We start from the raw sequence: 115343 nt of genomic DNA on the forward strand, positions 1-115343 counted from the left end.
TCCCTGGACGACGTAGGGATTGAAGCTGTCGAATGTACCTGGCACCACCGAATTCAGCGTGCCGCCCTTGGGCGCGTTCGGGTTGACGTAGTCGTAGTGCTGGAAATTGGCGCCGTATTTGGACTCGCCGATCAGCGATGAGGTGGTGCGCCATTCGTCGGCGCGGGCAGCCTGCAATCCCGCCGCCAGAAGGGCAGCCGACAGCAACGACTTGAGAAGCGTTCGGCCAACCGTCATGCACTATCCTCTTTGCAATGCCCGTTCATGGCAATCTAGATGATTTGGCGCTCGTGAAAACCGCCATGCGCGGCTTTGTCGCCGCCTATGCGGTTTTCCCAACAAAAAAGCCGGGCTGAACCCGGCTTTTTCAAGGTCGTCGAGATGATATCTGGCTATTCGGCAGGCGCCGGTGCCGGTGCGGCCGGAGCCGGGGCGGCGGGAGCGGCCGGCGCGGCACCCTCAGCCGGCTTTGCCGGAGCGGCTGCATCGGCGGGCGCGCCTGCATCTGCGGCAGCCCCCGGCGCCGGCAGCGGCTTGGGATTGTCGGACAGCGTGCGCAGATAGGCGATGACGTTGGCGCGATCCTCGTCCTTGGGCAGGCCGGCGAAGCCCATCGCGGTGCCCTTCACAAGTTTCTTCGGCGAGGTGATGAAGTGGTTGAGGTTGTCGTACGTCCACTTCTCGGCGCCGCCCTTGGAGAATTCCTTCATGCCGGCCGAATAGGCAAAACCTTCATGCTCGGCGACAGGGCGGTCGATGAGGTCCCACAGGTCCGGGCCGACCTTGTTGGGGCCGCCCTTTTCGCCGGAATGGCAGGCTTGGCACTTCTTGAAGACGGCAGCACCTTGCTCGACATTGGCGGTCGCCAACAGTTCGGCGATCGGCTTGGCTGCGGCGGCAGGCGCGGCCGGACCGCCTTCGGCGGGCTCGGCGGCCTCGATGGCGAAACCGGGCTTTTCCGGCGCCGGCGAGGCAAACAGCGCATCGGACACAATGCCGACCGAGAAGACGACGAAAACGGTTCCGAGCAATCCGGCGAGCAGTTTGTTGACTTCGTTGGAATCCATACGCCCCTTGCTCCCTTTTCCGGCGGACAGAACCGTCCACTCCGTCCGTCGGTATCGTGACCCGTCCTGCCAGGGCGGTCAAATCGGGCGGAAACTAGGTCTTTTGCTGCGGCGTTGCAACACCTATAAGGGCGCTTCCAGTGAGACCTTTTGCCACTTTCCCTGTCCTCTTTCGAGACGCCTTGCACCCGAAATGTCCACGCTGATCCTGATCCCGGCCCGCATGGCTTCGACCCGCCTGCCGGGCAAGCCGCTGGCCGACATCGCAGGCGCCCCGATGATCGTCCATGTCGCGCGCCGTGCCGCCGAAGCCGGCCTTGGCCGAGTGGTGGTGGCGACCGATACGCAAAGCGTGGCGCAAGCGGTGCGCGCGCACGGTTTCGAGGCCGTGATGACGCGCATGGATCACGAATCCGGCTCCGACCGCATCCACGAGGCGCTGATCGCGCTCGACTCCGGGCGCAAGGTCGAAACCATCGTCAATGTACAAGGCGACCTGCCGACGATCGATCCCCAGATCATCGCCGCGTCGCTCAGACCTTTCGAGGACAGTGCGGTGGATATCGCCACGCTCGGCGTCGAGATGGTCCGCGACGAGGAAAAGACCAATCCCAATGTCGTCAAGATCGTCGGCTCGCCGCTTTCCGGCAGCAGGCTGAGGGCGCTCTATTTCACCCGCGCAACGGCGCCTTGGGGCGAGGGGCCGCTCTACCATCACGTCGGCCTCTACGCCTATCGCCGCGAAGCACTTGAGCGTTTCGTCGCGCTGAAGCCGTCGCCGCTCGAACGGCGCGAGCGGCTGGAGCAGTTGCGGGCGCTGGAAGCCGGCATGCGCATCGACGCCGAGATCGTCCAGTCGCTGCCGCTCGGCGTCGACACGCCGGAAGACCTCGAACGCGCCAGACAGATCCTTTCAACCTGAGATATCGGCATGCCTGAAAAGACCAACAGAATATCCTTCCAAGGCGAGCCGGGCGCCAATTCCGACACCGCCAGCCGCAACATGTTCCCTTCGATGGAGCCGTTGCCATGCCCGACTTTCGAGGATGCCTTCAACGCGGTCGAGACCAACAAGGCCGACCTCGCCATGATCCCGATCGAGAACACCATTGCCGGGCGCGTCGCCGATATCCATCATCTCTTGCCGGAATCGAAGCTGCACATCATCGGCGAATATTTCCTGCCGATCCATTTCCAGCTGATGGTGCTGCCGGGCGTCAGGCGCGACGAGATCAAGATGGTGCACAGCCATATCCACGCGCTTGGCCAGTGCCGCAAATACATCCGCAAGAACGGCTGGAAGGCGATCGTCGCCGGCGACACGGCCGGCGCCGCCAAGATGGTCTCCGAGGTCAAGGACCGCACCATGGCGGCGCTGTCGCCCGCGCTGGCAGCGACGCTCTACGGGCTCGATATCATCGAGCAAAACGTCGAGGACACCGACTCTAACGTCACCCGCTTTGTCGTCCTGACCAAGAACAAGCTATGGGCCGAGCGCCCGTCGCCTGACGTCAAGATGATGACGACCTTCATCTTCCGCGTCCGCAACGTGCCGGCCGCGCTCTACAAGGCGATGGGCGGCTTCGCCACCAACGGCATCAACATGACCAAGCTGGAGAGCTACCAGTTGGGCGCTTTCACGGCGACGCTGTTCTACGCCGACATCGAGGGCCATCCCGACGACCCGCTGGTCAAGCTGGCGCTGGACGAGCTTCGTTTCTTCTCGCGCGAAGTGCGGATTCTGGGCGTCTATCCGGCCAGCGAGTCGCGTGAGCAGTGGAAGGTTGCGGACTGATCGCTACTGGGCATGGTCTTTTCCAAAAACCGGTTTCCACTTTTCGGGACCATGCCCTAAATCACCGCGCCCAGCGGCACATAGTCGATCTCCATGAAGGTCTCGACCTCGGGCACCCAGCGGTCGCGCACGAAGGCGACATGGTCGGGATGGTCGTTGTACCTGTTGTAGGCAGCCTGGTCGGCGAACTCCATCGAGAAGCCGAAACGATAGTCGTTCTTGGGGCTGATCTGCCGCAATTGCTCGAAATGCGTGACGCCCCTGATCGCGGTGAGGATTTTCTTGGCGTCGACCAGGAACCGCTTTTCCTCCAGCGAATGCGGCGGATGCTTCAGCGTGAAAACGACGGTGTGACGGATCATGTCCTGCTCCTGCAATGTCTTTGAATAATCGCGGCCATCATTCCGAGTCGACCCAGGCGCGGATCAGGTGATGCGCGATGGCGCCTTTCGGCGGCGTGACCAGATTGTCCTTGTGCGTCCTTTCCAGCATCAGGCGCACCTCGTCGCGAAAAAACCAGCGGCAGTCCTCAAGCTCGTTGAGATCGGCCTGGATGTCGTCGTTGAGCGGCTCGCCGAAGCAGCCGATCATCAGCGAATAGGGAAACGGCCAGGGCTGGCTGGCGTGGTAGACGACGCGGCCAAGCCGGATGCCGGCCTCTTCCAGCGTCTCGCGGCGCACCGCCGCCTCGATCGTCTCGCCCGGCTCGATGAAGCCGGCAAGGGCCGAGTACATGCCCGGCGCGAAATGCCGGCCGCGCCCGAGCAGGCACTTCTCCCGCGTCGCCGTCAGCATGATCGCCACCGGGTCGGTGCGCGGAAAATGCTCGGTGCCGCAATTCGGGCAATGCCGCTTGTAGCCGCCCGCCCGCATCTGCGATTCTGTACCGCATTTGCTGCAGAAACGATGGCTGGCATGCCAGGCAAGCAGGGCCGCCCCTTGCGCCATCGCGCCAGCCGCCGCCTCGTCGATCAGCCCTTGCATGTAGACCGAGCGGTAGTCGATGGCCTTGACTGTTTCCGGAAGCTGTTCGGGTTCGAGGCCGGCGGGCACGGCCAGCACCGGTCCTCGTTCGGAAAAGCCGAGCAGGATGCCTTGCGCCAGGGAAACCTTGAAGGGCTCGCTCTCGGTGGCGCCGAACCAGGGATCGAGAGCGCCGCCATCGCCGAGCTTCAGATAGAGCCGGCCGCCATGCATCAGAAGCAGCCGCGTCGCCGGATCGGCCAGCGCCTTGTCGACCGAATCGTCGGCCCGGTTCTCGGACTGCCGGTCGATCGTGTTGCCGGCGAAGCCGACGAACTGGCTCGGCTCGCGCAAAGGCGCGTCAAACAGGCGGAAGCTCATGGGGACTCTGGAACATGTTGAGGGATGGACACTGGGAACGCTTATAGCGCCGCCTTGATCGTTTCGGCAAACCGTCGCAAGTCGGAACGTTGATAGGGCTCTCGCAGGCCATGTCCCCACACAGGGCCTGGCCAGCCGGGATCACCTTCCGAACGCGCGATGACATGGATGTGCAGCTGGCGCACGATGTTGCCGAGCGCGCCGGTGTTGATCTTGGTGCAGCCGGTCGCCTTCTTCAGCGCCTGCGCCACCATATTGGTCTCGAAGGTCAGCATCGCCTGGTCGAGCGGCGTCATATCATGGATTTCCTCCGCGCCGGGCCGCTGCGGCACCAGCAGCAGCCATGGCCAGCGGCGGTCGTTCATCACCCGCAATTCGCACAGCCCAAGCCACATCAACTGTTCGCTGTCCGCCTCCAGCCGTGCGTCCAGCGTAAATCCGGCCTCCAGGCCCGGCAGCATCGGCGTTTCCCTTGCTTTTCTTGGTTTGCTCAACACATGAAGGCTAGAGCGGCGGCAAGGGGGCTGCAAGTGAATCATTGCGCCCTCACGGTCTGGTGCGCCGATTCGACATTTAACGATTTCTTCGGCGGACTTGCATTTCGTCGCGCAATTGCCGATATGGAAAGCGGGAGGTTGGTGGTGGACGATCCACTCGCCAACCGGGTCAGGTCCGGAAGGAAGCAGCCCTAACGAGCCCGGAACGGGTCATTGTTCCAGCCTCCCACCTCATCGGCCCCTCTCGCGACATTGACGACGCATTGCAGCGCGGGCGAGACTATGCGCAGGAATCGGCCGCCTTCGGGCGCGGCCATTTGGAGCTTTACGGGCGTATGAGCGAAGCCGGAAATTCGGGACCAAAAAGCCTGGAGATAGGCAAGGCCGCCGCCTATCGCGTGCTGGCGCGCAAGTACCGTCCTTCGAATTTTTCCGAGCTGGTCGGCCAGGAGCCGATGGTGCGCACCCTCACCAATGCCTTTGCCACCGGCCGCATCGCCCAGGCCTGGATGCTGACCGGCGTGCGCGGCGTCGGCAAGACCACGACGGCGCGCATCCTCGCGCGGGCCCTGAATTATAAAACCGCTGACATCGACCAGCCTTCGGTCGACCTCGCCGTCCTCGGCGAACATTGCCAGGCGATCATGGAAGGCCGCCATGTCGACGTCATCGAGATGGACGCCGCCTCGCATACCGGCATCGACGACATCAGGGATATCATCGAGCGCGTGCGCTATGCGCCGGTCTCGGCCCGCTACAAGGTCTACATCATCGATGAAGTGCACATGCTGTCGACGCAAGCCTTCAACGGCCTGCTGAAGACGCTGGAAGAGCCGCCGCCGCACGTCAAATTCATCTTCGCCACCACCGAAATCCGCAAGGTTCCGATCACCGTTCTGTCGCGCTGCCAACGCTTCGACCTGAGGCGCATCGACGCCGGCGCTCTGGTCGCGCATCTGTCCTCGATCTCGGCCCAGGAAGGCATTTCTGTCGACGACGACGCGCTGGCGATGATCGCGCGCGCCGCCGAGGGCTCGGCCCGTGATTCGCTCTCCATCCTCGACCAGGCGATTGCCCATGGCGCCGGCTCTGTCGGCGCCGATGCGGTTCGGGCGATGCTCGGGCTCGCCGACCGCGCCCGCATCGTCGACCTGTTCGAACATGTGATGAAGGGCGATGTGGCGGCAGCCCTTGGCGAATTCCGTGCGCAGTATGACACCGGCGCCGATCCAGCCGCCGTGCTGACCGATCTTGCCGAATTCAACCATCTCGTCACCCGGCTGCGTTTCGTGCCGACGGCCATCGAGGATGCCTCGCTGTCGGAGGACGAGCGGCAGCGCGGCGCCGATTTCGCCAGAACGCTGTCGGTCAGGGTGCTGTCACGGACATGGCAGATGCTGCTCAAGGGCATCCCCGAGGTGCAGTCTTCCAACCGGCCGGTGAGTGCCGCCGAAATGGTGCTGATCCGGCTGGCGCATGCCGCCGATCTGCCGACGCTGGACGAGGCGCTGAGATCGCTCGATAGCGCTGCGCCTATGCAGAATGGCGCGCCGCGCCCGAATGGGACGTCGGCAAGTTCCGGCAATGGCGGTGGTGCCAGCGCGGTGGCGCAGACGCGCATGCCATCCGGATCGGGCGGGGCACAGAGCATGCGGCTGGTCGAAGCCTCGCCTGCTGCCGTTGCCTACGTCGCTCCGCCGGAGCCGGCCATGGAATCGGCGCCGCTGAAGTCGCTGGCCGACATCATTGCGCTCGCCGACGCGCAGCGCGACATCGCCTTCAAGGTGCTGGTCAAGAGCTGCATCCGGTTCGTGCGTATCGAGCCCGGCCGCATCGACGTCGGCCTGACCAGCGATGCGCCCAAGATGCTGCTCAACGACCTGACGACGAAGCTTCGCGCCTGGACCGGCCGCAGCTGGCTGGTCTCGCTGTCAAAGGAAGAGGGCGGCCAGACGCTCGCCGAAATGGAATCGGCCAAACGCGAGACGGCATTTCTCGATGCCAAGAGCGATCCCACCGTGGCCGCCATCCTGGCGCGCTTTCCCGGTGCCAAGATCATCGACGTGCGCATTCCAGACGCGCCGGAAGCCGAAACGACAGAGGCTGAAGTGCCGGTAGAGCCGCCGGCTGACGACGATGAAACCTGATCCAGCCACGAATCCGCAAAGGACCCGACCATGAAAGATCTTCTCGGCCTGATGGGCAAGGCGAAGGAAATGCAGGCCAAGTTCCAGGCCATGCAGGACGAGATCGCCACGCTGGAAGCGTCCGGCCAGGCCGGCGGCGGCCTGGTCAATGTGACGCTGACCGGAAAATTCGAGATGAAGTCGCTGAAGATCGATCCGTCTCTGTTCAAGGAAGACGATGTCGAGATCCTGGAAGACCTGGTGCTGGCCGCTCACAACGACGCCAAGACCAAGGTCGAGCAGATCATGCAGGAAAAGACCAAGGCGCTGACCGCAGGTCTGCCGATCCCGCCGGGAATGAAACTGCCCTTCTAGCATTCGGCGCGCGCGCCCATGATCGCCATGACCGAAGAGCCCTCCGAAAGACTGATCGAGCAGCGTATCCGCAACAGGATCTACGAGATCCTGGAAATCCTGGCCGATTGTGACGACGGCGTCGATCTCGTCGGCATCAAGGGTTATTTCTACCTGTTCGAGGATTTCGTCCATCGCCCGTCGATCGAAGCCGGCACATCGGCGCTTTCAAAGGACGAGCGCGCGATCGTGCTGGAGATCGCCGAGTTCCTGGAGGCAGCGAGCGAGACAAATCCGGACTTCACCAAGGCTGAGTTCATAGACAGCGACTGGCCGGGAAAGATCGCGCCGACGGCCAGGGAGGCGCGGACGCTGTTCCTCCGGCGCGGCCTGTTTTCGGAGAAGGTCGAGGAGCTTGAGCCCGGCCAGCCGGCGGCCATTACAGTGGGGCACTAATTCACTTTTAGGTCATGCAACTGTACCAATTTGGCAACAGAGCCTCATCAATAACGTTTTGGCCATCATTTTGCCCGAAAGTGTCTCATTCTTGCCGCAGCCTGGGGGCGGGCATGGAAGTGAGAGGGTTACCTGTTGATTGCCACGCGATGGAAGACGCCGCTGTTGCTCGGCGCCGTCATTTCACCCCTGTTTTTGGCTGCCTGCAGCCAGACCACGTCACACGGCATGTCCGTCGCCAGCCTGACCGACGCCATCACGCCGGGTTTCCTGAGCTCACGGGCCTACAGCCATACGCCGAAGGACAAGGAATGCCTGGAACGGGCGATGTTCTTCGAGTCCAACCGCTCGAGCCGCGACGGCATGATCGCGGTCGGCACGGTGGTGATGAACCGGCTGCGCTCCGGCAAGCACGGCAGCACCATCTGCCAGGTGGTGGGCGAGCGTGGGCAGTTCGCCCCCGGCGTCATGACAAGGCCGATGAATTCACGCGCAATGCCCGATGTCGAAGAGGCTGCCGAGGCGGTGCTCAAGGGTGAGCGCAAGGCCAAGCTCAAGAACACCATGTTCTTCCACACCGCCGGCTTACGCTTCCCCTACAAGAACATGCACTACACCATGGTTGCCGGCGGCAATGCCTTCTATGAGAAGCGCGGCCGCAACTGGCAGCCGCTGCCGGACGAGCCGCAGGTCGCCATTGCCTCGGCGGCGCCGCAGAAGCCAGCGGAGCCGGTGACGATGGTCGCGTCCGCCGAGCCGGTGCGTCCGGCCAAGCCGGCGACCGTCCGGTCCGTCCCTGCCCAGCAGACCTATATGACCGCGGCCGCCGCGCCGACCGCGAAATCCGCGCGTGTCTCGGCGGAGCCGACGGTGGTGGCGATGCAGGAGCCGATGGAGGAACCGGATGCCGCCCGTTTTGGCGGAACCTTGAACACAAGGACAAGGGTCATCTCCTCGGTCGAGGACGCGCCGCAAGAGGCGTCTATGGGATTCCAGTCGACGCCTGAGAACACCGACGCTGTCGGCGCGATGATCGTCAGCCAGGGCCGGCCGCTCGAAGCCAACTGATCTGCGCTCTATGGTCTGTCCAATGGTCCGCCCGGCTAATATGGTGGTTCATGCGGATGCGGGATGTTCCAAAGCGCTCTGAAAAATCCTGGAGCGGTTCACCGTTTCGCGGAAACGGTGAACCGCTCCAGCTTTTCGTTTTGACGCAATTCCCAAGGGAAAGCGCTTCGCGCTTTTCCCGGGAAAACCGCTTCGCACTTTTCCTGGAATTGCTCTAGATCAGAGCGATGTCGAAGCGAATCGCCGGTCCCGAGATCGAACGTCTGATCCAGCTCCTGGCCAAGGTGCCGGGGCTGGGTCCCCGGTCGGCCAGGCGTGCGGCCCTTCATCTGATCAAGAAGAAGGAGCAGCTTTTGTCGCCGCTGGCCGCCGCCATGGCCGAAGCGGCCGACAAGGTGCGCATCTGCTCGACCTGCGGCAATGTCGACACATCGGACCCTTGCATGATCTGCACCGACCCGCGCCGCGATGCCGGCACCATCATCGTCGTCGAGGACGTCTCCGACCTGTGGGCGCTGGAGCGCGCGGCGGCGATGAATGTGCGCTACCACGTTCTCGGCGGCACATTGTCGCCGCTCGACGGCATCGGCCCCGACCAGCTCAACATGCGGTCGCTGGTCGACCGCGTCGCCGGTGGCGAGGTCAAGGAGATCATCCTCGCCGTCAATGCGACGGTGGAGGGCCAGACGACCGCGCATTACCTCACCGATCAGCTCTCCGGCTTCGACATCAAGGTGACACGGCTCGCGCATGGCGTGCCGGTCGGCGGCGAACTCGACTATCTCGACGAGGGCACGCTGGCCGCGGCGCTGCGCTCGCGGACGGCGTTTTGACAAAGTTGCGGCAGAGGATGCGGGTCATGATTTTTGCGCGTCCACCAAGGCTGGTGCCAAACACCCCCCTCTGTCCTGCCGGACATCTCCCCCTCAAGGGGGGAGATTGGCTGGCGGCTCAGCTTTCGATAATCACCCACGTTGCGGGCAGAGCGCCGCCCGTGAAGCTGCCGATCTCCCCCCTTGAGGGGGAGATGGCCGGCAGGCCAGAGGGGGGCGCGCCAGAACGCGGCCTTCGCCAGTTTTGTCTTGCATTCTTACTGGCTGCCCTTGCCTTCCTCTTCCTTTCCACCCCCGCCTCCGCCGCAAAGATCGACGACCAGTTCCGCGCCTGGCTGCAGAACGACCTCTGGCCGCAGGCCAAGTCACAAGGCATTTCCAAAACCACCTTCGATGCCGCCTTCGACGGCATCAAGCCCAATCTGAAACTGCCCGACCTGGTCAAGCCGGGCGAGAAGGCGACCACGCCGCGGAAACAGCACCAGGCCGAATTCGGTTCGCCCGGCGCCTATTTCGCCGAGAAAACGGTTCGTGCGGTGACGGCGGGCGGGCGGGCGCGCGAAGCCACCAATGCCAGGACACTTGCATCAATCGAAAAGCGCTATGGTGTGCCGGGCGAAGTGCTGCTGGCGATCTGGGGCCGCGAGACCGGATTCGGCGCGGCGAAGGTGCCTTACGACGCCTTCGAAGTGCTGGGCACCAAAGCGTTCATGTCGACCAGGAAGGACTTCTTCCGCACCGAGTTGCTTGCTGCACTCGAGATCGTCGAGCGCGGTCTTGCTCCGGTCGGCGCGATGAAATCGTCGTGGGCCGGAGCGCTCGGCCAGCCGCAATTCATGCCGACCTCGTTCCTGAAACATGCCGTCGATTTCGACGGCGACGGCCGCGCCGACATCTGGAAGTCGACGCCGGACGTGCTGGCCTCGATCGCCAATTATCTCGTCCACTATGGCTGGATAAAGGGCCGTGGCTGGGGTTTCGAGGTGACGGTGCCGGAAAGCGTTTCCTGTTCGCTGGAAGGCCCGGACCAGGGCAAGAAAATCTCGCAATGGGCTGATATGGGCATCAAGCGCGTTGGCGGCAAACCGTTTCCGGCGAGTGAACTGAAGGCCGAAGGCTTCCTGCTGATGCCGGCAGGGCGCAGCGGCCCGGCCTTTGTCGCCACGCCCAATTTCTACGTGCTGAAGCAATACAACACCAGCGACCTCTACGCGCTGTTCATCGGCCACGGCGCCGATCGCATCGCCCATGGCGACGCGAATTTTGCCGGCAGCTGGGGCGCGGTTGGCGGGCTCCACCGTTCGGACATCGCGGCCCTGCAGCGGTCGCTGGAAGCCAAGGGCTATGATGTCGGCAGCGCCGATGGCCTGCCCGGCTTCAAGACCCGCCGTTCGATCGGCACGTGGCAAGCCAAGAACGGCCGCGCCGCCACCTGCTTCCCTGACGCCGGCCTGGTCGCGGCGCTGAAGTAGCCGCGACATTCGCCAGATTTTCCCCGATCGGCAGCCTCTATTGGCTGGCTTATGCGTCGACATCCACCAGCCTTTCTGGCCCATTGAGCCGTCGTATAAATGCTCGTTGCCCGCCACGAGGCCGCCGGATATGGTGTTGACCAACTGGACAAAAACCGCAACGGTAAGAGGTCAGTGGGGCCGTCTCAAGGCCCGAAAAGAATTCCACAACCCTGAGCCGGGAACTCAGGTCAACAAACAACAAAACAGGGAACAATCACGATGATGATGGAAAAGTTTGCTCTACGCTCTCGCTTCCTGCTCGCGGGTGCAGCCATGTCCGCGCTGCTTCTGGCCGGCGCACCCGCCGGTGCGGTCACGCCCGCCGACACGCTGGTCGAAGGTTTTGCGATCGACGACATCATCTCCATGGATCCGGGCGAGGCGTTCGAGCTGTCGACCGCCGAGGTCACCGGCAACACCTATGATCTGCTTGTCCGTCTCGACCTCAGCGACACCTCCAAGGTCAAGGGCGACCTCGCCGAAAGCTGGACCGTCTCCGATGACGGCCTGACCTACACCTTCAAACTCAAGCCCGGCCTGAAATTCGCTTCCGGCAACCCGATCACCGCGGCCGACGTCGCCTGGTCGTTCGAACGCGCCGTCAAGCTCGACAAGAGCCCGGCCTTCATCATCGGCCAATTCGGCATCAGCGGCGACAACGTCGCCGAGAAGGCCAAGGCGGTCGACGAGACCACTTTCCAGTTCACCGTCGACAAGGCTTATGCCCCGAGCTTCGTCCTGAACTGCCTGTCGGCAACGGTCGCTTCGGTGGTCGACGCCAAGCTGGTCAAGGAACATGTCGCGGCGGTCACGCCGAGCGCCGACTACAAATGGGACAATGATTTCGGCAATGCCTGGCTGAAGACCGGCTATGCCGGCTCCGGCGTCTTCAAGCTGCGCGAATGGCGCGCCAATGAGGCAGTCGTTCTCGAGCGCAACGACAATTACCATGGCGAAAAGGCCAAGCTTGCCCGCGTCATCTATCGCAACATGAAGGAAAGCTCGGGCCAGCGCCTGGCGCTCGAAGCCGGCGACATCGACGTTGCCCGCAATCTCGAGCCGAACGATCTCGACGCCATCGCCAAGAACGCCGATCTCACGACCACCAGCGCGCCGAAGGGCACCGTCTACTACATCAGCCTCAACCAGAAGAACCCGAACCTCGCAAAGCCGGAGGTCCGCCAGGCCTTCAAATATCTGGTCGACTATGATGCCTTGAGTTCCACCATCCTCAAGGGCATCGGCGAAATCCACCAGACCTTCCTGCCCAAGGGCGTGCTCGGCGAATTGGATGAGAATCCGTTCAAGCTCGATGTCGCCAAGGCCAAGGAATTGCTGGCCAAGGCCGGCTTGCCCGACGGCTTCAGCGTAACCATGGACGTACGCACCGGCCAGCCGACGACCGGCATGGCGGAATCGATCCAGCAGACGCTTGGCCAGGCCGGCATCAAGCTCGAGATCATCCCGGGCGACGGCAAGCAGACGCTGACCAAATATCGCGCCCGCAACCACGACATCTATATCGGCCAGTGGGGCCAGGATTATTTCGACCCGAATTCCAACGCCCAGACCTTTGCCTCGAACCCGGACAATTCGGATGCGGGCAAGTCCAAGACGCTCGCCTGGCGCAACGCCTGGGACATTCCGGACCTGACCAAGGAAACGGAAGCAGCACTGCTCGAGAAGGACGCCGGAAAACGCGCCGACATGTACAAGGATCTCGAGAAGAAAATCCTCGACACCAGCCCCTTCGTCGTCATCCACCAGCAGCTGGAAGTCGCCGGCCTGCGCAAGAACCTCAAGGGCTTTGCGCTCGGCCCGAGCTTCGACACCAATTTCGTCGGGCCGGTGTCCAAGGAATAGTGCCCGCGGACACGCGGCATGAGCACGGTTGAAAAGGAAGTGGCGGCGGGGCGCGGCAGCGCCCGCGCCGTCGCTATTGCGTCATCGCTTGGCCGTTTCCTGGTCATTGCGATCACGACCTATCTTGGCCTGCTCGCGGTCACCTTCTTCATCGGCCGCGTCATTCCGATCGACCCGGTGCTGGCGGTGCTCGGCGACCGGGCGCCGGCCAATGTCGTCGAGCGCACGCGCCGCGAGATGGGCCTCGACCTGCCGTTGATCGAGCAGTTCTACATCTATGTGAAAAATGCCCTGAACGGTAATTTCGGCATCTCAGTGCTGACCACCAATCCGGTCATGACCGACATTCGCCGGGCGCTGCCGGCCACCACCGAACTGGCGACGCTGGGAACGCTTATCGGGGCGCTGTTCGGCGTGCCGCTCGGCGTGCTGGCGGCGGTCAAGCGCGGCAGTCTCATCGACCAGATCGTGCGCATCATCGGCCTGATCGGCTATTCCGTGCCGATCTTCTGGCTCGGCCTGCTGGCGCTGGTGCTGTTCTATGCCAAGCTGCAATGGGTTGCCTTCCCGGCGCGGCTCGACGTCGTCTACGAATACACTTTTACGCCGATCACCGGCTTCTATCTCCTCGACTCCGCGATGCAGGGGCAGTGGGACGTGTTTTACGACGCCTTCCGCCACATCATCCTGCCGGCATCGCTGCTCGGCTACTTCTCGCTCGCCTATATCAGCCGCATGACGCGCTCGTTCATGCTCAACGAACTGTCGCAGGAATACATCGTCGCGGCGCGCGCCAAGGGCCTGTCGGAAACCCGCATCATCTGGGGCCACGCGCTGCGCAATGCGGCGGTGCCGATGGTGACGGTGATCGCGCTCTCCTATGCCGGGCTGCTCGAAGGCTCGGTGCTCACCGAAACCGTGTTCTCGTGGCCGGGCATCGGCCTTTACATCACCAATTCGCTGCAGAACGCCGACATGAATGCGGTGCTCGGCGGCACCATCGTCATCGGCTCGGTGTTCATCGCCATCAATCTCCTCTCCGACCTGCTGTATCGGGTGCTCGATCCGAGGACGAAGTCCGCATGAGCGTCGAGACCATCCAGAGCCGTCGCGATTGGCTGCTCAGCGAGCGGCCGGCCTCGCGCATGCAGGCAAGGCTCGGCCGCGCCTATGTGGCGTGGCGGCGCTTTTCCGCCAACCGTCTGGCCTTTCTCGGCCTGCTCATCATCGTTGCCCTGCTGGTCGTTGCCGCCCTTGCCGGCGTGCTGGCACCTTATTCTCCGACGTTCGGCGACCTGAAGAACGCGCGCCTGCTGGCGCCGAGCGCCGAGCACTGGTTCGGCACCGATGATCTCGGCCGCGATATCCTGTCGCGCATCCTCTACGGCTCGCGCTGGACCCTTTATGTGGTCATCCTGGTCGCCATCATCGCGGCACCGATCGGCCTTCTGGTCGGCACGGTGGCCGGCTATGCCGGCGGCTGGACCGATGCCATCCTGATGCGCATCACGGACATCTTCCTCGCCTTTCCCAAGCTGATCCTGGCGCTGGCCTTTGTCGCAGCACTTGGCCCCGGCATCGAGAATGCGGTGCTGGCCATCGCCATCACCTCATGGCCGCCCTACGCCCGCATCGCGCGGGCAGAGACGCTGACGGTGCGCAATTCCGATTACATCAAGGCGGTGCAGCTGATGGGCGCCTCGCCCTTCCGCATCGTGCTGCGCCATATCATGCCGCTTTGCATTTCGTCCCTGATCGTCAGGGTGACGCTCGACATGGCCGGCATCATCCTGACCGCCGCCGGGCTCGGTTTCCTCGGCCTCGGCGCGCAACCGCCGCTGCCCGAATGGGGCACGATGATCGCGTCGGGCCGCCGCTTCGTGCTCGACCAGTGGTGGGTGGCCGGTGCGCCGGGTTTCGCCATCCTCATCGTCAGCCTCGGCTTCAACCTGCTCGGCGACGGCCTGCGCGACGCGCTCGATCCTCGCAGTGGTGACCAATGAGCAGGGAAACGAAGACGCTTCTCGACGTCGACGACCTGCGCGTCACCTTCCCGACCCGCACCGGTCTAATCGAGGCGGTGCGCGGCGTTTCCTTTTCGCTCGGCCGCGAACGGCTCGGCATCGTCGGCGAGTCGGGCTCGGGAAAATCGCAAACCGGCCGCGCCATCATGGGGCTGACGCCGCCGCAGGCCCGGATATCGGCCAACAAGCTCGCCTTCGACGGCATCGACCTGCTCAGCGTCTCGCCGCGCGAACGCCGGAAGCTGCGCGGCAAACGCATCGCCATGATCCTGCAGGACCCGAAATATTCGCTCGACCCTGTCATGAGCATCGGCCGCCAGATCGTCGAGACGCTGCGCACCCATGAAAAGGTCGGCAAGGCCGAGGCACGCGACCGCGCATTGGCCATGCTGGAGGCGGTGCAGATCCGTGATCCCTCTCGCGTCTTCAACCTGCATCCGCATGAAGTTTCGGGCGGCATGGGCCAGCGCGCAATGATCGCCATGATGCTGATCGCCGGTCCGGAAATGATGATCGCCGACGAGCCGACCTCGGCGCTCGACGTCACCGTGCAGCTTGATGTGCTAGGCATTCTCGACCGGCTGGTCAGTGAGCGCGGCATGGGGCTGATCTTCATCTCGCACGATCTGCGCCTGGTCTCGTCCTTCTGCGACCGCGTCATCGTCATGTATGCCGGCAAGGTGGTCGAGCAGCTCAAGGCGTCCGAACTCGGCCATGCCCAGCATCCCTACACGCGCGGCCTGCTCAATTGCATGCCCAAGATCGGCGCCGACCGCCACCCGCTGCCGGTGCTCGACCGCAAGCCGGAGTGGGCGGCATGACTTCCGCGATTGCCGTCGACAGGCTGGAAGTGATCTTCGACCGTTTTCGCGCGCTGAAGGGCGTCAGCCTCTACGTGCAGCCGGGCGAATCCTTTGGCCTGGTCGGCGAATCCGGCTCCGGCAAATCGACGCTGCTTCGGGCCATCGCCGGCCTTGCACCGGTCGCATCGGGCGGCATCGCCGTCAACGGCAAGACGCTCGGGCCACGCCGCGACAAGGCCTTCTACCGCGAAGTGCAGATGGTCTTCCAGGATCCGTACGGCTCGCTGCACCCGCGCCAGACCGTCGACCGCCTGCTGCAGGAGCCGCTTGCCATCCATGGCTTTGCCGACGGCGAAAAGCGTATCCAGCGGGCGCTCGACGAGGTCGGCCTCGGCAACGGCTTCCGCTTCCGCTATTCGCACCAATTGTCAGGCGGCCAGCGCCAGCGCGTGGCGATCGCCCGTGCGCTGATCCTCGAACCCTCGATCCTGCTGCTCGACGAGCCGACCTCGGCGCTCGACGCCTCGGTGCAGGCGGAAGTGCTCAACCTGTTGGAAGAGGTACGCAAGCGGCGCAAGCTGACCTTCCTGATGGTCAGCCACGACCTCGCCATCATCACCCATATGTGCGAGCGGCTGATGGTGATGCAAAGCGGCGAGGCGGTGGAGAATCTTGCGGCTAACGACCTTGTCGAGCGCCGTGTCTCGAAGGACTATACGCGCAACCTGCTGAGAGCGAGCGACGGGTTTGTGAGAACCGGCTGAATTCGTTCTTCCTGTGCACAGAACAACCGTCTTGGGGGACTACGATGGAGGAGTGGAAGTTTGCGGATCCGCCCAATGTCGCAGTGTTTGTGGATAGGGGCATAGTTACGCGTGGCGACTGGATTGCCTACGTCTCGCATGACAATGACGACGGCAGTTGGCAATTCCACAACAGCGAAACGGGACCTGTGGACGAAGGCGATATCATGATTGTCAGCTTGCAGAACGTTGCGCAGCGGGACGAAAGCGTCCAGGCGTTGGCTGACTTGCCAGAAGGCTGGCATGCGTGGCGCATCTCAAGATCGTCGCCGTGGCAACGCGCCAGGTCGCACCCTGTACCTTCCAACGACAACGAATGACCAGGCAAAGCGTTAAGTCGAACCTTGCGCCAGTTCGCCGTTTTCCAGAACGGGGGACTCTTCTCGGTCCTTCGGCTCCTTGATCCTGAACCACGTCACATAAAGCGCCGGCAGGAACAGCAACGTAATCGCCGTGCCGGCAATGATGCCGCCCATCATGGCATAGGCCATCGGGCCCCAGAACACTTCACGTGCGATCGGGATCAGCGCCAGGCTGGCGGCGGCCGCCGTCAGCGCGATCGGGCGCATCCTGTGTTCCGTCGCTTCGATGACAGCGGCCCAGCGGTCCTTGCCTTCCCGGACGAGATCCTCGATCTGCACGATCAGGATGACCGAATTGCGGATCAGGATGCCGATCAGCGCCAGCACGCCGAGGATGGCGACGAAGCCGAGCGGTGCTCCGCTCGGCACAAGGGCCGCCACCACGCCGATCAGGCCGAGCGGCGCCACGGCCACCACCAGGAACAGACGCTGAAAACTCTGCAACTGCACCATCAGGATCGTCGCCATGACGAACAGCATCAACGGCACGACGGCGGCGATCGGTCCCTGGCTTTTGCCGCTCTCCTCGACCGAGCCGGCGGTTGCGACCGAATAGCCCGGCGGCAGCTTGGCGGTGAAGGCATCGACCGACGGCTTCAACTCGTTGACGACGGTGGCCGGCAGCACGTCGCCGACCAGTCCGGCGCGCACGGTGATGGTCGGGATGCGGTCGCGTCGCCACACCGTTGGCTGCTCCAGATCGTAGCGGAAGTTGGCGACGGCCGCGAGCGGGATAGCCTCGCCGGTACTGGTCGGCAGCTGCATGTTCTGCAAGGTTTCGATCGAGCCGCGTTCGGACCCACGCGAGCGCGCCACGACATTGATCAGATAGGTGGCGTCGCGCACCTGCGTGATGGTGGCGCCGCCGACCGTGCTGTTCAGCGCGCTGGCGATGTCGGAGGAGGTGATGCCGAGCTGGCGTGCCTTGTCCTGCAGCACGTCGACCCTCAGCACACGCTGCGGCTCGTTCCAGTCGAAGGTCGGCGCGGCCAGCTTTGGATTGGCGGAGATGACACCGGCGAATTGCTGCGCCAGTTCGCGCACCGTCTGGATGTCGGGACCGCCGACGCGATACTGCACCGGGCGGCCGACTGGCGGTCCGAGTTCGAGCGGCTTGACGAAGGCGTCGGTGCCGACGAACTCCTCGCGCAGCAGTTTTTCAAGCGCCGGCTTGACCCGGTTACGGGCCTCGATGCTCTTGGTGACGATGACGGTCTGGCCGAAATAGGGATTGGCCGGCTGCACGTCATAGGCGAGCACGAAACGCACCGCGCCCTGGCCGATATAGGACGAAAAATGGTCGATGTCGGGATTGCCGACCAGCGCCCGCTGCTCGAACCGCTCCATCTGGTCGCGCGTATCGGCGATCGAGGCATTCTGCGGCAGGTTCCAGTCGACGATCAGCTCCGGCCGGTCCGATGGCGGAAAGAACTGCTGCTGCACCAGCCCGAAGCCGGCGATCGAGCCGGCAAACAAAAGCACGGTGACGATGATGGTCAGCCAGTGATGGCGCACCGAGCCGACAAGCACGCGCCGGAAAAGCGAGGTGAAGCGGCCAGGCTGGTCGTGATGCTTGGTTTTCATCGTCGCCGGCAGGATGGTGACGCCGAGCAGTGGCGCAAACAGCACCGCAACGATCCATGACACCAGCAGCGACACCGCGATGACGACGAACAGGGTGAAGGTGTATTCGCCGGCGGCGCTGTTGTTGAGGCCGATCGGGATGAAGCCGGCAACCGTCACCAGCGTTCCGGTCAACATAGGGAAGGCGGTCGAGGTGTAGACATAGGTCGCCGCCTTGCGCAGATTGTCGCCGACCTCCAGCCGCGCCACCATCATCTCGACCGCGATCATCGCGTCGTCGACCAGAAGCCCGAGCGAGATGATCAGCGCCCCCAGCGAAATACGCTGCAAAGAAATGCCGAGATAGGCCATGACCGTGAAGGTGATGGCCAGGACCAGCGGGATCGACAGCGCCACGACGAAGCCGGCGCGCATGCCGAGGCTGATGAACGACACGGCGAGCACGATCGCCACCGCCTCGAACAGCGCGCGGGTAAAGCCCGAGACGGCCTCCTCGACAATGACCGGCTGGTCGGCCACCAGATGCACGCCGACACCGACCGGCAGGTCGGCCAGCACCTTGTCCATCTCCTTGTGCAGCGCCTCGCCGAATTCGAGCAGGTTGGCGTTGGGCTTCATGCCGATGGCGAGCCCGATCGCGTCCTGGCCGTTGAAGCGGAACAGTGCCGCCGGCGGATCGACATAGCCGCGTGTGATCGTCGCCACATCGCTCAGCCGGAAGAAGCGGTCATTGACGCGCAGATTGATGGCGCGAAGGCTGTCCTCGGAGGTGAACTGGCCGCCGACACGCACGCTGATGCGCTCCGGCCCCGACTGGATGACACCGGACGGCGTGATCGCGTTCTGCGCTTGCAGGCTCGCCACGATCGCCTGCTGGTTGAGGCCAAGGGCCGCGATCTGGCGGGTCGAGAATTCGAGATAGATCGCCTCGTCCTGGGCGCCGACCAGGTCGACCTTGCCGGCGTTGGGCACGGTCAGGATTTTTGTTCTGGCGTCCTCGACATAATCGCGCAACTGGCGCGGCGTCAGCCCGTCCGACGTAAAGGCATAGATGTTGCCATAGACGTCGCCGAAGCGGTCGTTGAAGAAGGGTCCTTGCACGCCTTGCGGAAACTGCGCCTGGATATCGTTGACCATGTTGCGCACCTGAATCCAGTTCGGCACGACGTCGCGCGCCTTGGTGGTGTCCTTCAGGTTGACGAAGATGACCGTCTGGCCGGCGGTGGTCACGGATTTGGTGTAGTCGAGGCTGTCTAGCTCCTCGAGCTTCTTCTCGATGCGGTCGGTTACCTGCTGCACGGTTTCCCTGACCGAGGCGCCCGGCCAGTTGGCCTGGATGATCATCGTCTTGATGGTGAAATTGGGGTCTTCTTCACGGCCGAGATTGAGGTAGGAGAACACGCCAGCCACGACGAAGACAAGCATGAAATACCAGACCATGGAGCGGTGGTTGAGCGCCCAGTCGGAGAGATTGAAGCCTTTCATGAGGCCCCTCCCTCGGGCACTGTCACCTTCTGGCCTTCGCTCAGGCTGTGGACGCCCGCCGTGACAACACGCATGCCGGCCTCCAGCCCCTCGGCCACCGTGAAGGTGCCGCCATTCTTCGACGCGACCTTTATGTCGTGTGCGTTCACGCTGGATGTCTGCGGATCGACGATCCATACTTTCGCGGAACCGTTCTTTTCGAACAGCGCCGACATGGGCAATTCGATCGTCGGTGCCACCTTGGTCACGCGGGTCGCCGTCACCGTCGAGCCGAGCCGGAAGGCCTGTGGCGGATCCGTGAGCGTCAGCTTGACGCGCCGCGTGCGGGTCGAGCCCTCGGATTGCGGTGCGATCTCGCGCAGCTTGGCCCCGGTCTGGATCGTAGGCAGCGACTGCAGGATCACCTGGAAGGGCGTGCCGGCCTCAAGATCACCGGTCAATTGATCGGGAATGTCGACCACCGCCTCGCGCAGGTCCGAACGCGCCACGGTGACGACGGTCTGGCCGGGCGAGACCGTCTGGCCAACTTCGGCGCCGACCGCGGTGACGACACCGTCGAAATCAGAGAACAGCCTGGCATAGCCGAGCTGTTCCTGCGATTTGGCAAGCGAAGCCTTGGCCCGCTCGACACCTGCCTCCGCGGCTTTGCGCGCCTGCTGCGCGGCATCGAAGACAGCTTGCGTGGCGTTGGCCGAGGCGAGCAACTGGCGCTGCCGTTCCTCGCTGGCGGCGGCGTTGGCGAGCTGCGCCTCGGCATTGGACAGTTCCGCCTTGGCCGCCTGGAGGCCCAACTCCAGTGCGGTCGGATCCAGTGCCGCTATCGTCGTGCCCTTGCTGACGATGTCACCGACCTGGACGTCGCGCGAGACGACCCGGCCAAGCAGGCGGAAGGCCAGGTCGGCGCTGACCTGCGGTTCGACGGATCCGGCAAAACCGAAGATTTGCGTGGTGCGCGGCTCGATCACCATCGACAGCACCGGTCGGACGATCTCGGGCGGCTTTTCCTCCGACTTGGAGCAGGATGCCAGCGCGCCGAGCATGAGCACGCCGAGCAGGATGCGTGGCGTCCGGCTCATTGGCCCGCTCCCGATATCTCGATCGTCTGTCCAGGGCTGAGCAGCTGTCCTCCAGCGGTGACGACGCTCTGGCCCGCGTCCAGCCCCTTGGCGATCACGACCGTGCCCGAATTGAACGCCAGCACTTCGACTGGCGCCATCGTCACTGCCTTGGTCGAGGGATCGACGATCCAGACCGCCGGCTTGCCGCCGCTGGACGTCAGCGCCTGCCAAGGCAGCAGGATCGCCTTCGCCGGCTTGGCGCTTACCGTGCCGATGACGGCTGCCCCAAGCGGCATGCCGGCGGGCGTGTCGGCAATGGCGATTTTGACCCGGATCGAGCCCGAAGCCGGGTCGACCGCAGGCGAGATTTCGCGGACCTTGCCCGTCGCCCTGACCTGCGGATCGGACAACAGCGTGATCGTCACCGCAGGCGATGCCGGTGTCTTGGCGATCAGCGTCTCCTGCACGTTGAACACGGCGTCGCGGTCACCGTCCTCGGCGACGGTGAAGACGGTTTGCGCGGCTTGCACCACTTGGCCGGTTTCGACTTGGCGGGCGGTGATCACGCCGGCGGCACCGGCCTTGAGCTCGGTGAAGGACAGGTTTTGCTGGGCGTTGGAGAAAGCGCTCTGCGCGGCATCGACGCTGCCTTGTGCCACCTTCAGGGCCTGGTCCGCGGCGTCATAATCGCGCCTGGTGGTAAAACCCTGGGCGAGCAGCGTCTTCTGCCGTTCGAAGGCGGCGGCGGACTGGGTCAATTGTGCCTGTGCCGCGTCGAGATCGGCCTGCGCCGAGCGCAAATCGGATTCCTGCTCCTGCGGATCGATCCGGGCGAGCACCGTGCCTTGATCGACATGCTGGCCGACATCGACAAACCGTTCGGCGACGCGACCGCCGACCCGGAACGACAGATTGTTCAGCGTACGCGCCGCGATCACCCCGGTCAGCGAGGTCCTTGGCGCATAGTCGGCCATCGCCACCGTTTCGGTGCGCACCATGATCTGCAGTTTCTTGTCCACCGCTTCCTGCTTCTGGCAGCCGACCAAAAGCAGCGCAGCCGTGCAGGCGAAAAGCGCCGGGGCGGCTGGAAAAGACAAAAGACCGGGAGCTGGGACCGATGGCTGCGAGACGGGCGAAGTCACGTTCCTGCTCATGGGCTCCCCCGGCCGCGGGCCGCCCGCTGATCGCGATGCCTCGTGGACATCCAGAGGATAGTCGATCCCCGGGAAAAGGAAACCGGTCTCGTACGTGTATCGCCTGACTGGTTAAGCGCCGGATCTGCCCACCGCAGGCCCAATCGCCTGCCGGTGGTGCCGACTTGAGGAAAACGTGAAATAAGGTCAGAAGACGTCTCAACGGCATCAAACAGGACGGGCGCCGGCCCGGTGAGGGATACGATGAAGAATTCAGCCATTTCCGAACGCAAGAACCAATCGATTTCCCGCGGTGTCGGCATGACCACGCAGATCTATGCCGACCGGGCTGAAAATTCGGAAATCTGGGACGTCGAGGGGCGTCGTTATATCGATTTCTCGTCGGGCATCGCCGTCGTCAACACCGGGCATCGCCATCCCAGGGTTATCGAGGCGGTCAAGGCACAGCTCGACCGCTTCACCCACACCTGCCACCAGGTGGTGCCCTATGAGAGCTATGTGCGCCTGGCCGAACGGCTGAATGGCATGCTGCCCGGCAAGTTCGAGAAGAAGACGATCTTCGTCACCACCGGGGCCGAGGCGGTAGAGAACGCCATCAAGATCGCCCGCAATGCCACCGGCCGTCAGGCGGTCATCGCCTTCGCCGGCGGCTTCCATGGCCGCACCTTCATGGGCATGGCGCTGACCGGCAAGGTCGTGCCCTACAAGGTCGGCTTCGGCGCCATGCCGGGCGACGTCTATCATGCGCCGTTCCCGGTGCCGCTGCACGGTGTCTCGGTCGCCGACTCGCTGGCCGCGCTCGACCGGCTGTTCAAGGCCGATGTCGATCCGGCCCGCGTCGCAGCCATCATCATCGAGCCGGTTCAGGGCGAAGGCGGTTTCTACGACGCGCCGCGTGACTTCCTGGTTGCGCTGCGCAAGCTTTGCGACCAGCACGGCATGCTGCTGATCGCCGACGAAGTGCAGACCGGCTTTGCCCGCACCGGCAAGATGTTTGCGATGGATCACCATGAGGTGGCCGCAGACATCACCACCATGGCCAAGAGCCTGGCCGGCGGTTTCCCGCTGGCCGCGGTCACTGGCCGCGCCGAAATCATGGATGCGCCCGGCCCCGGCGGGCTCGGCGGCACCTATGGCGGCAGCCCGATCGGTGTTGCCGCCGCGCACGCCGTGCTCGACGTGATCGAGGACGAAAACCTGTGCGACCGCGCCAACACGCTGGGCGCAAGGCTGAAGCAGCGGCTGCAGTCGATCCGCGACGACGTGCCCGAAATCGTTGACATCAGAGGCCTCGGCTTCATGAATGCGGTCGAGTTCAACGACGTCAAGAAGGGCCTGCCGTCGGCCGAGATCGCCAATGCGATCCGGTTGAAGGCGCTCGACAAGGGCCTGATCCTGCTGACCTGCGGTGTCTACGGCAACGTCATCCGCTTCCTGGCGCCGATCACCATCCAGGACGAAGTCATGAACGAAGCACTCGACATCCTGGAAAGCTCGATCCGCGAAGTCTGCGCCGCCTGAACTTCTACCTCCCCCTTGTGGGGAGGTCGGGCCGAAGGTCCGGGTGGGGGCTTGGCGCCCACCCCCACCCCGCTGCTTCGCAGCGACCCTCCCCACAAGGGGGAGGGTAAGCGGGGGGCTAGCCCGCAGCCCTTGCAGGCTCATCCTGCTGAAATGCGGCCAGCGCCGCCTTCAGACCGTCAGGTCCCTCAGCAACCAGCTGCGGCGTCGGCGAGAAGCCGGCGCCGAGCATCTTGCGGCCAAGCATGTGGTCGCCGGGGCGGTTGACCGATTCGATGCCGAGCAGCCGGTCGCCGGCATAGTGGTAGATCGAGAACTTGTTTTCGGGCAGGTCGCCCAGCACGACATGGCTGTCGCCGCCGGCGGTCAGGCCGACCATCTGCAATTTCATGTCGCCGATGTCCGACCAGAACCATGGCACCGCCGAATAGGGGTCGGTGTGGCCCGATATCGTGCGCGCGGCAAGCCGCGCCTGGTCGGTGGCGTTCTGCACCGATTCCAGCCGCACGTCGCCGCCGGTGAACCAGTGACGGTAGGAGGCAGCATCGCCAATGGCGAGAATCTCCGGCATCGACGTGCGCATCTGATGATCGACGCGAATGCCGTTGGCGATGCTGAGGCCGGCCGCCTGCGCCAGTTCTAAATTGGGCACGGCACCAACGCCGACGATGAGCATGCGCGCCGGCAGCCTTTCGCCTGATGAGGTGATGGCGGCCGTGACATGACCGTTTTCGCCATCGAGCCTGGCGATCGAGGTGCCGGTGAGGATGCGCACGCCTGTCGCCTCCAGCCGTTGCCGGACGTGGCTCGCCACGACCGGCGCCACGGCGCGGCCGAGCAGCCGGTCCACCGCCTCGACCACTGTCACCGTGCGACCGGCGGCCCTCAACGTGGCTGCGATCTCCAACCCGATGAAACCGCCGCCGAGGATGACGACTTCGTCGCTTTGCGCGCTGAGGTCGCGGATCAGCCGCGCATCGGCCAGCGAGCGCAGCGACAGCACACCGGACAGGTCGGCACCGGGCAGCGGCAGCGTGCGCGGGCGCGAGCCTGTCGCCAGGATCAGGTGGTCAAAGGCCAGCGCACCACCGCCGGCAATATCCAAACTGCGGCGTCCGGCATCGATCCGATCGATCCTGACGCCAGGCCGGTAATCGATGGCGCTGCCGGTGTAAAAGGCCTCGCCGCGCAAGGGTTGCGGCTTGGCCTCGGCATCCTTGATGAAAGTCTTCGACAGCGGCGGCTTGTGATAGGGAAGTTCGTCCTCATCCCCAACGAGGATCACCGGCCCGTCATAGCCGTCTTCGCGCAGACTGGCGGCCGCTTGCACGCCCGCATGACCCGCGCCGACAATGACCACACCGTTCTTCATCGCATCCAATCCTGATTCTACCCTAGGATGTTTCGCCAGATGGCAATTGTCTGGCACCGCTGCAAGCGAGCTTTTGCGGGTCGCATCCGGGATGGCGGCTGTCAATCGCACAGTTCAGCGGCAAGACCGGTGCAGGAAAATGCATAAAGTTGAGAGTCGTAGTTTAGAATAATTCTAAACTGTTGTTTCAATTGACTTTTCCTACGGATTGTCATTGACATCCGACGATGTCGCAGCTTTATGGAGGCTCGCGCGTCAGCGCATCCCTTTAATGTCTGGGCCTTGAACCCTTTCGATTGGAGGCATTTTGGTGTCTTTCTTCCGCGAACCGCGCGATGGCGCGGCATCTCTTGCGCCCAATGGCCCACAGATGGCCTGGCGCCGGTTGCTGCGCGCGCCGTTTACAGAATTTCCGAGAAACTGGAGAGTGATTATGACAGCACGATATGGCAGCAGGCTTGCGGCGATCGGCGCCACTGCCCTGCTGACGGCGGCGGTATTCGTGTTGCCGGCAAAGGCGGAAACCGATGCAAAGGCGGTCATCAAGACCTATTCCGACATCGCACTCGCCAAATACGAGGATTCGTTGACCACCGCGCAGGCGCTCGACAAGGCGGTCGACGCGCTGCTCGCCGCGCCATCGGTGGAAACCCTCAACGCTGCCCGTGACGCCTGGAAGGCATCGCGCGTTCCCTACCAGCAGACCGAGGTCTACCGCTTCGGCAACAAGATCGTCGACGACTGGGAAGGCAAGGTGAACTCCTGGCCGCTGGATGAAGGCTTGATCGACTACGTTGCCAAGAGCTACGGCACCGAATCGGACGCGAACGCGCTCTACACGGCCAATGTGATCGCCAACAAGGAGATCGAGATCAACGGCAAGAAGGTCGATGCATCGAAGCTTTCGCCGGAGTTCCTCTCCGGCACGCTGCAGGGAGCCGGCGGCATCGAGGCCAATGTCGCCACCGGCTACCACGCCATCGAATTCCTGCTCTGGGGCCAGGACCTGCATGGCACCGGCCCGGGTGCCGGCGAGCGCCCCTATACCGACTACGACCTCAAGAACTGCACCGGCGGCAATTGCGATCGCCGCGCCGAGTATCTGAAATCGGCCAGCGACCTTCTGGTTTCGGATATTCAGGAGATGGTCGGCAACTGGAAGGAAGACGGCGCCGCCCGCAAGGCTCTCGTCGATGGCGAGCCGAACACGGCGATCTCGACCATCTTCACCGGCATGGGCTCGCTGTCCTACGGCGAACTGGCCGGCGAGCGCATGAAGCTCGGCCTGCTGCTGCATGATCCGGAAGAGGAGCACGATTGCTTCTCCGACAACACCTACAATTCGCATCTCTACGACGCCATCGGCATTCGCGCGGCCTATCATGCGAGCTACACGCGTCTCGACGGCACCGTCGTTTCGGGTCCCTCGGTGGCCGATATGGTGAAGGCGGCCGATCCGGCGATCGACAAGGAACTGTCTGACAAGCTCGATGTCACCGTCGCCAAGATGGAGGCGATCAAGACGCGTGCACTGGCCGGCGAGGCCTATGACCAGCAGATCGCCGAGGGCAACGTTGAGGGCAACGCCACCGTGCAGGCGGCGATCGATGCGCTGATCGATCAGACCAAGTCGATTGAGCGCGCCGTCGGCTCCCTGAAGCTCAGCACCATCGCCTTCGAAGGGTCCGACAGCCTCGACGCACCCGACAAGGTGTTCAAGTAAGGGCCGAAAGACAGGAGACTGATCCGGAGCCGGACAACCGGCTCTGGAACGGCCTCCGCTAGAAAATCAAGCCACACGGCGCGGGAGACGCCGTCAGCCAGCCGAGCAAGCCAATGCTGATTTGTCATTGCAATATCATCACCGAGAAGGAGATCGAGCAGACGATCGTCGGGCTGCTGGACCAGGATCCCTGGCAGCTGATCGTGCCGGCGAAGATCTATCATGCCATGCAAAAGCGCGGTCGCTGTTGCGGCTGCTTCCCAAATGTGGTGGAAACGATCATTCGGGTCACCGAAAATTACCACGCCCGCTCGGAGGCGAGCGGCGTGGATGTCGTTTCACACCTGGATCGCGTCAGAGGCCTGCGCGTCCAATACGGGAGCAGAATTCATGAAAGGCGATCCGCAGATCATCGAGCGGCTTAACGAGGCTCTTTTTCTGGAGCTTGGGGCCGTCAATCAGTACTGGGTGCATTTCCGTCTGCTTGAGGACTGGGGATACGCCAAGCTGGCAAAGAAGGAGCGGGCGGAATCGATCGAGGAGATGCACCATGCCGACAAGCTCGTCGCCCGTATCATCTTCCTCGAAGGCCATCCGAACCTGCAGTCCGTGGCGCCACTGCGCATCGGGCAGAACGTCAAGGAAGTGCTCGAATCCGATCTTGCCGGCGAATATGACGCACGTACCGCCTACAAGCGGTCGCGCGAAATCTGCAACGACGCCGGCGACTACGTGACGATGAAGCTGTTCGAGGAATTGCTCGCCGACGAGGAGGGTCACATCGACTTTCTCGAGACGCAGCTCGACCTGCTTGCCTCGATCGGCGAGGAAAAATACGGCCAGCTCAACGCCGCATCGGCGGACGAGGCGGAGTAAGGGCATGCGGGAATGCGGCGCCTGCTAGAATTCGTGCGCCGCTCGCGGCGGGCCAATGGCTCGCCGCTCCTTCGCAAGACGCCGGCCGGATTGGCGCGTCGGCGCTATGTCGTGCTCGTGTTGGCGCTTGCCTCTTCGGCGATGGCCGGTGATCTTCAGCCTGCCGGGCTCGCCACCACTCGCACCGACCTCAATGCGAAGGACCAGGCGCGCGTCATCGCCGTCACGAGGCCGACCGCGAATTTTTCCAGGCCAGAGCAGTTCGAACTGATGCAAGGTGGCGCCGGCACGTCCCGGAAGGACGTCAGCCGCGATTCCTTCTCGCAATCCTCGGCCAACATCACCTTCGAGGAAGAGGGCGACTTCAAGCTCGGCAATGCCCTTTTCCGCAAGAACTGGGTCTCGTCGCCATCCTCGACGCAGGCGTCGGACGGGCTCGGCCCGCTGTTCAACGAACGTGCCTGCCAGAACTGCCATCTGAAGGATGGCCGCGGCCGCCCGCCGCAAGGCGACGTCGGCACCACGTCGATGTTCCTGCGGCTGGCCCGTGACGCCAGCAGCGCGGAAGAGAAGGCGGCGCTTGCCGACCACGAGGTGCTCAACTTCCCCGACCCGGTCTACGGCAGGCAATTGCAGGAGCTCGCCGTACCCGGCCTGCCCGGTGAAGGCAGGATGCATGTCGACTACCAAGAACGTAAGGTAGAGCTGACGGACCGCACTGTGATCTCCTTGCGCAAGCCGAGCTATTCGGTTGACGGCCTTGGCTACGGGCCGCTTGACCCACGCACCACGCTGTCGCCGCGCCTGACCCCGCCGATGATCGGCTTGGGCCTGATCGAACAGATCGCGCCGGCTGATATTCTCGCCCACGCCGATTCGGACGACAGGGACCGCGACGGCATTTCCGGCAGGCCGAACATCGTGCGCGATAGCCTGAACGGAAAACTGACGCTTGGCCGTTTCGGCTGGAAGGCACAGACCGCGTCGATCCGCCAGCAGGCGGCGGACGCCTTTGCCGGCGACATCGGCATCTCGACGCCCGAAGAGCCGAAGCATTGGGGCGATTGCACTGCTGCGGAGGCAAAATGCCTCGACATGCCGAACGGCGTGCAGCAGCGTCTTGGCCCGGTCGAGGCGCCGCCGCCGGTGATGGATCTCGTCACCTTCTATTCGCAGAACCTGGCCGTGCCGTCGCGCCGCGACCTCGACCGGCCCGACGTGCTCGCGGGCAAAAAAACATTCTACGAGATCGGCTGCATTGCCTGCCACACGCCGAAATTCGTCACGCGCCGCGATACGCCCAACAAGGCGCAGGCCTTCCAGCTGATCTGGCCCTATTCCGACTTCCTGCTGCACGACATGGGGCCTGATCTGGCCGATGGCCAAGCCGTGGGAGATGCGACGGGCAATGAATGGCGCACGCCGCCGCTGTGGGGCATCGGCCTGACCGGGACGGTCAACGGCAATTCCTTCTTCCTGCATGACGGGCGCGCGCGCAGCCTGACCGAGGCGATCCTGTGGCATGGCGGCGAGGCGCAGAAAGCGCGCGACCGCTTTGCCGCCGCCAGTGCGACTGAGCGTGACGCGCTGCTCAAATTCCTGGAGTCACTGTGATGTTCAAGCGTTCTGCATTGTTTCTCGTTCTTCCGCTGGCCCTGCTGGGCGTTGTCCCTGCGTCTGCGGCGGTCAAAGCCTCCGATATCATCCAGCGCGCGATCGCTGGCTTCGTCCGCCCGGCCTATGCCGGCCTGCACGAGCATGCGGAAGCCTTGACCGGATCCATGCGCGAGCTGTGCGTCACGCCCTCGCAAGGAGAACTCGATGCCGCACGCGCCGAATTCTCCGCCACCGTCTATGCCTGGTCGTCAGCCGAAATCATCGGCTTCGGACCGATCAAGGAGAACAACCGGCTGGAGCGCATGCTGTTCTGGCCGGATCGCAAGAGCATCGGCCTGAAACAGGTACAGGCGGCGCTGTCCGACAAGGATCCGACCGCGACCGATCCGGCACAACTGGCCGGCAAGAGCGTTGCCATGCAGGGGCTGGGCGCCCTCGAATTCGTTCTTTACGGCGACGGCGCCGATGCACTTGCCGGCAAGGATGATCCCTACCGCTGCGCTTATGGCACTGCCGTTGCCGGCAACATCGAAACCATGGCCGGCGAGGTCAGCGCCGCCTGGAACAAGCCGGACGGCTTTGCAGCGCTTTGGGCCAATCCGGGGCCGCAGAACCCACTTTACCGCGACGGCAACGAAGCGGTGACGGAACTGGTCGGCGTCTTCATCAATGAGCTCGAAATGGTGCGCGACGTGCGCCTGAAAGGGTTTTTCGGCGGCAAGCCGGATGCGGACAAGCCGAAACAGGCAATCTACTGGCGCTCGCAAAACACCACCGCGTCACTGGCCGGCAATCTCTCCGGCATCGATACGCTGTTCCAGGCCTCGAAGCTGGGCGATGCCCTGCAGACCGATGCGCGCTGGATGGCCGAATCGATCCACATCCAGCTGGTCAACGGTGTCGCCACCGCCAAGGCGGTCAGCGGTCCAATCGACAAGGCACTTGCCGATCCGGCGCTGCGTGACAAGCTCGATCATTTCGCGCTGATCACCTCCAGCCTGTCGACCTTGATTGGCACCAGGTTGACCGCCGAATTCGGACTGACCGCAGGCTTCTCTTCGCTGGATGGGGACTGAATTGAAAACCCCTCTGATAGATCGCCGCGATTTCCTGAGAGCTGCAGGCGTTGGCTTCATGGCGACGATGACGCCCTCGGCCTGGGCAACCACGCTTGTGGCCGACGCCGTCTTCGCCACGGCTTTCGTCAAACGCGACGGCAGCTTTGGCGCTGCCGTCCTGTCCGAGGCCGGCAAGGTCCTGCATGCGATCGACCTGCCCGATCGCGGCCACGATGTCACCTTCGATCCCATATCGAAACGCTCGGTGGTCTTCGCGCGTCAGCCCGGCACCTTCGCCGTGGTTTTCGATCACTCGGGCCGTGACGCGCCGCTGACCATCGCCAGCATCGCCGGCCGGCATTTCTTCGGCCATGGCGTGTTCTCGGCCGACGGTGCGCTGCTCTATGCCACCGAAAACGACTTCGACAACGCCGCCGGCGTCGTCGGCGTCTACGATGCGCGGGCCAAATTCAGCCGTGTCGGCGAATTCCCGACCTATGGCATGGGTCCGCACGAGCTTCTGCTCCTGGGCGATGGCAGGACGATCGCGGTTGCCAATGGCGGCATCGAGACCCATCCGGATTACGGCCGCGCCGAGCTCAACATTGCAACCATGAAGCCGTCCTATGTGCTGATAGACCGCGTCACCGGCGATCTTATCGAGAAGCACGAATTGCCGGCCGCACTGCATCAGCTGTCGATCCGCCACATGGACACCGATCGGTCCGGAAGCGTCTGGTTCGGCTGCCAGTACAGGGGGCCGGGCACCGATCGACCGTTGCTGGTCGGTCGCGCCGCGCGCGGCAAGGAGCTGCAGTTGCTGGACATGCCGCAGGACGTTTTGTCCGGCTTCCGCAACTACATAGGCTCGGTAGCCGCCAATTGGGCTGCCGGAACCGTCGCCGTTTCCTCGCCGGAAGGCAACTCGCTCGTCGTGATCGATGCGGCCAGCGGCCGGGTCGTTGCGAACAGCGCATTGGTCGAGGTCTGCGGCGTGGCGCCCGATGGAACCGGCTTCATGGCCACCACCGGCGCCGGCGAGATCGTCGAGGGCAGCGGTGCGACACGCTCCGAACCGGACTATGTCTGGGACAACCACATGCTGCGTATCGAACAGGCCGCATAGGCTACAAGCGAAGCCGCTTAACGAATTATGCACTATCCCCTTGCGGTGGCGGGCCGTGGCGGGCACAGGGAATTGTTTTTCGAACCGGTTGCCTCATGAAATTGCTTGCCATCGACTGTGCCGCCAATCTCTGTGCCGCTTGCGTCTATGACGCGACGGCGAAGCAGGAGCTTGGCCATCAGGTGCTCGATCTCGGCAAGGGCCATGCCGAGCAACTGATGGCGGTCATCGCCGAAGCGCTGGAGGCAAGCGCAACCGACTATGCAGGTCTTGGCGCCATCGCCGTCTCTGTCGGCCCCGGTTCTTTCACCGGTCTGCGCGTCGGCGTCTCGACCGCGCGTGGCCTGGCGCTGGCGCTGAAGATACCGGCAATAGGGGTGACGACACTGGAGGCGCTGGCCGTCGAAGCAGCAGCGGCATTTCCCGGTCGCGCCGTGCTGGCGGCGCTCGATGCCGGCCGCGAAGAGATCCACGCGGCCTTTTACGACGAAAGGTTAGTCTTGACTTACGGTCCGGCCGCGGCCACGCTGGCTGACGTGGTGGCTATGGCGAAGGAAACGTCTCCGGTGCTTGCCGGCACCGCGGCAGCGCTCATCAGCGCATCGGCCGGGCGCGAATTTGATGTCGGCCCTCGGACAGCCACCGCCGACATTGTCACCTACGCCCGCCTGGCTGCCGCCAAGGGCGCGGGCGAACGGCCGAAACCACTCTATATGCGCGGCGCCGACGCCAAGCCGCAGGCTGGCTTTATTCTATCAAGGCAAGAAAGATAAATGCGCATACCTTTTCTCCAACCACGCCGCCGGGACTACGCGCTCGAGCCGCTGAGGATCGCCGACAGTCCGGCGGTCTCGCTGCTGCATCGCGAGGACTTTGTCCGCCCCTGGACCGATGGCGAATTCGCCGCCCTGCTCGAACAGGACACCGTGTTCGGCTATGCCGCGCGCGAAACCGGACAGGGCTCCAAGCCGCCCGTCGGCTTCGTGCTGGCGAGGCTTGCGGCAGGCGAGGGCGAGATCCTGACCGTCGCGGTGGCGCGATCGCATCGTCGCCAGGGGCTGGGCTGGCAATTGATGGACGCGGTGTTGCGCGAACTGCACGCGCAGCGCGCCGAAGCGCTGTTCCTCGAGGTCGACGAGACCAATGTCGCGGCGATCGCGCTTTATCGTCGGCTGGGCTTCCGCGAGGTCGGCAAGCGGCCGAATTACTACAGATCGGCCGAACACGGACCGACCGGCGCGCTTGTCATGTGCCGCGATCTTCGCTAGCGAGACGGCCGGGATGGGGCGATGATCAAGAAAATCAGGATTTTCCTGGCGCTGGGCCTCGTTGTCGCCGGTTCGTTGGTCCTCGTGCCGCTACAGATCCTGTCGATGAAGACTGGCTGGTGGCCGGAAACCTTCATCCTCAAGGTCTGGCACAGGCTGATCGTCAGGGCGCTCGGCATGCGCATCCATGTCAAGGGAGCGCTGTCCGACAAGCGCCCGCTGCTGGTTGCGTCCAATCACATCTCCTGGACCGACATCATGGTGCTCGGCTCTTTTGCCGACGTAAAGTTCATCGCCAGGGCGGATATGGAAGGCTGGCCGCTGATCGGCATGCTGTCGAAGCTGCAGCGCACCGTCTTCATCGAGCGCGAGCGCAAGCGTTCGTCGGGCGACCAGGCAAGCGAGATTGCCAGCCGCATGGCCAAGGGCGATGCGATGGTGCTGTTTGCCGAGGGCTCGACCGGCGACGGCAATATGGTCCTGCCGTTCAAGAGCACGCTGTTCGGCGCCGCCTCGATGGCGATTTCCGAAGGCGCGGCGGAACAGGTGTTCATCCAGCCGGTGGCGATCGCCTATACGCGTCTGCACGGCGTGCCGCTCGGCCGCCGGCATCGCCCGCTTGCCGCCTGGATCGGCGATGAGGATTTGATGCCGCATCTCAAGGTTCTGCTCGCTGAGGGCGCGCTCGACGTCGAGGTGCATTTCGGCGAGGCAATCGCCTTTTCCAAGGGTTCGAACCGCAAGGAGACGTCGAAACTGATGGAAAGCCGGGTGCGTGAGATGATGCAGGCGGCGCTTGCCGACCCGCGGCCGAGCCGGTAGCTCCGGCACGCTCTTGCTGGCGCGGGCCGAGAATCGTCTGTTTTTTGTCACGGAAAGGCGTTAGAAGCCGCCTTATGGACTTGAACACGATAGAAAGCGACGACATCGGCACTACGGCTGGACAGCCGGCGGTGCTTCCCGCGGCAGCGAGAAAAGTCTTCATCAAGACCTATGGCTGCCAGATGAATGTCTATGATTCACAGCGTATGGCCGATGCGCTGGCTGCCGACGGCTATTCCGCGACCGATGCCATTGGCGAGGCCGACCTGGTGCTGCTGAACACCTGTCATATCAGGGAGAAGGCGGCCGAAAAGGTCTATTCCGAGCTCGGCCGTATCCGCGATATGAAAGCCGAGCGTGCCCTGGCCGGCCGTGAGATGCTGGTCGGCGTCGCCGGCTGCGTGGCGCAGGCCGAAGGCGCCGAGATCATCCGCCGTTCGCCGGCCGTCGACCTGGTCATCGGTCCGCAGACCTATCACCGGCTCCCGGACGTGCTGGCGCGGGTGCGCGGCGGCGAAAAGATCGTCGAGACCGACTACGCCCTCGAGGACAAATTCGAGCACCTGCCGCAGCCCAAGCGCGCCGAGGTCATCAAGCGCGGCGTCACCGCCTTCCTCACCGTGCAGGAAGGCTGCGACAAGTTCTGCACCTTCTGCGTTGTGCCCTATACAAGGGGCTCCGAGGTCTCCCGGCCGGTGGCGCAGATTGTCGCGGAGGCTGAGCGCCTGGCCGAAGCCGGCGTGCGCGAAGTGACGCTGCTCGGCCAGAACGTCAATGCCTGGCATGGCCAGGGCGGGAACGGTCAGGAGTGGGGGCTTGGCCGCCTGCTGTTCAGGCTGGCCGAAATTCCCGGGCTGGCGCGGTTGCGCTACACCACCAGCCATCCGCGCGACATGGACGACGAGCTCATCGCCGCCCACCGCGACCTGCCGGCATTGATGCCCTATCTGCACCTGCCGGTGCAATCCGGCTCCGACCGCATCCTCAAGGCGATGAACCGCCGGCACACGGCGAGGGATTATCTGGCGCTGCTCGACCGCATCCGTGCAGCGCGGCCTGACATCGCGCTTTCCGGCGACTTCATCGTCGGCTTTCCCAGCGAGACCGAGGCGGATTTCGAGGCGACCATGGAGCTGGTGCGTCAGGTGAATTACGCCTCGGCCTTCTCGTTCAAATATTCGCCGCGCCCCGGCACGCCGGGCGCCGAAATGTCCGATCACGTGCCGGAAACGGTCAAGGACGAGCGCTTGCAGAGACTGCAGGCTCTGCTTGTGAAGCAGCAGCAGGATTTCGGTTTGAGCCTCGTCGGAAGCACCATCGACACGCTGATCGAGAAGCCCGGCCGTCAGGCCGGCCAGAAGGTTGGCCGCTCGCCTTGGCTGCAGCCGGTTATTGTTGATGAAAAGGCCGGCGAAATCGGTGACATTATCCAGGTGCGAATCACGAAGACGGGCTACAACAGCCTGTTCGCCGAATTGGCCTGAGGGTCTCGGCAGATGAGGAGAGACGGTTGAGCGCAGCAGAGCTGAAGAACCTGCCCCCGGTACCGGCATCTGGGGCTTCTGACATGGCGCACATCGTTCTGACTTTCGACAACAACAAGCTTGCCAGCGCCCTTTATGGTCAGTTCGACGAAAACCTCGCCAGGCTGGAGCAGAAGCTTGGCGTCGACATCCGCTCACGCGGCAACCAGCTGACCATCAAGGGTTCGGCGTCGGCCGCCGAGCAGGCGCGCCGCGCCCTGGACAACCTCTACGGCATTCTCCAGAAAGGCGTCGATATAGGCCAGTCCGACGTCGACGGCGCCGTGCGCATGGCGATCGCCGCCGACGATCAGCTGACCCTGCCGACGCTGGAGCGCAAGGGCAAGGTTTCCGCCGCCCAGATCGCCACCCGCAAGAAGACGATCTATGCCCGTTCACTCAACCAGGACGCCTATATGCGGGCGCTGGAACGGTCGGAACTGGTGTTCGGCATCGGCCCGGCCGGCACCGGCAAGACCTATCTGGCGGTGGCCCATGCGGCGATGCTGCTCGAGCGCGGCATGGTCGAGCGCATCATTCTCTCGCGGCCTGCGGTCGAGGCCGGCGAACGGCTGGGCTTCCTGCCCGGCGACATGAAGGAGAAGGTCGATCCCTATCTGCGGCCGCTCTATGACGCGCTCTACGACATGATGCCCGCCGACAAGGTCGAGCGCGCCATTGCCGCCGAAGTGATCGAGATCGCGCCGCTCGCCTTCATGCGCGGCCGCACGCTGGCGCATGCCGCCGTCATCCTCGACGAGGCGCAGAACACCACGCCGATGCAGATGAAGATGTTCCTGACGCGTCTGGGCGAAAATTCGCGCATGATCGTCACCGGCGATCCGACCCAGATCGATCTTCCCTCGAACACCAAATCGGGACTGGTCGAAGCCTTGCGGGTGCTGGACGGCGTGGCGGGCGCGGTCACCGTGCGCTTCAACGACGGCGATGTGGTCCGCCATCCGCTGGTGGCGGAAATCGTCAGGGCCTACGACCGGGACGCCAAGCTGGCGCGCGGCCTCGGCGCCGAGAATTGATGTTGACGATGCGGCTTCATGCCTGAGGACATAACATCCGGCGACGGGAATGTTCCCGTCGACATCGACATATCGGTTGAGGCGGGCAACTGGCCCGACGAGGCAAGCCTGACGCGGCTGGTCGATCGCGCCGTCAAGGCGGCTTTTGCCGAAACCGGCGTGGCGGGCCGTTCCGAACTCAGCCTCGTTTTTACCGACGACGCCCATGTCCGGGTTCTCAACGCCGGCTGGCGCGGCAAGGACAAGCCGACCAATGTCTTGTCTTTCCCGGCTTTTCCGTTTGTGCAAGGCGGACCGTTGCCGCCGATGCTGGGCGACATCGTGCTCGCCGCCGAGACGGTTGCGCGTGAAGCGGCACTGGAAGACAAGCCTGTCGAGAACCATATCACCCATCTCGTCATCCACGGCCTGCTGCATTTGCTGGGTTACGATCACGAGACCGACACTGAAGCCGAGGCGATGGAAGCCGTCGAACGCGCGGCGCTTGCAAGGCTTGCCATTCCCGACCCCTACGCGTAACTACATCTGATCAATTGACCGGACGACGATGAACGACAAACCAGAAACTGCCGCCCGCCCCGACGCCGGCAGTGCGACCAAGGCTTCCGATACGTCGGAAGAGGGATCAAGTCCGAGTACCGTTACCTCTGGTGCTAACAGTACCTCTGGTGCTAACAGTACCTCTGGCGCTAGCAGTACCTCTGCTGCTGCCGGTGCTGGCAGCGCTGCCAGCGAGACGTTGCCTGCCGGTCCCTCCCTGTTCGACCGCGTTCTGGGCTTGTTTCGGCAACGCAACGGAACCAGCCTGCGTGAGGAAATTGCCGGCGCGCTTGCCGAGACGACGAGCGATGCCGGCGCCTTCTCGCCCGGCGAACGCGCCATGCTCAACAACATCCTGCGGCTGCGCGAAGTGCGCGTCGAGGACGTCATGGTACCGCGCGCCGACATTCAGGGGGTCGAAATCACGACGACGCTCGGCGATCTCCTGGGCACTTTCGAACAATCCGGCCATTCCCGCATGCCGGTCTATTCCGAGACGCTCGATGATCCGCGCGGCATGGTCCATATCCGTGACGTGCTGGCCCACATCACCAAGATCGCGCGCGTCAAGAAGGGCCGCACGACCAGGAAAACCCCCGCTGCCACGGTTCTCGATCTTGCCCAGGTCGACCTCGCACGCACCATTGGCGACCTCAATCTGATCCGCCCGGTGCTGTTCGTGCCGCCGTCGATGCTTGCCTCCGACCTGATGGGCCGCATGCAGACGACGCGCACCCAGATGGCGCTGGTCATCGACGAATATGGCGGCACCGACGGCCTCGCCTCGCTGGAAGACATCGTCGAGATGGTGGTCGGCGACATCGAGGACGAGCATGACGACGACGAGCCGATGATCACCCAGAGCGGCGACGGCGTGTTCATCGTCGACGGCAAGGCCGAGATCGACGACGTCGCCAAGATGATCGGCGGGGATTTCGCCGCCGGTGAACATGGCGAATATGTCGACACGATCGGCGGCATGATCTTCAACACGCTTGGCCGTGTTCCGGCCCGCGGCGAGGTGGTGCAGGCCATACCCGGCTTCGAATTCCATGTCCTCGATGCCGATCCGCGCCGCGTCAAGCGCGTGCGCATCGTGCAGAGCCAGAAGGGTGAGCGCCGCCGGCGCGCCACCGCGCGCACCGAACAGGCGTGAGCGTCACGCTCGCCCGATGACTGTCGACGACCCGTTCAAGCATCCAAGTCTGGGGTCCGGTGTCTTCTACAAGGACCCTCGTGCCGCGCTGGACTGGCTTGAAGCAGCATTTGGCTTCGAGCGCAGCATGGTGGTCAGCGATGCCGAGGGAAAACTCGTCCATGCAGAGATGCGATTCGGCGACAGCTACATCATCGTCGATTCCGAATGGAGCGATTATGTCGCCAGCCCGGCTTCGGTCTCGGGCAGGAACACGCAGTCGATCTATGTCAGGCTGAAGGGCGGCCTGGATGCGCATTGCGAGCAGGCGCGGGCGACCGACGCTGAGATCATCCAGGAGCCGGCGGATCAGTTCTACGGCGAGCGCCAGTATCGTGCCCGCGACCCCGAGGGCCATGTCTGGACCTTCACGCAGACCATCCGTTCGGTTCCGCGCGAGGAGGCCGAGCGGCTGGGGGGCGTTCAAATCGAGGGTTGGCACCGGTAGGGCAGGGCCGGAGCTGTGCATCTCAGCCAGCCATCCGCCCGTTTGGAGCGCGGAGCGCAGCCTGTTAAATCTTGTGTCCTGATTCGCGACTCGGAAGTATGCATGGAGCGCCTCACCGGCCGGATAATTCTGCTTTGGGGTTGGCGGCGTGCGCTCGTGGCGTTTCTCGCAGGTGCCTTGGCGGTGCTTGGTCAGGCGCCTTACGATTTCTTCGCCGCCTGTTTCGTCTCGTTTCCGCTGCTGGTCTGGCTGCTCGACGGCGCCACCGGTGAAGCTTCCGGCAGTCTGTTCCGGCGTCTGCGGCCGGCTTTCGCCGTCGGTTGGTGGTTCGGTTTCGGCTATTTCCTCGCCGGCCTCTGGTGGATCGGTTCGGCGCTGCTGGTCGAGGCCGACAGCTTTGCCTGGGCGCTCCCCTTCGCCGTGGTCGGCATTCCTTTCATGCTCGCCTTTTTCTACGGCTTTGCGGCAATCGTTGCCCGGCTGCTGTGGAGCAACGACATTGGCCGCATCGCCGCCCTTGCCTTCGGCTTCGGGCTGGCGGAATGGCTGCGCGATTTCCTGTTCACCGGTTTTCCCTGGAATGCCGTCGGCTACGCGGCCATGCCCGTGCCGCTGCTGATGCAGAGCGTCTCGGTGACGGGCATGATCGGCATGAACGCGCTCGCCGTGTTCGTCTTCGCACTGCCGGCACTGCTGGCGGCACGTCGGCACCTGCGCCTCGGCGCGGCACTGTTTGTCATGCTCGCCGCCGCCCATGTCGGCTTCGGCTATGTCAGGCTTGGCGCTCCCGAACCGCCAGCTTCACGCAGCCTGGATGTCCGCATCGTTCAGCCGGCCGTGGACCTGTCGGAAAAATGGGATGCCTCGGTGCGCGACCGCATCTTCGCGGTCCTGATGGGGCTCTCGGCCAAGGCGCCGGACCCAGGCCATCAAAAGCCGCAGCTGATCCTGTGGCCCGAAACCTCGGTGCCTTTCCTCTTCACCGAGCGTCCGGACGCATTGACGGCGCTGGGAGACATGCTCGGATCCGGCCAGATGCTGATTGCCGGCGTCGTTCGCGAGGAAGGCGGTTCGGCCGCGAATGCCGACAGCCGTTACTACAACTCCGTGGTGGCGATCGACGACAAGGGTGAAATCGCTGACGCCGTCGACAAGGTTCACCTGGTGCCGTTCGGCGAATACCTGCCTTTCGCCGATCTGCTCCAGCGTTTCGGCATCGAGCAACTGGTTGCCGGGCCGATGAGTTTCGCGGCCGGCAATGAGCGGCACGCCATCACGCTGCCCGATGGCATCCGTGCGCTGCCATTTATCTGTTATGAGGTGATCTTTCCCGATCTTGTGGCAGTTGACGCTGCGTCAGCGCAGCTTATTGTGAACGTTACCAACGATGCGTGGTTCGGCGACACGCCGGGTCCGTATCAGCATTTCAGGCAGGCCCAGATCCGCGCGGTGGAAAATGGATTGCCATTGGTACGTGCTGCCAACAACGGCATCTCGGCCGTCGTCGATCCGCGTGGGCGCATCGTCGATGCGCTTGCGATCGACGCACGCGGCGCCATCGATGCCCACATACCGATTTCCGGACAGGCGCTCATATCTCCCGGCCAACGGCGCATTAACGGAATGCTGATCATGTTGCTGTTTGCCGTTGGGGCAGCGCTGTTGAACGTAAGGCAAAGGCTACGGGTGAATTGACAGCCAACACATTAGAAACTCATACTGTAAGTGCCTGAAAATTTCTCGAAGCCGGTGGATCGTTCTGTTGGGGCAGTTGCCTCCGGCTTTGTTTGGGCAGGAAAAAAAATAGAGAAAGCCGAAAAAATTCGGCGAGGAAAAAATGACAGAAGACAACAAGAAGAAACCGAATCCGATCGACATCCATGTTGGCAGTCGCATCCGGCTTCGCCGCAACATGCTGGGAATGAGCCAGGAAAAGCTGGGAGAAAACCTCGGCATCACATTTCAACAGATTCAGAAATATGAAAAAGGCACCAACCGCGTCGGCGCCAGCCGATTGCAGGCGATAGCGTCCATACTCGGCGTGCCGGTCGCCTTCTTTTTCGAGGATGCGCCCGGCCAGGAGCCCGTGGCGGGCCGTGGATTTGCCGAGGACGCGTCGATGGCTTTCGCTGTCGAATTCTGCGGCAGCCCTGAAGGCCTTCAGCTCAACCGGGCCTTTGTCAAGATCGCTGATGCCAAGGTGCGCCGCAGGATTATAGACCTGGTCAAGTCCCTCTCCGCCGACGATCCCGACTGATCCTCAATCACGCCAGCACCGGCGGCGTCTTGTCGCTGGTGGCACAAGATAACTGCATCGACATTCATGCCAGAGCCGAAGCACCGCTTGACGAGCGGCGCTTCGCCCCGCTAACACGTGGCGCGCCAAAATCGGCAGCCTGCCGATCGTTTTTCAAGAGGGGACACCCGTGACGCGGCAGAACTACTTCTTTACCTCGGAATCCGTTGCCGAGGGCCATCCCGACAAAGTCTGTGACCGGATTTCCGACGAGATCGTCGATCTAGTGTATCGCGAAGCCAAGAAGACCGGCATGGACCCGTGGAAAGTCCGTGTCGCCTGCGAGACGCTGGCCACCACCAACCGTGTCGTCATCGCCGGCGAAGTGCGTGTTCCCGACACGCTGCTCAAGAGGGACAAGGCAGGCAATATTCTCAAGGATGCCGCTGGGCATCCGGTCGTCAATCCGGCCAAGTTCAAGTCGGTCGCCCGCAAGGCGATCCGCGAAATCGGCTACGAGCAGGCCGGCTTCCACTGGAAAACGGCGAAGATCGAGGTTCTGCTGCACGGCCAGTCGCCTGACATCGGACAGGGCGTCGACAATGCCTCCGACCGTCAGGGCGAAGAGGGTGCCGGCGACCAGGGCATCATGTTCGGTTATGCCTGCCGCGAGACGCCGGATCTGATGCCGGCGCCGATCTACTACAGCCACAAGATCCTCGAATTGCTGGCGGCCGCCCGCCACGAGGGCAGCGGTGAAGCCGGCAGGCTCGGACCGGATGCCAAGAGCCAGGTCACCGTTCGCTATGTCGACGGCAAGGCCGCCGAGGCGACGCAGATCGTGCTGTCCACGCAGCATCTCGATGCGAGCTGGGATTCGAAGAAGGTCCGCAAGGTCGTCGAACCCTATATCCGGGAGGCGCTGGGCGAGCTGAAGATCGCCGACAACTGCATGTGGTACATCAATCCGACCGGCAAGTTCGTCATCGGCGGGCCGGACGGCGACGCCGGGCTGACCGGCCGCAAGATCATCGTCGACACCTATGGCGGTGCCGCACCCCATGGCGGCGGTGCCTTCTCCGGCAAGGACACCACCAAGGTGGATCGTTCGGCGGCCTATGCGGCGCGCTACCTGGCCAAGAACGTCGTGGCGGCGAAACTCGCCGACCGCTGCACCATCCAGCTTTCCTACGCCATCGGCGTTGCTCAGCCGCTGTCGGTCTATGTCGACTTGCACGGTACCGGCAAGGTCGACGAGGCAAAGCTCGAGGACGCGTTGCGCACGGTGATGGATCTGTCGCCGTCGGGCATCCGCCGTCACCTCGATCTCAACAAACCGATCTACGCCAAGACGTCGTCCTACGGCCATTTCGGCCGCAAGGCCGGCCGTGATGGGTCTTTCTCCTGGGAAAAGACCGATCTCGCCAAGGCGCTCAAGGACGCGGTCGCCGCCTGACAGCGGCGCCGCAAAGTCCCACCATGGATCCGAAGGACAGACCAAGCCGCGCGACCGAAGCCTTTTTCGGTCGCCGGCGCGGCAAAACCATGCGTCCGCAGCAGGCGGCCGCACTGGAAAGCGGCTTTGGCACATATCGGCTCGATCTGACGGCTGAACCGCCGGCTGATCTGCACGCTCTGTTTGAGACGGATGTCCGCGCGGTTCGCCTTGAGATTGGCTTCGGCGGTGGCGAGCATCTCCTGCATCGTGCGATCGAGGCGCCTTCGATCGGCTTTATCGGCGTCGAGCCCTTCGTCAACGGCATGGCCAAGATGATGATGGCGGTGCGCGAGAAACCACTCGCCAATCTGCGGGTCTATGACGACGACGCCACAAGGCTGCTCGACTGGCTGCCGCAAGCCTCGCTCGACGGCATCGATCTGCTCTATCCCGACCCTTGGCCGAAGAAGAAACACTGGAAGCGGCGCTTCGTCAGCCCGGTCAATCTCGAGCGGTTCGCGCGTGTGCTGAAGCCTGGTTCAAAATTCCGCTTCGCGTCCGACATCGACACCTATGTCAACTGGACCCTGCTGCATTGCCGCGCGCATGGCGCGTTCGCATGGCAGGCTTGCGAGGCGGCGGACTGGCACCTTTCCTATGAAGGTTGGCCGGGCACCCGTTACGAGGCCAAGGCCATTCGTGAGGGCCGGCGGCCGGCCTATCTTACCTTCATTCGGAAATAAGCTCGCGGTCTTAGAGAAATTCCAGGAAAAGTGTGAAACGGTTTTCCGTCCGGAATTGCGTCAAAGCTAGAAGCGGCGGCCGATGCGATCGAAGGCGGCAGGCTCGACGCCGAGATTGCGCAGGTCGTCGGCGCGCGGCCTGCGCCCGGCTTCCACGGCCCGTGAAGCGGCCACGGCGCTGCCGAATACGGTGAAGAAGTCGCCTATTGCAGAAAATATCTTGCGGTTGCTCATGATCATGTCCTTTCGCGCACGTATGGCGCACGGCCACATTTGTGCGGCGCAACATAAATAGGTGCGTTTCAGCGCCGATCCCATGGGTGTCGCCGCATAGGCGCCATGCGCCCCATGCAACGCTGGCGCGGGCCGCCTCGATGGCGGCGTTGCCCGACCAGCACAGCGGGCTTGAAACACAGGCCGTCATCGTCTATATCAGCCTCAAATTCTTGGTCGGTATGACGAAGAGTGGGTCCATCCGGTCCCGCTCTTTTTTATTACCTGCCGATAACTTGGTAGAGAACGACAGGGCTTCAATGACTGCAACGGCAAGCGAGGGCGACGATCGCATCATCCGCGAAAGCGGCATCGATGCGCGCATCGCGCTGATCGTCCAGCCGGTTCTGCGCGGCATCGGCTTCCGCCTCGTGCGGGTGCATCTGTCGGGCCAGAACGGGCTGACGCTGCAGATCATGGCCGAACGCGAGGACGGCACCATGACCGTCGAGGATTGCGAAGAGGTCAGCCGCGCGGTGTCGCCGGCGCTCGACGTCGATGATCCGATCGAAAAGGCCTATCACCTCGAAGTCTCGTCGCCCGGCATCGACCGGCCACTGGTCCGTAAATCGGATTTCACGACCTGGACGGGTCATCTGGTGAAGATGGAAACATCGATGGTCGTCGCCGACCGCAAGCGCTTCAAGGGCAAGATCGCCGAAGCCGGCGAAGACGATGTGCTGATTGAGCGCGACAAGGCAGCCTATGGCGAGGAGCCGACGGTGCGTGTCCCCTACGATGCGATTGCCGACGTGCGCCTGATCCTGACCGACGATCTCATCCGCGATGCCCTGTCGAAGGACAACAGGGCGCGCAAGGAAGCCAAGAAGCGCCGCGGCGAACCGGACGACGACGAGTCGGGTGCGGAAGCGGACGCCACGGAAGACCACGAACAGGAACTATGATTGAGCTGCCGGGCGCAAAGGCCCGGCAAACAAGCTCCGGAGAAAAACGATGGTTGTAAGCGCCAACAGACTTGAATTGCTGCAGATCGCCGACGCGGTCGCGCGTGAAAAGTCGATCGACAAGTCGATCGTCATCGCCGCCATGGCCGATGCGATCCAGAAGGCGGCGCGCTCGCGTTACGGTCAGGAGACCAACATCCGCGCCGACATCAACCCGAACACCGGTGAGATGAAGCTGCAGCGGCTGATGGAAGTGGTCGAGAAGGTCGATGACTACGCCACGCAGATCGCCATTTCCTCGGCTCGCGAGCGCAATCCCGACGCCCAGCTCGGCGACTTCATCGCCGAACAGCTGCCGCCCATGGATTTCGGCCGCATCGCCGCCCAGTCGGCCAAGCAGGTCATCGTGCAGAAGGTCCGCGAGGCCGAACGCGACCGCCAGTATGACGAGTACAAGGACCGCATCGGCGAGATCGTCAACGGTACCGTCAAGCGCGTCGAATACGGCAACGTCATCGTCGATCTCGGCCGCGGCGAAGCGATCATCCGTCGCGATGAGCTGATCCCGCGTGAAAACTACAAATATGGCGACCGCGTCCGCGCCTATGTCTACGATGTGCGCCGCGAGCAGCGCGGCCCGCAGATCTTCCTGTCGCGTACCCATCCGCAGTTCATGGCCAAGCTGTTCACCATGGAAGTGCCGGAAATCTATGACGGCATCATCGAGATCAAATCGGTCGCCCGCGACCCAGGTTCGCGCGCCAAGATCGCCGTTATCTCGCGCGACAGCTCGATCGATCCGGTCGGCGCCTGCGTCGGCATGCGCGGCAGCCGCGTCCAGGCCGTCGTCGGCGAATTGCAGGGCGAGAAGATCGACATCATTCCGTGGTCGCCTTCGGCGGCGTCCTTCATCGTCAACGCGCTGCAGCCGGCGGAAGTCGCCAAGGTCGTGCTCGACGAGGATGCCGAGCGCATCGAAGTCGTGGTTCCCGACGACCAGCTGTCGCTGGCCATCGGCCGCCGCGGCCAGAACGTGCGTCTGGCTTCGCAGCTGACCGGCTGGGATATCGACATCCTCACCGAGGCCGAAGAATCCGAGCGTCGCCAGAAGGAATTCGTAGAGCGTTCGTCGCTGTTCATGGAAGCCCTCGACGTCGACGAGATGGTCGGCCAGGTGCTGGCCTCCGAAGGCTTCACCAGCGTCGAGGAAGTCGCGTATGTCGATTCCGGCGAGATCGCCTCGATCGACGGTTTCGACGAGGACACCGCTTCGGAAATCCAGACCCGCGCCCGCGAATATCTGGAGAAGATCGAGGCCGAGCACGATGACAAGCGCAAGGCGCTCGGTGTTTCGGACGAGTTGCGCGAAATTCCCGGCGTCACCACCGCCATGATGGTGACGCTTGGCGAGGACGGCGTGAAGACGATCGAGGATTTCGCCGGCTATGCCGCCGACGACCTGACCGGCTGGAAGGAACGCAAGGACGGCGAGACAAAGGTCTATCCGGGCGTGCTGGCCAATCATGGCGTGACCCGCGCAGACGCCGAACAGATGGTTCTGGCCGCCCGCCTCAAGGCCGGCTGGATCACCGAAGACGAGCTTGCAGCCGAAGAAGTCTCGGCTGACGAAGCCGTTGGTGCGTGAGGTGAAACCGCATCGCACCGAACCCGCCCCTGGACGAGATGAACGATCGCACCTGCATCGTTACGCGCAAACAAGCCGAACCGGATGATCTGATCCGGTTCGTCGTCGGCCCGGATTCGGCCGTCGTTCCCGACATCAAGAGAAATCTGCCCGGCCGCGGTTGCTGGGTGAGCGCCGACCGCCTACATATCGACAAGGCTGCGGCGAAGAACCTCTTTGCCCGCGCCTTCAAGGCACAGGTGGTCGTGCCGCCCGATCTTGGCGGCATGATCGACGGGCTGCTTTCCAGGCACGCTCTGGGCATGCTTGGTCTTGCCCGTAAGGCAGGCGCAATTTCGCTTGGTGCTACCAAGGTCGAAAGTGCTGTTCGCGGCGGATTGGCGCTTTTCGTGCTCCACGCGACCGAGGCGTCCGATGACGGCGTGCGCAAGATCAGCCAGGCGCGACGGGCGACAGTCCATCTCGGCGGGCCCGCCATCCTTGCCTACAAACTTTTCTCCGAGGTCGAGTTGAGCTTGGCATTGGGGGGTACAAATGTGATACATGCTGCCGTTCTCGCGGGAGACGCGGGCAGGGCGGTCCAGAAGCGCATGGTTGCGCTCGACCGGTATCGGGGCGGTTCCCCGGACGATCTGGCAATGCTTGCGGCTGTTGCTGACGAAGATGATGCCGCAGAGGATATGGAATGAGCGATACGAAATCGGGTGACGACAATACGCTGAGTGTGACGCCGAAGAAGACCTTGACGCTGAAGCGCCCCGGTATGGAACAGGGCACTGTGCGCCAGAACTTCTCGCACGGCCGCACCAAGCAGGTCGTCGTCGAAACCAAGAAGCGCAAGTTCTCGATGCCCGGCGACAAGCCGGAGCCTGTTGCCGCCCCCGTCTTCACACCGAAGCCGGCGGTCGTGGCCGCACCCGTCGTCGTGCCGGAAGCACCGAAGGCGCCACCACCGCCGCCGGCCCCGGTCGAACGCAGCGGCATGGTGCTGAACGAACTGTCGCGCAGTGAAATGGAAGCGCGCCGCAGGGCGCTCGAGGGCTCGAAGGTTCGCGAGGTCGAGGACCGCCAGCGCGCCGCCGAGGATGCCAAGCGTCGCGCCGAGGACGAAGAGCGCCGCAAGCGCGAACGCGATGAATCCGCACGCCGCCAGGCCGAGGAAGAGGCGCGGCTGCAGACCGAGGCCGAATCCCGCCGTCGGGCTGAGGAAGAGGCCCGTCGACGCGCGCCATTGGCTGCCGAACTGGCAACGGTCGATGACGAGGAAGTGGCCAAGCCGAAGCGTGTTGGTGCCGGCGCACCGGTGCGCCGTCCGGTCACGCCCGAAGTGGCGCGTCCGGCCAAGCCGACCAAGGCCGAGGAAGACCGCCGCCGCGGCAAGCTGACGCTGAATTCAGCATTGTCCGACGAAGACGCGCGAGCCCGTTCGCTGTCGTCGATGCGTCGCCGCCAGGAAAAATTCAAGCGCGCGATGCACAATGAGCCGCGCGAGAAAGTCATGCGCGAAGTGATCCTGCCAGAGACCATTACGATCCAGGAACTGGCGCAACGCATGTCCGAGCGCGCGGTCGACCTGGTCAAGTTCTTCATGAAGCAGGGCCAGATCCTGAAGCCGGGCGACGTCATCGATGCCGACACGGCCGAGCTGGTTGCTACCGAATTCGGCCACACGGTCCGCCGCGTCGCCGAGTCCGACATCGAGGAAGGCCTGTTCAACATCGCCGACAATGCCGAGGACCTGGTTTCGCGTCCGCCGGTCGTGACGATCATGGGTCACGTCGATCATGGCAAGACCTCGCTGCTCGACGCGATCCGCAACGCCAATGTCGTCTCCGGCGAAGCCGGCGGCATCACCCAGCATATCGGCGCCTACCAGGTCGAGAAGAACGGTCACAAGATCACCTTCATCGACACGCCCGGCCACGCCGCCTTCACGGCGATGCGTGCTCGTGGCGCCCAGGCGACCGACATTGCCATCCTGGTGGTTGCCGCCGACGACAGCGTCATGCCGCAGACGATCGAATCGATCAGCCATGCCAAGGCGGCCGGCGTTCCGATCATCGTGGCGATCAACAAGATCGACAAGCATGATGCCGATCCGCAGAAAGTGCGCTCCGAACTGCTGCGCCACGAGGTTTTCGTCGAATCCATGGGCGGTGAAGTTCTGGACGTCGAAGTGTCGGCGACCAAGGGCACCAATCTCGACAAGCTGCTCGAGGCGATCCTGCTGCAGGCCGAAATTCTCGACCTGAAGGCCAATCCGGATCGTACCGCCGAGGGTGTCGTCATCGAAGCCCAGCTCGACAAGGGCCGTGGCCCCGTCGCGACCGTGCTGGTGCAGACCGGCACGCTGATGCCGGGCGACATCCTTGTTGCCGGCAACGAATGGGGCCGGGTGCGTGCGCTGGTCAACGATCGTGGCGTGCAGATCAAGGAAGCGCCGCCGGCGATGCCGGTGGAAGTGCTTGGCTTGCAGGGCACACCGCAGGCCGGCGATCGCTTCGCCGTGGTCAACAACGAGGCCCGTGCCCGCGAGATCACCGAATACCGCCAGCGGCTGGCGCGCGAGAAGGCGGTTGCCAAGCATGCCGGCCAGCGCGGTTCGCTTGAGCAGATGATGTCGCAATTGCAGACAAGCGGGCTGAAGGAATTCCCGCTGGTCATCAAGGGCGACGTGCAGGGCTCGATCGAGGCGATCAACGCCGCACTCGACAAACTCGGCACCGACGAAGTGCGTGCGCGCATCGTCCATGCCGGCGCCGGCGCCATCACCGAAAGCGACGTGTCGCTGGCGGAGACTTCGGGTGCCGCGATCATCGGCTTCAACGTCCGCGCCAACGTCCAGGCGCGTGCCGCCGCAGCGGCGGCTGGCATCGAGATCCGCTACTACTCGATCATCTACAACCTCGTGGATGACGTGAAGGCGGCTCTGTCGGGCCTGCTGTCGCCGGAGCGTCGCGAGACCTTCATCGGCAACGCGCAGATCCTCGAGATCTTCGACATCACCAAGGTCGGCAAGATCGCCGGCTGCCGTGTCACCGAAGGCAAGGTCGAGCGTGGCGCGGGTGTGCGCCTGATCCGTGACAACGTCGTCATCCACGAAGGGACGCTGAAGACCCTGAAGCGCTTCAAGGACGAAGTTTCGGAAGTCCCCGGCGGCCAGGAGTGCGGCATGGCCTTCCAGAATTACGAAGACATGCGCGTCGGCGACGTCATCGAGTGCTTCCGCGTCGAGATGGTGACCCGGACACTCTGAGTTCGAGTGACTTGTCCATACCGGGCGGTGGCCGAAAGGCCGCCGCCCGAGGTCTATTGAGAACGACCCATATGAGACATGCGGCACGGTCCCATCCCGCGCCTCACGCTTCAGGATAGAGAAAAATGCCCCGTCCAACCACATCCAGCCCATCCCAGCGCATGCTGCGCGTCGCCGAACAGGTGCGCCATGCGCTGTCCGAAACCCTGCAGCGCGGCGAGATCATCGATCCGCTGATCGAGAACACCGTGGTGTCGGTCTCGGAAGTGCGCATGTCGCCCGATTTGAAGGTCGCTACCGCTTTCGTTTCGCCACTCGGCGCCAAGGATACCGATGCGGTGGTCGAGGCGCTGAACAAGCATGCGAAATTCATCCGTGGCCGTGTCTCCGGCGCGCTGCGGCAGATGAAATTCATGCCGGAGTTTCGCTTCAAACTCGACACCTCCTTCGACAATTTCGCCAGGATCAACGACCTCTTGAAATCCCCGGAAGTGGCGCGCGATCTGGGTCCTGAGGACCAGCAAAACGCGCACCAGGACAAAGACGACAACAAGGACACCGAATAGTGGCGCGCCGCGGCAAGAAGAAGGGCCGGCCGATCTCGGGCTGGCTGATCCTGGACAAGCCGGTCGGCATGGGCTCGACCGAAGCCGTCTCCAAGATCAAATGGCTGTTCCAGGCCGAAAAGGCCGGCCATGCCGGCACGCTCGACCCGCTGGCGTCCGGCATGCTGCCGATCGCGCTTGGCGAGGCCACCAAGACCGTTCCCTACGTGCAGGACGGCGCCAAGATCTATCGCTTCACCGTCGCATGGGGGCAGGAGCGCTCCACCGATGACCTCGAAGGTCCGGTGACGAAGGAGTCCGATCTGCGTCCGTCGGAAGCCGAGGTGCTCGCCCTGCTGCCGAAATACACCGGCGTCATCATGCAGACGCCGCCGCAATTCTCGGCCATCAAGATCGCCGGCGAGCGCGCCTATGATCTGGCCCGCGACGGTGCGACGGTCGACATACCCGCGCGAGAGATCGAGATCGGCCGTCTGGACGTTGTCGAGCATGGCGCCGACCACACTGTTTTCGAGGTCGAATGCGGCAAGGGCACCTATGTGCGCTCGCTGGCCCGCGACATGGGCCGCGACATGGGCTGTTTCGGCCATATCAGCGAATTGCGCCGGGTCGAGGTCGAACCGTTCACCTCGGAGGACTTCGTTACCATCGCCGAGTTGGAAGCTGCCCGTTTCGGCGTGGTGGAGGGAAACGCAGACGCGACTGATATCGCCGACGCTACGGTAGCCGCCGACACGGCAGAGGCTGCCGACAAGGTGGAAGTGCCAATCGACTTCGATGCCATCGATGCGCTCTTGGTCGACACATCGGCTGCCCTCGATTGCCTGCCGCAGATCGCCATCAGCGACGATGCGGCGACCAAGATCCGCCTTGGCAACCCGGTCATCATCCGCGGCCGCGATGCACCGGTGGAAGCCGAGGAAGCCTGCGCCACGGCGCGCGGCAAGCTGGTCGCCATCGGTGCCATCGAGCAAGGCATGTTCAAGCCCAAGCGGGTCTTTGCCGGGTGACGGCTCTCGTCTAACTTCAGTTCGACTCTACGTTCGAGGGGCACATGGCAAAGGCCGAAGCGGTGAACAAACGGGCGCCGGTGAAAACGCGCCGGCCGCCGGTCGGTGCGTCGCCTGGCACGCTGATCGCCGACCCCTCGGCGCGTCGCAGCGAACTCAGGCTGACGCTGATCTCGCCCGAAAAATTCAAAACCATCGAAAATGCCAGCATCGACGACCTCAACACCCATTGCGACAAATGGCCGGTCCTCTGGCTCGACTGCACCGGCCTCGCCAACATCCCGCTGATCGAGGAGATCGGCCGCATTTTCAGCCTGCATCCGCTGGCGCTGGAGGACGTCGTCAACACCGGCCAGCGGCCGAAGGTCGACTTCTTCGAGGACCATGCCTTCGTCGTCGTCAGGATGATCGACGACGTCACCTCGCATCGCTATGAGCAGATCGCCGTCTTCTTCGGCAGCAACTTCGTCGTCACCTTCCAGGAGCGTGAAGGCGACCCGTTCGATCCGGTGCGCAAGCGCATCGAAAGTTCGGCGCCCAACCGGTTGCGCGCCCGGGGCTCCGATTACCTCGCCTATGCGCTGATCGACGCCATCGTCGACAGCTACTTTCCGCCGATCGAGGCCGCCGGCGACACGGTCGACAGCATCGAGGACGAGATGCTGCATTCGCCGCACAAGCATCAGATGCGGCAACTGCATGAATTGCGGCGCGACGCCAACGTGCTGAAAGGCGTGCTTTGGCCGATGCGCGATGCGCTGGCGACGCTGATCCGCAACGATGTGCCCTATGTGAAGGCCGAGACCAAGATCTTCCTCAACGACACGCTCGACCATGCGCTGCGGCTGATCGAACTGGTCGAAACCCAGCGCGACATGCTGACCGGCCTGATCGAGATGCACCTGTCGCTGAGCCAGGCGCGCACCAACGACGTCATCAGCTATCTCACCATCGTATCGGTCATCTTCATGCCGCTCACCTTCCTGGTCGGCATCTGGGGCATGAATTTCGACCCGGAGTCTTCGCCCTGGAACATGCCGGAACTGAAGGCCTATTATGGCTATCCCTTGTCGCTGCTGTTCATGGCGCTTGTCGCGTTCGGGCTGATCGCCTTCTTCAAATGGAAGAAATGGCTTTGACAAGGATAAACCTGCCATTTTGGGCCTGAAAAGCCGGCTGGTGAATTGGGCTGGTGTTTTCCGGGGAATTGCACTATATGCGCCGCAGCATAGCGCTGTGACGCTTTGCTTGCACCGGCCCCTGCTGGACGACATCCCGGCTGAGGGCGACCCGTTTCCTCAAACAGATAAGGAAAAACACGATGTCGATTACTGCCGAGCGCAAACAGGAATTGATGGGTGAATTCGCAACCGCCAAGGGCGATACCGGGTCTCCGGAAGTCCAGGTGGCCATCCTTTCCGAGCGCATCAAGAACCTGACCGACCATTTCAAGGACCACAAGAAGGATAACCATTCCCGCCGTGGTCTGCTTGCTCTCGTCTCCCAGCGCCGCAGCCTGCTTGATTATCTCAAGCGCAAGGACGACGCGCGCTACCAGACGCTGATCGAGAAGCTCGGTCTGCGTCGTTGACGAATTGACCGGCGGGCTTTCGAAGGAGAGCCCGCCGGTCGCGCATTCTGCCAGTCGCATCGACTGGCCAGACCCGGTTTCGATCGTGCAGAGGGCACTCGAAACCGCCCATGGACGGTCATGGGGCAGGATTGCAGGACGCTCGCGCGCGCAGTGCGCCGAAATCACCCGAGCTTCCCGTTGTCTTGCCCGTGGCTGCCCGAGAAAGGAAGCCAGGGAAAGGGCATCCGCGCACCGTGAAACGGCGCGGCCCTTTCCTCATATTAAGGACAAGACATGTTCAATCACCACAAAGTGGAAATCGAATGGGGCGGCCGTCCGCTCATCCTCGAAACCGGCAAGATCGCACGCCAGGCTGACGGCGCGGTGCTCGCCACCTACGGCGAGACCAAGGTTCTCGCCACCGTCGTTTCGATGAAGGAGCCGAAGCCCGGCCTCGATTTTTTCCCGCTGACCGTCAACTACCAGGAAAAGACCTACGCCGCCGGCAAGATCCCGGGTGGCTATTTCAAGCGTGAGGGCCGCCCGAGCGAGAAGGAAACGCTGGTTTCCCGCCTCATCGACCGCCCGATCCGCCCGCTCTTCGCCTCCGGCTACAAGAACGACACGCAGATCGTCGTCACCGTCGTCCAGCATGACCTCGAGAACGATCCCGACATCCTGTCGATCGTCGCCACCTCGGCTGCCCTGACGCTCTCGGGCGTGCCCTTCATGGGCCCGATCGGCGGCGCCCGCGTTGGCTATATCAACGGCGAATACGTGCTCAACCCGCATGTCGACGAGATGCAGGAATCGAAGCTCGACCTGATCGTCGCCGGCACCACCGACGCCGTGCTGATGGTTGAGTCCGAGGCCAAGGAATTGGGCGAAGAGCTGATGCTCGGCGCCGTCATGTTCGGCCACAAGGGCTTCCAGCCGGTCATCGACGCCATCATCAAGCTGGCCGAAGTCGCCGCCAAGGAGCCGCGCGACTTCACCGCGCCGGACTATTCCGCGCTTGAAGCCGAGATGCTGAAGATCGTCGGCGACGAACTCAGCAATGCCTACAAGAACGTCGACAAGCAGAAGCGCTACGCCGCCGTCGACGCCGTCAAGGCCAAGGTCAAGGCAGCGTTTGCCCCCGCCGAAGGCGAAGACGCCAAGTACACTTCCGAGCAGATCGGTTCGGTATTCAAGGAACTCCAGGCAAAGGTCGTGCGCTGGAACATCCTCGACACCGGCTCGCGCATCGATGGCCGTGACCTCAAGACGGTCCGCAAGATCGTTTCCGAAGTCGGCGTCCTGCCGCGCACCCACGGTTCGGCGCTGTTCACCCGCGGCGAGACCCAGGCGCTGGTCGTTGCCACGCTCGGCACCGGCGAGGACGAGCAGTATGTCGATTCGCTGACCGGCATGTACAAGGAGAAGTTCCTCCTTCACTACAACTTCCCTCCCTACTCCGTCGGCGAGACCGGCCGCATGGGTTCGCCGGGTCGCCGCGAAATCGGCCATGGCAAGCTCGCCTGGCGCGCCATTCGCCCGATGCTGCCGAGTGCCGACCAGTTCCCCTACACGTTGCGCGTCGTATCGGAGATCACCGAGTCCAACGGCTCGTCATCGATGGCCACCGTCTGCGGCACCTCGCTGGCGCTGATGGATGCCGGCGTGCCGCTGGCAAAGCCGGTTGCCGGTATCGCCATGGGCCTGATCAAGGAAGGCGAGCGTTTCGCCGTTCTGTCCGACATCCTTGGTGATGAGGATCACCTCGGCGACATGGACTTCAAGGTCGCCGGCACCGCGAACGGCATCACCTCGCTGCAGATGGATATCAAGATCGAAGGCATCACCGAGGAGATCATGAAGATCGCGCTGGACCAGGCCAAGGATGGCCGCCAGCACATCCTCGGCGAGATGGCGCATGCTCTGACCGGCGCGCGTTCGGAACTGGGTGAGTTCGCACCGCGCATCGAAGTGATGCACATCCCGACCGACAAGATCCGTGACGTGATCGGCTCGGGCGGCAAGGTGATCCGCGAGATCGTCGAAAAGACCGGCGCCAAGATCAACATCGAGGACGACGGCACGGTCAAGATCGCTTCGTCCAACGCCAAGGAGATCGAGGCGGCGAAGAAGTGGATTCATACCATCGTCGCTGAGCCGGAAGTCGGCGAGATCTACGAAGGCACGGTCGTCAAGACCGCCGACTTCGGCGCTTTCGTCAACTTCTTCGGTCCGCGTGACGGCCTCGTCCACATCTCGCAGCTTGCCAACGACCGGGTCGCCAAGACCTCGGACGTGGTCAAGGAAGGCGACAAGGTCTGGGTCAAGCTGATGGGCTTCGACGAGCGCGGCAAGGTCCGCCTGTCGATGAAGGTCGTCGACCAGGCCACCGGCAAGGAACTCGCCCGCGACAAGAAGACCGAAGGCGAAGAAAACGCCGCCTGAACGTCTTGAGTTCATGAATTGAAGCGGGCGCGGCTTATGTCGCGCCCGTTTTCATTTCAGCCCCGGTTTTCACTTTCAAATCGCCCAGACAAGTCGAGATCGAACGATGTCCGCCGAGCCGTTGAAGACGCTTTTCCATCCCTTCGAGGCCGAGGCTGTTTCTTTGCCGGGAAAGGGCACGCGCGCCCTGTTTCTCGGCGCTGAGCCGGGTTTTCGCCTGCCTGAAGGCTTCGAGGCGACGCTTCACCTCGTGCAGGGCTTCCGGCCGCATTTTAGCGCGCTGCAGGCGTTTGGCTGCGCCGTCACCGCGCAAGTGGAAGGCGATGGCTTCGATATGGCACTTGTGCTTGCCGGCCGGCATCGGGGTCTGAACGAAGTGCGCCTCGCGGAGGCGCTTGAGCGTGTGGCGCCGGGCGGCTTGGTCGTCGTTGGCGGCGGCAAGGACGATGGCATTGCCAGCCTGCGCAAGCGCGTTGACGAACTTGTGCCGCTGGAGGGCCATCTGCCAAAATATCACGGCATCGCCTTCTGGTTACGCCGTCCCGCGGACCTCGCCGCCGCGGAAGAACTGCGCGCCGCCAATCCCGCTCTGCTGGTTGAAAACCGGTTCCGCACCGTGCCCGGCATGTTTTCCTTCGACCGGATCGATACCGGCTCGAAATTGCTGGTCGAGAACCTGCCCAATGATCTGCGTGGCAGCATTGCCGATTTCTGCGCCGGCTGGGGGTATCTGGCTGCCGAGATCGCCGTCCGCTCACCGGGCATTTCAGCGCTCGACCTCTATGAGGCCGATTTCGCCTCGCTCGAAGCCGCAAAGCTCCATCTGGCAGGGGTCGGCCAGTCGATCGCCAGGAATTTCTTCTGGATCGATCTGCTGAAGGAACCGGTCGAGAAGCGCTACGACGCGATCGCCATGAACCCGCCCTTTCACCGCAGCCGGGCGGCCGAGCCGGAGATCGGCGCCGGTATGATCCGCGCGGCGGCCAAGGCCTTGAAACCAGGTGGTCGGCTGTTCATGGTCGCCAACCGCCAGCTTCCCTATGAGCCGATCCTGGCGGCCGCTTTTTCGAGCCATGCCGAACTCGCCCGCGACGGCATGTTCAAGGTGCTTGTCGCTCGTCGTTGATACAATGCACCGCGTTCAATGCAGATTGGCGACGCGTCGGACCTCATCGGTGACATGCACGTCGCCGACCCTGATCTTGAGGGGGGCCGGCCTGCCGTACAGGTAGCCTTGCACCACCTCGCAGCCGGCTGCCCTGAGCAGCGTCGCCTGGCCTTCGGTCTCGACGCCTTCGGCAATGATGCTGACGCCGAGCGCGCGCGACAGCCCGACGATGGTCGAGACGACCGCACCCGAGCTGGAATCGGTGTCGAGGCGGCTGACGAAGGACCGGTCGATCTTCAGCTTGCCGAACGAGAAATCGATCAAATAGCTCAAATTGGAATAGCCGGTGCCGAAATCGTCGACGGCGACCGAGATGCCCATATCCGCAAGCTCCTTCAGGATGGCGGCGGCGCGGTCGCGGTCCTGCATCATCGCTGTCTCGGTCACTTCCAGCTCCAGCCGCGACGGCTTGATGCCAGTGCTCGTCATGGCGTCGCGCACGATACCGACGAAGTCCTTGGTCATGAACTGCACGGGCGAGATGTTGACGGCGACGAAGCAATCGTCGGGCAGATGCCGGGCGTCGCTGCAGGCTTTGCGCAGCACCCATTCGCCGATCGGGCCGATCATGCCGGTTTCCTCGGCGATCGGAATGAACTCCATAGGCGGGATCATGCCGCGTTCCGGATGCCGCCAGCGGATAAGCGCTTCATACCCGACGATGCGGCCGGTCGGGAGATCGAGCTGCGGCTGGTAATGAAGGTCGAAGTCACCACGTTCGAAGGCTATGTGCAGTTCGGATTCGATCCATTGGCGATGGTCGGCGACCCTGCCCATTTCGGCATGGAAGACCGACCAGTTGCCGACGCCGCTGGCGCGCGCGTTCTGCAGCGCCAGATTGGAGCGGCGCAGGATGAGGACCGGATCGACGCCGTCCTTTGGCATCGCCACGATGCCGACCGACAGGCTGACCGATTGCAGGTGCGTACCGAGATCATAGGGCTCCATCATCTCGTCGATGAGCCTCTCTATGGTGCTTTCCAAGGACCCCGAGACTTGATTGTCGGGCAGCAGGATCGCGAATTCACCGGCGCCGATGCGTCCGATCAGCGCGCGCGGTGGCACGCACGTCTTCAAGCGCTTGGTGAAGGCGCGGATCAACTCGTCGCCCTGGCTGTAGCCGATGGCGTCATTGATCTGCTTGAAGCGGTCGATGTCGATATCGATGAGGAACATCGGCTCGCCGGTCCGGCTGGTCGCGCATGCCGCCTCGGCAATCTTGCCGACCATCGCCGGGCGTGCCACCAGGCCGGTCAGCTTGTCGAAATGGGTTTCCGTGAAGACGAAATCCGCTGATTCATCGACGCCGGCGAAGAAGGACATCGCGGCGACCGACGCCGCCAGTGCGCAAAGAGCGGCCATCACCGAGACCATCATGTCCGCGGAGATGCCGGCAAAACCATCGCCGAGACCGAGCTTCAGGCCCCAGAGCCCGAGGACGAAACTGCCGAGACCCGAACTCGCTATGGTGAGCAGTCGGAACACCGGTGTTCGCTTCGGGTTGCTGACGGCGAGCATTGAAAGTTCCCCTGAGTACGGGGCTTTCTAGCGGATATCTCCTTAAAATGAGTTTCCGCGAATGAATCCAATTTTATTGGACCGAAAGTATTTCTTGAGCGGATCAACGCGCCTGGCGCTGAAACGGATTCAACTGGCGCGCCTAAGCTTCGTGTCTTCAAATGTCGCCATTTTAAAACCGCCGCGCATCTTTGGGCGGCAGGCGTTAGTCTCGTGCGCCGTCGGTCTGCTTCAATTCGTCGAGCGTCGGCATGGAAACGATGTGATAGCCGGAATCGACATAGTGGATTTCGCCGGTAACCCCGGAAGACAGATCCGACAACAGATAAAGTGCCGAGCCACCGACCTCGTCGATGGTCACCGTGCGGCGCAGCGGCGAGTTTCGCTGCTGGTAGGAGAACATGTGGCGCGCATCGGAAATGCCGGCGCCGGCGAGCGTGCGCACCGGTCCAGCCGAAATGGCGTTCACCCTGATGGCGCGCGGACCGTAGTCGTTCGCAAGATACCGGACACTCGCCTCCAGCCCTGCCTTGGCGACGCCCATGACATTGTAGTTCGGCATGACGCGGACCGACCCCGCATAGGTCAGCGTGATCATCGATCCGCCGTCCTTCATCAAGGTGGCCGCATGGCGGGCGACCTCGGTGAAGGAGTAGCAGGAGATCACCATGGTGCGGACGAAATTGTCCCGGCTGGTGTCGGCGTAGAGGCCTTTCAGCTCGTTCTTGTCGGAAAAGCCAATGGCGTGGACGACGAAATCCAGCCCGCCCCATTCCTTGCCCAGAGTCTCGAACGTGGCCGCGACAGAGGCGCTGTCCTCGACGTCGCACGGCACGACCAGCGAGGCGCCGAGCTTGTCGGCCAGCGGCCTGACCCGGCGTCCGAAGGCATCACCCTGATAGGTGAAGGCGAGTTCCGCGCCATGTTCGGATAATTTCCGGGCGATGCCCCAGGCGATCGAATGATCGTTGGCGACACCCATGACAAGCCCGCGCTTGCCCTTCATCAATCCGTCCATGGCCGGCAAATCCTTATGCGGAATAGCGCTGGAAAACGAGCGTGGCGTTGGTGCCGCCGAAGCCGAACGAATTGGACAAGACAGTGTCGATCCTGGCGTCGTCGATGCGCTTTCGCACGATCGGCATGCCCTCGAATTCGGGGTCGAGGGTCTCGATATGGGCGCTTTCGCCGATGAAGCCGCCCTGCATCATCAGGATCGAATAGATGGATTCCTGCACGCCGGCCGCGCCCAGCGAATGGCCGGTCAGCGACTTCGTCGAGGTGATATACGGCATCTCTGGGCCGAACACCTCGCGGATCGCTCCCATTTCCTTGGAATCTCCCACCGGCGTCGAGGTACCATGGGTGTTGATGTAGTCGACCGGTGTGGAAACCGTGACCAGCGCCTGGCGCATGCAGCGGACTGCGCCCTCGCCTGAAGGGGCAACCATGTCGTGACCATCCGACGTCGCGCCATAGCCAACGATCTCGGCATAGATTTTCGCGCCGCGCGCTTTGGCATGCTCAAGCTCTTCCAGCACCAGCACCCCGGCGCCGCCGGCGATGACGAAGCCGTCGCGATTGGCGTCATAGGCGCGGGAAGCGGTCGATGCGTTGTCGTTGAATTTCGACGACATGGCGCCCATGGCGTCGAACAGGTCCGACATCGTCCAGTCGAGATCCTCGTGGCCGCCGGCAAAGATGATGTCCTGCTTGCCCCACTGGATCAATTCATAGCCATTGCCGATGCAATGCGCCGAGGTCGAACAGGCCGACGAGATCGAGTAGTTGACGCCGTGGATCTTGAACCAGGTGGCAAGCGTCGCCGATGCGGTCGACGACATTGCCTTCGGCACCGCGAACGGACCGATGCGCTTGGGACTGCCGTTCTTCAGCGTCGTTTCGGCAGCTTCGACGATGGTGCGGGTGGATGGTCCGCCCGATCCCATGACGATGCCGGTGCGCTCATTGGTGATGTCGCTCTCGCCGAGGCCCGCATCCGCGATCGCCTGATCCATGGCGACATGGTTCCAGGCAGCCCCCTGGCTCAGGAAGCGCATCGCACGGCGGTCGATCATGGCCGATGGATCGAGCGTCGGCGCTCCCCAGACCTGGCAGCGGAAGCCGTGTTCGGCGAAGGAATCGGAGAAGCTGATGCCGGATCTGGCGTCATGCAGAGAGGTCTGCACCTCGTTGGCATTGTTGCCGATCGACGACACAATGCCGATGCCTGTGACTACGACACGTCTCATTCGCAACTCCTTCCAGGGGTGCTGGCCAGAGAGCTGGCCAGGGATGCCGGTCAGCCAACCGCCGACTGCTTGGACAGACCGACTTTCAAATCCGTTGCCGCGTATATGGGTTCGCCATCCGCCTTCAGCCAGCCATCGGCGATGCCGAGCACCAGCCGGCCCCGCATCACGCGCTTGAAGTCGATGCCATATTCGACCTTCTTCACCGAGGGCGTGACCATGCCCTTGAATTTCACTTCACCGGTCGACAGCGCCATCCCCTTGCCGGGTTCGCCCAGCCAGCCAAGATAGAAGCCCGTCAATTGCCACATGGCGTCGAGGCCGAGGCACCCCGGCATGATCGGATTGCCGATGAAATGGCAGGCAAAGAACCACAGGTCCGGCTTGATGTCGAACTCCGCGCGGATGAAACCCTTCTCGAAGGCGCCGCCCGTCTCGCTGATCTCGGTGATGCGGTCGAACATCAGCATCGGCGGATAGGGAAGCTGGGCGTTGCCCGGTCCGAACAGTTCGCCGCGGGCGCAGGCCAGCAATTCGTCGTACTCGTAGCTGGATTTACCCGCCATCAATCTCATCCCCATATCGTTCCGGGCTATCGGGTGCCCTTGTCGTTGGTTTCCTAACACAATCTGTTTCAGGCCGGAAACCGGCGTTTGCGCTTAGCCTGCTCGTCTGCCTGGGTCAATGCGCGCTATTGATCGCATTCGGACGACAGAATATATGTCCTGAGAGGTCCGGTTTCGGCAGACGTTCATTTTTTTGCCATTCTGGGCGTGTCTTGGGGCGGAACTGTGGGGTTCGACGAGAAGATGGACCTGGACGGCCGGAAGGAAAATGTCGCTGTGGACAAGCGGGTCCGTGAAGCTGGCCTGAGGCCGACGCGTCAGCGCATTGCGCTGGCCGATCTGCTTTTCGCCAAGGGCGACCGGCATCTGTCGGCCGAGGAACTGCACGAGGAGGCGGTTGCCGCCGGCGTGCCGGTGTCGCTGGCCACCGTCTACAATGCCCTTCACCAGTTTACCCAGGCGGGACTTTTGCGCATCCTCGCCGTGGAGGGCGCGAAAACCTATTTCGACACCAACACCTCCGACCACCACCATTTCTACATCGAAGGCGAAAACCGCATATTCGACATCGACAGTGGTCCGGTGACGGTCGCCAACCTGCCGGAGCCGCCGGAAGGGATGGAGATCGCCAATGTCGATATCGTGGTGAGGCTGCGCCCCAAACGCCGCGAATGACCGGCGAGGCCCCCTTACCGTGCCCGTGCTGTTGCTGCTCGGCGGGCACATGTGGGGCAATGCGGCCGCGATGGCGGTTGCGCTGATCTGGATCGCGCACATCGCCATCGACCGTGCGCTGGCCTATGGCCTGAAGCTGCCAACCGGCTTTCAGGACACCCATCTCGGCCGTATCGGGCGCTAGGCTGACCTGAATTTCAACACACCCAAACCGGGCCGTGAAGGATCGGGGTTAAGATTCTGGGTCAAGAATCAGTCCTTGACCCGTTCGCCGGGATAGGCGCCCCAGACGATCGACTGGGCAAGCCAGCCTGTGTGGCCATCGAATGTCATTTCGCACCACTGGCCGTCGCAGGATTTGATCGTGCCCATGACGCCCGGCTCGACCATCGCGACCACCCTTGCGTCCTTGTTGGGGCTGTTGAGAAGGTTGATCTGGGCACCCTTGCCGCGCTGCCACGGAGCAACGATTGCCGTGCGCCGGCCGGACAGCAGCGACTGGTTGATCCAGCCTTCCGAACCATCGGCATCGCGCACGCGGCGCCATGTGTCGAATTCCTGGATGATCTCCATCGGCAGGCCGGCCTTCATATACATCCAGTCGACCGAGTAGTTGGCCCCGGGACCGACGCGCGAGTTGACACGGCCGGATTTCAGGCTGACGAAGCGCGGCAGCGGCAGGCCACTCGGACCAAGCGTGACGACGCTCTGGGCAGGTGCTGCGGCACTCTGCGCGGCCACAAGCGGAGAATAAAGCAGAGCGCCGAGAAATGCTGCACTGAGGGTCAGGCGAAGCGACGCGAAACCAGACACTTTCATTCCTTTCGGCGCTTGCCCATCGGCCTCGGCGCCCCTTTTTCTTTGTCTTCGGCGGCACCGCTTGTTACAGGGAGTAATCGGCACCGCGACCGGCTTTCAGTTTCGCCGGTCTTGGTTAAAGAGGTCTCAACGAGATCGGGTTAGAAGCAATTCCAGCAAAAGTGTGATGCGGTTTTGCGTTCGGAATTGCGGCAAGTACTCGGGAGGGAAACAATGGCAGGCAAAAAGAAGCCTCTCGTCGTCATCACGCGAAAGCTGCCCGACCCGGTCGAGACCCGCATGCGCGAGTTGTTCGACGCAAGGCTGAATGTCGAGGACCGGCCGATGACGCAGCCGGAACTGGTCGCGGCGGTCAAGGAAGCCGACGTGCTGGTGCCGACGGTAACCGATCAGATCGACGCGGCGCTGATCGCCCAGGCAGGCGACAACCTCAAGCTGATCGCCAATTTTGGCAATGGCGTCGACAAGATCGATGTCGCGGCCGCGGCCAAGAGGGGCATCACCGTCACCAACACGCCGAATGTCCTGACCGAGGACACCGCCGACATGACCATGGCGCTGATGCTGGCGGTGCCGCGGCGGCTGGCGGAAGGCGCCAATGTGCTCACCGGTGACAAGAAATGGGCCGGCTGGTCTCCGACCTGGATGCTGGGCCGGCGCATCTGGGGCAAGCGGCTCGGCATTGTCGGCATGGGGCGAATCGGCACCGCCGTCGCCAGACGGGCCAAGGCCTTCGGCCTGTCGATCCACTACCACAACCGCCACCGCGTGCTGCCGGCCGTGGAGGACGGGCTGGAGGCGACGTATTGGGAAAGCCTCGACCAGATGCTGGCCCGCATGGATATCATCTCGGTCAACTGTCCCTCGACGCCGGCAACCTTCCATCTGCTTTCAGCGCGGCGGCTGGCGCTGCTGCAGCCCACCGCCTATGTCGTCAACACCGCGCGCGGCGACATCATCGACGAGGAAGCGCTGGTCAAGCTGATTCAGGACGGCAAGATCGCCGGGGCCGGCCTCGACGTCTACGAGCATGAGCCGGCTTTGAACAGCAAGCTGCTGAAGCTCGCCGCCAAGAACAAGGTCGTGCTTTTGCCGCATATGGGCTCGGCGACGCTCGAGGGCCGCATCGATATGGGCGAGAAGGTCATCATCAATATCCGTGCCTTCGTCGACGGCCACCGCCCGCCGGATCGGGTGCTGCCGCTCAGGACCTGACGCTGTCGCGGCCCACAAACCGTAAGATAAACCTTACGAGATAGCTTTGCGCATGGTGATCGAGGTCGGCCTGGCATAGCCCTCATGCGCCGTCCGTTCAGTTTCGCGAAAGCCGAGGCGAGCAAAGGCCTCATGATTCCCGGTCAGCTCGATCCGCGTCTGAAGCGCGACGGCGGCCTTGCCGCGGCTACGGGCAAGGTCTTCGACTGCCTGCATCAGCCGCCGGCCAATGCCTTGTCCCTGGCGGTCCGGCGCGACCGCGAACTTGCCGACATAAAGGTCCGCCGCCCTCTCAAGGGCAAAGACGCAGCCGACGATCCTGTCGCCCTGCACCGCCACGAAGCCGGTCTCCAGCCGCGCCTTGTCGCTCAGGGTGTCGGCGGTCAGATGGTGGGCCGAGGAGGGCGGGTCGACAACGCCGTCCATCGAAGCGAAAGCGCGCATGATCAATGCGAGCACATCGTCCCAACGGTCGAAATCGGTCGGGATCCGCGTGATGGAGACAGCTTCGTTCCGGTCCAAGAATTCAGCTTCTCTTGTAGCGGATGGTGTCGAAGCGCGCCGCCAGCGCATCATAGAGCAGCAGCCGGCCGACCAGCGGCTCGCCAATGCCGGTGATCAGCTTGATCGCCTCCATCGCCTGCAGCGTACCGACGACGCCGGTCAGCGCGCCAAGCACGCCGGCTTCGGCACAGGACGGCACCAGGCCCGGCGGTGGCGCCTCGGGAAACAGATCGCGATAGCTTGGGTTGGGCTTGCCGTCCTTGCCGTCTTCGAATGGCTTCAGCACCGTTACCGAACCATCGAAGCGTCCGACGGCGGCATGCACCAGCGGCTTGCCTTCGCTCGCGCAGGCATCGGCCACGGCATAGCGCGTTTCGAAATTGTCGGAACCGTCGACGACGATGTCATAGCGGGCGACGAGGGCGGGCGCATTGTCCGTGGTCAGCCGGAACGTATGCGGTTCGACTGTGGTGTTGGGATTGATGCGAGCGATTGCCGCCTTGGCGCTATCGGTCTTCAGCAGGCCGACAGTGTCGGTACCGTGAATGACCTGGCGCTGCAGGTTGGACAGCGAAACGGTGTCGTCATCGATCACGCCGAGTGTGCCGACGCCGGCGGCGGCAAGATATTCAAGCACCGGCGCGCCCAGTCCGCCAGCGCCGATGACCAGCACCCGGGCCTGTTTCAGCCTTTGCTGGCCGGCGCCGCCGATCTCCGGCAACACGATGTGGCGGGCATAGCGTTCGATCTCGTCTGCGGTCAGGGCGGCAGTGGTCATTGCCTGATCATACAGGGACTGAAAAACCTTGTCAGGGGCCAACGCACCTGTTGATGTCGCCCAGGAACACGAGGCACAATGGTCTAGATCGTTGGCCCAACCGTCCCATGGTCGACAGTCAGGAATTGCGCGCGCCCCTGGAGACTGGAAAACAGCGCAGCATCGGTTCCTGTCATGAACGCCTGGCAGTTCAGTTCCTCCAGGATGGAGAACAGCGCCGCGCGCCGCCGGCTGTCGAGATGCGCGGCGATCTCGTCGAGCAACAGGATCGGCGTCATGCCCGACATTTCGCCGGTCAGCCTTGCGTGCGACAGCACGATGCCGACCAGCAGTGCCTTCTGCTCGCCGGTCGAGCAGAGTTCGGCCGGCATCGCCTTGGGGCGGTGTCGAACCACCAGATCCGAACGGTGCGGGCCGTCGAGGGTGCGCCCGGCGGCGCGATCGCGCTCACGGCCCCCGGCAAGCGTCCGACGGAAGCGCTCCTCGACATCGACCGCCGGCGCGGCGGTGATTTCGGCTTCCAGATCGCCCGAAAGGCCGATATCGGCCCGCGGAAATGGTCCCGTGTCGGGCAGCCTGTCGATCATGGTGGCGAGCAGCCGCACCATTTCGGCCCGCGCCGCGGCTATCGCCACACCGGTTTCGGCCATCTGCGTCTCGATAGCGTCGAACCAGCGGTCGTCCCGGGAGTTTTCGGTAAGCAGCCGGTTACGACCGCGCATAGCCTTCTCGTAGTCGATCGCACGTTGCCCGTGCCCGGGATCGATCGCCAGCACGAGCCGATCGAGAAATCGCCGGCGATCCGCGGCCGGTCCGGTGAACAACGCGTCCATGGCTGGCGTCAGCCACACCACGCGCAGCCATTCCAGCATGTCCTCGGCCGAGCGCGCCGACGCTCCGTTGATGCGCACCCGCCTGCCGCCTTCGCCGGCGGTGTCGCCGCCGGAAATGCCTGTTCCGATCTCGACCTGGCCGTCAGGTCCGTCGAGCCGGGCATGCAATGCAAAGCCGCCGTCGCCGCCCTCGCGTGCGACATCCACGTAAGGGGCGCGGCGCAAACCACGCCCCGGTGTCAAAAGGGAGATTGCTTCGAGGAGATTGGTTTTGCCGGCGCCGTTGTCGCCGGAAAAAACCACGGCACCTGGCGCCAGATCGATCGTCAGCGCCGCGTAGTTTCGGAAATTGGTAAGTGTAAGCTTACTTATGTGGTTCTGTGCCGGCAACCGCTATCCGCCTATAGAGCGTTCCATCGTTTCACGGAAACGCAAAACCAATCTATCTCTTTGTTTTAACGCAATTCCCAAGGGAAAGCGCTATGCGCTTTTCCCGGGAAAACCGCTTCACACTTTTCCTGGAATTGCTCTAGAAGTTGCCGTAAATATCGCGCTTGCCGGTCCACAACAGGACCGAAGTGCTGACACCGCGCCGCTACACCCGCATCGGCATCAGCACATAGAGTGCGGTCTCGTCGGCCATGTCGTGGATCAGCGTCGGCGAGCCGGCGTCGGCCAGCATGAACTTGGCTTCCGTGCCGGTCAGTTGCGCGGCAACGTCGAGCAGGTACTTGGCGTTGAAGCCGATCTCGATCGGATCGGATGAATAGTCGGCGGACAGCTCTTCGGTGGCGCTGCCTGAATCGGGATTGTTGACCGCAAGCGTCACCTGACCCTCGCTAATCGACAGCTTCACCGCGCGGCCGCGTTCGGAAGAGATGGTCGAGACGCGATCGACAGCGGCGGCAAAACTCTGGCGGTCGATGATCAGCTTCTTGTCGTTGCCGGTCGGAATGACCCGCTGATAGTCGGGGAAGGTGCCGTCGATCAGCTTCGAGGTCAAAACCACGCTGCCGATCGTGAAGCGGATCTTGGTGTCCGACAGTTCGGTGGTGACCGCGACATCCGGATCGTCGACGAGCTTCTGCAGCTCGCTCACCGTCTTGCGCGGAATGATGATGCCCGGCATGCCTTCGGAACCCGCTGGCGCATCGATCTCGGCGCGCGCCAGGCGGTGGCCGTCGGTCGCTACCGAGCGCAGCTTCAACTTGCCGCCGACCTCATGCGTGTGCAGATAGATGCCGTTCAGGTAATAACGCGTCTCCTCGGTGGAGATGGCGAATTGGGTCTTCTCGATCAGGCCTTTCAGGGCAACCGAGTCGAGACGGAAGATATGCGAGAACGATCCGGCCGAGAGCTCCGGGAAGTCGGATTGCGGCAGGCACTGAAGGCGGAAGCTCGAGCGGCCAGACGTCACCGTCATGGCGTTGCCGTCCTCGTCCGTCTTCAGCATCACCTCGGCGCCATCGGCAAGCTTGCGCACGATGTCGTAGAGCAGATGTGCCGGGACTGTCGTCGCCCCGCCGCGCTCCACCTTGGCGGGTGTCGCTTCGGTCACCTCGAGGTCGAGATCGGTCGCCTTCATTTCAAGGCTGGCGCCTTCGGCGCTGAGCAGCACGTTGGACAGGATCGGTATGGTGTTTCGCCGCTCGACCACGCGATGGACGTGGTTGAGCGACTTCAGGAGATTGGACCGTTCCAGGATAACACGCATGACGAAACAGGCTCGCTTGAATGAATGACGGGTCACCAGTGAGCGGCGTCCCGCGAAAGGTCTGAACAGGCTCAGAATCTGCGTAAACTGACAGGAAAAAACCAGCAAACGCAAGCCCGCGCCACCGGTTCAGGCCGGCTACGCGGGCTTTCTGGGGATAACGCGCCCGAAGTCCGCGAGCCAGTGTCGTAAAACCGAAATCCAGATCGCTTCCAGGCGGCGCCACGAGCCCGATCCAGGCCCAGCGCCGCACTGGCAAGCCATTGAATTCCGGTATTGTTCCGGCTCAGCCATCCCCGGAGGATCAGGCCTGGTCGTTGATCAACCGCCTCAGAAGCTCAAGTTCCTGCGCCAGCGTGTTGTCGTTGCCGGAAAGGTCCTCGATTTTGCGCACGGCATGCAGCACCGTGGTGTGATCGCGGCCGCCGAAACGCCGTCCGATCTCGGGTAGCGAGCGCGGCGTCATCACCTTCGACAGGTACATGGCGACCTGCCGCGGCTTGACGATGGTGCGCGTGCGCCGGTTGGACAGCAATTCGGTCTTCGACACATTGTAGTGACGCGCCACGATGCGCTGGATGTCCTCGATACGGACACGCTTCGGCTCGCCGGTGCGATAGATGTGGCCGAGGATTTCGTCGATCCGGTCGATGGTGATCTGCGGCTCGAAGGATTGACGGAACAAAAGCTGATTGAAGGCGCCTTCCAGCTCGCGTCCGCTGCCGGTCACGGTGCGGGCGACGTGATTGAGGATCTCCTCCGAAATGTCGAGCGATGCGTCGTCGCTCCTGGCCGTGGCAAGGCGCAATTTGAGCATGCCGAGGCGCATGGCGAAATCGGGCGCCGACATTTCAAGCGCGACACCGCCATTGAGGCGCGAACGGACCCGCGGTTCGAGCGATTCCAGTTCCGACGGCGGCCGGTCGGCGGCGACGACGACCTGCTTGGCGCTGTCGAGCAGCATGTTGATGAGGTGGCAGAATTCATGCTGGATCGACTTGCCCTGCAGAAACTGCATGTCGTCGATGATGAGCAGGTCGATGTCGCGCAGCTGTTCCTTGAGCGTCAGCGCGTTGTTGTCGCGGATCGCGGTGGCAAAGCGCCACATGAAATACTCGGCCGTGAGATAGACGACGCGCGACTTGGGGTTCTGCTTCAGCGATTCCGCAGCGATGGCCTGCAGCAAATGTGTCTTGCCGAGCCCGACGGTTGCGTGAAGGAAAAGCGGATTGAAGCGCACTGCGCTCGATTGCGATTCCGCTACCGCCTTGGCGGCGGCGAAGGCCACCCGGTTCGACGGTCCCTCTATGAAGGAGCCGAACGTGTAGCGCGGATCGAGCGGCGACCCCAGCACGTTGTGGCGAAATTCGCTCTCGATCGGTGTGCCCGGACGCGGAGCCGGTGCGCGCTCCACCCGGCTGGGGCTGACTGTGCCGGCGGCAAGTGCCGTCTGCGTCTGCCGTGTCATCTTGCTGCGTGCTGGCGTTACCTCTGGCTCGGCCTGGCTGCGTCCCTGACGGGTTGCCGTGCGCACGACGATGTCGATCTTGAGGAGATCGGCATCCTCCTGCTTCCACAGCTCTGAAATGAGGTCGAGATAGTGGCCGTTGATCCATGAACGCAGGAAGGCGGTAGGCACGGAGATGCGGACGATGCCCTTGGAAGCCTCGGCGACCTTCATGCGGCCAAACCAGCTCGAATAGACTTCGGTTCCCAGGCGCGCCTTCAACTGGGTCTTGACCCGGTCGAATTTCTGTTCCGCGTCGCTGGACACCGCCATGTCGTTTGCTCCGATCAAAGTTCCAGGAAATGGGAGGTCGCCCGTAAGTTCCCTTTCAATGCCGCTCTGCATGATCTTTTCCTTGTCCTTCCGTACCTGTTTTCCACCGGGGATGCGCCTCCTGCATCCGGTTCCGGCGACCTAAGTCTTTGCTACGATGTCCGCTGCCGCCGCCGGCAGATGAACGTCGCCCATTATCCGCGGGAACCGGTGCCGGCCCATGGAAGCCAGTCCGCGTTGGGTATGTCAGGGCAATACAACACCGCCCGGCGAAAAGAGCGCCGGCGCGCCGTCTACCTGCCATGTCTAGTTACGCCAGTCCCCTACCGTATCGAAAAAGACAAACCAAAACCGTCCGCGGACTTGATCCGCGTTGCAAATCCCGCCAATTTAAGCTGGCCGATTCAGGCTTGGGTTAAGAGCCAGAGCCCGTCCCTTTCGATAGATCGACACTACCGAAATCGCTGTGGATAGGGCAAGGCCACGTCTAACGGATTTTTAAGGAATCTGGTTAGTGGAGGCGGGTTCGAGTGGCGTGCCGCGACGGCACATTTTAACAAAGCCATTGTGATTCAAACCCTTTTCCGGCGAATATGAAAAACCGGGCGCTGACAGAAATATTCTGAAATAATTCGCTTGACAGCGACTTCTCCCCGATCGGGCCGGTCCGGTGTGGACAAGCTGTGGATCACCATCTGTAAGTCACTGAAAGATATAAGGTATTTCTGACAGTTAAGAATCTTTAGGTCGGCCGTTTCAAGCATGCCGATCACCAGCAGGCATGCATATGCCGGCAAACTATTCCTAATTGTGAAATGCCGCATAAGACGCCGTTTCCGGACATTCTTTTTAAGTGCTTGCCGGCAAACGAAAAAACCCGGCACAAACGGCCGGGTTCGAAGAACGTCAGTCTAGGCAAGTAATGTCAGGCCGACAGTACCTTGACCCGCTGAGCCAGTCGCGACACCTTGCGGGACGCCGTGTTCTTGTGGATCACGCCCTTGGTCGCGGCACGCATCAATTCCGGCTCCGCGATCTTGAAGGCAGCCTGTGCGGCAGCCTTGTCACCGGAGGCAAGGGCCTCTTCGACCTGGCGGATATAGGTGCGGACGCGCGAGCGGCGGTTCTTGTTGATCGCTGCGCGGCGGACGATCTTGCGCGTTGCCTTTTTGGCCGAGGATGTATTGGCCATGATGCCTCTCTTCTGATCTGGTCGGCGCATGCGGGATGCCGCAGGGCGCAAAAAACAAACGGGCAGCCACGGGGCCGCCTCGGTTGGTGCGGCTTATAGTTCAGCTTTTCCGGCGCGTCAACGCTGCCCGGCCTTCTTTTTGGCGGCCAGCAGCCATCTTCTTCGCAGCCAAGGGATTGGCGTCAGCGGTTGGTGAAATTCGGCTTCCGCTTCTCGGCAAAGGCCGCCATGCCTTCCTTCTGATCGTCCAGTGCAAACAGCGAGTGAAACAGCCGGCGCTCGAACCGCAATCCCTCGGCAAGCGTCGTCTCGAAGGCGCGGTTGACAGCCTCCTTCGCCATCATCACGGATGGTAGCGAGAAAGCGGCAATCTTGGCCGCGGCCTTCAGCGCCTCCTCGACAAGCTCGCCGGCAGGCACCACCCGCGACACCAGGCCAGAACGCTCGGCCTCGGCGGCATCCATCATCCGCCCGGTCAGGCACATGTCCATCGCTTTCGACTTGCCGACGAAGCGGGTCAGCCTTTGTGACCCGCCCATGCCTGGAATGACGCCGAGGGTGATCTCGGGCTGGCCGAATTTGGCCGTGTCGGCGGCGATAATGAAATCGCACATCATCGCCAGCTCGCAGCCGCCGCCGAGTGCATAGCCCGCCACTGCCGCGATAATAGGCTTTCGCGCCCGCGTCAGTTCCTCCCAGCCGACGAAGAAGTCTTGGGCGTAGGCGTCCGCGTAGGAGATGGACTGCATCTCCTTGATATCGGCGCCGGCGGCGAAAGCCTTTTCGGAACCGGTGATGACCATGGCGCCGACACCTGGATCGGCGCTGAACCCGTTCACGGCCGCCGCCACCTCGGTCAGAATCTGCGAATTCAGCGCGTTGAGCGCCTGCGGCCTGTTCAGCGTGATCAGCCCGACCTTGCCGGGCGTCTCGGTGATGATCGTCTCATAGGCCATGGCTGCTTCTCCTTGCTCACGCTCGCCTAGAGCGGTTCATCGTTTCACGGAAACGCAGAACCGCTCCATCTCTCTGTCTTGACGCAATTCCGAACGGGAAACCGTTCCCACTTTTCCTGGAATTACTCTGACTCATCGCTGACATGTCCGGCAATAAAAGGTCGATCGGCCGCTCTGCACGACACGTTCGATGTGGCCGCCGCAGCCGGGTTTGGAACAGGCCTCCCCCTCGCGGTCGTAGACGGCGAAGGCGTGCTGGAAATAGCCCAGCGACCCATCGGTCTGCATATAGTCCCGCAGTGAGGAGCCGCCGGCTGCGATCGCATCCGATATCACCGAACGAATGGCTTGCGCGAGGTGTTCGCTTTGGGCCTGGGCTTTCTTTCCGGGCCTGGCGATCGTGCCCGCCTCGCGCAGCGGCGACAGGCCGGCACGCCACAACGCCTCCGACACATAGATGTTGCCGAGCCCGGCGATCAGCCTCTGGTCGAGAAGCGCTGCCTTCAGCGGTGATCGCCGCCCCTTCATCAATGAGGCAAGCAGCGCACCGTCCAATGTGTTGCCGGTTGGCTCGACGCCAAGTCCAGCCAGCATCGGATGAACGTCCGGCAGCCCTTCCGCAAACAGCATGAAGCCGAAGCGGCGCGGATCATTGAAGATCACGCGGGACCGGGCACCGGCCGGAGACACGACATGGAAGACGACGTGGTCGTGATTGGAGCTCTTCGAGCGGTCGTGCCGGAAGATGCCGGGCATGTCGCTGCCATCGGCCGTCTCTATGCGGAATGAGCCCGACATGCCGAGATGGCAGATCAGCATGGGGCCGCCTTCCAGGTCCATCGTCAGATACTTGGCCCGGCGGCCGAGTGCCGTGATCGTCTTGCCGGTCAGCCGCTGCGCGAATTTCTCGGGAAATGGAAAGCGCAGATCCGGTCGGCGCGCCTCGACGCGGGCGATGGTAGCGCCTTCCAGAACCGGCTGCAGCCCGCGCCGGACGGTTTCGACCTCCGGCAATTCAGGCATGACCGCCGATCGTCGTATAGAAAGACGTGCCGTAGCGTCCGGGCGCCAGCCCGAGATGCTCGGCCACGGTCTCGCCAACGTCGGCGAATGTCGTTCTCAGTCCGATGTCGCCGCCCTTGAGACCCGGTCCAGTGCCGATCACCGGAATGCGCTCGCGCGTGTGATCGGTCCCGCCCCAGGTCGGGTCGTTGCCGTGGTCGGCCGTCAGGATGAGGAGATCGCCCTGCCGCAGCCTCGCAAATGCCTCCGGCAGCCGCAGGTCGAAGGCCTCGAGCGCGGCAGCATAGCCTGCGACATCGCGGCGGTGACCGAATTCGGTGTCGAAGTCGACGAAATTGGCGAAGACGAGGTCACCGTCGCCGGCATTATCCATCGCACCCAGAGCCTCGTCGAACATCGCCATGTTGCCTGCCGCCTTGCGCACTTGCGAAATTCCGCGATGGGCGAAGATGTCGCCGATCTTGCCGACGGCGATGACACGGCTGCCACGCGCCGTCAGCCGGTCGAGCAGGGTCGGTTCCGGCGGGGGCACGGCGTAGTCATGACGGTTGTATGTCCGCTCGAAAGTGGCGGTGGTTTCGCCGACGAATGGCCGCGCGATCACCCGTCCGATCCTCAGAGGGTCAACCAGCCTGCGCACCACCTGGCAGAATTCATAAAGCCGGTCGAGGCCGAAATGGACTTCATGCGCGGCGATTTGCAGGACCGAGTCGACCGACGTGTAGCAGATCGGCTTGCCGGTCCGGATGTGCTCCTCGCCGAAGCGCTCGATGATCTCGGTGCCCGGCGCATGGCAATTGCCGAGAATGCCCGGCACCTTGCCTTCGCGAATGATAGCCTCGGTCAGTTCGGCCGGAAAGGCCGGAACCGTATCCGGGAAATAGCCCCAGTCGAGGCGCACCGGCAGGCCGGCGATTTCCCAATGACCGGATGGTGTATCCTTGCCGCTCGAAACCTCCTGTGCGGCGCCGTGAAAGGCAGTTGGGAGCAGATCCGCCCCGCTGTTGGCAAACCCCAGTCCCGTCGCGGTTTCGGCGGCCTTGCCAAGCCCGAGCGACGCCATGTGAGGGACAAACAGCGGTCCACTGCGAAGCCCTTCGCGATCCGCACGGCCCTCCGCACAGGCCTCTGCGATGTGCGCGAATGTGTTGGCGCCGGCGTCACCGTAGCGGTCGGCGTCGGCCGCGCCGCCGATGCCGAAGGAATCCAGAACGAAGAGGAAAGCGCGCGCCATCGAGTTGTTGCCAGTTTGACCGACCAGACATAGGGTTCCGCGACTTCATTGGCAATTCGGAAACCAAACGGCAACGGCTTGGCGTGATAGTCCAGTGCACTGGGATGGGCATGGATCGAGGACAACAGACTGTGGTTCCTGTCATGAGGGTTGCGCTGAAGACTTATGCCGCTCTCATGCTGACGCTCGTCGGGCTCTGGTCCAACCCGGCGCATGCCGACTGGCGCGATGATATCGGCACGTTTCGTATCGGCATCGTTGCCGAGCCAGGCGCCGGCAATGCCGTTCCGGGGCTGGCACTGTTGACCGACGCCTACACCAAGGCCTTGGGCATGAAGGTCGAGTTTGTCGTTGCCCGCAACTATGCCGCGCTGATCGAGGCGCAGGCCGATGCCCGCATCGAATATGCGATCTATTCGGCCACCGCCTATGCGACGGCTTCGCAGCGCTGCTTATGTATCGAGCCGCTTGTCGCTCCGGTCGATTCAGACGGCGCGATCGGCATCCGCTCCGTTCTGCTGACGCGAGACGGCAAGCTGCCTGCCCTGGCGGCGATGGACCGCCATCGTATCGCCATGGCGCCTTCGGACAGCGTCGGCGGTTCTCTCCTGCCATTGGCGGCGTTGGCGGCGGAGGGCCGCAAGATCGCGGAAGATGCACAGTTTTTGGTCCATGCCGATTCGGCCGCGGCGGCCGAGACGATGCTGGTCGACGGCAAGGCCGATGGCCTGTTCGGCTGGGTGACGGCCGCTGCCGACGGCCCGCGAGAACCGTCGGGCACGCAGGCCAGGCTGGAGGCGGCAGGGCTCTCGGTGACGGCGCTTCGGATCGTATGGACGTCGGGCCTGTTGAGATACGGCCCCCATGCGGTCCGCAGCGATCTCGACCCGGAAGCCAAGCGCAGGCTTGCCGTGTTCCTCACCAACCTCAAGTCGACGACGCCCGATATCTACGATCTCCTGGAATCGAGACATTCCGGCGGCTTCGCTCGCGTGTCGCCAAAAGATTACGAGATGGCCGCTGCTATCGTGCGCTTCGTTTCGGACCGTGAGCCGCAGCAATAGCTGGAGCGGCCCTGCGCAGGGCCTGGCTGGTTCTGTTCAACAGTCGCTGCAAGGGATCGTCACGCTTCTGCGGGGGCGCAGATAATAGGTTTCGCCCATGGTTATGTTGCTGAAAGCCGAGGTCAGTCCAAGCTTCTGTTGACTGCTCGCGCTCCACGCGATGACCGGCGTATAGCCGAGGTTGCTTTCGACGCGGATGAGAAAAGTGTTGGCGACCTTGAGCGACGCTGGGACCGTTGTCTCGGTGGTCGCGGCGGCGCCGGCGCTGGCGACGCTGGCGACCAATTTGCGTGACCAAACCACCTGTGCCTTCGTCGCATCGGACGTAACCTGTATCGCCGTGATGGTGATGCTAGGGGGCGAGCGGTTGTAGGGCTGAAGGGTGACGCTGCCGATCTGCATGATGGCGTCGACATCCGCTTTGAGGACGCTTGTCTGCTGGGTAACGAGATCGGCCACCATGCTGCCGATACGACTGACCTTCTTGCTGGTCTCGATGGCTTGCGACGCTTCCATTGTGAGGAAGTACATGATCAGCAGAATTGGCATGATCAACGCGAATTCAACCGCCGCGATGCCACGGCGATCGGACCAGAATCGACTTGCTTTCCGCCAAACTCCCGTAATCATAAGATGTGCCCCCGCACGCATCATGCCCATTGCCCTTTTCTTATACCGCTCGTGCATTCCGCTCAGTTGTCGAACGGCTCGTTCTGCCAGGTCACCGATGCGAAATGCAGGGTCTTGTTGCCGCCCATCGACTGCGCCATGAGGTCGGTCATGATGGGCCACTTGTAGAAGACCCGAAGCATGTTCCTCGACTCCGCCGCACCCGCTGTCACTGAGAACGATTGGGTTGCGGTGCCTTTCGTCAGTACGACATCGCCGTTCTGGATCTTGAAGCCTGCCGTGGCCGCATCGGCGAACGATGTATATTGGCGAAGATCCACCAGCAGTTGATTGGGACAATCCTGGGAGACGATGATCTGCAGTTTCGTGCAGATCATGTCCCGCAAATTGGTTCCGGCAACGTCAGCCGCCCTCAACTGGCCGGTGCGCAGTTTGCGCGCTACATCGTCGGTGACGTTGGCCATCACCTCCTGGCCGGCAAACGAGATGCAGCTTTCCAGAATGGCAAAGACAAGCAGCGCGAAGGGGACTGAAAGGATCGCGAATTCGATTGCCGTGGCGCCGCGCCGGTCACGAAGGAAGCGGGCGAAAAACCTTGGGCGTCTCACTCTGTGGTCGCCTGCGCGACCGAATTCCTTGCTCATGTCCGATCCTGCCGATCTCTATGTGGTCTCGGAAGGAGCATTAGCGCAAACCGATTGAGGTCCGGTTTGGATGATCGTTAAAGTCGGCGCAGGCCTCTTAACCAGACAATAACCGGAACGGCAGTCGGCAACGCCACCTATCGGCTGACGCTCATCTCCGCTTCCGAAGACTTCTCCGCCTCGCTCTTGTATGAGCTTTCGCAATAGGGTGTGCACGACATCGTCTGGATTTCGGCGCGCCGGTAAATGCGCACGGACGAGGCGGCTTGCCGCACCACGGTAACCTGCTCGTCCACGATGGGGCTGCCGTCCGTATCGAGCACGACCAGATTGGTGACCCCGAAGCCTTTGCCGGTGAGCACGATCGTCGAAGCGTCCTGCACCGAAGCGTCGGCGATTGCCGGGTTGCCGACCACGATGGTGTCTGCGGGACGCGACAGTTTGACGATCTTGGCCTGGTTCATCGTGACCTCGATGCCGGCGCCGGCCATGGCGGGCGCGACGAAGCTCGAGACGGCAAGAAGCGCGGCAATCAGGATTGACGATCTCGGCTGGGCCATTGAGGCGCTCCACGCAGGCGGACTGATCAACGGAACATGAACGAGATTGGTGAACCAACGGTTAAGCATGCGATGTTGCCAATCGTGCAATGGCCGCCAAGGGCGCCCGCGACGCGCGGTCCGGTCGGGTCGCAAGCCTACCAAATCCGGTCTGGAAGGCTCAGCGATACATTAGCCCGAGGTTAACCACGCAATATGTTCGAACCGGGAAAGGAATCGGTAAGGCTGTTTCTTAAGCCGATCGAAAGAGCTTCTCCCTAGATTGGCAGCATCCGATCAACCATCACAGAAGTTGACGGAAGTGCTGTAACACGTGGAGTAGGAGCTCTCGAATGTCTAATCTCATCGCACGTTTTGTGAAGGACGAATCCGGCGCGACCGCGATCGAATATGGTCTGATCGCCGCTCTCATCGCGCTCGCCATCATCACTGGCGCCGGCACGCTCGGCAATGCGCTGAACGCCAAGTTCACCAACATCGGCAGCACCCTGAACGGCACGCCGAGCGGCAGCTGATCGGCTTATCGCCGAGCATTTAGATTGCGTTCTGGAAAAGGGCCGCCGCGTGGCGGCCCTTTTTCTATGCCGCTGGCGATATAGGTCGTCTTTCGTTCCTAGCCTCATCAATCGTTAATCGAACATGCTTAGATTGAGCCCCATGAAATCGGACAATAGGCGTGGCGCCGATGCTTGAAGCCCTGATCTTCGTCGTTTTTCCGTTCTGCATGCTGTTTGCCGCGATCTCCGACATGCTGTCGATGACGATCGCCAATCGCGTGCCGGTGCTGCTTGTCGCCGTTTTTGCGCTGGTCGCGCCCCTGACAGGCATGGACTGGGCGGCCTATGGCGGACATTTCGCCGCCGGCGCCCTGGTCCTGGCCGTGACGTTCGGCCTGTTTGCGATGGGCGGCATGGGCGGCGGCGACGCCAAGCTTCTGGCCGCCACCGCGATGTGGATGGGCCTCAATGTCAATCTCGTGGAGTATCTTGTCGCCTCGACAATCATCGGCGGCCTGCTGACGCTGGCGATCATCCTCTACCGGAAGTCGCTGCTTGCGGCCGTTACCGGCCAAAATCCGTTTCTGCGCCATTTCGCCGACGAGGCAAAAGGTGTTCCATACGGTGTCGCGCTCGGCCTTGGCGGCTTGCTGACCTATCCGGATTCGCCCTTGATGGCATGGGCGGTTGCCAGGCTGGCGGCCTGAGCGCGATCTTATTTTATTTTATTGTCTGTCAGCATTGCCGAAACCCCGTTCTGAACAGGGCTGGCCCGGCCATTTTGGCCGGTCAGGCCACATTCCGGCTAATTTATGTAAACCTTAAATTAATCACGATCGTAAGCATTACATTAACCTTGTTTTGACGATTGCCGCTGCAAAGTCCGGCCTGGCTACGTGGTTTGCCAGGGCAAGGGTTCGGACAAATGCCAGCATCGCGATTGATAATTCTGAGCGTGGCGGTGGCCGCGGCGGGTGGCGCTGGATATGTCGCGAAGAACATGGTGGCACCGCCGCCCCAGGTCGTCGTCGATTCCGGCCCCCAGGCCCCGGCGGTGGCACTCCAGGATGTGCTTGTGCTTTCAGGCGACGTTCCGATGGGCAGCCCGATCCAAAACAACATCGCCTGGCAATCCTGGCCCGCCGACGGCGTCAACGCGAATTTCATCACCCGCACCGCCGAGCCCGAGGCACTGGACAAGCTGAAGAGTTCCGTTGCCCGTGTGGCGATGTATGCCGGAGAACCGCTGCGGCGGTCCAAGCTGATCGGCGAGGGCCAGAGCTTCATGTCGTCGATCCTGCCTTCCGGTATGCGGGCGGTCGCCACGGCCATCTCGGCCGATACGTCGGCCGGCGGCTTCATTCTTCCCAACGATTTCGTCGACGTCATCATGACCCGCAGGGCCGATGCCGCCAGCGGCGCCGCCGGCTTCAACACCGAGACCATCCTCAAGAACATCCGCGTCCTGGCCATCGATCAGACCATTCAGGAGGACGAGGAAGGCAAGAAGACCAGGGTGGGTCAGACCGCCACGCTGGAACTGACGCCCAAGCAGGCGGAGATCATCACCGTCGCCCAGCAGATGGCGGATCGCCTGACCCTGGCGCTGCGGGCGGTCGCGGACACGCAGGAAAAAAATCTGGGTGAGGCCGACTATCTCGTTTCCGGCAATGGCCGCAGAGGAACGGTGAGGCTGATCAAGTCGGGCGAAGTTTCCGAAGTGGGGGCAAGGAAATGAGGCTAGGTGGCAAACTGCCGGCAATCGTAGCCGCGGCATTCGGCCTGCTGCTCGTCGGAACGAATGTGCAAGGCAGCGTTGTCGAGGCAAAGAACGCGCAGGTCACGGCATCGACGGCCACCCAGCGCGTCAAACTCGGCCTCAACAAGTCGGTGGTCATCGACCTGCCGAGCGATGCCTACGACATTCTCGTGGCCAACCCGGCGGTTGCCGACGCGGTGACCCGCACTGCAAGGCGCATCTATCTGTTCGGCAAGTCGGTCGGCGAGACGAACATCTTTGTCTTCGGCCCGAATGGCGAGCAGATCGTCAGCCTGGACCTGGCGGTCGAACGCGACGTTGCCGGTCTTGAGGATTATATCAGACGCTTCCTGCCGACGTCGGCCATCAAGGTGGAACTTCTGAATGACAACGTCGTCCTGACTGGAACGGTCGACACGCCGCTGGACGCAAAACGCGCGGTCGACCTGGCGACGATCTTCGTTTCGGGTGGTGAAGCGACGACAGGACAATATTCGCAGACCGCAGCCGGCGGTTCGGCCCAGAGCGGTGTCGACATCGACAACCCGGACCAGGAGCGCCGCACCAGCAAGATCGTCAACCTGCTGCAGATCATTGGCGACGACCAGGTCACGCTGAAGGTCACGGTCGCCGAAGTCAGCCGCTCCGTGATGAAGCAGCTCGGCGTCAACATGGTCGGCAGCGGCGGCAGCAATGGCATCAGCTACGGTGCGCTCAGCGACAATTTCACCGGTCTCGGCAAGCAGCTGTCGAATTCAGGCTTTCAGATCGGCTCGTCGGCGCTGCAGGCCTATGTCAACGCCATGGAGCAGTCCGGGGTCATGAAAACCCTGGCCGAGCCGACCTTGACCGCCGTATCCGGGGAGAAGGCGACCTTCAAGGTCGGCGGTGAATACAATATGGTTTCAGGTGTCTCAGCAAACGTATCGCAGGACAACCAGACCGGCCTGAAGACCTACACCATCGAAAAGATCGAGTACGGCATCGGCCTGGAATTCCAGCCGGTGGTGTTGTCTCCCGGTCGCATAAGCCTGAAAGTTAGGACGTCGGTTTCCGAGCCGACAACCGAGGGGTCCGTATCGCTCTCCTCAGGCGTGACGAGCCCCGGCATGAATGCACTGTCGCTGCGCAAACGTCTTGCCGATACGACCGTTGAACTCCCCTCGGGCGGCTCCATGATGATCGCCGGCCTGGTTCGCGACGATGTCAGGCAAGCCGTCAACGGGTTGCCCGGGCTGACAAAGATCCCGGTGCTCGGCGCGCTCTTCCGCAGCAGAGATTTCGTGCGCAACGAGACCGAACTCGTCATCATCATCACGCCCTATCTGGTGAAGCCGGTGGCGCGCAACGACCTTGCCAAGCCGGACGACAATTTCAACGCCGCCAGCGATGGCGCTGCCATGTTCCTTGGCCGAGTCAATCGCGTCTACGGCACCATGCAGACCGACAAGCCCAACGGCCGCTACCACGGCGTCGTCGGCTTCATCTACAAGTGAGCGGGGAAGCGGACATGTCTCAGTCAGCATTGAAGGCAAGCACCATCGCCGCACCGATGCGCTTTGGCCGCTCGCAGGTCTGCCGGCGGTTCGTTCCTGTCCTGGCGGTTGCGGTGGCGGCGCTGCTCACCGGCTGCGCCCAGCGCGACAGCATCACGGTCGGCGCCATCCCGGACGATTATCGCACCAACCATCCGATCGTGATCGCGGAGAAGAACCAGAAGATAGACCTGCCGGTGGGCGCCGGTGACCGTGGCATGACGGGCTCTCAGCGTGACACGCTTTCGGGCTTTCTCGACGGCTACGACAGGAGCGCCGCTCCGGCGGTGACGATCGCTATCCCTGTCGGCTCGGCCAACGAGATCGCGGCGGCCGCTGCCAGCCGCGATTTTGTCAGGCTGGCGGTTGCCAGCGGCATCAAGCGCAACCGGATTGTCATGACCTCTTATCAGTCCGCTTCCGCCGAAGCCTCGGCCCCGATTCGCGTCGCCTATATCTCGGTGAAAGCTCAGACCGACAAATGCGGGCGTTGGCCCGAAGATCTGGTGGAGACCTCGGAAAACAAGCACTACGCCGATTTCGGCTGCTCGTATCAGAACAACCTCGCCGCCCAGATGGCCAATCCGGCCGACCTGCTCGGACCGCGCAAGCAGGCACCTATCGACGCCGAGCAGCGTGGGAAAGTCATCGATGGGTACCGAAATCAACCCTTCTTTGATTGGGAAGCAGAAGGCGAAGTTAGCTACTAACGATCGCAGTTCGGAGTACACGAACATGAACAATCTGGCCTATGACACTCCTGTAGACGGCAGCGATACCTCGCAGCAGGACATCGCCGCGATGCAGGCGTTGCGGCCGATCCCGCGCATTTCAATCCAGGCATTCTGCGAGACCGACGGTGTTGCCAACCCGGTCGAGCGCGCCGGCGAGGACCGCCGCATGACGAAGGCGCATCTCAAGGTCCATATGGGCGGCGTTCCCACCGCCATCGAATTCTACCAATCGGCGCCGACGCCCAACCTGATCCTGCTGGAATCGCGCAGCGAGCCCAAGCAATTGCTGGAACAACTCGCCCAGCTCTCGGAATATTGCGATCCGACGTCGAAGGTGGTGGTGATCGGCCACTACAATGATGTCGGCCTCTACCGCGAGCTCATCCGCAACGGCATTTCCGAATATGTGATCGCTCCGGTCTCGATGGCCGACATCGTCAGCGTGGTGTCGTCGATTTTCATCGATCCCGAAGCCGAGCCGCTCGGCCGCTCGATCGCCTTTGTCGGCGCCAAGGGCGGTGTCGGCTCCTCGACGATCGCCCACAATGTGGCTTGGGCGATGTCCTCGCTGTTCAAATCCGAAGTGGTCGTCGCCGATCTCGATCTGGCTTTCGGCACCGCCAACATCAATTTCGACCAGGATCCGGCGCAAGGCATCGCCGAGGCGGTGTTTTCACCGGAACGCATCGATGAAGTCTATCTCGACCGGCTGCTGACCCAGTGCGCCGAGCATCTGTCGCTGTTGGCAGCGCCTTCGACGCTCGAACGGGTCTATGATTTCGATCCCGAGGCCTTCGTTCAGCTGATCGACACCGCCCAGCGCAGCGTGCCGCTTCTGGTGCTCGACGTCCCCCATGCCTGGACGGGCTGGACCAAGAACACCCTGGTCAAGGCCGATGAGATCGTCATCACCGCGACACCGGAACTCGCGAATCTGCGCAACACCAAGAACCTGGTCGATATGCTCAAGCGGCTTCGTCCCAATGATCCGCCGCCCAAGCTGATCATCAACCAGGCCGGCGTGCCGAAGCGCCCGGAGATTTCGCCGTCCGATTTCGCCGAGCCGCTCGGCCTGTCACCGATGTCGGTCATTGCTTTTGATCCGTTGCTGTTCGGCAATGCCGCCAACAACGGTCGCATGCTTGGCGAAATGGATGCCAAAAACCCGGTTGTCGCGATGATCAACGAAATGGCGCATGTGCTGACCGGGCGCAGCGAAATCAAGGCCAAGAAGAAGGCCGGGCTCGGCAGCCTGCTCGGCAAGCTCTCGCGCAACAAGAAGTGACGCTTCAGCAGTGGAACCGGTAGTCGATCATGTTTGGTAAAAGAGGCAGCGACGACGGCAACCGGTTCACGCCGGAATTTCGCCAGCCAGCACCGGCGCCGGTTGCGCCGCCGGCTGCAAGTTCCATGGACACGGCGGTTCTGACCCGGCCCGCGGCGGCGCCAAGCGCGCCTGTCGCGCCGCCGGCGCGCCGTGCCGTCGAGGCACCGCCATTGGCGCCTGAGCCGAAGCGGGCACAGCGCGAAAAGAGCGAAACTTATTACGATACCAAGAGTCAGGTCTTCTCCGCGCTCATCGACACCATCGATCTGTCGCAGCTTTCCAAGCTTGATCCTGAAAGTGCGCGCGAGGAAATCCGCGACATCGTCAACGACATCATCGCGATCAAGAACTTCGCAATGACGATCGCCGAGCAGGAAGAGCTGCTTGAGGACATCTGCAACGACGTGCTCGGCTATGGGCCGCTCGAGCCGCTGCTCGCCCGCGACGACATCGCCGACATCATGGTCAACGGCTCCAGGAACGTCTACATCGAAGTCAACGGCAAGGTCGAACAGACCGGTATCCGCTTTCGTGACAATCAGCAGCTCCTCAACATCTGCCAGCGTATCGTCAGCCAGGTTGGCCGCCGCGTCGACGAATCCAGCCCGATCTGCGACGCGCGCCTTCCCGACGGCTCCCGCGTCAACGTCATCGCGCCGCCACTCTCCATCGATGGCGCCACGCTCACCATCCGCAAATTCAAGAAGGACAAGCTGACGCTCGATCAGCTGGTCAAGTTCGGCGCCATCTCGCCGCAGGGCGCCGAAGTTCTCAAGATCATCAGTCGTGTTCGCTGCAACATCGTGATCTCGGGCGGCACCGGTTCGGGCAAGACCACGCTGCTCAATTGCCTGACCAACTATATCGACCGCGAGGAGCGCGTCATCACCTGCGAAGACTCGGCCGAGCTGCAATTGCAGCAGCCGCATGTGGTGCGCCTCGAAACCCGCCCGCCCAATCTGGAGGGCGAGGGTGAGGTGACGATGCGCGACCTGGTCAAGAACTGTCTGCGCATGCGGCCAGAGCGCATCATCGTCGGCGAAGTGCGCGGACCCGAGGTGTTCGATCTTCTGCAGGCGATGAACACCGGCCATGACGGCTCGATGGGCACGATCCACTCGAACAGCCCGCGCGAATGCCTGAACCGTATCGAATCCATGATTGCCATGGGCGGCTATTCGCTGCCGCAGAAGACAGTGCGCGAAATCGTCGTCGGTTCCATCGACGTGATCATCCAGGCGGCGCGCCTGCGCGACGGATCGCGCCGCATCACCCACATCACCGAGGTGATCGGGATGGAAGGCGACGTCATCATCACGCAGGATATCGTCCTCTACAACATCAAGGGTGAGGACGCCAACGGCAGGCTGTTGGGTGAGCACGTATCGACGGGCATCGGCCGTCCGCATTTCTGGGAGCGCGCACGCTATTACGGCGAGGAGCAGCGTCTCGCCATTGCGCTCGAGGCGATGGAGAAACGCGCTGACTGACGCATGCCGGGGTGTAAGGGTTCGGGCCAATGTTTGGAATTGACGGCACAGTACTGGCGTTTGTCGTGCTCGCCGGCTTCAGCGCCGGCGCCGTCGCCTATGCATTTCTGTTCACCCGGATCAGCAACGAGAAACAGGTCGGCAAGCGGCTCGAAACGATCAAGACCGCCGAGACGGATCGCTCCGTCGTCAAGGCCTCGCGTGACCGCGTGGCGGAAGCCGTCAAGCGGCGCAAATCGGTTCAGGATTCGCTCAACGAACTCGACGCCAAGCAGAAAACCAAGGACAGCCGCGTCAAGAAACCGCCGCTGAAAGCCCAGCTTCGTCAGGCCGGCCTCAAGACCACCATCGAGCGTTTCTATATATACTCCGCCGTATGCGGCGTCGTTTTGACGATTGTCGCCTTTGTGGCCGGAGCCCCGCTGATCGCCTTGCCGGGCGTGCTGCTGGCCGGGGGGCTGGGCCTGCCGCGCTGGTTCGTCACGTTTCGTCGCGCCCGCCGGGTCAAGGCATTCCTCAACGAATTTCCAAATGCGCTCGACATCATCGTGCGCGCGGTCAAATCCGGCCTGCCGCTGAACGACGCCGTGCGCCTGATCGCCAACGAATCGCCCGAACCCGTGAAGACCGAGTTTCGCCGCATCGTCGATTCACAGCAGATGGGCCTCTCTATCCCCGACGCGACCTTGCGCATGCCCGAAACCATGCCTTGTACCGAGGCAAGCTTCTTCGGCATCGTTATCCAGATACAGTCGCAGGCCGGCGGCAATCTCTCCGAGGCGCTGGGCAATCTTTCGCGCGTGCTTCGCGATCGCAAGAAGATGAAAGCCAAGGTCGCGGCGCTGTCGATGGAAGCGAAGGCGTCCGCCGCGATCATCGGCGCGCTGCCCTTCATCGTCGCCTTTCTCGTCTACCTGTCGAGCCCGGCCTACCTGATGCCGCTCTTCAACACCAGCGTCGGAAACCTGATCCTTGGTTGCTCTGCGGTCTGGATGTTGATCGGCATCCTGGTGATGCGCAAGATGATGAACTTCGAAGTCTAGGATGCTGGCATGACCGAGCAAGTCATCAAGACCCTGACGGATCCGAGCTTCCTGATCGCGATGCTGGTCGCGATAGCGGTGTTTGCGACCGTCTTCACCTTGCTGCCGGCGTTTGGCGGAAACCAGCTCAAATCACGCATGAAATCCGTTGCGCTGGAACGCGACGAACTGCGTGCGCAACAGCGCGCCCGGCTTGCGGTCGAGGCCGACCGCCGTCGCAAGGGCTTGCGCGAGGAACAGTCGATCGGCATGCGCAACATTGTCGACCGGCTGGATCTGAGACGCGCGCTCGCCGATGAAGGCACCTTGCAGAAACTCAAGGTGGCCGGCTTTCGTGGACAGAATCCGCTGACGCGGTTTCTTTTCTTCCGTCTCGTGCTTCCTTTTGTCGGTTTCGCGCTGGCCGCAATCTACATCTTCGTGCTCGGAGGACTGCCCGACAAGCCATTGGTCATCAGGCTGTTCGTCTGCATCCTCGTTGCTTACGGCGGCTTCTACGCACCGGTCATCTACGTCAACAACCGCGCCACCAAGCGCAAGCAGTCGATCCAGATGGCATGGCCGGATGGGCTCGATCTGATGCTGATCTGCGTCGAATCGGGCATGTCGGTGGAAGCGGCACTGCGCAAGGTCGCCGACGAGATCGGCGCGCAATCGGTGGCGCTGGCGGAAGAGTTCATCCTCACCAACGCCGAGCTTTCCTACCTGCCGGAGCGCAAGCAGGCCTACGAGAACCTGGCAAGCCGCACCGGCCTGGATTCGGTCAAGTCGGTGTCGCAGGCGCTCGTCCAGGCCGAGCGTTACGGCACGCCGGTGGCGCATGCACTGCGCGTGCTTGCCGCAGAAAGCCGCGACATGCGCATGAATGCGGCCGAGAAGAAGGCCGCCGCCCTGCCGCCAAAGCTCACAGTGCCGATGATCCTGTTTTTCCTGCCGGTGCTCTTCGCCATCATCCTGGGTCCCGCCGGCATTCAGGTCAGCCAGCGCGGTATCTTCGGCGATCATCCGGCGCCGGCAACAAACGCCCAGTAGCGGCAAGGCAAATTCCTGCATTCCCTCAAACGAAGAAGCCGCGCATGCAGCGCGGCTTCTTCGTTGGGCATCGGGATTGTGGTCTCAGTTGGTCGCGGATTTCGGCTTGTCCTGGTCCTTGAGCTGGCTCCAGGCATTCTGCTGGGCCAGCATCTGCCTGAGATAGGCGACATTTGCCTGCGCCTGTTCGGGCGACAGTTCCTGCGAGGCGATCTTCTCGGCCTCGTCGAAACGGCCTTGCAGGCCGACGACCAGTGCCAGGTTCTGGCGGACGCGGCTGTCCGCATTCGGCTGCTGCGCGGCCGAGCGCATATAGGTTTCGGCGGTGCGCAGGTCACCTTCCAGCACATACGACATGCCAAGATTGGAGAGCACGGAAGGCTCGTTCGGCTTGAGGTCGAGCGCCTTGCGGTAAAGCTGGCGCGCATCGTCCTTCTGGCCGGTCTGGTCGAGAATGGCCGCTTCGGCCGACACCAGCTTCCAGTCGGGATATTCCGGTGTTTGAGCGCGGCGCACGGCGTCGAGTGCCGCCTCGAACTGGCCATTGGCGGCCAGCGCCTTGCCATAGGAGGCAAGAACGTCACGATCCTTGGGCAAAGCGATGGCGAGCTTGCGCATCACGGCCAGCGACTGATCGGCGTCGCCATCCATCTGCAATGCCGCCGCATAATTCGTCGCGATCCGCTTGTCGTTGGGGTTCTTCGCGTAGGATTGGCCGAGTGCGCCGGTGGCATTGTGCAGTTCCCCGGCCGACATGCTTTCCAGCGGTTTGCCGCTGGTGCGTGCGATAGAGCCGGTGGAGATCTTGTCGGTTCCGCAGCCGGCGACGCCCGCCGCCAGCGCCAGCACAAGGGCCGTGGTGATGAGCCGTTTTCCCCTGGCGTTGATCCTGCGGTTGGTCGGCATGGCCACCTAAGCCTCCATTCATGCGCGGCCATTGCGTGGCCGTCTTCCCTCCCGCAGAAATATTCTGTTAACCCTAACGGACGGTTAAGAACGGCGACTCACACGGAGAACATCGCATGCCTGTCGAACTCGTCGGGAAGACATTGCCGGGCGCGCTGCCGGTCCATCTGGTCGCCAGGGACGGTCTGGACGCGGCCGGCCTTGCGCCGGCCGCTGTCGCCTGGGCCAGGGCCAACGGCTTTTCCGGCGAGGCAGGCAGGACGCTGGTCGTGCCCGGCGAAAACGGGGCGCTCGGCGGCGCCTTGTTCGGTATCGGCGATGGCGAAGGCGCGCTCGCCTTTGGCGGGCTGTCGAAAGCCTTGCCGGAAGGCGACTGGCATTTCGCCTCGGCCCCTGTCGAGCCGGACCTCGCGGCGATCGCGCTGGTGCTCGGCGGCTATGTCTTCACCCGTTACGGCAAGAAGCCAGGCAAGGCGCTGCGCTTCGGTCTGCCGGCAGGCGTCGATGGCGGGCGCGTAGGCCGCATCGCCGATGGCGTCTTTCTGACACGCGATCTGGTCAACACGCCGACCAGCGATATGGGTCCGGAAGATTTGGAGCAGGCGGTGCGGACCCTGGCCGCCAGGCACAAGGCCGAAGTCTCGGTGGTCAAGGGTGACGATCTCCTCGACCGGAATTTCCCGATGATCCATGCTGTCGGCCGTGCGTCGGCCGGCGCGCCGCGCCTGATCGATATGCGATGGGGGCAGCAAGGGGCGCCGAAGGTGACCCTGGTCGGCAAGGGCGTCTGCTTCGACACGGGCGGTCTCGACATCAAGCCATCGTCCGGCATGCTGTTGATGAAAAAGGACATGGGCGGTGCTGCCAATGTCCTTGGCCTTGCCTCGATGATCATGGCTGCCGGGCTGAATGTGCGGCTGCGCGTGCTCATTCCCGCGGTTGAGAATTCGATTGCCGGCAACGCCTTCCGGCCCGGAGATGTGCTTGCGAGCCGCAAGGGCATCACTGTCGAGATCGGCAATACGGATGCCGAGGGGCGGCTGGTGCTGGCCGATGCGCTGGCGCTGGCCGACGAGGAGGAGCCGCAGCTTCTGGTCGACATGGCGACGCTGACCGGGGCTGCCCGCGTCGCGCTCGGCCCCGATCTGCCGCCGTTCTACACAAGTGACGAAGCGCTGGCATCCGATCTTGCGGCGGCTTCCGTCGCGGCCGAGGACCCTCTGTGGCGCATGCCGCTGTGGCGGCCCTACGATGCAAAACTGTCGTCGAAAATCGCCGACATCAACAATGTCACATCAGACGGTTTCGCCGGCTCGATCACGGCGGCGCTGTTCCTGAAACGCTTCGTCGAAAAGACCGAGGGCTGGGCGCATTTCGACATCTTCGCCTGGAACCCGGCCGATCGTCCGCATGGCCCCGCCGGCGGCGAGGCACAAGGCATCCGCGCCCTAGAGCGGATCATCGCGAAACGCTACGGCTGACGGTTGCAGGCGGAGCCGGCAAAATTGCCTCGACTGAAACGGAACCGAAACAATTTGCCGTCATGCTGGCGCGATGTCGATTGCTATGCGCCCGAGCCAGGCCTTGCGACTGTGGCAGCAAGTGATGCTGTCACAGGTGCGCGACGACGCGCCCGATCTGACCATGCGCCAGACGGCGATCCTGTTCACCATCTATCTCGATCCGCCGCCACACACCGTGCGCGGGCTCGCCGCGCGCCTCAATGTCACCAAGCCGGTGATCACCCGCGCCCTGGACACGATGGGCGCTTTGAAACTCGTTTCGCGTCACCGCGATGAACTCGACAAGCGCAATGTGTTGATCAGGCGCACGGTCGAGGGCGCGCTCTTTGTCGAGCGCTTCGGCGATGGTATCATCGCCAAGGCGCTCGAACTGCCGATGTGAGCGCATTACCTTTCAACAGAGTGTTCGATTTGACCGCCAGGGATGCCCGCCTTCACGCTTTTCGCTCCGATCTCGCCGATGCGCGGCTGAAGGGCGAGGTCACCGCCGAGCGCTTCGTCGCCGGCCGGCCGGCGCGGGTCACCGCGTCAGTGGCCGATATGCGCAAGGCGCCGCGGCCGGACGCCAGCGTCAACACGCAAGCGCTGTTCGGCGACGATGTCCTGGTCTTCGATGTCGCTGAGGGCTGGGCGTGGGTCCAGGCCGAACGCGACGGCTATGTCGGCTACGTCGCCGACACGGTGCTGGGCAAACGGGACCATGCGCCGACGCACATCGTCTGCGTGCCGCGCACCTTCCTCTACCCCGGGCCGGATCTGCGCTTTCCAATCGCCGGACAATTGTCGATGGGATCGACGGTGACGGTGACGGAGGCCGCCGAGACACGCGGTACGCACTATGCGGTCCTGCCTTCCGGGGAGACGCTGATTGCAGGTCATCTGCGGCCGCTCAGTGAAGCTGCCTCCGACTATGTCGCAGTTGCCGAAGCGTTTCTCGGCACGCCCTATCTCTGGGGTGGCACTTCCGGTTTCGGCATCGACTGTTCGGGTCTGGTGCAATTGGCGATGCGCATGGCCGGCAGAGACGTGCTGCGCGATTCCGACATGCAGGCGGCGACACTTGGCGAGCCGCTCGAACCGGGACCTGATTTCTCCGGGTTGCGACGCGGCGATCTGGTGTTCTGGAAGGGCCATGTCGCCGTCATGACCGATGCCGACACGATGATCCATGCCAACGGCCACACCATGCTGGTGTCGCGCGAAGGGCTGAAGGACGCCGTCGCCCGCATCGGATATCTTTACGGCGGTCCGACCGGGTTCAGGAGGCCGTAGCCTTTCTTCCTTCGCCCCGTTCACGGGGAGAAGGTGCCCGAAGGGCGGATGAGAGGCAGTGCCAGCATTTGAAGGTTCGCGCTGCCCCTCACCTGCCTGCCGGCATCCTCTCCCCGTAAACGGGGCGAGGAAAGCTCACCTCGATCACCTTTTGTTCCGATTTTCCTTGGCGTTCGCGCGCCGTCGCGCTACCTCTGGCGGGTGACAGAGCAGCCGCGCCTTGCCGAACAGAATGCCGCCGTGGCCCTGCCCGAACCATTCCTCAGATGGTTTGGCGAGAAAGGCTGGTCGCCGCGCGCCCATCAGATTGGACTTCTGGCGAAAGCCCAGGCCGGGCAATCAGTCCTGCTGATTGCGCCGACCGGTGCCGGCAAGACGCTGGCCGGGTTCCTGCCTTCGCTCACTGAACTGGCCAACCGGCCCAAGAGAAAGCCGGGCCAGGCGCGTCGCGGTATCCACACGCTCTACATCTCGCCGCTGAAGGCGCTTGCCGTCGATATTGAGCGCAATCTCGGCAAGCCGGTGGAGGAAATCGGCCTGCCCGTCACCATCGAGACGCGCACCGGAGACACGCCGGCGCACAAGCGCCAGCGCCAGAAGCTGGTGCCGCCCGATATTCTGCTGACCACGCCCGAGCAACTGGCGCTGCTGATTGCGGCCGGCGATGCAAGACGTTTCTTCGAGGATCTGCGCTACGTCGTGCTAGACGAGTTGCATTCGCTGGTGACGTCGAAACGCGGACATCTGCTGGCGCTCGGTCTGGCGCGGCTGCGCAGCTTTGTCCCTGGTCTGCAGACGATCGGCCTGTCGGCGACGGTGGCCGAGCCGGACGAGTTGCGGCGCTGGCTGGTCAGCCAGAACCCACCCAAGGGTTCGACAGACCATGACATGGCCGAACTGATCGTCGTCACCGGGGGTGCGAAACCGGAGATTTCCATCCTCGATTCCGAAGAGCGCGTGCCTTGGGCGGGACATTCTGCACGCTATGCGACGCCTGAGATCTACCGAGAGATCAAGCGCCACAAGACGACCCTGCTGTTCGTCAACACGCGCAGCCAGGCGGAGTTGCTGTTCCAGGAATTGTGGCGGGTCAATGAGGATACGTTGCCGATCGCGCTGCATCACGGCTCGCTCGACGTTGCCCAGCGCCGGCGCGTCGAAAAGGCGATGGGGGAAAACGCGTTGCGTGCCATCGTCGCCACCTCGACGCTCGACCTCGGCATCGACTGGGGCGATGTCGATCTGGTCGTGCATGTCGGGGCGCCGAAGGGGGCGAGCCGGCTTGCGCAGCGCATCGGCCGCGCCAACCACCGCATGGACGAGCCATCCAAGGCGATCCTCATCCCGGCCAATCGCTTCGAGGTGCTGGAATGCCGGGCCGCCCTCGACGCCAACTATCTCGGCGCGCAGGACACGCCTCCCTTGATCGATGGCGGGCTCGATGTGCTGGCCCAGCATGTGCTCGGCTGCGCCTGCGGCGCGCCATTCCGTGCCGATGACCTGTTCGAGGAAGTGCGAACGGCTGCGCCCTATGTCAGCCTCGACCGGACGACATTCGACCGCGTCATCGATTTCGTCGCCACCGGCGGCTATGCGCTCAAGAATTACGAGCGCTACGCCCGCATACGCCTGAACAAGGATGGGTTCTGGCGGGTGTCCAATCCTCGTATCGCCCAGCAATACCGGCTGAATGTCGGCACCATCATCGAGGTGCCGGCGCTTAACGTGCGCTATGTGCAAGCGGGCAGCAAGGGCGCGGCGTCGCGCGGCGGCAGGGTTCTCGGCAAGATCGAGGAGGCCTTCCTCGAAACGCTAACGCATGGCGACACCTTCATGTTCGCCGGCAAGGTTCTCCGCTTCGAAGGCATCCGCGAGAATGAATGCTTCGTGTCGAACGCGCCCGGCAGCGATGCCAAGGTGCCTTACTATGGCGGCGGCAAGTTCCCGCTTTCGACTTATCTTGCCGAACAGGTCCGCATCATGCTGGACGACCCGCAGCGATGGAAGAAGCTGCCCGAGCAGGTCGCCGACTGGCTGAGGTTCCAGGCCGACAAATCGGTGCTGCCCAAGCGTGACGACCTGCTGATCGAGACCTTTCCACGAGGCAACCGCCATTACCTGGTGGCTTATCCGTTCGAGGGCAGGCTGGCGCACCAGACGCTCGGCATGCTGCTCACCCGCCGTCTCGACAGGGCAGGAGCCAGGCCGCTCGGCTTTGTCGCCACCGACTATGCGCTGGCGATATGGTCATTGGGCGACATGGGCGCGATGTTCAAAGCCAGGAAGCCTTCGCTTGGCGCTCTTTTCGACCAGGATATGCTGGGCGATGACCTCGAAGCCTGGCTGGCCGACAGCTGGCTTCTCAAACGCACCTTCCGCAATTGCGCGCTGATTTCGGGGTTGATCGAGAAACGCCATCCGGGCCAGGAAAAGAGTGGTCGCCAGGTCACGGTCTCGACCGACCTGATCTACGACGTGCTGCGCAGCCATGAACCGGACCACATCCTGCTTCAGGCCACACGCGCCGACGCAGCGACCGGCCTGCTCGATGTCAGCAGACTTGCCGACATGCTCTCGCGCATCCAGGGTCGAATCGTGCATAAGGCACTAGAACAGATATCGCCGCTCGCCGTGCCGATCATGCTCGAGATCGGCAAGATGCCGGTTCATGGCGAAGCCGATGAAACGCTTTTGATGGATGCGGCGACTTTGGTCGAGGAGGCCATGGGGCCGGAAATGGCTGAGGAATGAATTTTTCGCTGGCGCGCACATCGCTGATCGCCGAGGCCGACCTTGTCGGCATCGCCGGCGAGCGCGCCGTCTGCGACCCGCGCGGCGTGCTTTATTTTCCGGATCTGCGGCTTCTGGCCGTGTCCGACCTGCATCTGGAGAAGGGTTCGTCGCTGGCACGGCGCGGCACGCTGATCCCGCCCTACGACACCGGCGCGACCTTGTTGCGGCTTCAGGCCGTGATATCAGACTACCAGCCGTCGATCGTCATCAGCCTGGGCGACAGCTTTCACGATGGCGGCGGCGCCCAGCGTATGCATGCAAGCTTCCGCGAGCGGCTGGAAGCGCTGATGGCAGGCCGAGACTGGTTCTGGGTCGCCGGCAACCATGACCCGGAAGCGCCAGCCGATCTGCCCGGCGAAACGGTGCGTGAACTTGCTATAGGCTCGCTGCTGTTCCGGCATGAGCCGTCGAAGCAGCGTGTCGAAGGCGAAATAGCGGGCCATCTGCATCCCTGCGCCCGCATAGTCCAGCAGGGACGCTCGGTGAGGCGGCGCTGCTTTGCCGGCGACGGCGGCCGCATGATCATGCCGGCCTTCGGCGCCTATACCGGTTCGCTCAACGTGCTCGACCGCGCCTATGCCGGGCTGTTCCGGCTGGACACGCTGATGGCTTATATGCTGGGCGCCCAACGCATCTTTGCCATTTCCGGCTCGATGCTGCGGCCGGGCTAAACAGCCTTACCTGCCATAGTAGAGCGTAACCGTGTGCTTCGCCTCGGCGAAGAACAGCCAACGTTCGACCAGCATGCCGGCGAACTGGATTGCAGCAGCAAGTACCGACAGCAACGCTGCCAGCGGCCATGGCAGGGCGAACACAATGGCGAGCAGCCCCAAGGGCAACGCGAAGGCCAGAAGCTGCGTGATCTGGCGCAGCCGCGCGCCGTGCTTGCGCGCGATGCGAAAGCCCATTTCCTTGAGCAGATAATTCTCCTCGGTATGCGGCCATTCCAGCGACCGCACCGTGCCGCCGACCAGCCCCGTCGCGGTGTTGGCGGTGGTCGGGATTTCCAGTTGGTCGTTGTGGCGCCAGGTCGCCAGCTTCCAGCCCCAGCCGAACAAGGTCAGCAGCAGGCAAGCCGCCAGCTGCACCTTCGAACCAAGCGCAAAGCCCTGCAGCAGCGCGTTCAGCAGCACGCTGCCGGTCATCATCGAGAAGATGAGGTAGCCGGGCAGGGTGAAGTGGCTGTGCCATTGGGCGATCGGCTTCAGCGACGCATAGATCATGCCGGTGGTGCAGACGGTGACGACCGCGCCGATGGCAGCCAGAAATCCGGCGATGCCGACCCAGCCATCGATGCGGCCGAGAAACACCCAGCCGATGCCGAACAGCCCCGCCGGAATGAAGGTGATGACCGAGGCGACGCCTTCACGCGACAGCCATGAACTGCGCCATTGCGAGAACGCCCGCCAGGCGCGTTCGGGACGGCCGAGGTGACCCGTTGAAGACAACAACCCGGCCACGATGAGGCCGAGTGCCAGGCCCATGCCGACAAGGCCCAGCCAGAAATCAGGCGGGATGATCTGGAAGCCTCCGAACATGCCCAGCAGCGCCAGCAGGCCGTAGCCGGCGCCGGTGGCGGTGGTGAAGAAGACGACGGAGAAGGCTGGATGCATGGGTCAGTTCGAAAGCATGCGGTCGACCCAGCCGAGGAAACCGCCTTCGGCCCGCACCGGTTCCAATGCCGGCGCGGCCACCGATGCGGCGCGCTTGCTGTGGGCGCGCGGCGGCAGATATTTGTTGGTCGGGCGATAGCCGAGCTCAGGCATCAGGTCGACGCCGCCACGCTCCGCCACCAGTTGCGAGACAGCCGACAGGGGATCGCCTAGGTCGCCGAAATGCCGGGCGCTGGTCGGGCAAGCGGCGACGCAGGCCGGCACGCGGTCTTCCTCGGCCAGATTGTCATTGTAGATGCGGTCGACGCACAGCGTGCACTTCTTCATCACCCCGACATCGGTGTCGAATTCGCGTGCACCGTAAGGGCAGGCCCAACTGCACAATTTGCAGCCGATGCACTTGTCCTCGTCGATCAGCACGATGCCGTCCGAAGCCCGCTTGTAGGAGGCGCCGGTCGGGCAGACGGTGACGCAGGCCGGCGTCTCGCAATGCAGGCAGGAGCGCGGGAAGTTCACCGTCCGTCCGCCCATCTCGGTGGTGTGCTCGTAAGCGTGCACGCGGTTGAACCAGACGCCGTCGACATGGCCACCATAGGGGTCGATGTCGGTCAGCGGCGCCATGTGGCCGCCGGTGTTCCATTCCTTGCAGGCGGTGACACAGGCCTGGCAGCCGACGCAGGTATCGAGATCGATGACGAGGCCGAGCTTCTTGCCGCTTTGACTTGGCAGACAGGTCATTTTGCCGCCTCTCTTGCCCGGCGGAATTCAGCGCCGAAAGTCAGCCTGTCGGGTGAGGGTTCGAAATGCGGCGGCTGCTGGAAACGTTCGAACTGCGGCTCGGTGAAGCCGGCTTCTCCCGCTGCGCATTTGACGATGCGCACGCGTAAATCGAACCACGCCGCCTGGCCGGTGACCGGATCGGAATTCGAATAGCGTTTGCCCTGAGCGTCGGCCGAGGTCTGGTCGCCGATGATGTGGTTGAGCAGGAAGCCGCGGTTGGATTCCGCCGCATCGTCCTTCAGCCCCCAACTGCCGCGCCTTTTGCCGATGGCGTTCCAGGTCCAGACCGTGCTTTCGTTCACCCCGTCGATCAGCTTGATCTGCCCCTTCACTTTGCCGTTGATGCTCTCGATCCACACCCAGTCGTCATCGACCAGGCCGAGGCCAGCTGCCGTCCGGTGATGCACGAACAGCCGATTCTGGCTGGTGATCTGCCGCAGCCACGCATTCTGCGATCCCCAGGAATGGTACATATGCATCGGCCGCTGCGTCAGCGCATGCAGCGGATATTTTCCAAGGTCGACGACCGCTTCCTCGAAGGGCATGTGCCAGAAGGGCAGCGGGTCCATGTAGGTCTCGATGCGCTGGCGGTCACCCTTTGGTGGCAAGACAGGGCCATGCCCACGCGCGGCAAGGCGGAAGCGCTGCAGCGGCTCGGAGTAGAGCTGGAAGACGATCGGCTCAGCCTTGGGAATAAAACCCATCTGCACCGCGAAATCGAGATAGGAGCGGTTGGCCATCTTGTAGTAGCGCTGGTCGTCCGCGAAATCGTGGTGCCAGAAGCCGCCATTGTCGATGTAGCGCTGCAGCTGGTCCGGGTTGGCCTCGCCCCTGCCGGTCGAGGTCCCGTCCTTGCCGCGCCAGCCGGCGAGCGGGCCGATGCCTGATGTGCGCTCATGGTTGACGATGTAGTCGGCGTAGTCGGCATATCTGGCCGAGCCATCGCCGTTGATGAAACCGGGCAGGCCGAGCCGCGCGCCGAGTTCGATCAGCACCGACTGGAACGGCCGGACGTCGCGATCAGGTTCGACGACGGGATGGCGGATGGCGTCGCCCGGTCCGTCGGCATGGCTGATCGGCCGGTCGAGCAGGCTGATGCAGTCATGCCGCTCAAGATAGGTGGTGTCGGGCAGCACGAGGTCGGCGAACGGCACGGTCTCGGAATAATAGGCATCGGAATAGATGATGAAGGGGATCTTGTAGTTGCCCGCATCGTCATGGTCGGTCAGCATGGCGATTGTCTCGACGGTGTTCATCGAGGAATTCCACGCCATGTTCGACATATACATCATCAGTGTATCGATCTTGTAGGGATCGCCGTCCCAGGCATTGCGGATGACGGTGTGCATCAGGCCATGCGCGGCCAGCGGTGCGTCCCAGGAATAGGCCTTGTCGATGCGAAGCGGCGTGCCGGCCTCATCGACCAAAAGATCGTCCGGCCCACAGACGAAACCGAGTGGCATGCCGTCAAGCGGCGTCATCGGCTTGACGGTTTTGCCGGCCGGCTTGGGACCGGGCGGAGCGGAGCGGGGGTAGGGTGGCTTGAAACGGAAGCCGCCAGGGACATCCACCGTGCCCAGCAACACCTGGAGGAGATGGATGGCGCGGCAGGTGTGGAAGCCGTTCGAATGGGCCGAGATGCCGCGCATGGCGTGCATCGAGACAGGCCGCCCATTGATGGTCTCGTGCCGGCGTCCGGCCCAGTCGGTCCAGGCGATCGGCAATTCGATCGTCTGTTCGAAGGCGACATGCGCAAGTTCGGCGGCGATCCTGCGGATCGTATCGGCGGCAATGCCGCAGCGCTCGGCGACCGCGTCCGGCGCATAGCTCTCATCGAGGTAGCGGTCGGCGATGAGCTGGAACACCGGGACGCAGTGGCGCCCGCCGACCGTGAAGCTGCCCGTCAGTGCCGGCTTCGCACTGGCATCGGTGGCGCCGACAGGCGTCTTCGCAACCCTGTCCCACGCCAGCGGATTTCCGTCGGCGTCGCGCACGAACAGCCCGTCATCGGCGGCACCCGGCTCCTGCACGACGAGAACATGGGCATTGGTGTAGCGCAGCAGATAATCGAGATCGACGCGGCCCGCCTTGAGCAATTCGTGGATGAGGGCGAACACGAACAGCCCATCGGTGCCGGGCCGAATGCCGATCCAGTCGTCTGCAATGGCATTGTAGCCGGTGCGGCACGGGTTGATCGAGACGACCTTGGCGCCGCGCGCCTTGAGTTTGCCGAGGCCGATCTTGATCGGGTTGGAATCGTGATCCTCGGCGACGCCGAACAGCATGAAATACCGGGTGTTGTCCCAGTCGGGCTCACCGAACTCCCAGAACGAACCGCCGATCGTATAGAGACCACCGGCCGCCATGTTGACCGAACAGAAGCCGCCATGGGCGGCAAAGTTCGGCGTGCCGAACTGGCTCGCCCACCAGCCGGTCAAGGATTGGGATTGATCGCGGCCGGTGAAGAAGGCCAGCTTCCTGGGATCGGTCCGGCGGATGGCCGAGAGCCGTTCCGTCGCGATCGAAAACGCCTCTTCCCACTCGATCTCGCGGAACTCGCCGGAGCCGCGCGGCCCGCTGCGCAGCAAGGGCTTCTTCAGCCTTGCCGGACTGTAGTGCTGCATGATGCCGGAGCTGCCCTTGCCGCAGATCACGCCGCGATTGACCGGATGGTCCTTGTTGCCGTTGATGTAGCGGACCTTGCCATCCTTGATGTGCACGTCGATGCCGCAGCGGCAGGCGCACATGTAGCAGGTCGTCTTGGCGATGCTGTCGGAAACATCAGGCGAGGTGTCGACGCCGTCGCCTTCGTCAGGCGCTCGCGTGTCGGCAAGCGGGCGTTGCGATGGTGCCGAATTCGCGCCGCGCGGCGGTCCCTGCATCATGATCCGGTGGCGCCTGTACGGCCCATGGATTTGGCCCGCGTCTTCGGTCCGGGGCCGCGCATGTAATGCTCTTCCGGGTGGTAGCGATCGCCGGCCAGCCGCCGCCTTATGCCGCGGGTCCAATGCGCAAGCAGGGATCTGAACCGCCCGATCATTCTGCTCTCTGCGATCTCTCGGCGAATTTTTTCTAACTTGACGAGGAAACTTAGAATAAATCTATCGATCCGTCTAATCAGTTGTTCTTGTAAATTCGATCGATATTGGTTCTTAATACAGACATGACCCTGGACCAGTTGCGCATTTTCGTCGCCGTCGCCGAGCGCGGCCATATGACCAAGGCGGCGGAATTGCTGGGCATTTCGCAGTCGGCCGCATCGGCCGCCATCCGGGCGCTTGAAGAACAGCACGGCGTCCATCTGTTCAACCGCGTCGGCCGCAACATCGAGCTTGCCCAGACCGGCCACCGGTTCCTGCCGGAGGCCAAGGCCGTGCTCGAGCGGGCCGCCGCCGCGCGCAATGTGCTGGAGCATGTCTCGCAGACCGTCACCGGCAGCCTCTCGATCGCCGCCAGCCAGACTATCGCCAGCTACTGGCTGCCGCGCCGGCTGGCTTCCTTCCACGAAGCCTATCCGGCCGTCAGGCTGAGCGTCTCCATCGGCAACACCAGGCAAGTCGAGGCCAATGTCCTCGATGGCGCGGCCGATCTCGGCCTGGTCGAAGGTCGCACCGAATCCGACATATTGCGCCGCACCAAGGTCGACGTCGACAGGCTGATGCTGGTGGTTGCCAGCGCGCATCCGGAGATCCCCGAAGTCGCGCCCGGCCGCCCTGACATCAAGGGCCTGCGCTGGATCATCCGCGAGGGCGGTTCAGGCACGCGCGAAGTACTGGAGGATCTGGCGCGCCACGAAGGGATTTCGCTCGCCGACCTCCAGATATTCCTGGTGCTGCCGAGCAATGAAGCTATTCGCCAGGCCGTCGAGGCGGGGGCCGGCGCCACCATCATTTCCGAACTTGTCGTGGCGCGCGCCGTCGCCGAAGGCAGTCTCAAATCGGTGCCGCTCGACTTGCCGAAACGCGACTTCGCCATGATCACCCATCGCGATCGCCAGGCAAGCCTGGCCCAGATGGCGCTCAAGGCGCATCTGGGTACGGCAGCAGACCATGGGTGAGGCAGCCGGATCAGCCGAACTTTCGCTGCGCATCCAGCGCCAGGCCAAGTCCGACCGAGCCGAACATGTCGCCCTCGATGACGGACGCCTGCGGCACCAGCGACAGGATTTCTCGCCTTGCCAGCGGGATCGCGGTCGATCCGCCGGTCAGGAACACCGCGGTGATATCGGATGGCTTCACCTCAGCGTCCCGGATGGTCTGCGCCACCGTCGCCGTGACCCGCTCGATGTCCCTGGCGATCGTGGCATCCAGCCCGTTGCGCGTGATTTCGGCGGCGAACTCCGCACCCGGCAGCTTCACCACGACCTCTGCGGATGACCTGTCGGTCAGCTCTATCTTGGCTTTTTCGACAAGTGCTGCCAGCGCGTGTCCAAAGCGGTGTTCGACGATGTGGATGAAACGGTCGACCAGGTCGGCGCGCTCGGCCTCGTAGCGGATCTGGCGCAGATGCGTCATCGCCTTGGCGGTGTAGACAAGGTTGATGCGCTGCCATGTCGCGAGATCGATGAAGTAACTTGCCGGCAGATTGCGCTTGCCGTCCTTGGTCGGCGTCAAATAGCCGAGTTGCGGCATGACATGGGCGATGCTCAGCAGCCGGTCGAAATCCGTACCGCCGATATGGACGCCTCGGCTGGCCAGGATGTCGTCCTTGCGGTCGAGCGAGCGGGAGCGCTGCGGCGAGACGCGCACGATCGAGAAATCCGACGTGCCGCCGCCCATATCGATGATCAGCGCCAGTTCCTCGCGTGTCACCTTCTGTTCGTAGTCGAGCGCCGCCGCGATCGGCTCGAACTGGAAAGCGATGTGCTTGAAGCCCTGGGCACGGGCGGCGTTCTCGAGTTCGCTTTGCGCCTTCGCGTCGGCCTCGGCGTCGTCGTCGACGAATTGCACCGGCCGGCCAAGAACGACGGTCTCGACCGTATCGCCGGCATCTGCTTCCAGCCTCATCTTGAGATGTCCGAGGAACATGCCGACGATGTCCATGAAGCCGATCGAGCGCGATTTGATGCGGGTCTTTTCATGGGCCAGCGAACTGCCGAGCACGCTCTTCAGCGAACGCATCAGCCGGCCTTCGATGCTGTCGGTGTAGTTGGCGATGGCGTGACGGCCAAAGCAGGTGCGGTTGTCCTCGAAGTTGAAGAACACGGCACTGGGCAGTGTCACCTGGCCGTCCTCCAGGGCGACGAGGCGCGGCTGCCCGTTGCGGACCACGCCAACAGTGGAGTTCGAAGTGCCGAAGTCGATGCCGCCGAAGGCTGGTCGCATGACAAGTTCCTGTATTTGTCGTCGGCGAGCCGACAGACGCCGAGAAATCGCGCGCTGCCCGGGGACGGGCTGCGCTGCCGAACCGAATTGTTTGTGTCTGCCATTTGGCTGGGGAGCGCGGTCTACCGCATGCCCCGGCAAAGGGAAACCACTTTTCGGGGAAAGTTCTGAAGTGCATCGCGTTTGAGTGGATTCACGCGACGCACTTCAGGTCTTGATTCGATGCATGTCGTTCTCCCAAAACCGGGGCCACTTTTGGGCGACATGCATTAATCCCGCCGGAAGATCAGCCTTCCGAGCCAGCCTGTCAGCATGGCCAGCGATATCGCGAAGACGCCGTAGAGGAAGGAATAATTGTGGGCGACACGAAAGATCGACTGTTCGAAACCGGATTTGCGGATTTCGAGCTGGGCCGAGCTTTCCTTGATGAAAAAGCCGCTCTTGAACAGGAACGCGCGGGCTTTATGGGTTCCAACTGGCACATTTGGCGCCAGCCTCACTGTGGCGCGGAAAAGGTTCTGCGACAGGAATTGCACGCCGCCGACATTCTCGCTGTAGAGGCCGGTCGCTGACTTGCGCTCCCGCAGTGCCGCCGTGAACTCCTCGATCGTCGCCGGGCTGTCGCCGGCATCGGCGGGCTGCATGTAGAGGTTGGAGGCGCCGAGCGACAGCTGCTTGTAGCTGTTGGGTTCGGTGATGTCCTGCAGCGGCCGCGTCGTCGCCACCGAATAGGAGACCGGCACGTTCTCGAAGGTCTCGGAATCCAGATTGACCCAGACGCCTAGCACCCTGTCCTTGCGGCGCACCACCACCGGTTTGGGCGGACCTTCGAGCACGACGATGACGTCGTAACGGCCTTGGCGCGCGACAAGTGGATCCGGGTTTTCCAGCGAACCGAAAATGGTCAGGTCGGCCCCGGAAAAGCCGGCGGTGATCGAGACATTATCGGTGGAGAGACCGATCTGGATGCCTTCGGTCAGCGGGACCTGTGCCTTCGCCGGCGCGGCGACCGCAAGCAGCGTCAGGAGAATGGCGGTTGCGAATGTGTTGCGAGCCTTCATCAGTTGAGGCCCGCGGCAGACAGCGAATAGAGGTTGGGCGGGGTGACGAAAAGATCGATCGCCAATCGTATCGCCACCGCCAGCACCAGCAGCGCCAGCAAGGCCCTGAGTTGCTCGCCGCGCAGCCGCTGGCCTGCCTTGGCGCCGTACTGCGCACCGGCGACGCCGCCCGCCATCAGCAGGAAGGCCAGCACGACGTCGACCGTCTGGTTGGTGGTGGCGTGGACCAGCGTCGTATAGGCGGAGGTGAAGATGATCTGGAACAGCGAGGTGCCGATGACGACGTTGGTCGGCACTTTCAGCAGATAGATCAGTGCCGGCACCATGATGAAGCCGCCGCCGACGCCCATGATCGACGACAGGAAGCCGATGCCGGCGCCAAGGCCAAGGACGGGGATGACGCTGACGAACAGTTTTGAGGCCCTGAACCGCATCTTCAGCGGCAAGCGGTGGATCCAGTTGTGTTGACCGGATTTCTTCAGCACCGGCGCCGCACCGCTGCGCGTGGCGCGCAGCGCATTGACGCTTTCGACCAGCATCAGCCCGCCGACGGTGCCGAGCAGCACGACGTAGAGCAGCGAGATGAACAGGTCGAGCTGGCCGAGGCGGCGCAGGAAGGCGAAGACGAAGATGCCGCCGGTGGAACCGACAATGCCGCCGGCCAGCAATACCCCGCCGAGCTTGAAGTCGAGCGTCCCTCGCTTCATGTGCGAAAGGACGCCGGAGACGGAGGAGGCGATGACCTGGTTGGCGCCCGTGGCGACCGCGATCGCCGGGGGGATGTTGTAGAAGATCAGCAGCGGCGTGATGAGGAAGCCGCCGCCGACGCCGAACATGCCCGACAGGAAACCCACCGCCGCGCCCATGGCCAGCAGGACGAAGATATTGACGGAAATTTCCGCGATCGGGAGATAGATGCCCACCCGTCAGTCTCGATCAGTTCTGCCTGTCGGCGAATGCAACCGTTGCGGGCATCTTGACCCGACAAGCCAATTCGTTCTTGCCCCGGAGGTGCTGCGAAGTCAAACCGCGCTACGCCGCCGAAACAAAAAACATCTCAATCAGTTAACAGGCGAATGTGTGGCAAGGGCGTCGTGGAAACGACGCCTCTGCCGTTATTTGCGCGCCAGCAGCGCCTTGACCAGTTTTTCATCGACTTCGCCGGTCGCCGGCATCTTGTTGTCGGTCTGGAAAGCCATGATCGCGGTCTTCGTCTTCTGGCCCATCTTGCCGTCGGCGCCGCCGGCGTCGTAGCCGTTCTTGTTGAGAATGCGCTGGATGTTCTGGACGGCCTTCTTCATGTCGATGCTGGCTGTCGTCTGCGGCGCGCCGTCCTGCCAGGATTCGGGAATGTCGGCCGAATTGGCCGCCGCATCCAGCGGCTTGGCCTTCCACAGTTCGGTCGCGGCGCGGGCGCGTTCGAGCTGCTCTGGCCGCAGCGCATTGGCGATCTCGTCACGCTTGGCAGCGGCATCCTTGTCGCCGGTCTTGGCGACGAGCGCGAACCATTTGTAGGATTCCTCGAGGTTCTGCTTCATGCCGACGCCCTTGGCGGCGAGGATGCCGAGATTGAACTGGCTGTCCTTGACGCCGACGTCGGCGGCCGCCTGGAACCAGTGCGCGGCCGATTCATTGTCGGTCACGCCGTCTGCCGCCATGGCGAACAAGACGGCCAGATTGTGCATGCCGCTGGCGTTGCCCTGTGCTGCGGAAAGCTGGTACCAGGTCTTCGCCTTCTTGATGTCGCGCGCGACGCCGATGCCCTTTTCGTAGAAGTTTCCGATGCGGTATTCGGCCGGCGCGAAGCCGAGTTCCGCCGATTTCTCGTACCATTTGGCGGCTGCCGCCATGTCTTCCTTGACGCCGCGTGACTCGGCATAGCGCGAGCCGATTTCGAACAGCGCCTTGGCGTCGCCGCTGGCGGCGGCATCGCGCAAGGCGGCCGGGCCGGCGTCAGCGGGAATGTCGAACTTCGTCGTCATCGCCGGCGAGGCGTCCGCTGGCGGGACCGCGCCCGTGGTATCCTTGGCGGTAGTCGGCTCAGCCGCCATAGGCTGGGCGCCGGTGTCGGCAGCTTCCGCGGCGACCGGAACGGTCGACGCCGGCGCAGCCGAGGCTGTCTCCCCGGACACCGCTTGGTTCGCATCAGCCGATGTAACCGAGGCGACGGGCGCGGGAACCGGCTCTGCGGTCGGCGCGGCACTCATCGACGGCTCGGCGCCTGGCGGCGTGGCAATCATGCTTTGCGCGGCCATGTCGTCCTTGGTTGCCGGTGCGGACGGCTCGGCCTGCCTGACGGTGTGGTCAGGCGCACTTTCCACTGCCGCGGGCTGCGCGTCCATCTTAGGTTGGCCGGCGGCATCAAGCGAGGCGGTCTGCACCGGCTGCGAGGCGACGATCGGCGCAACATCGTTGCTCGCCACCTGGGCCGGATCGGCGAAGAAGGCCTTGCCCAGTTGCAGGGCGCCCAGTGCCAGCAGGATCGCGGTTGTCCCCATCAGGATCGGCTTGCGCCGTGCCTTGAGCAGGTCGCCGATCCGCAGTGCCTTCACCGGTCCGGTCACCGTCGACTGGCGCTTCAGCGCATCGGCCTCGGCGGCCGCGGCCTGGGCCGCGCGCCGGGCAGCGGCGATGAAATCCGACTTCGCGGCGTCGGTGTCGCTGGGCTTGGCCGGCTGGCCGCGCTCGTCGCGCACGCGCTTCATGATGGCGTTGAGGTCAGGTGCGCCGGAACCGGGCTCCAGCGGCCGGTTGGCCATTTTCGGATCGAGCGGTTCGTCGAGATCGACGCTCGGGATCGGGGCACTCGGCGCCGAGCCGGCCAGTGGCGGGATGTCCGCCTCCTTCTTGCCCTTGAAGGCGCGGGCCAGTCCGCCGAACATCGACCTGCGGCCGCCCGCCTGTTCGTTCTTCTCGACAATTGTGTCGGAGCCGAGAGCAGCCATGGCCGCAGCCGCTGCGGCTTCGGCCGGCGTGCGCGTTCCCATACCCAGGCCGCCCAGATCGCTACGAGCACCCGGCTCGTTGCGCAGGATGGCGGCGGCACGGCCATCGAGATCGGCCAAGTCCCCAGTCAATGGCAGGGGCTGATCGATATCCATCGATGGCGCGTCCACGGCCATCTTGGGTCGCCGCGCGCCGCGCCAGTTGCTCGGCTCGACCGGTGCCGCATCCAGCAATTCGCTCATCGCCTCGACCGGCTCGCCGGGTTCGAGCGAACCCAGCCGGTCGACGATCTTGAGCAACGTGTCGTGGATGGCCTCGAACGTTCTCGAATTGCGCTCGTCGGAGCGCCGCGTCAGCGTTTCAAGCGTCTTCAAATCCTGGGCGAGGCCGGAAACAGCGGTCGTATTGGCGCTCGAACCGGCAAGTGATTGCACCGCGTTCTCGGCGGCTTCGCGCGCTGCGCCAAGGATGGAATCGCGGGTTCCTGCGAGCGACTTTTCAATTTCGTTGAGACGCGGGCTGATGTCCTCGAATTCCGGCAGCGGGGTGCTGGGCCTGGAAAGATGGGCGGACAGGCCGGCAACCTGTGCTTCCAGGCTGCGGATCAGCGCCGGATCGATGCCGGCCACCTGCGCGGCCGACGCATCCAGCCGGCTTGAAATGTCTTCGAGCCGGCTCTCCAGGCCGCGGATTGCGGCTTCGCCCGCGGGATCGGGTACACGCGTTTCCATACGCTTGGCGAGCGCCGTAAAGCGCGCATCGATGGCGTCCATGATGCCGGCGCTGTCGATCTGCGGCATGCGTTGGTCGAGCCTGTCGGCAACCTCATCCAGCCTGCGCTCGAGATCGCGGAACAGCATGTTGCCCTGTTCGATGGCGTCACCCTGGCGGCGTTCCATCATGCTCGACAGCACGTCGAAGCGCTGCTCCAGCCCATGGAAGATGTAGTCGGCGTCAGGCATGGCTGGTGCCTGGTCGATCTTGTCGGCGATGAGTGCGATCTGCTTGGCCAGGCGCTCCATCGCCTGCTCCGGCAGATTGGCGCGGCCGGCGAGTTCGTCGACCCGGCCCGACAGCGTGCTCAACCGGTCCATGACCGCGTTGCCCGGACGATCCTGCGCCACTTCCTCGATCTGGCTGGCAAGTGAGTCGATCCGCCTCTCGATGCGCTCGAAAGCCTCGTGGTCGAATGAATTGGCTTGCGCGGCGACCGTGGATGCGACGATGGCGCGGGAAATCTCGTCCAGCCGCTCGTCGATCATGCCAAGCGTGTCGCTGCCGCGATTGTCCTGCTGGCTGGCGAAATGGTCGACAGCACCGGCAAGCGTGCGCACCTTCTCCTCCAACGAGCGCAGCGATAACGATTCCGGCAAATTGTTGACGGCATTGCTGATCTGTTCCAGCCGGGCGGTCAGAGCAGACAGGCCCGGGTCGTCCGAGCGCTTGCGCTGGTCGGCGTCGACGCGGTCTTCGAACGCCGTCCACCGGCGATCGAAATCGTCCCAGCGGCGGTCGACCTTCTGCACGCTCTCTTCGCGTGCCAGCGTTTCGAGTGCGGCTTTGACCTGTTCGAGTTCGAGCCGCAGCATGTTGACGCTTCTGTCGTCGCTCTTCTCGGCCAGTGTCTGGATGGCGCCCGAAAGCCGCTCGAACTCAAGACCGAGTTCAGCACTGCCCTTGGCCGAAGCATCGGGCCTTGCCCCTGACTGGAAAGCCCGCTCGATGTCCTTGCGCAGCGCTTCGAATTCCCGCTGCAGGCCTGCGGTCATCTGGTGGCGCAATTCCTCGCGCATGCCGCGCAATTCGCCGGCGATCTTGCCGACCATGGCAACGCCGTCCTCCTGGCCGCGCACGCGATCAATGTCGCGGGCAATGGCCTGATAGTTCTGCTCGAAAGCGGCGGCTCCCTGAATCGGGCTCTTCGGACGCAACGCGGGCTGCGGGTCCTCGTACCAGCGCTGCTGGCCAGCGGGCCGGGCTGCGGGATAGCGCGCATCGGCACCATATTGGCGTGGATCGGGTTGGCGGAGTTCGGGACGTGCCACCGGATCCTCGCGCGTCCGCTCCAGCCGCTGCTCCAGTGTCTCCAGCGACTGGTTCAACTGCTCGAGCGTGGTCTGCGGCCTGCGCTGCCTGCCGGCATTGAGTGTGTCGAGATAGGACCGCTTGCTGTTCATCGGTGCGTCCGTCTTTCAGAATGGCTGGCTCGCGGCCAGTTCCCCCAGGTCCCTATCGGAACGAAGGCGACCGGCGGCGATGCCGCGGCGGAAGACGAGCTTCCCGGGCTCTCGCCCGCGCTCCGAAAAACCGTGAAAAATTCGATACAGGATAAACACGGGTAGCCGACGCGCCCACATTTCCCCCAACGTGGTAAACAACGCGTTAACCAAACTTAAGAAATTGAAAGGATGCCGGCTGCCGGCCTGACGGTGCGGCATAAAGGGCGGCGCGCAGAACGCCCTTGCGTCATCATGCGGCAATCGGTATAGAATTGACGTAAACGTAAAAGGCGCATTGAGCGCATGTTTGCGATTTGTTTGTTGAAACCACGACTGGAAGCAGGCCCCCGCTTCCAGTCAGGCGACGCACGGTCCGAGACCGCGACGCCACCAGACGGGGAAAGCCAGTGACCATGAAGCTTATCTCGGCCGGCGAGACCGCGGCCAATACCAATATATCTGCCGAAACCGGCGAGGACCTCGTCCGCATCGGCGAGATGGCGAAAAAGTATGGAGTGACGCTGCGCACGCTGCGTTTCTACGAAGACAAAGGCCTGCTCAACCCGCAGCGTGACGGGTCGACCCGTCTCTACACGCGCCGCGACAAGGCCCGCCTAAAGCTGATCCTGCTCGGCCGCAAGGTCGGGTTCTCGCTGCGTGACGTCAAGCAGATGATGGATCTCTACGATCCGACCGGTTCAAACGCCAAGCAGCTCAAGCTCGCGCTGGACAAATCGGAAAAGCAGCTTGCCCGCCTGCAGAAGCAAAGGGCGCTGATCGACGACGCCATCAACGAGCTGAGCGGCTCGATGTCGGCGGTGCGCCAGATGCTGAGCGAGCGTTCGGCGCCACAGGCGAGCGCCGCCAGCTAAAACAAATCCGTTCGGATTTGCGGCAGACCAAGTCGTCTGCTGATTGTCTGAGTTCTGTCGAGCCGCGTGGCCTGCCACGCGGCTTTTCGTTGTCCTGGCCCACTCTCATGGCCTTTCGCCGCTGGCTTGCGCAACGTCGCGCCGCTACGCTCATTGCTCCAGTGGGCGGGGAATCTTGTCGCATCGAAAAAATTGACGTTTACGCAAACGTCAATTTTTGCTATCCCGCTCCTAAATATGGGTCCGCATGCCGCCCCTGGCTTGTCTTCGGGGCATTCGGACCGGGTTTGCAGGGTGGAGAAAAAGCATGCCGACATACAGGGCTCCGGTCCAGGATACGCTGTTCGTGCTCAACGAGGTTCTGGGTTATCAGCGTTATTCGAACCTTCCCGGATTTGCCGACGCCACGCCCGATGTGCTCGAGGCGATCCTGGCCGAAGGCGCCAAGCTCGCCGAAAACGTCATGCATCCGCTGAACCGTGTCGGCGACATGGAAGGCTGTGTGCGTCACGACGATGGCTCGGTGACCACGCCGAAAGGCTTCAAGGAGGCGTTCGACCAGTATCGCGAAGGCGGCTGGATGGGGTTGGCCGCACCAGTCGAGTTCGGCGGCCAGGGCCTGCCCTATGCCGTGCATACCGCCGTCGCCGAATATATGGTCTCGGCCAATATGTCCTTGATGATGTATCCGGGCCTGACGCAAGGCGCGATCGCCGCGATCATCACCCACGGCACCGACGAGCAGAAGTCAACATGGTTGCCGAGGATGATCGAGGGTGCCTGGACCGGCACCATGAACCTGACCGAGCCGCATTGCGGCACGGATCTGGGCCTGTTGCGGACCAAGGCGGTGCCGAACGGCGATGGCACCTATAAAATTTCAGGCCAGAAGATCTTCATCTCGGCCGGCGAACACGACATGTCGGACAACATCGTCCATCTGGTACTGGCCCGCATCGAGGGTGCGCCGGAAGGCGTCAAGGGCATCTCTCTGTTCATCGTGCCGAAGCTCAAGCTCGACGCATCGGGCAATCCGGGCACCAGGAACACCGTCTCCTGCGGCTCGATCGAGGAGAAGATGGGCATCCATGGCAATTCGACCTGCGTCATGAACTATGACGAGGCTGAGGGCACGCTGCTCGGCGAGGCCAATGGCGGCCTGAAGGCGATGTTCACGATGATGAACGAGGCGCGCCTTGGTGTGGGCCTGCAGGGGCTGTCGCTGTCGGAGATCGCCTATCAGAACGCTGTCGGCTACGCCAAGGACCGTTTGCAGGGCCGCTCATTGTCGGGGCCGAAGGCGCCGGACAAGAAGGCCGACCCGATCATCGTCCATCCCGATATCCGCCGCAGCCTGATGACCATGAAGGCCTTCAACGAGGCCGGCCGCGCGCTGGCGCTGTGGACGGCGATCAAGTCCGACATTGCCCACCGCTCCGGCGACGACAAGGACCGCCAGGCCGCCGACGATTACACCGGCCTGATGACACCGGTGATCAAGGGCGTGCTCACGGACAAGGGCTTCGACCACGCCGTCATGGCGCAGCAGGTGTTCGGCGGTCACGGTTATATCGAAGAGCACGGCATGAGCCAGTTCGTGCGCGATGCCCGCATCGCCATGATCTATGAAGGCGCCAACGGCATCCAGGCGCTCGACCTCGTCGGCCGCAAACTCGGCCTGAATGGCGGCCGCGCCGTGCAGGCCTTCTTCAAGGAGGTCGGTGAGTTCTGCGAGGAGAACCGCTCCGACGAGAAGATGGCGCCATTCACCAAGGCGCTGCAGAAAGGTCTCAACGATTTGCAGGCCGCCACCATGTGGCTGGTGCAGAACGGCATGGCCAAGCCCGACAATGCCGGTGCCGCCTCGACCGACTACATGCATCTCTTCGGCTTGGTCGCTCTGGGCTATATGTGGGCGCAGATGGCCAAGGTGGCACTTGGCAGGACGGACGCCAATGGCGCGCAATCTTTTTACGACAACAAGGTCGTGACGGGGCGCTTCTTCATGGAGCGGATCATGCCGGAGACGTCGGCGCATCTCGCCCGCATTTCGAGCGGCGCCGACACATTGATGGCACTGCCGGCGGAAGCGTTCTAAAGATGATCGGCGTCCTCCTCCCCCTTGAGGGGAGGGTGGCCCGAAGGGTCGGGAGGGGTCGCTGCGGCAGTGCGCCGGCCTCAGTTTCGATGATGCATGTCGGGAGGAGTATCATACCAGCATGACCAACCCAGCTGAAATCCTTGGCCTTCCGAAGCCCGCTTGGGCGGCGGACGAGGTCGGCATGCTCTACGACATGGCGCATCGCTTCATGTCGGAGGAGATCGCGCCGCGCTACGACGAGTTCGAGAAGAACGAGATGGTCGATCGTGAGAGCTGGCTGAAGGCAGGTTCCGCCGGCCTGCTCTGCGCCTCTATGCCGGAGGAATATGGCGGCTCCAGCGGCACCTTCGCGCATGAGAGCGCCATCATCGAGGCCATCGGCCATGTCGGCGTCGACGGTTTCGGCATCGGCCTGCACAATTCGATCGTCGCCCCTTACATCCTCCACTATGGCTCCGAGGAGCAGAAGAAGAAATGGCTGCCGAAACTGGCGACCGGCGAGCTGATCGGCGCCATCGCCATGACCGAGCCGGGCGCCGGCTCCGACCTGCAGGGCGTCAAGACGCGGGCGCAGAAGGATGGCAATCAGTACAAGATCAACGGCTCCAAGACCTTCATCACCAACGGCCAGCTTGCGAACTTCATCATCGTCGTCACCAAGACCGATCCGGAGAAGGGTGCCAAGGGCACCTCGCTGATCGTCGTCGAGACCGACGAGGTCGAAGGTTTTCAGCGCGGCCGTAACCTCGACAAGATCGGGCTCAAGGCCAACGACACGTCGGAGCTGTTCTTCAACGACATGCGCGTGCCGACCTCCAACCTGCTCGGCCATGAGGAAGGGCAGGGCTTCGTCCAGCTGATGCAGCAATTGCCGCAGGAGCGGCTGCAGATCGGCACCGGCGCCATTGCCATGATCGAGCGGGCGCTGGCGCTGACCATTGATTATGTCAAGGAACGCAAGGCGTTCGGCAAGGCGATCATCGATTTCCAGAACACCCAGTTCAAGCTGGCCGAACTCAAGACCGAGGCCACCGTCGGCCGCGTCTTCTACAATGATTGCGTCACCCGCCACATCGCCGGCGGCCTCGATCCTGTGACCGCGTCGATGGCCAAGTACTGGCTCAGCGACCTGCAGGGAAAAGTCGTCGACGAATGCCTTCAACTGCATGGCGGCTATGGCTACATGAATGAATACCCGATCGCCCGCATGTTCCGCGACGCCCGCGTCCAGCGCATCTACGGCGGCACCAACGAGATCATGAAATTGCTGATCGGCCGCTCTCTCTGAGAGCGACATCAGGCAAACCTAAGGAGCAAGCAAATGGCTGAAGCTTATGTCTATGACGCCGTGCGCACACCGCGCGGCAAGGGCAAGAAGGACGGATCGCTGCACGAGGTGCCGGCGGTGCGGCTTGCCGCCAAGACGCTTGAGGCGCTGCGCGATCGCAATGGGCTCGACACCGGCACTGTCGATGACATCATCTTCGGCTGCGTCGATCCGGTCGGCGAAGCCGGTTCGGTCATTCCGCGCGCCGCCGCCTTCGAGGCCGGCTACGACACCAAGGCGCCCGGCATGCAGATCTCACGCTTCTGCGCTTCCGGGCTCGACGCCATCAATTTCGGCGCCGCCAAGATCGCCCAGGGCGCCGATGAGATCGTCATTGCCGGCGGCGTCGAATCGATGTCGCGTGTCGGCATGGGCGCCTCGGGCGGCGCCTGGTTCATGGATCCTTCGGTCGGCCTGCCCGGCTGGTTCGTGCCGCAAGGCATCTCGGCCGACCTGATCGCCACCAAATACGGCTTCAGCAGAGACGACGTCGACGCCTATGCGGTCGAGAGCCAGAAGCGCGCCGCCAAATCCTGGGCCGATGGCCGCTTCAAGAATTCCGTCGTCCCGATCAAGGACCAGAACGGCCTGACCATCCTCGACCATGACGAACATATGCGCCCGTCGACCGACATGCAGTCGCTGGCCTCGCTCAACCCGTCCTTCGTCATGCCAGGCGAAATGGGCGGCTTCGATGCCGTCGCCGTGCAGAAGCATCCCGAGGTGGAAGAGGTCAATCACGTCCATCATGCCGGCAATTCGTCCGGCATCGTCGACGGCGCCGCCGCCGTGCTGCTCGGTTCGAAGAAAGCCGGCAAGGCGATGGGGCTGAAGCCGCGCGCGCGCATTCGTACCTTCGCCAACATCGGCTCCGAGCCGGTGCTGATGCTGACCGGCCCGGTCGACGTCACCGAGAAGCTGTTGAAGCGCGCCAAGATGAAGCTCTCGGACATCGACCTGTTCGAGCTCAACGAAGCCTTCGCTTCGGTGGTGCTGCGCTACATGCAGGCGTTCGACATCGATCACGACAGGATCAACGTCAATGGCGGCGCTATCGCCATGGGTCATCCGCTCGGCGCCACCGGCGCGATGATCTTCGGCACGGTGCTGGACGAACTCGAGCGCCGCGATCTCAACACGGCTCTGGTGACGCTGTGCATCGGCGCCGGCATGGGAACCGCAACCATCATCGAACGCGTCTGACGGGGAGAGAAACGATGAGCTACACCAATTTCACCCTCGACATCGACGCCGACGGCATTGCGCTGGTCACCTGGGACATGCCTGGCCGCTCGATGAACGTTTTCACCGAAGAGGCGATGCGAGAATTGAACGCCATTGTCGACAAGGTGGCTGGTGACGCCGCCATCAAGGGCGCCGTGATCACCTCCGGCAAGGACACCTTCTCCGGCGGTGCCGACATTACCCTGTTGCAGAAGATGCTGACGACCTTCGCCGCGGAAAAGGGCAAGGACGCCGAAAGGGCGACCAAGGCGCTGTTTGACAATGCCGGCATGATGACCGGCCTGTTCCGCAAGCTGGAAACTTGCGGAAAGCCGTGGGTGTCGGCGATCAACGGCACCTGCATGGGCGGCGCCTTCGAATTGTCGCTCGCCTGCCACGGCCGTGTCGCCGCCGATAGCGACAAGGTGAAGATGGCACTTCCCGAGGTGAAGATCGGCATCTTCCCGGGCGCCGGCGGCACCCAGCGCGTGCCGCGGCTGACCGATCAGCAGCAGGCGCTGCAGATGCTGACCTCGGGCCAGACACTGTCGCCGCAGAAGGCCAAGTCTATGGGCCTGATCCATGAGATCGCCGAGCCGGCCAGGCTCGTCGAGACCGCCAAGGCGATGATCAGGAATGGCCTGAAGCCGGTCGCTCCTTGGGACGAGAAAGGTTTCAAGCTGCCCGGCGGCCAGATCTATTCGCCCGCCGGCTTCAATCTGTGGCCGCCGGCCATCGCCATCCTGCGTCGCGAGACTTACGGCAACTATCCGGCCGCCGCCGCGATCCTCAAATGCGTCTATGAAGGCCTGCTGGTGCCGTTCGACACCGGTTTGCGCATCGAGCAGCGCTATTTCACCGAGATCATGCAGACCAGGGAAGCGGCGGCGATGATCCGCTCGTTGTTCGTGTCGCTGCAGGAACTGAACAAGGGCGCCCGCCGCCCGGCAGGCGTGCCCGAAACCAAGTTCAAGAAGATCGGCATTCTCGGCGCCGGCTTCATGGGCGCCGGCATCGCCTATGTCACTGCCAAGGCCGGCATCCCGGTGGTGCTGCTCGACCGTGATCTGGAGTCGGCTGCCAAGGGCAAGGCGCATTCCGACGGCCTGATCTCGGATCAGGTCAAGAAGGGCCGCGCCAAGCCGGAGGACAAGGACAAACTGCTGTCGCTGATCACGCCGACGGCGGACTATGCCGACCTTGCCGGCTGCGATCTGGTGGTCGAGGCCGTTTTCGAGGATTCGAGCGTGAAGAAGAGCGCCACCGAACAGGCGGAAGCCGTGCTGAAGCCATCGGCGATCTTCGCGTCGAACACCTCGACCATTCCGATCACCGGCCTGGCGAAGAATTCTGCGCGGCCGAAGAATTTCATCGGCATCCATTTCTTCTCGCCGGTCGACAAGATGATGCTGGTCGAGATCATTTTGGGCAAGAAGACCGGAGACAAGGCGCTGGCCACCGCCATCGACTTCGTTCGCGCCATCAAGAAGACGCCGATCGTCGTCAACGACACGCGCGGCTTCTACGTCAATCGCTGCGTGCTGCGCTACATGTCGGAAGCCTACAAGATGCTGATCGAAGGCGTTCCCGCGCCGATGATCGAGAACGCGGCGAAGGCAGCAGGCATGCCGGTCGGCCCCCTGGCGCTGACCGACGAGACGGCCATCGACCTTGCCCAGAAGATCATGAAGCAGACCATCAGGGATCTGGGCGACAAGGCGGTCGATCCCAAGCAGATGGCGCTGATCAACGCCATGGTCGACGATCACGGCCGCTTCGGCCGCAAGAACGGCAAGGGTTTTTACGATTACCCGGCAAAGCCCGCCAAGAAGAAGCTGTGGCCGGGCCTCAGGGGGCTCTATCCGCAGCTTGCACCCGAGAAGGCCGATTATGGGGAACTGCAGCAGCGGCTGCTGGTCACCATCGCGCTGGAAGCGGCGCGGGTGATGGAAGAAGGCATCGTCACCGACCCGCGCGAGGCCGATGTCGGCTCGATCCTCGCTTTCGGCTTCGCACCCTACACCGGCGGTGCGCTGTCCTACATCGACGGCATCGGCGCCAAGGCGTTCGTCAAGATCGCCAAGAACCTGCAGAAGAAATACGGCGCCGAGTTCAAGGCACCCAAGCTGCTGCTCGACATGGCCGAGAAAGGCGAGACCTTCTACCAGCGCTTCGATCCCTATGCGAAAGGCGACGTGAAGCAGGCAGCCTGACGCATGGGCAAAATCAAGCGTCTTGCAGCGACCTTTGCGCGTCCAAGAGGACATGGGGCGCTGCAATGTATGTCTGGGCGCGCATGGTGCGCATGATGGCCACGGCACACAGCCGTGGCCCCTATGTGATGGGCGGCGAAGGCCGGCTGGCTTTCCGCTGCCTGCCGACCGACATCGATTTCAACATCCATCTCAACAATGCGCGCTACATGATGCTGGCCGATCTCGGCCGCATCGACCTGTTTGTTCGTGCAGGCCTCATCACGCTGGCAAGGAAGAATGGCTGGGCGCCGATGATGGGCGGACTGCAAGCGGTCTATGCACGCGAGATCAGGCTGTGGCGCCGCTTCGAAGTGGTGTCCTCGATCGAGACCTGGGAAGGCACCCAGGTTGTAGGCAAGCACCGCTTCGTCCTCGACAATGGCGAGACGGCCGCGTTGATCCTGACGACAGCCGGCGTCTACGATCGCAAGGCTCGCAACTTTCTTGAGATTGGCGAGGTCGTTGCGGCACTTGGTCGTGCCGTGAACCCGCGGCCACCGACGCAAACGGAGCGGATTTTCATGACATCGCACCAGGGTCTGCGCAGCTTGGCCAAGGGCGTCGATCGATCCCGGTAGTCGGACTTTCCGCGATCGACGGAAACGTTTGCAACCACTCCACGACCGGTGGACAAAACGACATTCCAAGACTAGAAGGGAAAGGTATTTTTTCCTGCACCGAAGGAGAGCGAGCATGCTCTCGCACGACCGAGTCTGGGCTGCCATCGATGCTCTTGCCAAGCGTTATTCGCTTTCGGCCTCGGGTTTGGCCAAGCGTGCGGGGCTCGATTCCACTGCCTTCAACAAGTCGAAGCGTTTGTCGTCGGATGGCCGACCACGCTGGCCCTCGACCGAATCGCTGGCCAAGATCATCGAGGCTACGGGCGCCTCACTCGACGAATTCACCGGTCTGATCGAAGGCCGGCCCGGGATCAGCAATGGTGCTTCGACCAGCCATGCCGCTTCGGTCGCCCGCAGAAGCTCCGTGCCGTTGCTCGGCTTTGCCCAAGCCGGCGCCGGCGGCTTCTTCGACGATGCCGGCTTTCCAGTCGGGCAGGGTTGGGATCTGATCGAACTGCCGGCGCAATCGACCGAGAGTTCCTACGCGCTGCAGGTGCAAGGCGATTCCATGCTGCCGCTCTACCGCAATGGCGACGTCCTCATCGTCGAACCGGGCGCCGTCACCCGCAAGGGCGATCGCGTCGTCGTCAAGACCACATCAGGCGAGGTGATGGCCAAGGTGCTCGAGCGCCAGACCGTCAAGTCGATTGCGCTGGTCTCGCTCAATCCCGATCATCCCGACCGCGACATTCCCATGCGCGATGTCGAGTGGGTGGCGCGGATTGTCTGGGCAAGCCAATAGGTCCGGCTGGTGCGGCTTCTCCATCATGCGCTGGCGGTTCTGATGGTCCCTGTGATGGCGGCCATGGTCGTCACTGGCGGTCGCACGTTGAAAGGGAGTGAAAGCGTCATCACGGTGGACCAGCTTGATCCGGGCGCCGATACGATGGCGCAGCAGGCTGCCGGGACGGTGCCGCAGGAGCCGGCCACATCGGCCATAGCAGCCCCGCAGCCGCCAAAGCCGGCGCCGCATTCGAGGGCGATCGATCCCGAAATCGTCGCGCCCCCGGAACTGCCCGCCGAGGGGCTTGAACGGGTCGAGCCGCGCGAGCCGTTGAGCAAGCTCGCGCTGGCCGTGCCGCCCAAGCCGAAAATGCCCGACGACTGGAACGGCACAAAGCTGTTCCAGCCGGTTGCGCCGGCCGCCGGACTGATCGAGGCTAAGGGCTACTCGGTCGCGGTTTCCGGCATCGACATCGTCAGGCAGGACGAGACCTGCAGCGAGGACGGCAAAACCTGGCCATGCGGCGTCCGTGCGCGGACGGCGTTCCGCGCCTTCCTGCGCGGTCGCGCGGTGGTCTGCACGGTGCCGCCGGAAGGTGGCCGCGACCTGATCGCAGCCGAGTGCCGGATCGGCAAGCAGGATGTCGGTCAGTGGCTGGTCGAAAATGGCTGGGCGCGCGCCGCCAAGGGCGGACCCTATGTCGAGGCCGGCGACAAGGCACGCACGGCGAAGAAGGGCATTTTCGGATCGGCGCCCGATCTGTCCGGCATGCCGGCGATGCCGGCCGCGCCACGCCAGGCGCCTCAGGCGCCGGGTTCGATCCTGGAAGAGGTCGACG

104 protein-coding genes, 1 other RNA gene and 2 pseudogenes (2 of these 107 running past the window's edge) are annotated in these 115343 nt (G+C 63.1%); 72 read left to right on the forward strand and 35 right to left on the reverse strand.

What is annotated here, in order from left to right; genetic code table 11:
* A protein-coding gene (locus NP945_RS06795) for an extracellular solute-binding protein (protein WP_256745912.1) crosses the window boundary here: on the reverse strand, window positions 1-237 show its start. Its footprint begins 1641 nt before the window's first position; only the first 237 of its 1878 coding nucleotides appear in the window; it begins with the start codon at window positions 235-237; its stop codon lies off the left edge, out of view.
* 155 nt (window positions 238-392) lie between these two features.
* Complete coding sequence (locus tag NP945_RS06800; RefSeq protein ID WP_256745913.1) at window positions 393-1067, reverse strand: cytochrome c family protein; 675 nt, start codon at window positions 1065-1067, stop codon at window positions 393-395.
* 193 nt (window positions 1068-1260) lie between these two features.
* Here NP945_RS06800 and NP945_RS06805 point away from each other — a divergent pair, with 193 nt between their 5' ends.
* The gene (locus NP945_RS06805; RefSeq protein WP_256745914.1) at window positions 1261-1989 is read left to right on the forward strand and encodes a 3-deoxy-manno-octulosonate cytidylyltransferase; all 729 of its coding nucleotides are present in this window, start codon (window positions 1261-1263) and stop codon (window positions 1987-1989) included.
* Window positions 1990-1998: 9 nt separating this feature from the next.
* The gene (locus NP945_RS06810) at window positions 1999-2862 is read left to right on the forward strand and encodes a prephenate dehydratase (protein WP_256745915.1); all 864 of its coding nucleotides are present in this window, start codon (window positions 1999-2001) and stop codon (window positions 2860-2862) included.
* 56 nt (window positions 2863-2918) lie between these two features.
* Here the strand turns inward: NP945_RS06810 and NP945_RS06815 are convergent, their stop codons facing one another.
* Genes NP945_RS06815 through NP945_RS06825 form a run of 3 tightly spaced genes read right to left on the reverse strand, consistent with a single transcriptional unit; the run spans window position 2919 to window position 4667 of the window.
* Window positions 2919-3224, reverse strand: a complete 306-nt coding sequence (locus NP945_RS06815; RefSeq protein ID WP_127268465.1) for a Dabb family protein — start codon at window positions 3222-3224, stop codon at window positions 2919-2921.
* Window positions 3225-3261: 37 nt separating this feature from the next.
* On the reverse strand, window positions 3262-4206 hold the full coding sequence (gene nudC / locus NP945_RS06820) for an NAD(+) diphosphatase (protein WP_256745916.1): 945 nt from the start codon (window positions 4204-4206) through the stop codon (window positions 3262-3264).
* A gap of 41 nt (window positions 4207-4247) precedes the next feature.
* Window positions 4248-4667 (reverse strand): HIT domain-containing protein, encoded by a 420-nt coding sequence (locus NP945_RS06825; RefSeq protein WP_127256953.1) that lies wholly within the window; start codon window positions 4665-4667, stop codon window positions 4248-4250.
* A gap of 169 nt (window positions 4668-4836) precedes the next feature.
* On the opposite strand from NP945_RS06825, the gene ffs reads away from it, so the two are divergent.
* The 13 genes from ffs (at window position 4837) to NP945_RS06890 (ending at window position 16867) form a co-directional block, all read left to right on the forward strand.
* An RNA gene (gene ffs, locus NP945_RS06830) (signal recognition particle sRNA small type) lies at window positions 4837-4933 on the forward strand.
* Between the two features lie 105 nt (window positions 4934-5038).
* Window positions 5039-6850, forward strand: coding sequence for a DNA polymerase III subunit gamma/tau (locus NP945_RS06835; protein WP_127272516.1), 1812 nt, complete (start codon window positions 5039-5041; stop codon window positions 6848-6850).
* Window positions 6851-6880: 30 nt separating this feature from the next.
* Window positions 6881-7204, forward strand: coding sequence for a YbaB/EbfC family nucleoid-associated protein (locus NP945_RS06840; RefSeq protein WP_013527931.1), 324 nt, complete (start codon window positions 6881-6883; stop codon window positions 7202-7204).
* A gap of 27 nt (window positions 7205-7231) precedes the next feature.
* A complete protein-coding gene (locus NP945_RS06845; protein ID WP_127272517.1) occupies window positions 7232-7639 on the forward strand; it encodes a hypothetical protein in 408 nt (135 codons plus the stop codon).
* Between the two features lie 135 nt (window positions 7640-7774).
* Entirely contained in the window at window positions 7775-8707 is a 933-nt protein-coding gene (locus NP945_RS06850) for a cell wall hydrolase (protein WP_127272515.1), read from the forward strand.
* A 227-nt stretch (window positions 8708-8934) separates the two neighbouring features.
* Window positions 8935-9540: a recombination mediator RecR gene (gene recR, locus NP945_RS06855; protein ID WP_027039603.1), complete on the forward strand. Its 606-nt coding sequence runs from the start codon at window positions 8935-8937 to the stop codon at window positions 9538-9540.
* 194 nt (window positions 9541-9734) lie between these two features.
* Window positions 9735-11012 carry a lytic murein transglycosylase gene (locus NP945_RS06860; protein WP_256745917.1) on the forward strand — a complete coding sequence of 426 codons (1278 nt, stop codon included), beginning with the start codon at window positions 9735-9737 and terminating at the stop codon, window positions 11010-11012.
* A gap of 261 nt (window positions 11013-11273) precedes the next feature.
* A complete protein-coding gene (locus tag NP945_RS06865; protein ID WP_256745918.1) occupies window positions 11274-12917 on the forward strand; it encodes an ABC transporter substrate-binding protein in 1644 nt (547 codons plus the stop codon).
* A gap of 18 nt (window positions 12918-12935) precedes the next feature.
* Entirely contained in the window at window positions 12936-14003 is a 1068-nt protein-coding gene (locus tag NP945_RS06870; protein WP_256745919.1) for an ABC transporter permease, read from the forward strand.
* On the forward strand, window positions 14000-14920 hold the full coding sequence (gene nikC, locus NP945_RS06875; protein WP_127397215.1) for a nickel transporter permease: 921 nt from the start codon (window positions 14000-14002) through the stop codon (window positions 14918-14920). The genes NP945_RS06870 and nikC overlap by 4 nt, the downstream gene beginning before the upstream one ends.
* Complete coding sequence (locus NP945_RS06880) at window positions 14917-15762, forward strand: ABC transporter ATP-binding protein (protein ID WP_127397214.1); 846 nt, start codon at window positions 14917-14919, stop codon at window positions 15760-15762. The genes nikC and NP945_RS06880 overlap by 4 nt, the downstream gene beginning before the upstream one ends.
* The gene (locus tag NP945_RS06885; RefSeq protein ID WP_256745920.1) at window positions 15759-16508 is read left to right on the forward strand and encodes an ABC transporter ATP-binding protein; all 750 of its coding nucleotides are present in this window, start codon (window positions 15759-15761) and stop codon (window positions 16506-16508) included. The genes NP945_RS06880 and NP945_RS06885 overlap by 4 nt, the downstream gene beginning before the upstream one ends.
* Window positions 16509-16552: 44 nt before the next feature.
* Window positions 16553-16867: a hypothetical protein gene (locus NP945_RS06890; protein WP_256745921.1), complete on the forward strand. Its 315-nt coding sequence runs from the start codon at window positions 16553-16555 to the stop codon at window positions 16865-16867.
* Between the two features lie 12 nt (window positions 16868-16879).
* Here NP945_RS06890 and NP945_RS06895 read toward each other — a convergent pair whose 3' ends face one another.
* The 3 genes from NP945_RS06895 to NP945_RS06905 are packed head-to-tail and all read right to left on the reverse strand — an operon-like array spanning window position 16880 to window position 22190.
* Complete coding sequence (locus tag NP945_RS06895) at window positions 16880-19978, reverse strand: efflux RND transporter permease subunit (RefSeq protein WP_256745922.1); 3099 nt, start codon at window positions 19976-19978, stop codon at window positions 16880-16882.
* Window positions 19975-21054 (reverse strand): efflux RND transporter periplasmic adaptor subunit, encoded by a 1080-nt coding sequence (locus tag NP945_RS06900; RefSeq protein ID WP_127270819.1) that lies wholly within the window; start codon window positions 21052-21054, stop codon window positions 19975-19977. Before NP945_RS06900 ends, NP945_RS06895 begins: the two co-directional genes overlap by 4 nt.
* Window positions 21051-22190: an efflux RND transporter periplasmic adaptor subunit gene (locus NP945_RS06905; protein ID WP_256745923.1), complete on the reverse strand. Its 1140-nt coding sequence runs from the start codon at window positions 22188-22190 to the stop codon at window positions 21051-21053. The genes NP945_RS06900 and NP945_RS06905 overlap by 4 nt, the downstream gene beginning before the upstream one ends.
* A 243-nt stretch (window positions 22191-22433) precedes the next feature.
* On the opposite strand from NP945_RS06905, the gene NP945_RS06910 reads away from it, so the two are divergent.
* Window positions 22434-23711 carry a 4-aminobutyrate--2-oxoglutarate transaminase gene (locus tag NP945_RS06910; protein WP_023811424.1) on the forward strand — a complete coding sequence of 426 codons (1278 nt, stop codon included), beginning with the start codon at window positions 22434-22436 and terminating at the stop codon, window positions 23709-23711.
* A 118-nt stretch (window positions 23712-23829) separates the two neighbouring features.
* On the opposite strand, the gene NP945_RS06915 is transcribed toward NP945_RS06910, so the two are convergent.
* Window positions 23830-25083, reverse strand: coding sequence for an NAD(P)/FAD-dependent oxidoreductase (locus NP945_RS06915; RefSeq protein ID WP_127321793.1), 1254 nt, complete (start codon window positions 25081-25083; stop codon window positions 23830-23832).
* A gap of 433 nt (window positions 25084-25516) precedes the next feature.
* On the opposite strand from NP945_RS06915, the gene NP945_RS06920 reads away from it, so the two are divergent.
* The 18 genes from NP945_RS06920 to NP945_RS07005 all read left to right on the forward strand — a co-directional run bounded on the left by NP945_RS06920 (window position 25517) and on the right by NP945_RS07005 (window position 42733).
* Window positions 25517-26806: an imelysin family protein gene (locus NP945_RS06920; protein ID WP_256745924.1), complete on the forward strand. Its 1290-nt coding sequence runs from the start codon at window positions 25517-25519 to the stop codon at window positions 26804-26806.
* A 113-nt stretch (window positions 26807-26919) separates the two neighbouring features.
* A complete protein-coding gene (locus NP945_RS06925; protein WP_023811421.1) occupies window positions 26920-27231 on the forward strand; it encodes a (2Fe-2S)-binding protein in 312 nt (103 codons plus the stop codon).
* Entirely contained in the window at window positions 27197-27682 is a 486-nt protein-coding gene (gene bfr, locus NP945_RS06930) for a bacterioferritin (RefSeq protein WP_013527914.1), read from the forward strand. The genes NP945_RS06925 and bfr overlap by 35 nt, the downstream gene beginning before the upstream one ends.
* Before the next feature lie 12 nt (window positions 27683-27694).
* Window positions 27695-29296, forward strand: coding sequence for a di-heme oxidoredictase family protein (locus NP945_RS06935; RefSeq protein ID WP_256745925.1), 1602 nt, complete (start codon window positions 27695-27697; stop codon window positions 29294-29296).
* Complete coding sequence (locus NP945_RS06940; protein ID WP_256745926.1) at window positions 29296-30375, forward strand: imelysin family protein; 1080 nt, start codon at window positions 29296-29298, stop codon at window positions 30373-30375. The genes NP945_RS06935 and NP945_RS06940 overlap by 1 nt, the downstream gene beginning before the upstream one ends.
* A 1-nt stretch (window position 30376) precedes the next feature.
* Window positions 30377-31483 carry a DUF1513 domain-containing protein gene (locus tag NP945_RS06945; protein ID WP_127266952.1) on the forward strand — a complete coding sequence of 369 codons (1107 nt, stop codon included), beginning with the start codon at window positions 30377-30379 and terminating at the stop codon, window positions 31481-31483.
* Window positions 31484-31578: 95 nt separating this feature from the next.
* Entirely contained in the window at window positions 31579-32256 is a 678-nt protein-coding gene (tsaB, locus tag NP945_RS06950) for a tRNA (adenosine(37)-N6)-threonylcarbamoyltransferase complex dimerization subunit type 1 TsaB (RefSeq protein WP_127327726.1), read from the forward strand.
* Complete coding sequence (gene rimI, locus NP945_RS06955; protein WP_256745927.1) at window positions 32257-32751, forward strand: ribosomal protein S18-alanine N-acetyltransferase; 495 nt, start codon at window positions 32257-32259, stop codon at window positions 32749-32751.
* Window positions 32752-32772: 21 nt separating this feature from the next.
* Window positions 32773-33573: a 1-acyl-sn-glycerol-3-phosphate acyltransferase gene (locus tag NP945_RS06960; protein WP_127321189.1), complete on the forward strand. Its 801-nt coding sequence runs from the start codon at window positions 32773-32775 to the stop codon at window positions 33571-33573.
* Window positions 33574-33647: 74 nt separating this feature from the next.
* Entirely contained in the window at window positions 33648-35057 is a 1410-nt protein-coding gene (gene miaB, locus NP945_RS06965; protein ID WP_256745928.1) for a tRNA (N6-isopentenyl adenosine(37)-C2)-methylthiotransferase MiaB, read from the forward strand.
* A gap of 83 nt (window positions 35058-35140) precedes the next feature.
* Window positions 35141-36133 (forward strand): PhoH family protein, encoded by a 993-nt coding sequence (locus tag NP945_RS06970; protein WP_023758127.1) that lies wholly within the window; start codon window positions 35141-35143, stop codon window positions 36131-36133.
* An 18-nt stretch (window positions 36134-36151) separates the two neighbouring features.
* Window positions 36152-36652: an rRNA maturation RNase YbeY gene (gene ybeY, locus NP945_RS06975; protein ID WP_127381321.1), complete on the forward strand. Its 501-nt coding sequence runs from the start codon at window positions 36152-36154 to the stop codon at window positions 36650-36652.
* Window positions 36653-36680: 28 nt separating this feature from the next.
* Window positions 36681-37829, forward strand: coding sequence for a hemolysin family protein (locus NP945_RS06980; RefSeq protein ID WP_256745929.1), 1149 nt, complete (start codon window positions 36681-36683; stop codon window positions 37827-37829).
* 16 nt (window positions 37830-37845) lie between these two features.
* Window positions 37846-38316, forward strand: a complete 471-nt coding sequence (locus NP945_RS06985) for a VOC family protein (RefSeq protein WP_127327721.1) — start codon at window positions 37846-37848, stop codon at window positions 38314-38316.
* 102 nt (window positions 38317-38418) lie between these two features.
* A complete protein-coding gene (gene lnt / locus NP945_RS06990) occupies window positions 38419-40011 on the forward strand; it encodes an apolipoprotein N-acyltransferase (RefSeq protein WP_127327720.1) in 1593 nt (530 codons plus the stop codon).
* Between the two features lie 142 nt (window positions 40012-40153).
* The gene (locus NP945_RS06995; protein ID WP_013527901.1) at window positions 40154-40573 is read left to right on the forward strand and encodes a helix-turn-helix domain-containing protein; all 420 of its coding nucleotides are present in this window, start codon (window positions 40154-40156) and stop codon (window positions 40571-40573) included.
* Between the two features lie 169 nt (window positions 40574-40742).
* The gene (metK, locus tag NP945_RS07000) at window positions 40743-42008 is read left to right on the forward strand and encodes a methionine adenosyltransferase (protein WP_256745930.1); all 1266 of its coding nucleotides are present in this window, start codon (window positions 40743-40745) and stop codon (window positions 42006-42008) included.
* 23 nt (window positions 42009-42031) lie between these two features.
* Window positions 42032-42733: a tRNA (guanosine(46)-N(7))-methyltransferase TrmB gene (locus tag NP945_RS07005; RefSeq protein WP_127399232.1), complete on the forward strand. Its 702-nt coding sequence runs from the start codon at window positions 42032-42034 to the stop codon at window positions 42731-42733.
* Window positions 42734-42799: 66 nt separating this feature from the next.
* Here the strand turns inward: NP945_RS07005 and NP945_RS07010 are convergent, their stop codons facing one another.
* A complete protein-coding gene (locus NP945_RS07010) occupies window positions 42800-42967 on the reverse strand; it encodes a hypothetical protein (protein ID WP_013527898.1) in 168 nt (55 codons plus the stop codon).
* Window positions 42968-43266: 299 nt separating this feature from the next.
* Here NP945_RS07010 and rimP point away from each other — a divergent pair, with 299 nt between their 5' ends.
* From rimP to NP945_RS07060, 11 genes and pseudogenes are all read left to right on the forward strand, one after another.
* Window positions 43267-43911 (forward strand): ribosome maturation factor RimP, encoded by a 645-nt coding sequence (gene rimP / locus NP945_RS07015; protein WP_127270712.1) that lies wholly within the window; start codon window positions 43267-43269, stop codon window positions 43909-43911.
* 49 nt (window positions 43912-43960) lie between these two features.
* Entirely contained in the window at window positions 43961-45556 is a 1596-nt protein-coding gene (gene nusA / locus NP945_RS07020) for a transcription termination factor NusA (RefSeq protein ID WP_013527896.1), read from the forward strand.
* 38 nt (window positions 45557-45594) lie between these two features.
* Complete coding sequence (locus NP945_RS07025; RefSeq protein WP_127270709.1) at window positions 45595-46245, forward strand: RNA-binding protein; 651 nt, start codon at window positions 45595-45597, stop codon at window positions 46243-46245.
* Window positions 46242-48812: a translation initiation factor IF-2 gene (gene infB / locus NP945_RS07030; protein WP_127294040.1), complete on the forward strand. Its 2571-nt coding sequence runs from the start codon at window positions 46242-46244 to the stop codon at window positions 48810-48812. Before NP945_RS07025 ends, infB begins: the two co-directional genes overlap by 4 nt.
* Window positions 48813-48937: 125 nt before the next feature.
* Complete coding sequence (gene rbfA / locus NP945_RS07035) at window positions 48938-49378, forward strand: 30S ribosome-binding factor RbfA (RefSeq protein ID WP_256745931.1); 441 nt, start codon at window positions 48938-48940, stop codon at window positions 49376-49378.
* Window positions 49378-50047: pseudogene (gene truB / locus NP945_RS31940) on the forward strand (tRNA pseudouridine(55) synthase TruB); the annotation flags it as partial. The gene rbfA and the pseudogene truB (NP945_RS31940), both read left to right, overlap by 1 nt.
* Window positions 50048-50148: 101 nt before the next feature.
* Window positions 50149-50388 (forward strand): annotated as a pseudogene (gene truB / locus NP945_RS31945) (tRNA pseudouridine(55) synthase TruB); the annotation flags it as partial.
* Between the two features lie 44 nt (window positions 50389-50432).
* A complete protein-coding gene (gene corA, locus NP945_RS07045) occupies window positions 50433-51527 on the forward strand; it encodes a magnesium/cobalt transporter CorA (RefSeq protein WP_256745933.1) in 1095 nt (364 codons plus the stop codon).
* A gap of 140 nt (window positions 51528-51667) precedes the next feature.
* Window positions 51668-51979: a 30S ribosomal protein S15 gene (gene rpsO / locus NP945_RS07050; RefSeq protein WP_269470859.1), complete on the forward strand. Its 312-nt coding sequence runs from the start codon at window positions 51668-51670 to the stop codon at window positions 51977-51979.
* Between the two features lie 276 nt (window positions 51980-52255).
* A complete protein-coding gene (pnp, locus tag NP945_RS07055) occupies window positions 52256-54403 on the forward strand; it encodes a polyribonucleotide nucleotidyltransferase (RefSeq protein WP_127318977.1) in 2148 nt (715 codons plus the stop codon).
* Window positions 54404-54509: 106 nt separating this feature from the next.
* A complete protein-coding gene (locus NP945_RS07060) occupies window positions 54510-55529 on the forward strand; it encodes a class I SAM-dependent methyltransferase (protein WP_256745934.1) in 1020 nt (339 codons plus the stop codon).
* Between the two features lie 15 nt (window positions 55530-55544).
* Here the strand turns inward: NP945_RS07060 and NP945_RS07065 are convergent, their stop codons facing one another.
* The 4 genes from NP945_RS07065 to fabA all read right to left on the reverse strand — a co-directional run bounded on the left by NP945_RS07065 (window position 55545) and on the right by fabA (window position 59907).
* Window positions 55545-57089 carry a bifunctional diguanylate cyclase/phosphodiesterase gene (locus NP945_RS07065; RefSeq protein ID WP_256745935.1) on the reverse strand — a complete coding sequence of 515 codons (1545 nt, stop codon included), beginning with the start codon at window positions 57087-57089 and terminating at the stop codon, window positions 55545-55547.
* Window positions 57090-57294: 205 nt separating this feature from the next.
* On the reverse strand, window positions 57295-58107 hold the full coding sequence (gene fabI, locus NP945_RS07070; protein ID WP_127267921.1) for an enoyl-ACP reductase FabI: 813 nt from the start codon (window positions 58105-58107) through the stop codon (window positions 57295-57297).
* 13 nt (window positions 58108-58120) lie between these two features.
* A complete protein-coding gene (fabB, locus tag NP945_RS07075) occupies window positions 58121-59341 on the reverse strand; it encodes a beta-ketoacyl-ACP synthase I (RefSeq protein ID WP_256745936.1) in 1221 nt (406 codons plus the stop codon).
* Between the two features lie 50 nt (window positions 59342-59391).
* Entirely contained in the window at window positions 59392-59907 is a 516-nt protein-coding gene (gene fabA / locus NP945_RS07080) for a 3-hydroxyacyl-[acyl-carrier-protein] dehydratase FabA (protein WP_013527885.1), read from the reverse strand.
* Window positions 59908-60150: 243 nt separating this feature from the next.
* On the opposite strand from fabA, the gene irrA reads away from it, so the two are divergent.
* Window positions 60151-60582: an iron response transcriptional regulator IrrA gene (gene irrA, locus NP945_RS07085; protein ID WP_024503471.1), complete on the forward strand. Its 432-nt coding sequence runs from the start codon at window positions 60151-60153 to the stop codon at window positions 60580-60582.
* A 19-nt stretch (window positions 60583-60601) separates the two neighbouring features.
* The gene (locus NP945_RS07090; RefSeq protein WP_372337958.1) at window positions 60602-60766 is read left to right on the forward strand and encodes a DUF4260 family protein; all 165 of its coding nucleotides are present in this window, start codon (window positions 60602-60604) and stop codon (window positions 60764-60766) included.
* A 68-nt stretch (window positions 60767-60834) separates the two neighbouring features.
* On the opposite strand, the gene NP945_RS07095 is transcribed toward NP945_RS07090, so the two are convergent.
* On the reverse strand, window positions 60835-61395 hold the full coding sequence (locus tag NP945_RS07095; protein WP_256745937.1) for an SH3 domain-containing protein: 561 nt from the start codon (window positions 61393-61395) through the stop codon (window positions 60835-60837).
* Window positions 61396-61614: 219 nt separating this feature from the next.
* Here NP945_RS07095 and NP945_RS07100 point away from each other — a divergent pair, with 219 nt between their 5' ends.
* Window positions 61615-62616 carry a D-glycerate dehydrogenase gene (locus NP945_RS07100; RefSeq protein WP_023811391.1) on the forward strand — a complete coding sequence of 334 codons (1002 nt, stop codon included), beginning with the start codon at window positions 61615-61617 and terminating at the stop codon, window positions 62614-62616.
* A 33-nt stretch (window positions 62617-62649) separates the two neighbouring features.
* On the opposite strand, the gene NP945_RS07105 is transcribed toward NP945_RS07100, so the two are convergent.
* The 9 genes from NP945_RS07105 to NP945_RS07145 form a co-directional block, all read right to left on the reverse strand.
* Window positions 62650-63138 (reverse strand): GNAT family N-acetyltransferase, encoded by a 489-nt coding sequence (locus NP945_RS07105; protein WP_127273412.1) that lies wholly within the window; start codon window positions 63136-63138, stop codon window positions 62650-62652.
* Window positions 63139-63142: 4 nt separating this feature from the next.
* Window positions 63143-63898 carry a molybdopterin-synthase adenylyltransferase MoeB gene (locus NP945_RS07110; RefSeq protein ID WP_256745938.1) on the reverse strand — a complete coding sequence of 252 codons (756 nt, stop codon included), beginning with the start codon at window positions 63896-63898 and terminating at the stop codon, window positions 63143-63145.
* A gap of 83 nt (window positions 63899-63981) precedes the next feature.
* Window positions 63982-65121 (reverse strand): DNA replication/repair protein RecF, encoded by a 1140-nt coding sequence (gene recF, locus NP945_RS07115; protein WP_256745939.1) that lies wholly within the window; start codon window positions 65119-65121, stop codon window positions 63982-63984.
* Between the two features lie 205 nt (window positions 65122-65326).
* A complete protein-coding gene (gene dnaN, locus NP945_RS07120; RefSeq protein WP_023811387.1) occupies window positions 65327-66445 on the reverse strand; it encodes a DNA polymerase III subunit beta in 1119 nt (372 codons plus the stop codon).
* A gap of 304 nt (window positions 66446-66749) precedes the next feature.
* Window positions 66750-68225, reverse strand: a complete 1476-nt coding sequence (dnaA, locus tag NP945_RS07125; protein WP_236383352.1) for a chromosomal replication initiator protein DnaA — start codon at window positions 68223-68225, stop codon at window positions 66750-66752.
* A 925-nt stretch (window positions 68226-69150) separates the two neighbouring features.
* On the reverse strand, window positions 69151-69417 hold the full coding sequence (rpsT, locus tag NP945_RS07130) for a 30S ribosomal protein S20 (protein WP_013533694.1): 267 nt from the start codon (window positions 69415-69417) through the stop codon (window positions 69151-69153).
* Between the two features lie 182 nt (window positions 69418-69599).
* The gene (locus NP945_RS07135) at window positions 69600-70373 is read right to left on the reverse strand and encodes an enoyl-CoA hydratase (RefSeq protein WP_256745940.1); all 774 of its coding nucleotides are present in this window, start codon (window positions 70371-70373) and stop codon (window positions 69600-69602) included.
* Between the two features lie 132 nt (window positions 70374-70505).
* The gene (mutM, locus tag NP945_RS07140; RefSeq protein ID WP_256745941.1) at window positions 70506-71396 is read right to left on the reverse strand and encodes a bifunctional DNA-formamidopyrimidine glycosylase/DNA-(apurinic or apyrimidinic site) lyase; all 891 of its coding nucleotides are present in this window, start codon (window positions 71394-71396) and stop codon (window positions 70506-70508) included.
* Window positions 71389-72630 carry a phosphopentomutase gene (locus NP945_RS07145; RefSeq protein WP_256745942.1) on the reverse strand — a complete coding sequence of 414 codons (1242 nt, stop codon included), beginning with the start codon at window positions 72628-72630 and terminating at the stop codon, window positions 71389-71391. Before NP945_RS07145 ends, mutM begins: the two co-directional genes overlap by 8 nt.
* 143 nt (window positions 72631-72773) lie before the next feature.
* On the opposite strand from NP945_RS07145, the gene NP945_RS07150 reads away from it, so the two are divergent.
* Complete coding sequence (locus tag NP945_RS07150) at window positions 72774-73694, forward strand: phosphate/phosphite/phosphonate ABC transporter substrate-binding protein (protein WP_256746148.1); 921 nt, start codon at window positions 72774-72776, stop codon at window positions 73692-73694.
* 36 nt (window positions 73695-73730) lie between these two features.
* Here the strand turns inward: NP945_RS07150 and NP945_RS07155 are convergent, their stop codons facing one another.
* From NP945_RS07155 to NP945_RS07165, 3 genes are all read right to left on the reverse strand, one after another.
* Window positions 73731-74348 (reverse strand): TadE/TadG family type IV pilus assembly protein, encoded by a 618-nt coding sequence (locus tag NP945_RS07155; protein ID WP_127268815.1) that lies wholly within the window; start codon window positions 74346-74348, stop codon window positions 73731-73733.
* 38 nt (window positions 74349-74386) lie between these two features.
* Entirely contained in the window at window positions 74387-74968 is a 582-nt protein-coding gene (locus tag NP945_RS07160; protein WP_127268810.1) for a TadE/TadG family type IV pilus assembly protein, read from the reverse strand.
* 137 nt (window positions 74969-75105) lie between these two features.
* Window positions 75106-75528: a pilus assembly protein N-terminal domain-containing protein gene (locus NP945_RS07165; protein WP_013533687.1), complete on the reverse strand. Its 423-nt coding sequence runs from the start codon at window positions 75526-75528 to the stop codon at window positions 75106-75108.
* Between the two features lie 332 nt (window positions 75529-75860).
* Here NP945_RS07165 and NP945_RS07170 point away from each other — a divergent pair, with 332 nt between their 5' ends.
* The 9 genes from NP945_RS07170 to NP945_RS07210 all read left to right on the forward strand — a co-directional run bounded on the left by NP945_RS07170 (window position 75861) and on the right by NP945_RS07210 (window position 84945).
* Window positions 75861-76043 carry a Flp family type IVb pilin gene (locus NP945_RS07170; protein ID WP_063171181.1) on the forward strand — a complete coding sequence of 61 codons (183 nt, stop codon included), beginning with the start codon at window positions 75861-75863 and terminating at the stop codon, window positions 76041-76043.
* A 170-nt stretch (window positions 76044-76213) separates the two neighbouring features.
* On the forward strand, window positions 76214-76732 hold the full coding sequence (locus NP945_RS07175) for a prepilin peptidase (RefSeq protein WP_256745943.1): 519 nt from the start codon (window positions 76214-76216) through the stop codon (window positions 76730-76732).
* Between the two features lie 218 nt (window positions 76733-76950).
* Window positions 76951-77763, forward strand: a complete 813-nt coding sequence (cpaB, locus tag NP945_RS07180) for a Flp pilus assembly protein CpaB (RefSeq protein WP_023811377.1) — start codon at window positions 76951-76953, stop codon at window positions 77761-77763.
* Window positions 77760-79280: a type II and III secretion system protein family protein gene (locus NP945_RS07185; RefSeq protein ID WP_127270396.1), complete on the forward strand. Its 1521-nt coding sequence runs from the start codon at window positions 77760-77762 to the stop codon at window positions 79278-79280. Before cpaB ends, NP945_RS07185 begins: the two co-directional genes overlap by 4 nt.
* Window positions 79281-79294: 14 nt before the next feature.
* A complete protein-coding gene (locus tag NP945_RS07190; RefSeq protein WP_256745944.1) occupies window positions 79295-80029 on the forward strand; it encodes a CpaD family pilus assembly protein in 735 nt (244 codons plus the stop codon).
* Between the two features lie 25 nt (window positions 80030-80054).
* A complete protein-coding gene (locus NP945_RS07195) occupies window positions 80055-81338 on the forward strand; it encodes a CpaE family protein (protein WP_256745945.1) in 1284 nt (427 codons plus the stop codon).
* Between the two features lie 29 nt (window positions 81339-81367).
* Window positions 81368-82870, forward strand: coding sequence for a CpaF family protein (locus NP945_RS07200; protein WP_127327689.1), 1503 nt, complete (start codon window positions 81368-81370; stop codon window positions 82868-82870).
* Between the two features lie 29 nt (window positions 82871-82899).
* Complete coding sequence (locus NP945_RS07205) at window positions 82900-83913, forward strand: type II secretion system F family protein (protein ID WP_256745946.1); 1014 nt, start codon at window positions 82900-82902, stop codon at window positions 83911-83913.
* Window positions 83914-83922: 9 nt separating this feature from the next.
* Window positions 83923-84945 (forward strand): type II secretion system F family protein, encoded by a 1023-nt coding sequence (locus tag NP945_RS07210; protein WP_127321199.1) that lies wholly within the window; start codon window positions 83923-83925, stop codon window positions 84943-84945.
* An 84-nt stretch (window positions 84946-85029) separates the two neighbouring features.
* Here NP945_RS07210 and NP945_RS07215 read toward each other — a convergent pair whose 3' ends face one another.
* A complete protein-coding gene (locus NP945_RS07215) occupies window positions 85030-85851 on the reverse strand; it encodes a tetratricopeptide repeat protein (protein ID WP_127327785.1) in 822 nt (273 codons plus the stop codon).
* 116 nt (window positions 85852-85967) lie between these two features.
* Here NP945_RS07215 and NP945_RS07220 point away from each other — a divergent pair, with 116 nt between their 5' ends.
* The 5 genes from NP945_RS07220 (at window position 85968) to pdeM (ending at window position 92110) form a co-directional block, all read left to right on the forward strand.
* Window positions 85968-87332, forward strand: a complete 1365-nt coding sequence (locus NP945_RS07220; protein ID WP_127396209.1) for a M17 family metallopeptidase — start codon at window positions 85968-85970, stop codon at window positions 87330-87332.
* Between the two features lie 73 nt (window positions 87333-87405).
* The gene (locus NP945_RS07225) at window positions 87406-87756 is read left to right on the forward strand and encodes a MarR family winged helix-turn-helix transcriptional regulator (protein WP_013533675.1); all 351 of its coding nucleotides are present in this window, start codon (window positions 87406-87408) and stop codon (window positions 87754-87756) included.
* 29 nt (window positions 87757-87785) lie between these two features.
* Window positions 87786-88646, forward strand: a complete 861-nt coding sequence (locus NP945_RS07230; RefSeq protein WP_256746149.1) for an NlpC/P60 family protein — start codon at window positions 87786-87788, stop codon at window positions 88644-88646.
* A 201-nt stretch (window positions 88647-88847) separates the two neighbouring features.
* Window positions 88848-91397, forward strand: coding sequence for a ligase-associated DNA damage response DEXH box helicase (locus tag NP945_RS07235; protein ID WP_256745947.1), 2550 nt, complete (start codon window positions 88848-88850; stop codon window positions 91395-91397).
* The gene (pdeM, locus tag NP945_RS07240) at window positions 91394-92110 is read left to right on the forward strand and encodes a ligase-associated DNA damage response endonuclease PdeM (protein WP_256745948.1); all 717 of its coding nucleotides are present in this window, start codon (window positions 91394-91396) and stop codon (window positions 92108-92110) included. Before NP945_RS07235 ends, pdeM begins: the two co-directional genes overlap by 4 nt.
* Before the next feature lie 6 nt (window positions 92111-92116).
* Here the strand turns inward: pdeM and NP945_RS07245 are convergent, their stop codons facing one another.
* The 3 genes from NP945_RS07245 to NP945_RS07255 are packed head-to-tail and all read right to left on the reverse strand — an operon-like array spanning window position 92117 to window position 96717.
* A complete protein-coding gene (locus tag NP945_RS07245; protein WP_256745949.1) occupies window positions 92117-93052 on the reverse strand; it encodes a dimethyl sulfoxide reductase anchor subunit family protein in 936 nt (311 codons plus the stop codon).
* Between the two features lie 3 nt (window positions 93053-93055).
* A complete protein-coding gene (locus NP945_RS07250) occupies window positions 93056-93790 on the reverse strand; it encodes a 4Fe-4S dicluster domain-containing protein (RefSeq protein WP_127320861.1) in 735 nt (244 codons plus the stop codon).
* Window positions 93787-96717, reverse strand: coding sequence for a molybdopterin oxidoreductase family protein (locus NP945_RS07255; RefSeq protein ID WP_256745950.1), 2931 nt, complete (start codon window positions 96715-96717; stop codon window positions 93787-93789). The genes NP945_RS07250 and NP945_RS07255 overlap by 4 nt, the downstream gene beginning before the upstream one ends.
* Window positions 96718-96995: 278 nt before the next feature.
* Between NP945_RS07255 and NP945_RS07260 the strand changes: the two genes are divergently transcribed.
* The gene (locus tag NP945_RS07260) at window positions 96996-97889 is read left to right on the forward strand and encodes a LysR family transcriptional regulator (RefSeq protein WP_256745951.1); all 894 of its coding nucleotides are present in this window, start codon (window positions 96996-96998) and stop codon (window positions 97887-97889) included.
* A 10-nt stretch (window positions 97890-97899) separates the two neighbouring features.
* Here NP945_RS07260 and NP945_RS07265 read toward each other — a convergent pair whose 3' ends face one another.
* The 4 genes from NP945_RS07265 to NP945_RS07280 form a co-directional block, all read right to left on the reverse strand.
* Window positions 97900-99156 (reverse strand): Hsp70 family protein, encoded by a 1257-nt coding sequence (locus NP945_RS07265; protein ID WP_256745952.1) that lies wholly within the window; start codon window positions 99154-99156, stop codon window positions 97900-97902.
* Window positions 99157-99425: 269 nt separating this feature from the next.
* Window positions 99426-100217: a TIGR02186 family protein gene (locus tag NP945_RS07270; protein ID WP_256745953.1), complete on the reverse strand. Its 792-nt coding sequence runs from the start codon at window positions 100215-100217 to the stop codon at window positions 99426-99428.
* Window positions 100217-101140 (reverse strand): sulfite exporter TauE/SafE family protein, encoded by a 924-nt coding sequence (locus NP945_RS07275; RefSeq protein ID WP_027039532.1) that lies wholly within the window; start codon window positions 101138-101140, stop codon window positions 100217-100219. Before NP945_RS07275 ends, NP945_RS07270 begins: the two co-directional genes overlap by 1 nt.
* A 192-nt stretch (window positions 101141-101332) precedes the next feature.
* Entirely contained in the window at window positions 101333-105340 is a 4008-nt protein-coding gene (locus tag NP945_RS07280; protein WP_256745954.1) for a peptidoglycan-binding protein, read from the reverse strand.
* A gap of 455 nt (window positions 105341-105795) precedes the next feature.
* Between NP945_RS07280 and NP945_RS07285 the strand changes: the two genes are divergently transcribed.
* From NP945_RS07285 to NP945_RS07320, 8 genes are all read left to right on the forward strand, one after another.
* Window positions 105796-106254, forward strand: a complete 459-nt coding sequence (locus NP945_RS07285; RefSeq protein WP_256746150.1) for a MerR family DNA-binding transcriptional regulator — start codon at window positions 105796-105798, stop codon at window positions 106252-106254.
* Window positions 106255-106561: 307 nt separating this feature from the next.
* Window positions 106562-108352 carry an acyl-CoA dehydrogenase gene (locus NP945_RS07290; RefSeq protein ID WP_256745955.1) on the forward strand — a complete coding sequence of 597 codons (1791 nt, stop codon included), beginning with the start codon at window positions 106562-106564 and terminating at the stop codon, window positions 108350-108352.
* Between the two features lie 121 nt (window positions 108353-108473).
* Complete coding sequence (locus tag NP945_RS07295) at window positions 108474-109643, forward strand: acyl-CoA dehydrogenase family protein (protein ID WP_256745956.1); 1170 nt, start codon at window positions 108474-108476, stop codon at window positions 109641-109643.
* A gap of 33 nt (window positions 109644-109676) precedes the next feature.
* Complete coding sequence (locus tag NP945_RS07300; RefSeq protein ID WP_127268617.1) at window positions 109677-110885, forward strand: acetyl-CoA C-acetyltransferase; 1209 nt, start codon at window positions 109677-109679, stop codon at window positions 110883-110885.
* 14 nt (window positions 110886-110899) lie between these two features.
* A complete protein-coding gene (locus NP945_RS07305; RefSeq protein WP_256745957.1) occupies window positions 110900-113119 on the forward strand; it encodes a 3-hydroxyacyl-CoA dehydrogenase NAD-binding domain-containing protein in 2220 nt (739 codons plus the stop codon).
* A gap of 65 nt (window positions 113120-113184) precedes the next feature.
* Complete coding sequence (locus NP945_RS07310) at window positions 113185-113739, forward strand: thioesterase family protein (protein WP_127807940.1); 555 nt, start codon at window positions 113185-113187, stop codon at window positions 113737-113739.
* 115 nt (window positions 113740-113854) lie between these two features.
* The gene (locus NP945_RS07315; RefSeq protein WP_127268614.1) at window positions 113855-114523 is read left to right on the forward strand and encodes a helix-turn-helix transcriptional regulator; all 669 of its coding nucleotides are present in this window, start codon (window positions 113855-113857) and stop codon (window positions 114521-114523) included.
* Window positions 114524-114532: 9 nt separating this feature from the next.
* Window positions 114533-115343 carry the 5' portion of a thermonuclease family protein gene (locus tag NP945_RS07320; protein WP_372337959.1) on the forward strand. The gene runs 41 nt beyond the window's last position, so the window shows 811 of its 852 coding nt (coding positions 1-811); it begins with the start codon at window positions 114533-114535; its stop codon lies beyond the right edge, outside the window.

Origin of the sequence: Mesorhizobium sp. LMG17149 (assembly GCF_024518695.1) — a bacterium.
GTDB lineage: Bacteria > Pseudomonadota > Alphaproteobacteria > Rhizobiales > Rhizobiaceae > Mesorhizobium.

Excerpts from the sequence above, each read along its gene's own strand:
- NP945_RS06835 (WP_127272516.1), top strand. The coding sequence starts at position 5,039 with ATGAGCGAAGCCGGAAATTCGGGACCAAAAAGCCTGGAGATAGGCAAG.
- NP945_RS07190 (WP_256745944.1), top strand. The coding sequence starts at position 79,295 with ATGTCTCAGTCAGCATTGAAGGCAAGCACCATCGCCGCACCGATGCGC.
- NP945_RS06840 (WP_013527931.1), top strand. The coding sequence starts at position 6,881 with ATGAAAGATCTTCTCGGCCTGATGGGCAAGGCGAAGGAAATGCAGGCC.
- NP945_RS07290 (WP_256745955.1), top strand. The coding sequence starts at position 106,562 with ATGCCGACATACAGGGCTCCGGTCCAGGATACGCTGTTCGTGCTCAAC.
- NP945_RS07270 (WP_256745953.1), bottom strand. The coding sequence starts at position 100,217 with ATGAAGGCTCGCAACACATTCGCAACCGCCATTCTCCTGACGCTGCTT.
- irrA (WP_024503471.1), top strand. The coding sequence starts at position 60,151 with ATGGACCTGGACGGCCGGAAGGAAAATGTCGCTGTGGACAAGCGGGTC.
- NP945_RS06970 (WP_023758127.1), top strand. The coding sequence starts at position 35,141 with ATGGCGCACATCGTTCTGACTTTCGACAACAACAAGCTTGCCAGCGCC.
- NP945_RS07170 (WP_063171181.1), top strand. The coding sequence starts at position 75,861 with ATGTCTAATCTCATCGCACGTTTTGTGAAGGACGAATCCGGCGCGACC.
- rpsT (WP_013533694.1), bottom strand. The coding sequence starts at position 69,417 with ATGGCCAATACATCCTCGGCCAAAAAGGCAACGCGCAAGATCGTCCGC.
- NP945_RS07155 (WP_127268815.1), bottom strand. The coding sequence starts at position 74,348 with ATGATGCGTGCGGGGGCACATCTTATGATTACGGGAGTTTGGCGGAAA.
- NP945_RS06870 (WP_256745919.1), top strand. The coding sequence starts at position 12,936 with ATGAGCACGGTTGAAAAGGAAGTGGCGGCGGGGCGCGGCAGCGCCCGC.
- NP945_RS06920 (WP_256745924.1), top strand. The coding sequence starts at position 25,517 with ATGACAGCACGATATGGCAGCAGGCTTGCGGCGATCGGCGCCACTGCC.
- recR (WP_027039603.1), top strand. The coding sequence starts at position 8,935 with ATGTCGAAGCGAATCGCCGGTCCCGAGATCGAACGTCTGATCCAGCTC.
- NP945_RS06905 (WP_256745923.1), bottom strand. The coding sequence starts at position 22,190 with ATGAGCAGGAACGTGACTTCGCCCGTCTCGCAGCCATCGGTCCCAGCT.
- NP945_RS06805 (WP_256745914.1), top strand. The coding sequence starts at position 1,261 with ATGTCCACGCTGATCCTGATCCCGGCCCGCATGGCTTCGACCCGCCTG.
- NP945_RS06895 (WP_256745922.1), bottom strand. The coding sequence starts at position 19,978 with ATGAAAGGCTTCAATCTCTCCGACTGGGCGCTCAACCACCGCTCCATG.
- NP945_RS07225 (WP_013533675.1), top strand. The coding sequence starts at position 87,406 with ATGTCGATTGCTATGCGCCCGAGCCAGGCCTTGCGACTGTGGCAGCAA.
- dnaA (WP_236383352.1), bottom strand. The coding sequence starts at position 68,225 with ATGGCGGTGTCCAGCGACGCGGAACAGAAATTCGACCGGGTCAAGACC.
- lnt (WP_127327720.1), top strand. The coding sequence starts at position 38,419 with ATGGAGCGCCTCACCGGCCGGATAATTCTGCTTTGGGGTTGGCGGCGT.
- bfr (WP_013527914.1), top strand. The coding sequence starts at position 27,197 with ATGAAAGGCGATCCGCAGATCATCGAGCGGCTTAACGAGGCTCTTTTT.
- NP945_RS06800 (WP_256745913.1), bottom strand. The coding sequence starts at position 1,067 with ATGGATTCCAACGAAGTCAACAAACTGCTCGCCGGATTGCTCGGAACC.
- NP945_RS07195 (WP_256745945.1), top strand. The coding sequence starts at position 80,055 with ATGAACAATCTGGCCTATGACACTCCTGTAGACGGCAGCGATACCTCG.
- NP945_RS07145 (WP_256745942.1), bottom strand. The coding sequence starts at position 72,630 with ATGGCGCGCGCTTTCCTCTTCGTTCTGGATTCCTTCGGCATCGGCGGC.
- NP945_RS07005 (WP_127399232.1), top strand. The coding sequence starts at position 42,032 with ATGGATCCGAAGGACAGACCAAGCCGCGCGACCGAAGCCTTTTTCGGT.
- pdeM (WP_256745948.1), top strand. The coding sequence starts at position 91,394 with ATGAATTTTTCGCTGGCGCGCACATCGCTGATCGCCGAGGCCGACCTT.
- nudC (WP_256745916.1), bottom strand. The coding sequence starts at position 4,206 with ATGAGCTTCCGCCTGTTTGACGCGCCTTTGCGCGAGCCGAGCCAGTTC.
- NP945_RS06815 (WP_127268465.1), bottom strand. The coding sequence starts at position 3,224 with ATGATCCGTCACACCGTCGTTTTCACGCTGAAGCATCCGCCGCATTCG.
- NP945_RS07295 (WP_256745956.1), top strand. The coding sequence starts at position 108,474 with ATGACCAACCCAGCTGAAATCCTTGGCCTTCCGAAGCCCGCTTGGGCG.
- miaB (WP_256745928.1), top strand. The coding sequence starts at position 33,648 with ATGGACTTGAACACGATAGAAAGCGACGACATCGGCACTACGGCTGGA.
- NP945_RS07260 (WP_256745951.1), top strand. The coding sequence starts at position 96,996 with ATGACCCTGGACCAGTTGCGCATTTTCGTCGCCGTCGCCGAGCGCGGC.
- NP945_RS07200 (WP_127327689.1), top strand. The coding sequence starts at position 81,368 with ATGTTTGGTAAAAGAGGCAGCGACGACGGCAACCGGTTCACGCCGGAA.
- NP945_RS06995 (WP_013527901.1), top strand. The coding sequence starts at position 40,154 with ATGACAGAAGACAACAAGAAGAAACCGAATCCGATCGACATCCATGTT.
- NP945_RS07315 (WP_127268614.1), top strand. The coding sequence starts at position 113,855 with ATGCTCTCGCACGACCGAGTCTGGGCTGCCATCGATGCTCTTGCCAAG.
- NP945_RS06915 (WP_127321793.1), bottom strand. The coding sequence starts at position 25,083 with ATGAAGAACGGTGTGGTCATTGTCGGCGCGGGTCATGCGGGCGTGCAA.
- NP945_RS07100 (WP_023811391.1), top strand. The coding sequence starts at position 61,615 with ATGGCAGGCAAAAAGAAGCCTCTCGTCGTCATCACGCGAAAGCTGCCC.
- NP945_RS06960 (WP_127321189.1), top strand. The coding sequence starts at position 32,773 with ATGATCAAGAAAATCAGGATTTTCCTGGCGCTGGGCCTCGTTGTCGCC.
- nikC (WP_127397215.1), top strand. The coding sequence starts at position 14,000 with ATGAGCGTCGAGACCATCCAGAGCCGTCGCGATTGGCTGCTCAGCGAG.
- rimI (WP_256745927.1), top strand. The coding sequence starts at position 32,257 with ATGCGCATACCTTTTCTCCAACCACGCCGCCGGGACTACGCGCTCGAG.
- fabB (WP_256745936.1), bottom strand. The coding sequence starts at position 59,341 with ATGAGACGTGTCGTAGTCACAGGCATCGGCATTGTGTCGTCGATCGGC.
- cpaB (WP_023811377.1), top strand. The coding sequence starts at position 76,951 with ATGCCAGCATCGCGATTGATAATTCTGAGCGTGGCGGTGGCCGCGGCG.
- pnp (WP_127318977.1), top strand. The coding sequence starts at position 52,256 with ATGTTCAATCACCACAAAGTGGAAATCGAATGGGGCGGCCGTCCGCTC.
- NP945_RS07165 (WP_013533687.1), bottom strand. The coding sequence starts at position 75,528 with ATGGCCCAGCCGAGATCGTCAATCCTGATTGCCGCGCTTCTTGCCGTC.
- NP945_RS07265 (WP_256745952.1), bottom strand. The coding sequence starts at position 99,156 with ATGCGACCAGCCTTCGGCGGCATCGACTTCGGCACTTCGAACTCCACT.
- fabA (WP_013527885.1), bottom strand. The coding sequence starts at position 59,907 with ATGGCGGGTAAATCCAGCTACGAGTACGACGAATTGCTGGCCTGCGCC.
- corA (WP_256745933.1), top strand. The coding sequence starts at position 50,433 with ATGGCAAAGGCCGAAGCGGTGAACAAACGGGCGCCGGTGAAAACGCGC.
- NP945_RS06845 (WP_127272517.1), top strand. The coding sequence starts at position 7,232 with ATGACCGAAGAGCCCTCCGAAAGACTGATCGAGCAGCGTATCCGCAAC.
- rimP (WP_127270712.1), top strand. The coding sequence starts at position 43,267 with ATGACTGCAACGGCAAGCGAGGGCGACGATCGCATCATCCGCGAAAGC.
- NP945_RS06900 (WP_127270819.1), bottom strand. The coding sequence starts at position 21,054 with ATGAGCCGGACGCCACGCATCCTGCTCGGCGTGCTCATGCTCGGCGCG.
- NP945_RS07010 (WP_013527898.1), bottom strand. The coding sequence starts at position 42,967 with ATGAGCAACCGCAAGATATTTTCTGCAATAGGCGACTTCTTCACCGTA.
- tsaB (WP_127327726.1), top strand. The coding sequence starts at position 31,579 with ATGAAATTGCTTGCCATCGACTGTGCCGCCAATCTCTGTGCCGCTTGC.
- NP945_RS07220 (WP_127396209.1), top strand. The coding sequence starts at position 85,968 with ATGCCTGTCGAACTCGTCGGGAAGACATTGCCGGGCGCGCTGCCGGTC.
- NP945_RS06885 (WP_256745920.1), top strand. The coding sequence starts at position 15,759 with ATGACTTCCGCGATTGCCGTCGACAGGCTGGAAGTGATCTTCGACCGT.
- NP945_RS07215 (WP_127327785.1), bottom strand. The coding sequence starts at position 85,851 with ATGCCGACCAACCGCAGGATCAACGCCAGGGGAAAACGGCTCATCACC.
- NP945_RS07245 (WP_256745949.1), bottom strand. The coding sequence starts at position 93,052 with ATGCATCCAGCCTTCTCCGTCGTCTTCTTCACCACCGCCACCGGCGCC.
- NP945_RS07285 (WP_256746150.1), top strand. The coding sequence starts at position 105,796 with ATGAAGCTTATCTCGGCCGGCGAGACCGCGGCCAATACCAATATATCT.
- NP945_RS07185 (WP_127270396.1), top strand. The coding sequence starts at position 77,760 with ATGAGGCTAGGTGGCAAACTGCCGGCAATCGTAGCCGCGGCATTCGGC.
- dnaN (WP_023811387.1), bottom strand. The coding sequence starts at position 66,445 with ATGCGTGTTATCCTGGAACGGTCCAATCTCCTGAAGTCGCTCAACCAC.
- NP945_RS06865 (WP_256745918.1), top strand. The coding sequence starts at position 11,274 with ATGATGATGGAAAAGTTTGCTCTACGCTCTCGCTTCCTGCTCGCGGGT.
- NP945_RS07150 (WP_256746148.1), top strand. The coding sequence starts at position 72,774 with ATGAGGGTTGCGCTGAAGACTTATGCCGCTCTCATGCTGACGCTCGTC.
- NP945_RS07175 (WP_256745943.1), top strand. The coding sequence starts at position 76,214 with ATGCTTGAAGCCCTGATCTTCGTCGTTTTTCCGTTCTGCATGCTGTTT.
- NP945_RS07205 (WP_256745946.1), top strand. The coding sequence starts at position 82,900 with ATGTTTGGAATTGACGGCACAGTACTGGCGTTTGTCGTGCTCGCCGGC.
- NP945_RS06935 (WP_256745925.1), top strand. The coding sequence starts at position 27,695 with ATGCGGCGCCTGCTAGAATTCGTGCGCCGCTCGCGGCGGGCCAATGGC.
- NP945_RS07310 (WP_127807940.1), top strand. The coding sequence starts at position 113,185 with ATGTATGTCTGGGCGCGCATGGTGCGCATGATGGCCACGGCACACAGC.
- fabI (WP_127267921.1), bottom strand. The coding sequence starts at position 58,107 with ATGGACGGATTGATGAAGGGCAAGCGCGGGCTTGTCATGGGTGTCGCC.
- NP945_RS06925 (WP_023811421.1), top strand. The coding sequence starts at position 26,920 with ATGCTGATTTGTCATTGCAATATCATCACCGAGAAGGAGATCGAGCAG.
- NP945_RS07160 (WP_127268810.1), bottom strand. The coding sequence starts at position 74,968 with ATGAGCAAGGAATTCGGTCGCGCAGGCGACCACAGAGTGAGACGCCCA.
- NP945_RS07300 (WP_127268617.1), top strand. The coding sequence starts at position 109,677 with ATGGCTGAAGCTTATGTCTATGACGCCGTGCGCACACCGCGCGGCAAG.
- NP945_RS07135 (WP_256745940.1), bottom strand. The coding sequence starts at position 70,373 with ATGGCCTATGAGACGATCATCACCGAGACGCCCGGCAAGGTCGGGCTG.
- NP945_RS07250 (WP_127320861.1), bottom strand. The coding sequence starts at position 93,790 with ATGACCTGTCTGCCAAGTCAAAGCGGCAAGAAGCTCGGCCTCGTCATC.
- NP945_RS06825 (WP_127256953.1), bottom strand. The coding sequence starts at position 4,667 with ATGCTGCCGGGCCTGGAGGCCGGATTTACGCTGGACGCACGGCTGGAG.
- mutM (WP_256745941.1), bottom strand. The coding sequence starts at position 71,396 with ATGCCTGAATTGCCGGAGGTCGAAACCGTCCGGCGCGGGCTGCAGCCG.
- NP945_RS06810 (WP_256745915.1), top strand. The coding sequence starts at position 1,999 with ATGCCTGAAAAGACCAACAGAATATCCTTCCAAGGCGAGCCGGGCGCC.
- NP945_RS07255 (WP_256745950.1), bottom strand. The coding sequence starts at position 96,717 with ATGATGCAGGGACCGCCGCGCGGCGCGAATTCGGCACCATCGCAACGC.
- infB (WP_127294040.1), top strand. The coding sequence starts at position 46,242 with ATGAGCGATACGAAATCGGGTGACGACAATACGCTGAGTGTGACGCCG.
- nusA (WP_013527896.1), top strand. The coding sequence starts at position 43,961 with ATGGTTGTAAGCGCCAACAGACTTGAATTGCTGCAGATCGCCGACGCG.
- rbfA (WP_256745931.1), top strand. The coding sequence starts at position 48,938 with ATGCCCCGTCCAACCACATCCAGCCCATCCCAGCGCATGCTGCGCGTC.
- NP945_RS06880 (WP_127397214.1), top strand. The coding sequence starts at position 14,917 with ATGAGCAGGGAAACGAAGACGCTTCTCGACGTCGACGACCTGCGCGTC.
- NP945_RS07210 (WP_127321199.1), top strand. The coding sequence starts at position 83,923 with ATGACCGAGCAAGTCATCAAGACCCTGACGGATCCGAGCTTCCTGATC.
- NP945_RS06860 (WP_256745917.1), top strand. The coding sequence starts at position 9,735 with ATGGCCGGCAGGCCAGAGGGGGGCGCGCCAGAACGCGGCCTTCGCCAG.
- NP945_RS06890 (WP_256745921.1), top strand. The coding sequence starts at position 16,553 with ATGGAGGAGTGGAAGTTTGCGGATCCGCCCAATGTCGCAGTGTTTGTG.
- NP945_RS06910 (WP_023811424.1), top strand. The coding sequence starts at position 22,434 with ATGAAGAATTCAGCCATTTCCGAACGCAAGAACCAATCGATTTCCCGC.
- NP945_RS07110 (WP_256745938.1), bottom strand. The coding sequence starts at position 63,898 with ATGACCACTGCCGCCCTGACCGCAGACGAGATCGAACGCTATGCCCGC.
- ybeY (WP_127381321.1), top strand. The coding sequence starts at position 36,152 with ATGCCTGAGGACATAACATCCGGCGACGGGAATGTTCCCGTCGACATC.
- NP945_RS07065 (WP_256745935.1), bottom strand. The coding sequence starts at position 57,089 with ATGCTCGCCGTCAGCAACCCGAAGCGAACACCGGTGTTCCGACTGCTC.
- NP945_RS06980 (WP_256745929.1), top strand. The coding sequence starts at position 36,681 with ATGAACGACAAACCAGAAACTGCCGCCCGCCCCGACGCCGGCAGTGCG.
- NP945_RS07060 (WP_256745934.1), top strand. The coding sequence starts at position 54,510 with ATGTCCGCCGAGCCGTTGAAGACGCTTTTCCATCCCTTCGAGGCCGAG.
- NP945_RS07025 (WP_127270709.1), top strand. The coding sequence starts at position 45,595 with ATGAACGATCGCACCTGCATCGTTACGCGCAAACAAGCCGAACCGGAT.
- NP945_RS06940 (WP_256745926.1), top strand. The coding sequence starts at position 29,296 with ATGTTCAAGCGTTCTGCATTGTTTCTCGTTCTTCCGCTGGCCCTGCTG.
- NP945_RS06985 (WP_127327721.1), top strand. The coding sequence starts at position 37,846 with ATGACTGTCGACGACCCGTTCAAGCATCCAAGTCTGGGGTCCGGTGTC.
- NP945_RS07305 (WP_256745957.1), top strand. The coding sequence starts at position 110,900 with ATGAGCTACACCAATTTCACCCTCGACATCGACGCCGACGGCATTGCG.
- NP945_RS07280 (WP_256745954.1), bottom strand. The coding sequence starts at position 105,340 with ATGAACAGCAAGCGGTCCTATCTCGACACACTCAATGCCGGCAGGCAG.